The sequence below is a fragment of the Citrobacter sp. Marseille-Q5395 genome (assembly GCF_947057495.1).
Lineage (GTDB): Bacteria > Pseudomonadota > Gammaproteobacteria > Enterobacterales > Enterobacteriaceae > Citrobacter > Citrobacter murliniae.
Window position 1 is genome coordinate 57,672 of sequence record NZ_CAMSEL010000004.1, and the last position, 115,343, is coordinate 173,014.

The window sequence follows — 115,343 nt, forward strand, 5'->3', positions numbered from 1 at the left end:
TAGGTAGTGGCTGATACTGAAAAGGGGCTTACGCCCCTTTTTCATTTCTGGAAGTCAACCACACAAAGCAGGTCTTTTAGTGATGGGCGGTGCGTGTAAATGGACGTTACTCCTAAACTCTGTGTCCTTGAATGACCGACAACAAACTGCATCAAAGGTAAAGATACGCTTCCAGATGCAAGGCAATGGCTCACGAAAGTGTGACGAAGGCTATGTATGCGCCTTTTTAGTCCAAACTCATCATAATCAGGAACACCAGTTTCATTCATCAACTTAGCCCATTCTTCAGTAGCGGTAGTGTAGTTAGGTAAGTCAAAGAAAATTAGATCGCTATCATTAAGAGTTTCGGCAAGATTGAGCAAACCTGACTCTAAAATCCTATGGAGTGGTATCTGGCGTTGGGCTTGTTCGGTTTTCCCATCTTCTATAAAAATGTACCAGCGTGAAGTTTCTTCATCTAAACGAATGTCCCGCTTTCTGATAGAGGCAATCTCACCACGTCGAGCACCAGTATAAATGAGGGTAAGGAAGTACCATTTGCGCCAATCGTTGTTTTCCAGTGAGAACAGCTTGGTCTTAAGTTTACTCAACTCAGCGTTACTGAAATGGCCTCTACGGTTTGGCTTCACCTCAAATGAGATTCCGTCGGTAGGGGATTTCTCTAACAGATCTTTGGTGTCAACGAGGTAAGTTTTAAAAAGCGAGCGCCAGATCTTGAGATGTTTTACAACATGCTGGCTACTGATCAGGTCTTCCTCTGGAACGTCATAATCAATGCATTCAGGCAAAGATAGATGCTTGTATGGCAGCTTAATACGAGTAGGTAAGTTTTCGGTCACTTTCAGCGCTTCACGAATATCTTGCTTTGTAACCCGATCAATCGGTTTATCACCAACAACGTAAATCAGTACATCAAAGAAACGCTGGTTCTCGTTAGCAATGCTTGCACGCCATTTTTGACCTTTTTCTTCAACATACCGAGTCCATGCTTCGGATAGTTTGATTTCCTGGCTTGCTGTGTCTTTAAATTCCGTTGATAAAGACTAATACTTTGCGGTGAGGATTTCAGTTTCTGCTCTTCTAACTGAGCTTGCAGTGTGGCAATGAGTTGGCGATATCGCAGCAGATCATTCGAAAAGAATGCTTCATAGGCTTGCGCGACGGTCGCGCGGCTCATATCAATAGCAGCGCCCACTTGATTAGCAAGGGGCAAATCATCCTTGGAAAGTTCAAGTTTCATCATCTGAAGACTTGCAAGCACTTCGTTTGCCAATTGATCGCTACCATTCATCATGCGTTGGAAGTGTGCTTCTGAGTAACCTTGAGCTGCCTCAATCGTATCAGAAGCTGTTAAAGGATGGTCAGGATTCATGTTTCTGTGCCATCGTCCTAACTCTGGCAGACGCTTCACTTCGGCAACATCCCTTTCGAGTGCATGTAGAAGATAGTTGTCAAAGTCCTGCTTAGTAGCGGCTCGGTAGCCCTGTATTTTGCGTTTGAACTCATCGAGGCTCATCGTTCCATTCTGCACAAGGGAAATGAAAGGACGGATTTGGTTCATGATCACTTCTGCTTGCTTTCGGCTATCAGTACCGAGACTTAAGCGCACAAAACTTGTTGAATCATTTAGTCTAAAGTTAGTGTAATATGTGCGCCCACGAATCATTGTGTGTGACAGCTTGTGTGACACGTTGTTTGCCATTCTGTGTACCATGAAAGAGTTACAGATCAATGAGTTAAGTTGATGTTTTAGTTAACTCGTTGTTTTTGAAAGTATACCAGACGCCTGTGAAGGCGACACCTAAAGGAAGCTCTATGAGCGAAAAGTTACAAAAAGTGCTGGCGCGCGCTGGCCACGGTTCTCGCCGTGAAATTGAATCCATTATTGCAGCGGGTCGCGTGAGCGTTGATGGCAAAATCGCCACGCTCGGCGATCGCGTTGAAGTGACGCCTGGTCTGAAAATCCGTATCGATGGTCATCTGATTTCGGTGAAAGAATCTGCGGAGCAAATCTGTCGCGTTCTGGCGTATTACAAGCCGGAAGGTGAACTGTGTACCCGTAATGACCCGGAAGGTCGCCCGACCGTTTTTGACCGTTTGCCAAAACTGCGCGATGCGCGCTGGATTGCAGTTGGTCGTCTGGATGTGAATACCTGTGGTTTACTGCTGTTTACCACTGATGGTGAGCTGGCGAACCGTCTGATGCACCCAAGCCGCGAAGTTGAACGTGAATACGCGGTGCGCGTGTTCGGCCAGGTTGATGATGCAAAACTGCGTGATCTGAGTCGTGGCGTGCAACTGGAAGATGGTCCGGCTGCATTTAAAACGATCAAATTCAGCGGTGGTGAAGGGATTAACCAGTGGTATAACGTCACGTTGACTGAAGGGCGTAACCGCGAAGTGCGTCGTTTGTGGGAAGCTGTAGGCGTACAGGTTAGTCGTTTGATCCGCGTGCGTTATGGCGATATCCCGCTGCCAAAAGGTTTGCCACGTGGTGGCTGGACCGAGCTGGACCTGGCGCAGACAAACTATTTGCGTGAGCTGGTGGAGTTAAAGCCGGAAACCTCATCGAAAGTCGCCGTTGAGAAAGATCGACGTCGTATGAAAGCGAACCAGATCCGCCGTGCGGTTAAGCGCCACACCCAGGTCGGCAGCAGTCGTCGTCCGGGTGGTCGCAGCAACAACGGTTAATCATGAGTAGGCCTGATAAGCAACGCGCCATCAGGCGTTAGCGCGTGGAGCCGGATGCGGCGTAAGCGCCTTATCCGGCCTACTGTTAGTAATCGATCCCCATCTGGGCTTTCACGCCCGCTTCAAAGGCGTGCTTAACCGGGCGCAGCTCGCTGACCGTATCCGCTAACTCCAGAATATCGCGATGACATCCACGGCCGGTAATAATAACCGTCTGATGCGAAGGGCGGGTATTTAAGGCGTTGAGAACCTCTTCAAGCGGCAAATAGTCATATGCCACCATATACGTCAGTTCATCCAGTACCACCATATCCAGCTCAGGATCGGCCAGCATGCGTTTACCATGTTCCCACACGGCCAGACAGGCGGCAGTGTCTGATTCACGGTTTTGGGTTTCCCAGGTAAATCCTGTCGCCATTACCTGAAACTCCACGCCGTGGGGTTCCAGTAAGTTTCTTTCACCGTTCGGCCACGTGCCTTTAATGAATTGCACTACGCCGACTTTTTTTCCATGACCGACTGCACGCGTGGCGGTACCAAACGCAGCGGTGGTTTTCCCCTTACCGTTGCCAGTAAAGACAATAATAATTCCGCGTTCATCACTGGCTGCGGCAACGCGTGCGTCAACCCGCTCTTTTACGCGTTGTTGGCGCTGCTGATAGCGTTCTTCACTCATTGGGCTATTCCTGGTTTACGGCCCGGTTGGGCGTCGAAGGTCATACCGGTTTTACGGCGGCTGTCGTCGCCCATCAGCCACAGGTAGAGCGGCATAATATCGGCGGGTGTTTTTAATTTTAGCGGATCTTCTGTCGGGAATGCGCTGGCTCGCATGCTGGTACGTGTACCGCCGGGATTGATACAGTTAACACGCAGATGGCGGTTCTGGTACTCATCTGCCAGAACCTGCATCATTCCTTCAGTAGCAAACTTGGAGGTAGCATATGCTCCCCAGTTGGCTCGTCCCTGGCGACCGACACTAGAAGACGTAAACACCAGCGACCCGGAATCAGACTGGAGTAATAAAGGTAACAGTGCCTGAGTCAGCATAAAAGTGGCATTCACGTTAACCTGCATCACATCCTGCCAGACCTGTGGATTTTGCTCACTCATAGGGCAGATATCGCCCAGTAATCCGGCATTGTGCAGAACGCCATCCAGGCGTGGATAATGCGTGGCGATACGCTGCGCCAGTTGGTGACACTCTTCAGAAGTGCAGGTCAGCAGATCCAGCGTAAACCACAGTGCTGTAGAGCTACTTTCAGCGGAAATTGCATGGGCGACCTGGCGCAGTTTATCTTCGTTGCGACCCAGCAGAATAACGGTCGCACCGTAGCGCGCGTAGGTTAGTGCGGCTTCACGTCCGATGCCATCACTGGCACCGGTGACCAGAATAATGCGATCGTGTAACAGATCTTGTTTAGGTTGGTAATGCACGGCTACTCCTCGGCGACGCTCTGGCCATCCCGTTCGCTATAACTTGTCGGCTTTATGCCTTAAACCCTGCTATTTTTCAATCAGCCAAAGGTAATAACACCGCAAAATGAACACTTTGTCATGCTTTTTGCTGATTCTGCTGCCGAATGGATGAAGCAAGACGAGCAAACACGCCTGTTGTACACTGAGCAAAAGTAGCGTTGTTAAACCAAGGTGGGATACGTGGAATTGTTGTCTGAATATGGGCTGTTTTTGGCAAAAATCATCACTGTCGTGGTGGCAATTGCGGTTATTGTCATGCTGATTGTGAATGCTACTCAACGCAAACGTCAGCGTGGGGAATTACGGGTCATCAATCTCAGTGAGCAATATAAAGAGATGAAAGAGGATCTGTCGATGGCCCTGTTGGACGGTCATCAGCAAAAACTGTGGCATAAAGCGCAGAAAAAAAAGCACAAGCTGGAAGCGAAAGCTGCCAAAGCAAAAGCGAAGCTGGGGGAAAGTGCATCATCAGACAAACCCCGCGTCTGGGTGCTCGATTTTAAAGGTAGTATGGATGCCCACGAAGTCAGTGCGTTACGCGAAGAGGTCACGGCGGTACTCGCGGTAGTAAAACCTCAGGATCAGGTGGTTGTTCGTCTGGAAAGTCCTGGCGGTGTGGTTCATGGTTATGGACTGGCTGCATCACAGTTACAGCGTCTGCGCGATAAGCAGATCCCGTTGACGGTAACGGTGGATAAAGTTGCGGCCAGCGGCGGATATATGATGGCCTGCGTGGCGGATAAAATTGTCTCAGCGCCGTTTGCCATTGTCGGCTCAATTGGGGTTGTTGCGCAGATCCCTAACTTTAACCGTTTTCTGAAAGGCAAAGACATTGATATTGAGCTACATACTGCCGGACAGTACAAACGGACGCTGACGTTGCTCGGTGAAAATACGGAAGAAGGGCGACAGAAGTTCCGCGAAGATCTGAACGAAACCCATCAGTTGTTTAAAGATTTTGTTCATCGCATGCGTCCGACGTTGGATATTGAACAGGTTGCCACCGGGGAGCACTGGTTTGGACAACAGGCGCTGGAAAATGGGCTGGTGGATGAGGTGAATACCAGCGACGAGGTGATCCTGAGCCTGATGGACGGTCGTGAGGTGCTTAACGTTCGCTATATGCAGCGTAAAAAGCTGATGGACCGCTTCACCGGTAGTGCGGCTGAAAGTGCCGATCGCATATTGCTGCGTTGGTGGCAGCGTGGGCAAAAACCACTGATGTAAGCTTTAAGACTATACAAATGAAAACGCGAGGCACAGGCCTCGCGTTTTGCTTTTAATCGATCAGGTGATACTTCTCAGAAAGTACGTGTGCCAGATGTTTAAACATATTAAACACAGCTGTACTTTTGGGCGTCGGTAGCCCTTGCTCGTCTAAAAAGTAATCTCCGCTGAAAACCAGCACACCATTACGCTGCGTGACTCCAGTGGCGACAATCCCCGCCAGCGTGTCCTCATGCTCACGAATGATTTTGTTGGCTTCAATCAGCAGTGTTTCGCGATCGATGGGTTGAGTGTCTTTATGCATTATTTACTCCTTAAACAAGGACATTAGTCTACGCCGAGCCCGGCTTTTGGGCAAATATTCCCTGACAAAAACGGTGGTTTTACGACAGTGTCGTTACTGGCGAGATTTGTTTTTGCATGCTAATAAAGTTGCGTAACGCATTTTATCAGGTACAGTGTGACGCTTTCGTCAATCTGGCAACAGATTTGCTTGACATTCGACCAACATTCCGTCGTGCTATAGCGTTTTCGTGCAAAAAATCCTGTTAACTCAGTTACATGAGAGTTACATTACGAACGCGCAATCAGTACAAGGGTTGATATCCGCCGACGCAGAGACCATATCGATGTCTCGTCGCCAGTGGAAGGTGAATCAACGCGCGGCGTATTCCTGGAAGAATCAAATTAGGTAAAGGTGAATATGGGTAAAGCTCTTGTCATCGTTGAGTCCCCGGCAAAAGCCAAAACGATCAACAAGTATCTGGGTAATGACTACGTGGTTAAATCCAGCGTCGGTCATATCCGTGATTTGCCGACCAGTGGCTCAGCAACTAAAAAGAGCGCCGACTCAACCTCCACCAAAACGGCTAAAAAGCCCAAAAAGGATGAACGTGGCGCTCTCGTCAATCGTATGGGTGTTGACCCGTGGCACAACTGGGATGCGCGCTATGAAGTGCTGCCTGGTAAAGAGAAGGTTGTTTCTGAACTGAAACAACTGGCTGAAAAGGCCGACCACATCTATCTCGCAACCGACCTTGACCGCGAAGGGGAAGCCATTGCATGGCACCTGCGGGAAGTGATCGGGGGCGATGACACCCGCTATAGTCGCGTGGTGTTTAACGAAATCACCAAAAATGCGATTCGTCAGGCGTTTGAAAAACCGGGCGAACTGAACATTGATCGTGTTAATGCGCAACAGGCACGCCGCTTTATGGACCGTGTCGTGGGCTATATGGTTTCGCCGCTGCTGTGGAAAAAGATTGCGCGTGGCCTGTCTGCCGGTCGCGTACAGTCGGTAGCCGTGCGGCTGGTCGTTGAGCGTGAACGCGAAATCAAGGCATTCGTACCAGAAGAGTTCTGGGAAATTGATGCTAATACCACCACGCCATCCGGCGATGCATTGCCGCTGGAAGTGACGCATCAGAACGATAAACCGTTCCGCCCGGTTAACCGCGAGCAGACGCTTGCCGCAGTAAGTTTGTTGGAGAAAGCGCGTTATAGCGTACTGGAACGTGAAGATAAGCCAACCAGCAGTAAACCTGGTGCGCCGTTCATCACCTCCACGCTACAGCAGGCTGCCAGCACGCGTTTGGGCTTCGGCGTGAAGAAAACCATGATGATGGCGCAGCGCTTGTATGAAGCAGGCTACATCACCTATATGCGTACTGACTCAACGAATTTGAGCCAGGATGCTGTATCTATGGTTCGTGATTATATCAGCGACAATTTTGGCAAAAAATATCTGCCGGAGAGTGCGAACCAGTACGCAAGTAAAGAGAACTCGCAGGAAGCGCACGAAGCAATCCGTCCTTCTGATGTCGCCGTGCAGGCGGAATCGCTGAAAGATATGGAAGCTGACGCGCAAAAACTGTATCAGCTGATCTGGCGCCAGTTTGTTGCCTGTCAGATGACACCGGCTAAATATGACTCCACCACGCTGACCGTGGGCGCAGGTGATTTCCGCCTGAAAGCGCGTGGACGTATTCTGCGCTTTGATGGCTGGACTAAAGTTATGCCAGCACTGCGTAAGGGCGATGAAGATCGTATTTTACCTGCAGTGGACAAAGGCGACGAGCTGACGTTAATCGAACTGACGCCAGCGCAACACTTCACCAAACCGCCAGCTCGTTTCAGTGAAGCGTCACTGGTTAAGGAACTGGAAAAACGCGGGATTGGTCGCCCATCCACCTATGCGTCGATCATTTCTACGATCCAGGATCGCGGCTATGTTCGGGTTGAGAACCGTCGTTTCTACGCTGAAAAAATGGGCGAAATCGTCACCGATCGTCTGGAAGAAAACTTCCGCGAACTGATGAATTACGATTTCACCGCACAGATGGAAAACAGTCTCGACCAGGTGGCTAACCACGAAGCCGAATGGAAGGGTGTGCTTGACAACTTCTTCAGTGATTTTACTCAGCAACTGGATAAAGCCGAGAAAGATCCTGAAGAGGGCGGCATGCGTCCTAACCAGATGGTACTGACCAGCATCGACTGCCCGACCTGTAGCCGTAAGATGGGTATTCGTACCGCCAGTACCGGTGTCTTCCTGGGCTGTTCCGGTTACGCACTTTCGCCGAAAGAACGTTGCAAAACCACCATTAACCTGGTGCCAGAAAACGAAGTGTTGAACGTGCTGGAAGGCGACGATGCAGAGACCAACGCCTTACGTGCGAAACGTCGCTGTCAGAAGTGTGGCACGGCGATGGACAGCTATCTCATCGATCCAAAACGTAAACTGCATGTATGTGGTAATAATCCTACTTGCGACGGTTACGAAATCGAAGAGGGCGAGTTCCGTATCAAGGGTTATGACGGTCCGATCGTTGAGTGTGAGAAGTGTGGCTCTGAAATGCACCTGAAAATGGGGCGTTTTGGTAAATACATGGCTTGTACTAATGACGAGTGTAAAAACACCCGTAAGATCCTGCGTAACGGTGAAGTGGCCCCGCCGAAAGAAGATCCCGTTCCGTTACCGGAGCTGCCTTGCGAAAAATCGGACGCGTATTTTGTGTTACGTGACGGCGCAGCTGGTATCTTCCTGGCCGCCAATACGTTCCCGAAATCACGTGAGACTCGCGCACCGTTAGTGGAAGAGCTGTACCGCTTCCGCGATCGTCTGCCGGAGAAACTGCGTTACCTTGCTGATGCACCGCAGACTGATCCAGACGGTAACAAAGCGATGGTACGTTTTAGCCGTAAAACTAAGCAGCAGTATGTTGCCGCTGAGAAAGACGGTAAAGCGACCGGATGGTCGGCGTTTTTCGTTGACGGAAAATGGGTGGAAGGTAAGAAATAACAGCCTGTCAGCTGGATTTCTCCTGAAAGGGTCGCGAAAGCGGCCCTTTTTTATTGAAGGGTTATTATTTTTTGTCATCTCTATACAGCTCAAATTTAAATGATATAGTGGTTATAGTTAATAAGTTTTTTATTATTAAATCGTATTAGCAGCGCGACACTGCCTGCTCTCAAACGATGATCTGATGGCGCTAATCTGGATGGTTTAACATGAAATTACAGCAGCTTCGCTACATTGTTGAGGTGGTTAACCACAACCTTAATGTTTCCTCAACGGCCGAAGGACTCTATACCTCTCAGCCTGGTATTAGTAAGCAAGTTCGTATGCTGGAAGATGAGCTTGGCATCCAGATTTTTGCCCGTAGCGGCAAGCACCTGACGCAGGTGACTCCGGCAGGGCAGGAAGTCATCCGTATTGCTCGAGAAGTTCTGTCTAAAGTGGATGCCATTAAGTCCGTTGCCGGTGAACATACCTGGCCGGATAAAGGTTCCCTGTACATTGCCACGACGCACACCCAGGCGCGTTACGCCTTGCCAAACGTGATTAAAGGCTTTATTGAGCGGTATCCACGTGTGTCTTTGCATATGCATCAGGGGTCGCCGACGCAAATTGCTGAAGCCGTTTCGAAAGGTAATGCGGATTTTGCCATTGCGACGGAAGCGCTGCACCTGTACGACGATCTGGTTATGTTACCGTGCTACCACTGGAATCGTTCGATCGTCGTCACGCCGGATCACCCACTGGCGGGTAAATCATCGGTTTCTATTGAAGAACTGGCGCAATACCCGCTGGTAACCTACACCTTTGGTTTTACCGGTCGTTCGGAGCTTGATACGGCGTTTAACAGAGCAGGTCTGGAGCCACGCATTGTCTTTACCGCGACCGATGCCGATGTGATTAAAACCTATGTAAGACTGGGACTGGGTGTGGGTGTTATTGCCAGCATGGCGGTCGATCCTGTGTCCGATCCTGACCTGGTACGTGTCGATGCGCATGATGTATTCAGCCATAGCACGACTAAAATCGGTTTTCGTCGCAGCACGTTCTTACGCAGTTATATGTATGATTTTATTCAGCGTTTTGCGCCACATTTGACCCGCGATGTGGTCGATACAGCGGTTGCATTGCGTTCTAACGATGACATTGAAGCCATGTTTAAAGATATTAAATTGCCAGAGAAATAATAACAGATGTTACCTCAACGGTATCGCTAAGCGCATAGCGATACCGCTGGGAAATCTGAATGTATTTATGATTATCCATAGGGTATATAAACCGTATATTATTTATGGGGAATACCCGCTAAAGTAGTGTTAAATTAGCAAGCTCGCCAAAAACCCTTTCAAATATTTATATCCGATCAAACAATTGATTTATTTACCTTACCGGATTCGAAAATTAACTGGCTTTTTTTCACCTTTTTCTTTAGGATTTCTCTCATCTGATGATTAATTGTACCAATTGTTTGGTGCCTAAATGATAAGTGATTTCGATAGTATGAGGTTAGCGATGCCTTCTGGAAACCAGCCACAACGCCGGGATCCCGCGCTGAAACGTAAAGCATGGTCCACGGTCTTTCTTGGCTCCGCAGTGTTCTGGATTGTGGTAGCGCTCGTGATTTGGCAAGTTTGGGGATAACCATGTCCGCGCAGGAACAACAATCCTCCTCTGTGCCATCTCATCAGGATAATGAGCAAGAGAAGGAGACCAACACTGAATATGTGATGGATATTCCCGATTCGTGGCAGCTCTCACCACAACAGCGGGCATTTATTGATTTGTTCGATGAAGAAGAACAGAAGAAATAATCAATGTGTAGTTCATAATAATTATTATTAACCTGTCTTTTTGAATTTGGGACGAATACGACGTCGCAGATCCCGTAGATAAAAAACAACGTGTAAGCGATTGCATAACGTACTCTGCTGCATATTCGCAACTTCCATATCTCCTTTACAGTTCATTTCTTTTTGCATAGTTCCCGGTCATTTTGCTGATCTCCTCTTTTATCAATTCGAGTTGTTATCAAAGCGTTACATTTTGTTTGTGTTATCTTTAATACTAACCCTGAGGAAAATCAGGGGATCCAACCCTGTCATTTAAGGAGGAGCTATGTCGTCGACCCTACGAGAAGCCAGTAAGGACACATTGCAGGTTAAAGATAAAACCTACCGCTACTACAGTTTACCTTTGGCTGCCAAATCACTGGGTGATCTCACCCGTTTACCGAAATCGCTTAAAGTCTTGCTGGAAAACCTGCTTCGCTGGCAGGACGGTGACTCAGTTACTGAAGAAGATATTCATGCTCTGGCGCGATGGCTGAACAATGCTCATGCCGATCGCGAAATTGCTTATCGACCTGCTCGTGTGCTGATGCAGGACTTTACTGGCGTGCCGGCAGTGGTTGATCTGGCGGCCATGCGCGAGGCGGTTAAGCGCCTGGGTGGTGATACGGCAAAAGTGAATCCGCTTTCACCTGTTGATCTCGTTATTGACCACTCGGTGACCGTCGATCGTTTTGGTGACGATGATGCTTTCGAAGAGAACGTCCGGCTGGAAATGGAGCGCAACCACGAGCGCTATGTGTTTCTGAAATGGGGACAGCAGGCATTCAGCCGCTTCCGTGTTGTGCCGCCGGGGACGGGGATCTGTCACCAGGTCAATCTTGAATACCTGGGAAAAGCGGTCTGGAGTGAACTGCAAAATGGCGAGTGGGTGGCTTACCCGGACACGCTGGTCGGTACAGATTCCCATACCACGATGATCAATGGCCTTGGCGTACTGGGCTGGGGCGTTGGTGGGATTGAAGCCGAAGCCGCCATGCTGGGACAGCCCGTTTCGATGCTGATCCCGGACGTTGTCGGCTTCAAACTTGTTGGGAAATTACGTGAAGGGATCACTGCTACCGATCTGGTTCTGACCGTTACCCAGATGTTGCGTAAACACGGCGTGGTCGGAAAATTTGTGGAATTCTATGGCGACGGCCTGGATACCCTACCGTTGGCTGATCGGGCGACCATTGCGAATATGGCCCCAGAATATGGTGCAACCTGTGGTTTCTTCCCGATAGATGGCGTGACCCTCGAATACATGCGGCTGAGTGGTCGTAGCGAAGAACAGGTTGAACTGGTTGGTGCCTATGCCAAAGCGCAGGGGATGTGGCGCAACCCTGGTGATGAGCCGGTATTTACCAGCTCTCTGGAACTGGACATGGGCGATGTGGAAGCAAGCCTGGCGGGACCAAAGCGTCCGCAGGATCGCGTTGCATTAGGGGATGTCCCGAAAGCTTTTGCGGCAAGCAATGAACTTGAGGTGAATAGTTCGCAGAAAGACCGTCAACCTGTGGATTATGTGCTGAATGGGCATCAATATCAGTTGCCGGACGGTGCTGTGGTTATTGCGGCAATCACCTCCTGTACCAATACCTCGAACCCGAGTGTATTGATGGCGGCAGGACTACTGGCGAAAAAAGCGGTCACACTCGGTCTGAAACGCCAGCCGTGGGTGAAAGCCTCGCTGGCACCAGGCTCAAAGGTGGTTTCTGATTATCTGGCGCAGGCAAGACTCACACCGTACCTTGATGAGCTGGGATTCAATCTGGTTGGCTATGGCTGTACCACCTGTATTGGCAATTCAGGTCCGTTACCTGACCCAATCGAAACTGCGATTAAAAAAGGTGATCTGACGGTGGGGGCCGTACTTTCCGGCAACCGTAACTTTGAAGGTCGAATTCATCCGCTGGTAAAAACGAACTGGCTGGCGTCGCCGCCGCTGGTGGTTGCCTATGCGCTGGCGGGAAATATGAACATTGATCTGACGAAAGAGCCGCTCGGACATGACAGAAATGGTGACCCGGTTTATCTGAAAGATATCTGGCCATCTGCACGGGAAATTGCCCGTGCTGTTGAACAGGTCTCTACTGAGATGTTCCATAAAGAGTATGCGGAAGTGTTCGAAGGAACACCTGAATGGAAAACCATCAATGTTGACCGTGCCGACACCTATGGCTGGCAGTCCGACTCGACCTATATTCGCTTATCGCCATTCTTTGATGGCATGCAGGCTAAACCGGATCCGGTACAGGATATTCATGGGGCACGAATCCTGGCGATGCTTGGGGATTCCGTGACGACTGACCATATTTCACCCGCAGGCAGCATTAAACCGGACAGTCCGGCAGGGCGTTATCTTCAGAACCACGGCGTTGAGCGCAAAGATTTTAACTCTTACGGTTCACGACGTGGAAATCACGAAGTGATGATGCGCGGTACGTTCGCCAATATTCGTATTCGTAACGAAATGGTGCCGGGCATTGAAGGGGGAATGACTCGTCATTTGCCGGGGACAGAAGTTGTGGCTATTTACGATGCCGCAATGCGTTATCAACAAGAGAAGGTTCCGTTAGCCGTGATTGCCGGCAAAGAATATGGCTCGGGCTCCAGTCGAGACTGGGCAGCGAAAGGACCACGTCTGCTGGGCATTCGGGTAGTTATCGCGGAATCCTTTGAGCGAATTCACCGCTCTAATCTGATAGGTATGGGGATCCTGCCTCTGGAGTTCCCACAAGGCGTCACGCGAAAAACACTCGGATTAACCGGTGATGAAGTGATTGATATTACGGAATTGCAAGATATAAAACCGGGTGCAATTATTCCGGTGAATATGGTGCGGGCAGATGGCAGTAAAGAAGTGATTTTGTGTCGTTGTCGTATTGATACCGCCACGGAATTAACCTACTACCAGAACGACGGTATTTTGCACTATGTCATTCGTAATATGCTGAACTAAAATGCGAAAAAGCCTGCAAATTAACTGCAGGCTTTTTTATATGCCGAATTATTCGACAATTATGTGAAATCACTCGCTCAATAAGTGACCCATTTTGGCGGCTTTGGTGTCCAGATAATGTTCATTTTTGGGGTTGCGGCCAACAATCAGTGGTACACGCTCAACAATATTGATACCGGCTTCCGTCAGGATTTCAACTTTCTTCGGATTATTGGTCAACAAACGCACTTCGTCGACACCCAACAGCTTAAACATATCGGCACACAGAGTGAAATCTCGCTCATCTGCCGCGAATCCCAGCTGATGGTTGGCTTCAACGGTGTCATAGCCTTGATCCTGGAGCGCATAGGCGCGGATCTTGTTAAGCAGACCGATATTGCGACCTTCCTGGCGGTGATAGAGCAGAATACCGCGTCCTTCTTCAGCAATATGTGTGAGCGCGGCTTCAAGCTGGAAACCACAATCGCAACGCAGGCTGAACAGTGCGTCGCCGGTCAGACATTCGGAATGGACGCGAGCCAGGACAGGCGTCTGGCCTGAGATATCGCCAAAAACCAGTGCGACATGATCGTGTCCGGTTGCCAGTTCTTCAAATCCCACCATCAGGAAATCACCCCATGGGGTTGGCAGTTTGGCTTCTGCCACACGTTTAAGCTGCATGTATTTCTCCAGATTATGCTGGCACCCTGAGTGCCGTCGCCTGTTGGCTTCTGTATTGCGCTATTTTGCCATAAGGCGATGGTGTTCACCTAATTGCGACAACGCATTCGTTTTTGGAATGGCACAAAATTGTCAATTTTCCCGATACATACTTTTTTCAGTTATGATTGTGAGACTTATCGACGAAAGGAGATGCAATGCTGTCTATTGCAAAGCGGACCGCCTCAGGAGCCGCACTGTTGCTGATCATGCCTGTTTCAGTATGGATATCGGGTTGGGAATGGCAACCAGGCCACAATGTCTGGTGGTTAAAATCCTTATATTGGATAACAGAAACGGTGACTCAGCCCTGGGGGATCATTACGCATGTCGTTCTCTGTGCCTGGTTTTTGTGGTGTCTGAGATTTCGTCTGAAAGCTGCACTTATGCTGTTTACTATCCTGGCAGGGGCAATATTACTGGGCCAGGGTGTGAAATCCTGGGTTAAAGACCGGGTACAGGAACCCCGGCCATTTGTTATTTGGCTGGAAAAAACACACCATGTTCCTGTTGATGAGTTCTACACTTTAAAACGTAAAGAACGTGGGCACTTAGTAAAAGAACAACTGTCAGGACAGCAGGATGTTCCAACGTTTTTGCGTAAGCACTGGCAAAAAGAAACGGGATTTGCCTTTCCCTCCGGGCATACGATGTTTGCTGCAAGCTGGGCTTTACTGGCGGTAGGATTGTTGTGGCCGCGTAGACGTACTCTGACAATTGTTTTCTTGCTCATCTGGGCGACTGGAGTAATGGGCAGCCGCTTGCTTCTGGGAATGCACTGGCCACGTGATTTAGTCGTCGCAACGTTGATATCCTGGCTGCTGGTGACACTGGCAACCTGGCTTGCACAGCGGGTATGCGGGCCATTAACACCGCCTGCGCAAGAGAAGCAGGAAATAGCAGAGCGCGAGCAAGAAAGCTGACGACGATTGATTTTTCGAAATTTGCCCTCAAATCATAACGTGTAAGGCGCTTTTCCGTTTCGCACTCGTCGTGAAAATGGTAATTTAAAAGGCTTAACGCGGTAAGTTGTTCACGATTTATTCGCTCAAACCACATAACGGGAAGTAATGTGAAATATTTACTCATTTTCTTACTGGTGTTGGCGATTTTTGTTATTTCGGTGACATTAGGTGCGCAAAACGATCAACAGGTAACGTTTAACTATCTGCTGGCTCAGGGTGAGTATCGTATATCTACGCTGCTTGCTGTATTGTTTGCTGCAGGTTTTGCTATTGGTTGGTTAATTTGCGGCCTTTTCTGGCTGAAGGTTCGTGTGTCTCTTGCGCGTGCCGAACGTAAAATCAAACGACTGGAAAACCAGCTTGCGCCTGCGACCGACGTTGCGGTATCTGCCGACTCGTCGGTTGTGAAGGAATAAATATTTATGCTGGAGTTGTTGTTTCTGCTTTTGCCTGTAGCCGCTGCCTATGGGTGGTATATGGGTCGCAGAAGTGCGCAACAAACAAAGCAGGATGAAGCTAACCGTCTGTCGCGTGACTACGTCGCCGGGGTTAACTTCCTCCTCAGCAATCAACAAGATAAAGCGGTGGATTTGTTCCTCGATATGCTGAAAGAGGATACAGGCACCGTTGAGGCTCATCTCACCCTCGGAAACCTGTTCCGCTCTCGCGGTGAAGTCGATCGTGCAATCCGCATCCATCAAACTCTTATGGAAAGTGCATCGCTGACCTATGAGCAGCGTTTACTGGCGGTTCAGCAATTAGGACGCGACTACATGGCCGCGGGTTTATATGACCGCGCGGAGGACATGTTTAATCAGCTGACCGATGAAACGGATTTCCGCGTGGGCGCATTGCAGCAATTATTGCAAATTTACCAGGCAACCAGCGAATGGCAGAAAGCCATTGATGTGGCGGAACGTCTGGTCAAACTCGGCAAAGATAATCAGCGTATAGATATCGCGCATTTTTACTGTGAACTGGCCTTACAGCAAATGGGTAGCGACGATATGGATCGCGCCATGACGTTGCTGAAAAAAGGGGCTGCGGCCGATAAAAACAGTGCCCGCGTTTCCATCATGATGGGGCGCGTGTATATGATGAATGGGGAATATGCAAAGGCAGTCGAAAGCCTGCAACGCGTAATTTCTCAGGATAAAGAGCTGGTCAGCGAAACGCTGGAAATGCTGCAAAGTTGCTATCAGCAGCTCGGTAAGAATGATGAGTGGGCGGAGTTTTTGCGTCGTGCAGTTGAGGAAAATACCGGTGCTGCCGCTGAGCTGATGCTGGCTGATATCCTTGAAGCTCGCGAAGGCAGTGATACCGCTCAGATCTACATTACCCGCCAGTTACAACGTCATCCCACAATGCGCGTTTTCCATAAGCTGATGGACTATCACCTTAATGAAGCGGAAGAAGGGCGCGCCAAAGAAAGTCTGATGGTTCTGCGTGATATGGTCGGTGAGCAGATCCGCAGTAAGCCACGCTATCGTTGCCATAAATGTGGATTTACAGCTTATACGCTGTACTGGCATTGCCCGTCCTGCCGTTCGTGGTCAACCATTAAGCCAATTCGCGGCCTTGATGGACAGTAATTTAAAAAAATGCCTTGTTTAGTTACAACATACTAATGAGTGGTTATCATTCACAGTGTCAAACACCTGTGCCACATCGCCTCGCAGAAATGTAAACGCGCCTGTTAATTTTCTATTACCGCAGGTAGAATGCACGCCGTTTACCCATTTTGTGCCGCAAGCGGCGCCATCTTCAAGAAGGTCTGGTCATGACGTTTACTGCTTCATCTTCTTCCCGTGCTGTTACTGATTCTCCTGTCGTTGTCGCTCTGGATTACAATAACCGCGATAAAGCGTTAGCTTTTGTCGACAGAATTGATCCTCGTGATTGCCGTTTGAAAGTGGGCAAAGAGATGTTCACGCTTTTTGGACCGCAGTTGGTTCGGGACTTACAACAGCGTGGATTCGACGTCTTTCTTGATTTGAAATTTCATGATATTCCCAATACTACGGCGCATGCCGTTGCAGCGGCGGCAGATCTTGGTGTGTGGATGGTAAACGTTCATGCTTCAGGCGGGGCACGCATGATGACTGCAGCGCGTGAAGCATTGGTACCTTTCGGCAAAGACGCTCCGCTACTGATTGCAGTGACGGTTCTGACCAGTATGGAAGCCAGCGATCTGGCAGACCTTGGTGTGACATTGTCACCGGCTGAGCATGCCGAAAGACTGGCACGTTTAACCCAGAATTGTGGGCTGGATGGTGTTGTATGCTCGGCGCAGGAGGCGGTACGATTCAAGCAAGCGTTTGGTCAACCGTTTAAACTGGTCACCCCGGGGATTCGCCCTGCAGGTAGTGAGGCAGGTGATCAACGCCGCATTATGACGCCAGAGCAGGCGCTTTCCGCTGGTGTAGATTACATGGTGATTGGTCGTCCGGTCACACAGTCGAATGATCCGGCGCAGACCTTGAAGATGATCAATGCCTCCCTGAAACGAGGTGCATAAATGAACGACTCTAATTCTCGCCTGGTTTACTCAACTGAATCCGGACGTATTGATGAACCCAAAGTGGTGCCTGACCGCCCGAAGGGTGATGGCATTGTCCGTATTCAGCGTCAAACTAGCGGTCGGAAAGGTAAGGGTGTTTGCCTGATTACCGGGATTGATCAGGATGATGCTGAATTGGTTAGATTAGCCGCTGAGCTGAAGAAAAAATGTGGCTGTGGTGGTGCAGTGAAAGATGGCGTAATAGAAATTCAGGGTGATAAACGCGACCTGATAAAATCGTTGCTGGAAGCCAAGGGAATGAAAGTTAAATTGGCGGGCGGTTAATCAAAAAAAGCCACGGAATTCGACCGTGGCTTTTTTATAAATAACGAACTAATGGTACAGAGCTGAGAAAAGTAAACGTCTTATTATATCGAGCCAGTCAACAGTAGATTATTTACCCACCTGATGGCCAATAATACCACCTACCGCAGCACCACCCAGCGTCCCCAGCGTGCTGCCATCCGTCAGGACTGCACCACCGATAGCACCTGCACCAGCACCGATCGCGGTGTTACGGTCACGTTTGGACCAGTTGGAGCAAGCGCTCAGAGACATTGCCAGAGTAATCGCCAGAACAGCAGCGGTCATTTTTTTGCTCGTTACAAACATAATACTTTCTCCTGAATTATTGATTCACGGGATCCAGTTCTCTTTAATGATACGCCATATCAGGACGATTAAAGATATTTCCGTGAACTATGTTGCGCAGGGATGACAACTAAATCACGCAGGTGATAGTCACTTCCTGTTATATCGCTAATAGTAATTTTACGACTTTATCCTGTTAACGACAGGTAAAAAGTCTTAATTGGACCGTCAGATAAGTCTCAGAGAGAAGATGATTTGCCTGCTGACAAATCATCTGGTGAAGTATTATGCTTGGGTATCAATGATGTTTACCGTTAAACCCGAGTGTTCTAGCTGCATTTGCACGCTGGCACTGAGTTTTGCATCCGTCACTACGCGGCTGAACCGATCTAACGGACCCAGTGTGTAAGGGTGAATTGCCTCAAATTTTGAGCTGTCGGTAAGCACAATCACCTCTGCACCTTTTTCCAGCACAGCATTGACTACGTCAGAGCGCATCATGTCGCGGCCGGTAAAGCCGGTATCAGCCTGCCAGCCATCAATACCGATAAATGCCTTACTAAAGTGAACCTGCTGAATAAACTGGCGAGTTAGCGGTCCGACCATGCTTTCACTTTTTTTCTGATAGATCCCACCGAGAAGAATGACTTCACAGGGAGTTTCTTTGAGCAGATGAGCGATATAGCTGCTGACCGTAATGATGGTGACGTCTTTTTGTTCCGCCAGTGTTCTGGCCAGAAGCGCATTACTGCTGCCATTCTCAATAAAGACTGATTCGCCAGGATTGACCAGTGATGCGGCAAATTCGGCCAGTTCACGTTTCAGCGTGAAATTGGTCATCATGCGCGTTTCTACATCATCACTGTTCAATGAGACAGCGAAGCCGTGCGCACGGCGTAAATAACTCTGTTTTTCCAGTGTGTTCAGATCCTGTCGAATCGTCACTTCTGAAACGCCGGTGACTTTAGCAAGCTCAGCTACACTCATCTGGCCTTTATCGGTCACCATCTGCAAAATAGATTGTTGTCGGGAATTCATAGTATTAATTTTTTATAGCGATATCGTATCGGAAATTAAACGGAGACTGCGTTATCTGAAATCTGATGATAGCAATCACATACAGAGAACGATGCCATCAGATCTCCCACGGGGCCCTGGCTTTTTTTGACAAAGATTCTGTATCTTCTTTGACCGTATTTAACAGTTCAGCCTTAAGAATCTCGAGGTTGTGGATGGCTGAGTGGTAATCGCCAGCAACGAGGATATCCAGCACGGTATCAATACGTTCGGCCAGACGCTGTGCGTCGATATCAGACATGTTCGTCATCCTAATGTCAAAATAGTTAGAATTTCATGATGCAGAAATTCATGACAAAAGAGAAGGGAAAAATAGTATTATCCCGAACGATTGGAGAATAATATATATTCTGTAATTACATACAGATATGATCCATCCAGGAATGTCCATTTTTCCATATTCAATATGTTTACTCCTTCCGCTTTAACGCAACTTTTTATTCAGATAACGCTTATACCAGCGTTCAAATGCGGCGGCCGGCATTGGCTTGGCGAACAAAAAGCCCTGACGCTCGTTGACACCGTTCTTGGTCAGAAAGGCGTCCTCTTTCGCGCTTTCAACACCTTCGGCTATGACTTGTAGATTCAGCGCTTGCGCCACCGCGACAATGGCTCGTACCAACGACTGTGAAATAGATTGTTTGTGAATATCTCTAACAAAGGCCTGATCCAGTTTGATCGCATCAAGTGGGAAGCGGGCAAGTTGCGACAGTGATGAGTATCCTGTCCCAAAATCATCCAAATGAATCTGCGCCCCAAGCTGGCTAAACTGCTGAATAACCGACAGTGCAAGTTGTTCATTTTCAATCAAACTGCTTTCTGTTAGCTCGACGTCGATTGGACAATATTCAAAATTCAGTTCATGAAGTACCTGCTTCAAATCGGTAAAAAGGGTCTGGTCGGCAAGCTGACGAGCCGATACGTTTACCGCTACACGCAGATTTATTCCCTTATCACGCCATTTAGCCACCTGGCGCACGACGTCCAGAATAACCCAGCGTCCCAGCGGAACAATCAGCCCCGACTCTTCGGCATAAGAGATAAACTCCAATGGTGGGATTAGCCCGCGCTCGGGCGATTGCCAACGCACCAGAGCCTCCACGCTACGTACTTCGCCACGCCATGTTATTTTCGGCTGGTAATGAATAAGCAATTGATCATTTTCCAGGGCTTTACGCAGATTGGTATCCAGCCAAAGGTATTCGAATACCCGTTGATTCATTTCAGGGGAGAATACGCAAAATTGTCCGCGGCCACCTTCTTTGGCTGTATACATTGCCGTATCTGCATTGCGAATTACACTTTCGCTATCATTTCCATGCTGAGGGGCGAGGGAAATACCAATAGAACATCCGGTATACACTTCAATAAGGCCGATACGGAAAGGCAGACGCAGGCGTGTCAAAATACGCGATGCCGTGGCCTCCAGTGCACTCTGGGACGTTTTAGTGGCAAGGACAATAAACTCATCGCCGCCAAAACGGGCCAATAATTGATCTTCCTCGAGACAACTGAGGATTGCCAGCGACACGCTCTGTAACAGCTGATCGCCAAACATGTGCCCGTAGGCATCGTTAACCTTTTTGAAATTATCCAGATCGAGGTAAACAATACCTACCTGAGTGTCTCCCGCGTTGTCGATCGCCTCGCTAATCAATTCATGAATTGCGTTACGGTTGGGTAATCCGGTAATGGAATCGGTATTCGCCAGCACGCGCAGACGCTCCTGAGCGCGTCGTTCTTCAGTGATGTCGGTACCTGAACAGATCAGGAAAATTTCGTTCTTACCGCTGCCGTTATGCACAAACTTATTGCGAAACAGAAACAGGCGCTGACCCTTACAGGTCTTCACCCACCGTTCGACTTCATACGAATTGCCTTCGCGAAAAAAAACGTCGATGTTACGTCTTGAAGCGGCGGCTTCACGGCGGCTCATAAAGAGTGTGAAGACGCTTTGCCCGATCACTTCGCGCTCTCTTAGCCCGGTGTACTCTTCGCACAATCGATTAAATCGCTGAATATTGCCCTGACGGTCAAGGATAACGATAACTGAATTAGCCTCAGAGACGACCTGTTCAGCAAAAGAGAGTCCTTGTGCCAGATCGCGCGCAACAGAAGGGGTGTCATCCCACGCGGATGCGCTACCGGCCCATTCGCGTTTATTAATTTTCCGTCCGACCAGGTGAACGGGAATATCATCATCATCAATGGGAAGAGTCATTAACAGGCTGGACGTAATGACTGTCATCTCCCGAATACGATCGGCTTGTTCCGGTGAAAGCTCGATGGTTTGGTCTGTATCAGTCGCTTCGGCGATAGAAAAATGCAGGATGTTGCAATCCTCTGACAAACGCCAGTAGGGGGTGTGAGTGCCTATATAGCTATACAACGTAACCCTCTCCCGAACGTCTTTCATGATGTGTACTATCCCGTTTAAAGCGCATACAGCCACAAAAATAAGGGTAGCCATGATTCATACAGGTTGATTATGGCTGAACGTATTGTTTTATTTATATATTTATGTGTAATCCAGATTCAGGAAAAAGCAAAGTCAGTGTGCTGAAAATAGAAAAAATAATTCTGACTGGATGAAAGAAGTGTAGTGCGTGGCAGCTAATTGCGCGGAAAAAAAGAAAACGGCCTTTTCGTTACAGAAAAAGGCCGTTGAATCGATGTTTGTTACACGGCAGGACGAGCGATAACGCTGCGGGTTTCCATCCGAACTTCAGCAATAGTTACGTCAATCACGTCAGTGACTTTGTAAACCACTTCACCTTTAATTTGCACCGTGCCGCTTTCCTGGCTACATACCAGTTCATCGCGGACAGCGTGCAGGAATGGTGCCGGAATAAATGCAACAGCGCCATTATCGACTAAACGAACGCGCATACCGCCACGGCTGACGTCAATGATTTCAGCTGCAAAACGGATATCGGTATCGACTTTGTCCTTCAGGAAACGCGCGTACAGCCAGTCACCTACATCACGTTCGGCCATACGGTTCAGGCGACGACGGTCTGCCATTTGCAGGGTGATATCATCCTGCGGACGAGCGATGGTTTCACCTTTGATAACAGCCTTCAGCAGGCGGTGGTTGATCATATCGCCATACTTACGGATAGGGGAAGTCCATGTGGCATATGCTTCCAGACCTAACCCAAAGTGCGGTCCTGGCTCGGTGCTAATCTCTGCATAAGACTGGAACCGGCGAATACGGCTGTCGAGGAAACCAGAAGGCTGGGCATCCAGCTCACGACGCAGTTTGCAGAAGCCTTCCAGGGTTAATACTTCTTCGGCATCGACGTGCATACCATGGGTTTTCAACAGTGCGGCCAGCGCTTCAGCATTCGCCGGATCGAATCCCATGTGTACGTTATAAATACCAAAGCCCAGTTTGTCGCGAAGCACACGTGCCGCACAAATATTTGCCGCAATCATGGACTCTTCCACAATACGGTTTGCGATGCGGCGCGGCTCAGCCACGATGTCCAGGACTTCACCTTTTTCACCCAGAACAAAACGATAATCCGGGCGATCTTTAAATACCAGAGCATGGTTATGACGCCATTCACCACGGCTGAGGCAAATGCGCTGTAGCAGACGGATCTGACCGGCAATCGCGTCGTTTTCAGGCTGCCAGTCCCCGGTGCCTTCCAGCCAGTCGGAAACGTTGTCATACGCCAGCTTGGCTTTGGATTCGATAGTGGCTGCAAAGAAGGTGATGTTGTCCTCGATCGTACCGTCAGCAGCAATAATCATGCGACAAGCCAGAACCGGACGAACTTCGTTAGCGCGCAGGGAACACAGGTCGTCGGACAGTTCGCGCGGTAACATCGGAATATTGAATCCCGGCAGATAGTTGGTGAACGCACGAGTTTTCGCCGCGTTATCCAGCTTGCTGCCTTCAGCAATCCAGGCAGTAGGATCGGCAATTGCAACGGTTAATTGCAGTTTACCGTCAGCCAGCTCTTCGGCATACAACGCATCATCCATATCTTCAGTGCTGGCACTGTCGATGGTGACGAAATGGAGAGCAGTTAAATCCTGACGTTCCAGACCTTCATCCAGCATTTCGGTGGCCACGCCATCCGGTGCTTCTTTTTCGAGGTTATGGCGCGCCAGTGTGACCCACCATGGGACGAAGTGATCGTCAGCAAAGGTGATAAACTGAGTTAATTCAGCATAGAAGGTGCGGTCGCCTTTCAGCGGATGACGGCGCATTTCAGCTACCGCCCAGTCACCCTCTTTAAATTCGTGTTCCACACCGCGAGCAGCGCGGCAGGGAATAGCATCTTTCAGTAACGGATGATCCGGTACAATGGACAAACGGCCATTCTTGCCCTGAACTTTACCCACGAAGCGAGTCAGGAACGGTTCGACCAGTTCTTCCGGCTCGGCAGACTCGCGATCTTTTTCCGTATGGATAACCGCGACAATGCGGTCACCATGCATCACTTTTTTCATCTGCGGCGGTGGAATAAAATAGCTTTTTTGTGCATCGACTTCCAGGAAGCCAAAGCCTTTTTCCGTGGCTTTTACCACCCCTTCAGCACGTGGCGTTTGGGAATGTAGTTGCTGTTTAAGCTGCGCTAGCAGCGGGTTGTCCTGAAGCATAATTGTCTATTTTCGTGGCCAAAAGAGCGGCTGACAGTTTTACGCGAATCTGCCTGGCGCAGCAAGCGCTCTTTCAGTAAATGGATCGGTTAATGAGTCTCGCCCAGTGCGATTTTCAAGCGATTCAACCATCCGCACAATCCGCTCCAGGCCAGTAGGTTAATAGCCTGTTCTGAAGAGATACCCTGATCGAGTAACGGGGTTAGCAGTGCGGCGCTAAAACGATCGGGCGCCCGGGTCAGCCATTGTACCGCCTGTAGGGTTACGCGCTCAACTGGATGTCGCTGCTCCCAGCGCTGTAATTCGCGCTCCTCATCGCGAAGTAAAGCGATGACGTCGGCCATTTCATGCACCGAATGTGCGTATTCATTAAAGCAGGCAACGCTGCCATTAATACGTGCAGTCAGCAGAGTGGTCAGTGAAAACGCTCTTGATTGCACATCAGTGCGCAGTGAGCTGATGACCAGTGATTTGAGTACCGCCAGTATTTCGGGAGAATGAGCCAGTAACGGTGTCAATGCGCGCAGTTCGGGGGGCGAGTGATCCGGGGGCTGCTGACGAGCGGGACAATATTCGACCGGGAAGGATGCGGCATGCCATTTTGCATTGGCATCATTAAATGCTGACGCTAGCGCGTATTGTTGTACATCAAGTCCCGGTATCCGGCGAGCAGGGTGACCAAAGTATGCCTGAAAAATAGCTACTGCACGGGCCTGAAAACCCACAAATCCAATTATCTGATTGATCAGAATAATATCGCCGGTTGTCAGACCAACCTCATCCAGATGCTGGCGAGCACGCGCGTTAATAACGGAGGGTGAACTGGCGAGTTGGCGAGCATATTGGGTGATTTGCGCTAGCCGGTGATTGCTCTCCCGCGAGGAGTCCGGGCCTGGAAGTGGTGTTAAACGCGCCGCATAGTGATTACACAATCGCTGGACGCCGTAAACCTGGGCGACAGTTAAAGCGGTGCTCATACGTTCATAGGCGCTGAATGTATGCAACTGACTCTGGGTAACGTGAGCAGGGAAAAGATGACAGGCAAGTTTACGGGCAGGTTCTAACCAGGACTGAAAGGGTAAAAGCGCGACTTCGGGTATCGTCAAATCCAGTAAAAAACTGTCCTCGACGTGCGCGGCTTCAGGCACCAGTGGCAGGGCATCTTGCGGATACCTGCTGGACTGAGTTTCATGATACCAGTGGCTTTTGCCTTCAATTCGGCGTTGTTCCATGGGCGATCCTTGGTCTAAAAAGTGGCGACCCGGATACGTCGTCATACCCATACGCCGGATCGTTTGTGCTGCATTATCCTGGCGTAAGCGGATGAGGGGATGAAAGACTGTTAGGTGATAATAAATATCAGAAAAGTATATATGGCAGAATGTAGAAGGGCGGAAGAATGGAAAATCATGGGCGACGCAACGCCGCCCATGGAGGTGGTCTGAAAGATTATTTCAGTTCCAGTTCGTTCATTGCAGCGATGCTGAAGCCACCGTCAACGTGAACGACTTCACCGGAGATACCGCCAGACAAGTCGGAGCACAGGAATGCTGCGGAGTTGCCCACATCTTCAATGGTAACAGTGCGGCGAATCGGGGTAACCGCTTCACAATGTGCCAGCATTTTACGGAAATCTTTAATACCGGATGCCGCCAGAGTACGGATAGGACCTGCGGAGATTGCGTTAACACGCACACCTTCAGGACCCATCGCGTTAGCCATGTAACGCACGTTCGCTTCGAGGGAAGCCTTCGCCAGACCCATAACGTTGTAGTTCGGGATTGCGCGCTCTGCGCCCAGGTAGGACAGAGTCAGCAGAGCAGAGCCTGGGTTCAGCATAGTACGGCATGCTTTAGCCATCGCAACAAAGCTGTAGGCGCTGATGTCATGAGCGATTTTAAAGCCTTCGCGGGTGACAGCATTCACATAGTCGCCATCCAACTGATCAGCCGGTGCAAAACCGATGGAGTGCACGAAACCGTCGAATTTCGGCCAGGTTTTGGCCAGCTCAGCGAACATGGTGTCGATACTGGCGTCTTCAGCCACATCGCACTGCAGGACGATGCTGGAATCCAGTTGAGCTGCAAATTCTTCCACGCGGCCTTTCAGTTTGTCGTTCTGGTAGGTGAACGCCAGTTCAGCCCCTTCACGATGCATCGCCTGCGCGATACCCCATGCGATGGACAGTTTACTGGCAAGACCGGTCACCAGAATGCGCTTACCGGAAAGAAAACCCATAGCTTTAATCCTTATAGTCATTACTTATTTTTTAGCAATCAATGAGTTATGATTGCAATTTCAAGGTCACTCGAAATTGGTCTGAAATTATATCCCACTCTCTGCCCCTTGTGTCACGATCTTTCTCTGCGATTCACCACACGGTTACTGGCAGCAAAAAGTATTTCAGGGGGCTGTAGAGTTGTAGTCAGTTATGAGCGGCCTGTCGCTATACATTGCACGTGAGGAGTATATCACTCCCCCCTGGTTCTGCCTCATCCAACCAGCGAAGGACAGGGCGGCAAGGTGACAGTACTAAGGCCCTGAATAGCTAAAATGACATGATTTTATCGCTAGTCGATGTTTATAAACATATCAATGTAAGAAGATTCTTAAAACAAAAATAATGACCATATTCAGTTCGTTATGATATATTGTTTTTATCGATCAATATCTATGTATTGATCGATATTATTGATTGATTGTAATTAGAAGTGCATTATCAGGATGTTATGATCAATTGGAGTGGTCTTATGCACTATCATTTCATCGCGGAACCGATGAGAGACACAATGGATAAGTTGCTGGGTGTTGAGATGCTCACCCGGTTTACTTCAGACACGGTTCACCCGTTACATTCAGATTTCATCATTACAGCGTGGAGTGGTGAACAAAAACGTCATTTTCTGCTCGAACAAATAAAGTTAATCGCTCAAAAGCGAGACTGGTTTGAGAAAAATAACCTTTTCTGCACGCTTAATCTCATTGACGAAATGGCGCTTCTGGCGATTGGCGACCCTGTCATTACATCTGCATTACATGCAATGCCATTTATTGCTCTGCAACTCTCAGAACGATTCTTGTCGAATACAGCATGCCTGAATAATCTGTTAATTAACTCTCTTGGTGATGGTCCAAATGCATTGTGGCTGGGCGATCTGGGGTCTGGCTGCGTCGGGGCGAATCCGCTGGTTAGCGGCGGTTTTGATGTTGTGAAAATGGATCGTAACTTCTTTCTCGCCCAGGTAGAAAAGCCCATGTTTCCGGTTCTCATAAAAAATATCCGGGAATACTGTGATCATGTTGTGGTCGAGGGAATTGACGATGCCCGGTTTATCGACGAAGTCATCAACGCTGGAGTATGGGCGATACAGGGAACTGTATTCCCATCGATCACTTTTACCGATGTAGAAGCGCTAATGCCGGTAAGTGTCTACCATTAAAGGCAAAAAAGAGCCCTCCGGCAGAGGAGGGCATTTGTCCTGCTAACGGTCTTTTCGCCAGGCATCCGCAGTGAGTGCCTCGCCGAAATGCCCGGAAATCAGGCGACGAGTCAGCTCATGCAGGGGAGAGGCAAGAACATCCGCTGTACTACCGCGCTCAACAACTTCTCCCTGATGCATGACCAGTACCTGATCGCTGATGTGTTTCATCATTCCAATATGCTGAGTTACATAAATATATGAAATTCCTTGTTTTTCCTGTAACTCCAGCATCAAATTAATCAGTTGTGAGCGCATCGACATATCGAGAGATGCCAGGGCTTCATCCGCGATGATTACTTTAGGGCGCAAAATAAGAGCGCGGGCGAGCCCCAGACGCTGTTTTTGCCCAGGGGCCAGCATATGCGGGTAGTAGCTGACGTGATCGGGTAGTAGACCGACCATCCGCATCGTTTCAATAATCTGTTTACGCCGCTGCTCTGGCTCCAGATCGGTGTTGAGACGCAGCGGGAAATCGAGGATTTGCGAGATACGCTGGCGCGGGTTAAGTGATGTTGAGGGATCCTGGAAAATCATGCGAATACGCTGGCTACGGAAGGAATAATCGCCGTACTTTAGCGGGTGATCGTCAATCAGCAGTTCGCCGCTGGTAGGCTCAACCATCCCCGCCAGCATTTTTGCCAGCGTGGATTTGCCTGAGCCGTTTTCGCCAATGATGGCAAGAGTTTGTCGCTCACGCAGGGTAAAACTCAGGGGCTTGACGGCCTCGACGGTCTGGCGACGAAACAAGCCGGTCCGGTAGCGAAAGGTTTTGCTCAGATTACGTACTTCGAGCAGTGTTTCTACCATCTCACTCTCTCTCCATGTTCAGCGGGAAATGACAGGCGTAGAGATGATTCTTTGCTCCGGTCAGTCGTGGGGTTTCAATACATTCGCGTTGTGCATAAGGGCAACGTGGTCCCAGGCGGCAACCAATAGGCAATTGCTCTAACAATGGAATTGCTCCCGGCATGGTATTCAGTCGGCTTTTGTGAGGCATCGGACTACCAAAGTCAGGAATGGCACGGATCAACGCCTGGGTATAGGGATGATGCGGAATTGTCACCAGATCTTTACTGGGGGCGGTTTCCACCGTTTGTCCGCAGTACATTACGTTGATTTTGTCTGCCCATTGGCTAAGCATTTGCAGGTCATGGCTGATCAGTAAAATGGTGGTATTGCTGTTTTGATTCAGCCGGGTCAGCAGACGGAAAATTTGAGCCTGCGTCGTGGGTTCCATCGCGTTAGTGGGTTCATCGGCAATCAGCAGGCGCGGCTGGTTAGCCAGTGCGATTGCAATCATCACTTTCTGGCACTCGCCGTCCGTCAGCTCATAGGGGAAGCTGCGCATTGCGTCTTTATGATCTTTGATCCCGACACGGTGCAGCAGCTCAATTGCACGGCGTTTACGCCAGCCAATACGTTGCCACCAGCGCCCTTTATAGGTCCAGGCCGGGATATTTTGCATTAGTTGCCGCCCAATACGTTCAGACGGATCGAGACATGATTGCGGCTCCTGAAAGATCATGGAAACGTTATGACCGACCAGTTTACGTCGCTCACGAGCGGAAAGACGCAGCAGATCGATATCGTCAAAGCGCATACGGTCGGCAGTAACGCGCCAGTTGTCTTTGGCTACTCCGCAGATGGCTTTGGCGATGAGACTTTTACCCGATCCGGATTCACCTACCAATCCACGGATCTCGCCTTCATTCAGCGTCATGCTAACACGGTCAACTGCCTTCACCCATTCGTCGCCGGTCCTGAACTCAATAGTCAGGTTGCGGATATCCAGTAATGGCATTATTCCACCCCCGCAATAATCGCGCGACGTACGCCGTCACCTAACAGGTTAACCAGCAGCACACTGATCATAATTGCCGCCCCCGGCAGCATTACCGTCCACGGCGCGACGTAAATCAACTCCAGCGCGTCGCCGAGCATAGCTCCCCATTCCGGCGACGGGAGCTGTGCACCGAGATCCAGAAAGCCCAGTGCGGCAATGTCCAGAATCGCCATCGACAGTGCGCGAGTGATTTCGGTGATAAGTCCGGCGGTAATATTGGGCAGAATCGCAAACCACAAAATATTGAGCGTTGTGGCACCGTCCAGGCGCGCAGCGATGACATACTCTTTTTCCAGCTCGTCGTGCACCATGCTGTAGACGGAGCGTACCATGCGTGGCAACAACGCCAGCCAGACAGCAAACATCGCGTGAGTCAGGTGCGGTCCGGCAAACGCCACCACAATAATCGCCAACAGCAGTGAAGGAATAGAGAGGAGGGTATCCAGAATATGGTTCAGCACGGCGGAGCGTAAACCGTGCGTTGCTCCGGCTAATACTCCTAATACCAGACCACACAGCGTGGCGGCGAGCGTTACGACAAATGCACCACCCACGGTAGGAGCCGCGCCGCTAAGCAGGCGGCTTAACACGTCACGCCCCAGATCGTCAGTCCCAAGGAAGAATGACACTTCGCCATAGCGTGACCAGGAAGGAGGCAGCAGTTGATATCCCAGAAATTGCTGATCGATACCATAAGGTGCGAACCAGCCACCAAAAATACACAGTATCATCAGTCCCGCGCAGCCATACAGGCCGACCATCGCAGGAGCATCACCATAAAAATTGCGCCAGGCGGTGCGTAGCGTACCGGGCGGGCGCTTTTCGGTGTATACGCTATCGTAAGGCATACCATTCCTTATGTTTCAGAGGGTTAGCCATGGCACCCAAAATATCAGAGATAACGTTAACAATAATAACCAGAGAACCAATCACCATAACGCCCGCAGAAATTGCGGCGTAATCCTGTTGACGAATCGCGTTAATCAGCCAGCGGCCAAGCCCAGGCCAGCTAAAGACCATCTCAGTAATCATTGCCAGAGTCAGCATGGTAGAAAACTGTAAACCAAGACGCGGGATCACCGGCGGCAGAGCATTATGCAGCACATGACGTCTCAGGATCGTTAACCGCGACAGGCCGCGGGTGGCTGCTGCTTTCACGTAGTTCTGATCGAAAACTTCAATAGTGCTGATGCGCATTAGACGAATGACTTCGGTTGTTGGCGCGACGGAGAGCGTCAATACGGGGAGCACCATATGTCGGATTGCACTGACCACCATTTCATCACGCCAGGGCGAATCGGAGATCCACGCGTCGATAATGGCAAAACCTGTGACGGGTTTGACTTCGTAGAGCAGATCAAAGCGGCCTGATACCGGCAACCAACCGAGCGTAAGTGAAAAGAGTAATGTCAGCAGTAGCGCCAGCCAAAAAACCGGAATAGAAAAGCCCATCAGAGCAATAGCACTGATGCAACGATCCTGCCATTTATTACGCGTTATGCCTGCCAGCATGCCGATAGGGATCCCTACCATCAGCGCAAAGCCAAAGGCCAGAATGCACAACTCCATCGTGGCAGGAAACACCTCTTTCAGTTGTTCTGAAATCAACTGTCCGTTGATACTGGAAACACCAAAATCCCAGTGAATTAAGCCATTAAACCAGAATACCCATGCGTTCCACAGCGATGCGCCTTGCAGAGGTGCATGGGGGGTAAAATAGCTCAGGCTAAACCCGATAAATGTCAGGAAGAAAAGGGTTACCAGGAGCAATAAAAAACGCCGCAGGGTGAAGATAATCATGGTTTTTTCACCTCATCTTTCTTTTCCCTGGAAACTCCGGCAAAGGAGGCATTACCAAACGGACTCAGCACCAGTCCTTTGATGTCGTAGCGATAGGCCTGCAGGCGTAGTGAAGATGCCAGTGGCAGAATCGGGAGCTCTTTTGCCAGAATATTTTGTGCTTCGTCATAGGCGTCAATGCGTGAGGCGAGCTGCTGTGAAGACAGCGCCTTGCGCAGAACGTTATCAAACTCCGGATCACACCAATGGGCAAAGTTGGTCTGCGAGTTAATGGCGGCGCAGCTCAGTAGCGGTCGGAAAAAACTGTCAGGATCGTTACTGTCTGTCGCCCAGCCGGACAACGTCAGATCATGGTTCATATCCATTAATCGCGCCTCCTGAAAACGACCTTCTACCGGGACGATTACCACTTTTACGCCAACCTGCGCCATGTCTGCCTGGATCAATTCTGCGGTTTTCAATGGACTCGGGTTCCAGGCCTGAGAGCTGGTGGGTACCCAAAGTTGTAACGTTAAGTTCTCCAGCCCCAGCGCTTTAAGCTGTTCGCGAGATTTTGCCGGGTTGTATTCTGTAATTTTAGCTTCGTTGTCATAAGCCCACGAGGCGCGAGGTAAAATAGATGCCGCTGTTTCCGCCGTACCGTAGTAGATCGACTGCATCAGACGTTGGTTGTTGATCGCCAGTGCCAGCGCATGACGAACGGCAGGATTATTCAGTGGAGGTTTGTCCGTATTAAACGCCAGATAGGCAATGTTCATTCCCGGTCGCAGCGTCAGACGCAGACGCGGGTCATCACGTAAAATACTGAGCTGGCTGGCGGCAGGCCAGGCCAGAACATCGCACTCTCCGGTGAGCAGTTTTGATAAACGCCCCGTGCCACCCGAGCCGAGATCAACGACCACCTGCGGCATTAAAGGCTTACCGCGCCAGAAATTATCGTGACGTTGCAGACGAATATATTGCCCGGCGCGATTTTCTGAAAGCTGGAACGGCCCGGTGCCGACAGGCTGCCTGTCCAGTAATTCCTGGCGATCCTGTTTTGCCAGCGTTGAGGCGTATTCAGCCGACATGACGGAGGCGTAGTGCGTTGCAAGGTGCCACAGGAAAGAAGCGTCGGGTTGGGTCAGACGAAATTCGACGGTGTTGTTGTCCAGCTTACGCACACTTTGTACGTTATCGGCAAACTGGAGGCTGTCGAAGTAGGGGAAGCTACTGCCATTTACGTTATGCCATGGGTTCTGGCGATCAAAGATTCGCTCGAAGGTAAATACCACATCGTCCGCATTTAGCTTACGTGTTGGGGTAAACCAGGCCGTCTTTTGAAACGGTACGTCTCGGCGCAGATGGAAACGGTAGGTTGCACCGTTGTCCAGCACTTCCCAGCTCTCTGCCAGTTCAGGAACCAGTCGATAAGTGTAAGGATCCACATCAAGCAGCCGGTCATAGAGCTGGGCGGCCAGCGTGTCGACAATCAGACCACTGCTGGCTTTTTGTGGGTTGAATGTGTTGACCTGCCCGCTGACGCAATAGACAAAGCCGCTGTCACGAATATCAGCGTGCGTGGTCTGCTCAGGCGCAGCAACTGCCTGACCACTCAGAAGTTCAGCCATCACGATCAGAGATGATAAAACCAGGCGCATAATTTTTAAGGGATTATATATAAAGAAGCTATCTTACTAATATTTAATGACATTTGCCATTACCGTTTGTGTTTGGGGGTAGTAGTGGTGGTAATCACGAATTCAACATCGCGACCTGGTCAACATTCATACCAGCTTTCCACTTTGAATATACCTCATGAACTATCTTAGCATTTTCATGCCCTATCTGACTCGCAATAAACGAGGATACGCCTTAACAGAACTGGTCTGCGTTTTGCCAACGGTTATGACAAGAGGGGAATAGGGAGTAAACAGGCGGCAACCGAATTGTGACGCCAGAACTGCTTTGTTCTTATTCTTTACGCACGATTGAATCGCCACGCTCTGAGAAAAGTCTCCATAGCGGATAATGCCAGCTTATCCAACCACACCGGATCTACCGGAGCCTGGTCAATAAGTGCAGCGGGGAGGGCGTAGCCCATAATGGCCCCAAGAAAAGCTGTTGCTTGCAGATTGGGATCATCCAGTTGAATTTTACCTTCGGTCTGAAACTGAGCCAGAACCTGGGCTAGCGTATCGCGAATCCGGCCAGTAGGGCGCTGCGCAAGGCTGGAAAAGATTTCAGGGCGCTGAACCAGCACCTGAATGAGCAGTCGTTGAAAATGAATATTGGCCGGTGAGAAAAAATAGGCTTGTATCATCCTGGCGATCCCAAGAAGCAGCTCCGGTAAATTATGCTGTTTATCGTCAAGCAACTGCTGCAGAGACGGCTGAAGCTTATCATTCAGAAAAGCAAAGGTTTCAACCAGTAGCTGATCCTTTCCTCCCGGAAAGTGACTGTAAAGCGTTGTTCTGGTTGTATTGGCCTTTTCCGCAATAATTTGAAGAGAAACATCCATGCCGTGCTCGAGGAAAATATCACGCGCAGCCTCAAGAATGCGAGGACGGGCTTTCATCGGGCGACCTTGTGGTTTAGTCATTTACTGTTACGTTTCCTTTTCACTCTCGACCAGTACCGGGGGATTAGCCATTCTTTCAATGCCCCTGCGGATAGCAATAAAAAAGAGTGGAACAAAGAGTAAGGTTAATAATGTTCCGGAAAGCATACCGCCAATAACGGCGACGCCAATCTCCAGGCGGCTTGATGCCCCAGCTCCTGTGGAGAGTACCAGAGGAATTACCCCGGCAACAAATGCCAATGATGTCATCAAAATAGGTCGTAAGCGTAAACTTGCTCCTTCCAGTGTTGCTGTGACAACCTCTTTGCCGCTCTGATACTGTGACTGTGCGAATTCAACGATCAGAATTGCATTCTTGGCGGATAATCCCATGGTTGTGAGCATGCCAACCTGAAAATAGATGTCATTGGTTAAGCCGGTGATCCAGGTAGCGAAGACGGCACCAGAAATGGCGAGTGGGATGATTAATAATACAGCCAGTGGGATGGCCCAGCTTTCATACAGCGCAGCAAGGCACAGGAAGATAAAGGCACAGGTCGCGAGGTAGATCCACTGGGCTTGTCCTGAGGACAATTGTTCTTGATATGACAGGCCGCTCCATTGGAGTCCAAAACCATCAAACTTCTGTATAACATCCTCAATCGCGTCCATTGCGGAGCCTGAACTTACCCCCTCAGTTGCATTACCCTGAAACTGGACGGAAGAAAGTCCATTAAAGCGTTGCAGCATCTGGGGACCCGTGGTCCATTGTAGGGTACTAAAACTGCTAAAAGATGCCATTAAATCGTTATTCCCCCGTACGTGCCAGGCGGAAATATCCTCTGGCGAAGTACGCCAGTCAGCATCACTTTGCATGTACACCCGCTTGACCCGTCCCCGGTCAATAAAATCATTAACATAAACACCTCCCCATGCGGCGGATAATGTACTATTGATGTCTGCTTGCTCTAGTCCCTGAACCTGCGCTTTATGTCTGTCGATATCGACCCTGAGCTGGGCTTTTTCGTCAAGGCTGTTGATCCTGACAGCCGAAAGATTTGCGTCATCTGCTGCAAGATTCAGGACCTGCCGTTGAGTGCTTAGCAGCGCGTCATAACCGTTAGCTTCCTGATCCTGTAACCAGACTTCAAAACCGCTCGACTGGCCGAGTCCGCGTACCGTTGGCGGTGCCGTTACATTAATGGATGCCAGCAGGTGGCTTTTAAAATACTGGTTAGCACGTGAGATGATGGATTGTGCGCTGTTTTGTTTACCACTGCGTTTGTCCCAGTGTTTTAGCTCAGCGAAAGCCATACCAACATTTTGTCCACTTCCGGCGTTATTGCGTCCTGTGACCATAAAGATGACATTCAGGTTTTCCTTTTCCTCCCTGAGAAAATATTGACTTATTTCATCACCGACAGCCTGAGTCTGTGTGATTGGAGAGCCGACAGGGAGAGCAAATTGAATCATTACCGAACCCTGATCTTCTTCCGGCAGAAAACTGGTCGGGAGTTTCAGGTAAGTCCCAATAGTTAATAAAACCAGGATTACTGCGAGGATATACAGGCGTACCGGGCGGGATATGCTTCGCTGCAAGAGGCTGAGGTAGGCGCTCTGGCCTTTGTCAATTCCACGGTTTAGCGAAGTAAAAAATCGACCTTGCTGGTGAGGGACGGGTTTAAGCAAATGTGCGCAAAGTGACGGAGTCAGTGTTAGCGCAACCAGAGCGGATAAAATCATTGAAGACACAATCGTCACGGTAAATTGTCGGTAAATAATGCCAACAGAGCCGCCTAAAAAAGCCATCGGTATGAACACCGCAGAAAGCACCAACGCAATACCTACCAGAGCGCTGGTGATTTCGCTCATCGAACGTAATGTCGCTTCTACGGGGGGGCATTTTTGTGATGCCATAATGCGCTCCACGTTTTCGACCACCACAATGGTATCGTCTACCAGAAGCCCGATAGCCAATACCATGGCAAAAAGCGTGAGTGTGTTGATGTTGTACCCCAACAGACTCAATATTCCGAAAGTCCCCAGCATAACAACGGGAACGGTGATTGCCGGGATCAGTGTTGCCCGCCAGTTTTGTAAAAACAGGAACATGACAACCACAACTAACAGAATGGCTTCCAGAAGAGTATGAATAACACCTTCAATCGATACGAGTACAAATGGTGTGCTGTCCTTGGGATAAGCTGCAATCACCCCCTGAGGGAACTGCGGAGTCAGGCGCTCTATTTCAGCGCGTACATTTTCAGCCGTTGTTAATGCATTCGCTCCTGACGCCAACTGGATAGATATCCCGGCCGCCGGATAACCGTTGAGCGTGGTCAGGTTTTGATAGTTTTCTGCGCCGATCTCAACTCTTGCCACATCCCGTAAATAAACTGCGGAACCATCGCTATTGGTACGAAGGAGGATATTCTCAAATTGTTTTGGTGTTTCAAGGCGAGACTGTACGGTGACGGTTGCGTTCAGATACTGATCCGCAGGGGCTGGCTGGGAACCAATTTCGCCACTCGTCACCTGGGCATTTTGCGCTTCAATTGCACTCTGTACATCAGAAGGCATGAATCCGAAGCTATTTAACTTATAAGGATCCAGCCATACTCTCATCGCGTATTGCGCGCCAAACACCGTGGTTTCCCCGACGCCATCGACCCGGCTTAGAGGATCCTGCAGATTACTGATCAGAAAGTCATTGATATCGATATTACTAAGCTGTCGGGAAGGGTCATAGAGCGCCACAACCATCAGACTGTCCCCTTGAGACTTTGTAACGGTGATCCCTTGTTGCTGAACTTCCTGGGGAAGACGCGTAATTGCCTGATTGACAGCATTCTGGACCTGGACCTGGGCAATATCGGGATCGGTCTCCTGTGCAAAACTCAGGCTTATTCGGGCCTGCCCGGCTGAACTGCTGGTGGAAGAGAAGTAGAGAAGACCATCGATCCCTTTAATTTGCTGCTCAATCACCTGAGTCACACTGTCTTCAACTGTTTCAGCTGAAGCGCCCGGATAGTTTGCGGTGATAGTGACCCCAGGGGGCGCGATATCAGGATATTGCTCTACCGATTGTGTGAACAGTGAGAGCAAGCCAGCCGACATAATGCAAATGGCCATTACCGCAGCGAAGACCGGTCTATCAACAAAAAATCTGGCCAGCATATGTCGCTCCACAAACTGTTTATTTACTTTACAGTAATGTAAATAAACGATTTGGACAAATAATAATCATCAAAGACATAGCTTTGTAAGTGACAGGTAACGAAGAATTTAAGTAAATATCTTTAAAATCAGTATGTAACAGAGATTATTTTTTAATAAAAATAATCTCTGTTGTTGGTTGATTTCTGGCACGCTGCTGGTTTGCACGAGCAGCGCCCAACAGATGAATGCTGCTTATTACGAAGCGCCACCCCAAAGTCGCTACACTTGATGAGCAGTTCGGGCGACGGCTTTTGCTAAAGCTGATGTTTTTTAAGCAGTGCGCGCAGTTGGTGGTAGGTCAGTCCGAGCAATTCAGCCGCTTTTTTCTGATTAAATCTGGCCTGCTCAAGACTGGTTTGCAGAAATTGCTTCTCCTGTTGCTGTTGGAATTCGCGCAGATCGAGAGGTAATGGTGCCAGAACTGGTGAGGTTTCCGACTGCTGGATTTCGGGGGCGGGGCGTTTGAAAGGGTCAATCACAATTTCATCCAGAGGATAATCACTGGTACCGTGTCGGTAAACCGATCGCTCAACGACATTCTTCAGTTCCCGTATATTACCAGGCCAACGGTAGTGCAGCAGGGTCTCTCTGGCCTGAGCGCTAAATCCTGGAAACAGTGGTAACCCGATTTCACGACACATCTGAATAGCGAAGTGCTCGGCCATTAACATGATGTCGCTTTGACGTTCACGTAAGGGAGGGAGCTGCACTACATCGAAAGCCAGCCTGTCCAGCAGGTCCGCGCGAAAAGTGCCTTCGCTGACCATCCGTGGCAGATCGGCATTTGTTGCGCATACCAGTCGTACGTTAACCTGCAACGGCTGGCTGCCGCCAACGCGTTCGAGTTCCCCATACTCAATCACACGCAGGAGTTTTTCCTGTACCAGCATCGGGGCGGTTGCCAGTTCATCGAGAAACAGCGTCCCGCCATCAGCGCGCTCGAATCGGCCAGGATGGCGTTTTTGTGCTCCGGTAAAGGCTCCCGCTTCGTGGCCAAACAGTTCTGAGTCGAGTAGGTTTTCATTAAGCGCCGCGCAGTTCAGGGAGATAAACGGTCCCTGCCAGCGCGAGGAGAGATAGTGCAGGCGGTTGGCGATCAGCTCTTTCCCTGTGCCACGCTCACCGATAACCAAAACCGGTTTATCCAGTGGGGCCAGTTGAGAAACCTGCTCCAGTACTTCAATGAAGCTGTTAGCTTCGCCAAGAAGGTTATCTTTGTATCCTGCCATGATGAAATTCACCATTTGTTAGTGTTATTCACCAATGTAACCTAATTTCATGAACAGGTAAAATTTACTATTTTCTTTATAATCAAATGATTAAAAAGTTGGCATGCAAGCTGCATTAGAGCATCAGCAGGGCATTGCCCGATACCAGAACAGTAAGTGAGGATTACATTATGGGTATTTTTTCTCGTTTTGCCGACATCGTGAACGCCAACATTAATGCGTTGCTGGAAAAGGCTGAAGATCCGCAGAAGCTGGTGCGGTTAATGATCCAGGAAATGGAAGATACGCTGGTGGAAGTTCGCTCGAATTCAGCGCGCGCACTGGCAGAAAAGAAACAGTTATCTCGCCGTATTGAACTGGCCACCGCGCAACAGGCGGAGTGGCAGGAAAAAGCGGAGCTGGCGCTGCGCAAAGAGAAAGAAGACCTGGCGCGTTCTGCTTTAATTGAAAAGCAGAAGTTAACTGATTTGATTACCACTCTGGAACATGAAGTGACGCTGGTTGATGACACGCTGGCACGTATGAAAAAAGAGATTGGCGAGCTGGAAAATAAACTCAGCGAAACCCGTGCTCGTCAGCAGGCGCTGACGCTGCGTCATCAGGCTGCAAGCTCCTCCCGCGACGTTCGTCGTCAGCTGGACAGCGGTAAGCTGGATGAAGCGATGGCGCGCTTTGAATCTTTTGAACGCCGCATCGATCAGATGGAAGCCGAAGCTGAAAGCCATAACTTTGGTAAGCAAAAATCTCTCGATCAGCAATTTGCTGATCTGAAAGCAGATGATGAAATCAGCGAGCAACTGGCGCAGTTGAAAGCCAAAATGCAGCAAGACAAGCAATAATAACATCTGGCGGCGCCAGAGCGCGCCGCCGCTCATCACCTGTAAGGAGTACACATGAGCGCGCTATTTCTGGCCATACCGCTAACCATCTTTGTGCTGTTTGTTTTACCGATTTGGTTGTGGCTGCATTACAGCAACCGTTCCAGTCGTGGCGAGTTATCGCAAAGCGAACAGCAGCGCCTGGTGGAATTGAGTAATGATGCACAGCGCATGCGTGAACGTATTCAGACGCTGGAAGACATCCTTGATGCAGAACATCCTAACTGGAGGGACCGCTAATGGGGGGCGTTAACCTGAACAAAAAACTGTGGCGTATTCCACAGCAGGGTATGGTTCGTGGGGTCTGTGCCGGTATCGCACAGTATCTTGATGTTCCGGTGAAGCTGGTGCGAATCTTGGTTGTTTTGTCGATCTTCTTTGGTCTGGCCTTTTTTACCATAGTGGCTTATATCGTGCTGACTTTCGTTCTGGATCCAATGCCAGACAATGTCGCTTTCGGCGAACAACAGCCCTCGAGCGGCGAACTGCTTGATGCCGTCGATCGTGAACTGACCGCAAGTGAAAATCGTTTACGCGAAATGGAGCGTTATGTGACTTCAGATACGTTCACATTGCGCAGCCGCTTTCGCCAATTGTGAGGATTGAGATGAACAATCGCTGGCAGCGTGCCGGGCAAAGGGTGAAGCCTGGTTTTAAATTAGCAGGCAAGCTGGTACTTCTTACCGCGCTCCGCTATGGTCCTGCAGGCGTTGCCGGCTGGGCAGTGAAGTCCGTTGCCCGACGTCCGCTGAAAATGGCGCTGGCGTTGATTCTGGAACCTTTATTGAGCCGCGTGGCGGTAAAATTATCCAAACGTTATTCCGGGAATTAGCCCGACATCCGAATGACGCTATTTGAAATAACATATAGATAACATTTTTCCTGTTAATTTGCGGCAGCTCACAAATACGATTTTTGGGCTGCCTCAAGAACCTTGATCTTTTTAATATCAGAAGCCTCCATGCAGCCGTATTTAGACTTCCAGTTGTAGTAGGTAGCCCGGCCCCCCGGCAGACATCTTTAACAGTTCATTCTGCTTCAACCGACTTAATCACAGCGATGATCTGATGCTCAGTAAAACGGGCTTTACACATAGCGATCTCATTCGTTGGCAGATTGATTATGCCGGATGATCTCGAGAGGTTAATGGCTCGATTATGCGAGATACTTACAACTTCAGTTCTGGAGGTGACTAATTGGACTAAGCCGTGCACACGAAATACGAAAATGGTAAATCCTAAGACCAGATTTACCATTTTATAATGAAGGATGTTAAGGTGACACAGCCGCAAAACCTTATCTTGCGGAGTAGTTCAGCTCCTTCATTTGCCCCACAACACACCTGACTACTCGATCCATTTCCTTGAGAAAAAAATCTACCTCACGCTGGCTATTGCTTTTGTTCCTCCCGTAAATCCTTTCTTCAAATCTGCAGTTTATGTAGTTCACTGTCTGATTCACTATGGGACGCTTACCTTCACGTGTGAGGTATAGTTTTATGAATTTTGTTCCATTGTCATCATGGATATTGGTATGGAGATATAAAGGAGCCCACTCTGTACTCAGATGATTATCATCACTATTCACCATTTTGGCGTTAATGCCTGCTTTGTGAAGAGCTGTGGGAAGGTAAGTGACATACAGGTTGTCGATGAAATGACGTGAACCAACGAGGATTATGTCACTCACGTCTTTACGCTTAAAGCCTATCGCTTCAGGCTCAAAATCAGCTGGGTGAAATAGTAGTTCCATCAACTCGTTGAAGTCATGAGTGAAGTCGAACAAAGGCTCTGCTGGCGGCCCAGCCCTGGGAGGGCGGGGCGCCTCTTTCAGCAACCCCTCATTCTGCAGGGCGCGCACCGCCTTCATTGCCATTCCGCTGGACTGCCCTGTATGTAGTACCTCGGCTTCCTCAAGTGAGACGGTACCGTAAATTGGCACAGTTTTACGGATCTTCATTTCGCGGGCAAACTCTATCTGGTAACGAGTCAGCGTGCTTACTGTGCGGATGAAATGTAAGCGGATATCCGAAGGCATATCACTGAGAGTCTTGCGGCCCAATTTTAGTGTGAGCCGAGTATAGTACTCAGTTTTTGCATCCTCATCATCGACAGCCAGCTTCTTGATTATCGATCGCATATCTTCCTGACGGAACTCCGCGTCCTCATCATAGTTGCAATTTAGCCCCATGAGATACATTTCAAGACGGGCAAGCCTTGTTTCTCTTTCTATTTCGGCGATGCCTTCAATAAACTTTTCAGTGGCCGACACCGCGCCGCCCACAAGAGGTACCGTCTTTATTGCTTCAATCACCATATCTCTGGCGAATTTTCTGTTTGCCGAGCTGCCAAAAATGGCATTTGTTTCTGCCAACACGCTCTTCACAAAGGTGTGCTGCGCCTCAAGTTCCTCGTTTTGCCTATCGTCTGCTAGCCCTGCCATGTATCGCCCCAGTAACATAAGTCCTAATACCGTTCAATTAGTACAGCATGAACAATATGTTAAGTACATACAGGTTTCCTTTGTCCTGCGCAGATTCATAAAAATAAAAAGTCGGTTTCTTTTAGTCTCTTCACGTGATGGTGATAAAAAAACTAGTGCGCGGTGGATCTGCTAATCCCAGATGAAATCAGGCTACAGCGAGAGTGTCGCAGCGAATTGGTCATTCTGAATCAGCTACTCGCTCGCTGCCTGATTAGCATAAAACCGATGGGGGGGAACGAATCTTAAACTCGGGCAACGGGAGCACGTGCTGAGTCTGTGAATTATGGATCGTTTGGCGATGTATAGCGGCATATGGGGGAACTGTGACTGGGGGAGCTATCGTAAGAACGCGATGCACCTCCGGGGTGTTAAGTTAATGTCAAAGAACTCAGTACATGAAAATTAAAACCCTATTTAATCCGAGCCAGTCAGCAACTGCTTGTGTAACCAACCCGTTGCCGATTCCAATCAAATGCAGGTTCTGCAAGCATCCGGTGCGTGCAGCAACCCATCAGGAAGAGTATGGACGCGATTACAGCGACTGGCCGTATATGTACTACTGCGAAGAGTGTGAAGCATATGTTGGTCTGCACCCGTTCACCGCAATACCCATGGTCACTCTGGCCGATAAGATGACCAGGGATGCTCATAGGAGCAGTAAAAGGCCGTTCGAAAGATTCTGGCGATGGGCATATGACGCGCAGAAAGGCGTATCAGTGACTGGCTCGTCATATTAGTATTCCAGCTGCAGAGTGTCATTTGGGATGGTTCGGCACCGAACAATGTCATAGTGCCCGGCGATTCTGTGAGGAAAAATCAGGGAATGCGCATTTTGGCAAACGGAAAGTAGCTATTTAGTAGGATTGGAATGACGGCAGTAAGATGGTGCCGCCCATCCCTAATTAAATCATACGATTTTACTACATTAAACTTTGTACCGTTTATTAATATAGAAAATGACAGTTACTAATGCCTGAGTCTGGGGAATCAGCAACCTTCCCTGATTTTTATCAAGCCATCTAATCTGATAGAGGTATCGCTATGTCTAACAATATCACACAAATCAATTATGATGCCAACTCCATTGAGACTAAACAAGCTTCTGATGCCTTGGATGAATTGAGCGTGGAGATACAAAAAATAAATTTACCAGAAGAGTTTTGCAAAAAGTTTGATGTTGTCCTAAAGCTATTGGATAATTCTATAAAATTGCTAGAGGTATTTTATAAAAAAGTTCCTATTTCAGTTATAAAAAAAACAATTACAACCTTAAACGACATAAAGAATCTTTTAGCAATCTTAAACACAGGCTTCTGCCCAACACAACCTTAAGGTGGATAACATGTCTCAATACGGTTTTTTCGAGGGAGAGGTCAAAACATGCTGGTTAACAGATATAACACCCAATAGAAATATGGAAATCTTGGAGAATTTCTCGTACAACGATCCCGATGGGAAAAATTGGGTAACGCAAAATGGCAGTACTATTAATGGTGCAAGTATCCCTCGGGTTTTTTGGTCAGTAGTGGGCTCCCCTTATATAGGAAACTACAGACGCGCATCAGTTATTCACGACATAGCTTGCTGTCTTGTAAAAACCAGATCAGAGAGGAAAAAAGCCGATAAAATGTTTTACTATGCTTGTCTTGCAGATAAATGCCCCCCATCTCAAGCAAGAGTATTTTATGTTGCTGTTAGAATTGGAGCTTATGTTGATAATATAGGTGTTTATTCAACAGATTCAACCTTTGATGACGATTTTTTCAAGCCGGGGTTGTCATCAGTGGAAGTGAAAAATGCTCAACTCATTGGTGTACTTAAGGATATAGGTACTGTTGCTTATTCTATGCCTGATAATTCAACCCCCGAAGATTTGGATGCTATCATAGATCCAAAAATATCAGTATATGTTAAGACTTTAAATGATTCTACTTAGTTTCATTATTTTATTAAAATGATGGTGTGAGCGATCACCAATCTCAATATAAACGATTTTTAGCCATGCGTCAGTCTCGGTTGTTTTAATAGTTCGTGGTTCATTATGTGATCTGCATATTAAGCAGTTAGCACAGAGCCATCAGCGTATTTAGCCTGCATAGGCTAACCACGGTAAATCATCAACGGGGAATAATTCCGATCACTCTTAATGTGTTCTCTTTCCTCAACGCACCCGCACCATCAACCCGCTTCGGCGGGTTTGTTTATAGAGCGCTTGATATGTTGTAAATAGGCCCGTTTTAGTTCCATGTATTTTTTGAGAACCCAGTCAAATAATGGTGTTGTCGATATTCCTCCGGCATCATATTGTTCAGTGATTCATGCGGGCGTTCACAGTTATATTCTGACAACCATTTTTCTTGATTCCCCGCACTTCATTCAGCGTTCTGAACAGATAAAAATCAAGTGTTTCTGTACGTATGTCCGGTTAAAGCGTTCAATGAAAGCGTTGTGCGTCGGCTTACCCCGTTGGATAAAATCCAGTTTTACTGCATGTTTCTCTGCCTATTCTGCTAGTGCCTGTGAGATAAATTCCGGACGCATAATCCATGCGTAGCATGACCGGATAGCCACGATTTTCCCCGATCCTGTCGAGTACACGGATCACTCGCAGAGCTGGCAGATTCAGATCGGTTTCAATTGACAATGCATCATGGTTAAAGTCATCAACGACATTGAACGTGCGAAAACGACGGCCACAGACCAAGGGATCATGCATAAAATCGACAGACCAGCTCTGGTTCAGCGCTTCCGGCGTGACCAGTGGCGAGGGATTACCCACCGGCAGCCGTTGTTTGCCCATACGGCGAAAATTCAGCTTCAGCATACAGTAAATACGGTGGAGCCTTTTGTGGCTCCACGGGTATCCCTGCCGCCGCACAACCTGGAAGAGTTTCGGAAAACCGTAGATTGATCAAAATTGTGGCCGGGAGGGTGATGCTGACGCGCTGGCTGAATGGCAGACGTACCTCTGTAATTTACGAGATATGACACCAGCGCAACTACACACATCTCCAGCGTAATTCCCTGACACGCCTGCACCAATCATCTAAGGAACGCGTCAGCAGAGCTAGAAAACCAGGAATAGATACGGAGGGAAAAACAAAATTTTGGGGGGCAAAAATATGACTTGGGGGCAAAATAGGGGGATTAAAAAGGCCGATTATGTCCGATGGTGGCTTTTCCTTGAACTATCTAAGTAATTGAAAACCCCAAAAAAATAATGTTTACAGGGATGTATTAAAAAAGTTACCATACCCCCCTATAGTATACAGGAGGGCGTATGCCGCATTCCCCGGAAGATAAAAAACGTATTCTTACTCGTGTACGTCGTATTCGTGGTCAGGTTGATGCACTTGAACGCGCGCTGGAGTCCGGCGAACCGTGTCTGGCTATCCTGCAACAAATTGCCGCTGTACGCGGCGCATCCAATGGCCTGATGGGCGAAATGGTCGAAATTCATCTGAAAGATGAACTGGTCAGTGGTGAGACAACCCCGGACGAGCGTGCCATTCGCATGGCTGAAATCGGCCATCTTCTTCGCGCTTATCTAAAATAAACACCATCACCTCGCAATAATGGGAAGAGACAGATGAAATCACGTGCAGCAGTAGCATTTGGCCCCGGCCAACCGTTGAAAATTGTTGAGATAGACGTCGCCCCGCCAAAGAAAGGGGAAGTGCTGGTTAAAATTACCCATACCGGCGTCTGCCATACTGACGCTTTTACGCTCTCTGGCGACGATCCGGAAGGTGTGTTCCCGGCGGTACTTGGCCATGAAGGTGGCGGTATTGTGGTTGAGGTGGGAGAAGGCGTCAGCAGCCTGAAACCGGGCGATCATGTGATCCCTCTGTACACCGCAGAATGCGGTGAGTGTAAGTTCTGTAAGTCCGGTAAAACCAATCTGTGTCAGGCCGTCCGCGCCACTCAGGGTAAGGGGTTGATGCCGGACGGTACGACTCGTTTCTCTTATAACGGCCAGCCGATTTATCACTACATGGGAACCAGTACATTCAGCGAATACACCGTGTGCGCAGAGATATCCCTGGCGAAGGTAAACCCAGAAGCACCACTGGACAAAGTGTGCCTGTTGGGATGTGGCGTCACAACCGGGATCGGGGCGGTACATAATACGGCGAAAGTCAAAGAAGGTGACACCGTTGCGGTATTTGGTCTGGGCGGTATTGGCCTCGCGGTTATTCAGGGTGCAGTTCAGGCAAAAGCCGGGCGCATTTTAGCGGTTGATACCAACCCTGAGAAATTCAAACTGGCAGGTGAAATGGGCGCGACCGATTTCGTCAACCCAAATGATTACGAGAAACCCGTTCAGGACGTGATTGTCGAACTGACTGATGGTGGCGTGGACTTCAGCTTTGAATGTATCGGCAACGTTAACGTAATGCGCGCTGCGCTGGAATGCTGTCATAAAGGGTGGGGCGAAAGCATCATCATTGGTGTGGCCGGTGCCGGTCAAGAGATCAAAACGCGTCCGTTTCAGCTGGTTACCGGTCGCGTCTGGCGCGGTTCGGCGTTTGGTGGCGTGAAGGGGCGTACACAGCTTCCAGGAATGGTCGAAGACGCGATGAGCGGGAAAATTCAGCTCGATCCCTTTATTACGCATCGTTTGCCGCTGGAGCAGATTAACGAAGCGTTCGATTTAATGCATCAGGGCAAGTCTATCCGCACCGTGATCCACTTTGGTGATAACTGATTCATTAGCCAGCGGATCCCTTCGCTGGCACTTTCCTGAATTTCTTTGAATTATGTTGTGAAAGTGTGATGAATGTTGCGCTTTTTACGGTAATCAAACTTCTTGAATTGCCGATGACTATCTAATGGGCGTGTTTTCACGCATTAACCCTACAAGAGAGTCGACGGTCATGGACAACACTAAATCGATGCAAGCCCAGTATAAACTGGGCTTTCTGCATCAAATCCGACTGGTTCCGCTGTTTTCCTCCATTCTCGGAGGCATCCTTCTGCTGTTCGCTTTAAGTTCCGGCTTAGCAGCTTATTTCCTTATGCAGGCCGATCGCGATCAGCGTGATGTAACGAATGAAATTCAGGTCAGGATGGGGTTATCTAACAGTTCGAACCATTTACGTACTGCGCGTATCAACATGATCCATGCGGGCGCGGCAAGCCGCATTGCTGAAATGGATGACATGAAAACCAATATTGCAGATGCGGAAAAACGGATTAAGCAATCGCAGGATGGTTTTAAGGCTTATATGTCTCGCGCGGTGAAAACACCAGCCGATGAGGCACTGGATGCAGAGTTGGGCACCAGCTTCAAGGCCTATATCGACGGCCTGCAACCTATGTTGAAATACGCTAAAAACGGGATGTTTGAAGCCATTATCAACCATGAAAATGAGCAGGCCAGACCGCTGGATTCCGCTTACAACAAAGTACTGTTGAAAGCCATTGAGCTTCGTACCGCCAGGGCCAACTTGCTCAGTGAGCAGGCCCATCAGCGTACTCAACTTGGCATGGCATTTATGCTCGGTGCATTTGTACTGGCGCTGGCACTGACAGTAATGACGTTTATTGTCCTGCGCCGTACCGTCATTCATCCTCTGTTGCGTGCTGCTCAGCGAATCGAGCAGATATCAACGGGCGATCTCACGATGCAGGATGAACCCACCGGACGTAGTGAAATTGGGCGTTTAAGCCATCATCTGCAAAAAATGCAACGTTCGCTGGTACAAACGGTAGGCACGGTGCGTCAGGGGGCTGAGGAAATCTACCGCGGCACCAGTGAAATATCGGCGGGAAATACTGACCTGTCATCACGAACTGAAGAGCAGGCTGCAGCCATAGAAGAGACGGCGGCCAGCATGGAAGAACTGACGGCTACGGTGAAACAGAACGCCGATAACGCACACCATGCCAGCAAACTGGCGGAAGATGCCTCAGGTAAAGCCAGCCGTGGCGGGCAAATGGTCTCTGGCGTAGTGAAAACCATGGGTAATATTTCGACCAGCTCGAAGAAAATCTCTGAGATTACCGCTGTGATTAACAGCATTGCCTTCCAGACCAATATCCTGGCGTTGAATGCGGCGGTCGAAGCCGCGCGGGCGGGCGAGCAGGGACGTGGCTTTGCGGTAGTGGCCAGCGAAGTGCGCACGCTGGCGAGTCGTAGCGCCCAGGCGGCAAAAGAGATTGAGGGATTGATCAGCGAATCCGTTCGCTTGATAGACCAGGGCTCTGGCGAGGTAGTGGCTGCTGGTAACACCATGACGGATATTGTCGATGCGGTTAAACGTGTGACGGATATTATGCTGGAAATCGCGGCGGCTTCCGACGAACAAAGCCGCGGTATTGTGCAGGTGAGTCAGGCAATTTCAGAGATGGATAAGGTGACTCAGCAAAATGCCTCGTTGGTCGAAGAAGCGTCGGCCGCAGCGGCATCACTGGAAGAACAGGCGGCGCGTTTAACGGAAGCGGTTGGTACATTTCGGTTACAGGGGAGCGTGATTAAACCGACTTTTTCAGCAGCGACGCCGGTTTACTCACCACCCAGCACAGTGAAGGCAGGTATGGATAACTGGGAAACGTTCTAATCAGTATAAAATCCGGTAATGCGGAACTGCGCATTACCGGATTTACCGTTACTTGTATGTTGCACTAATGGTGCCGGTTGCGGTGAAGAGCCCGGGCTTATAATTATCACAGGTGTTTTTGTTCCCTGACGTGCAGGTGAGCAGGGCCGCCATGAGAATATCTTTCGATGCAACAATACCGCCGAAATTAATAGAGACTGCAGAGTTAGTGTCATTGGCGGAAAGATAGGTTCGTGACGAACCGTCTTCGTATGAGACAGCAACGCCGCGCCCGCCAGCCGCCGACGGGCCGGTGGTGGTATTCGCGAGGATCCCTAAGCCTAAATTGTCATAGGTGGTTTTTGTTGACGTCAACTTCAAGGTCACACCAGAGGCATTTACGCAGCCGCTATTTTTCAGGGTAAAGGTTTTGCGCGGGCTGTCATTGCCAACGTCACCGAAATCAACCGTGCTCGGTGAGACGGATAAATTGCAGGTAGGGGGCGTGAATTTGACAGTAAATGATGCGTTGTTGACGTTAATTCTCAGCTTTTCTTTGTCACCTTCATCAAGCGAACCGGCACGTAATGTTCCAATTAAGCCATTTTGAATGGGGTGGGCATCGCCCACAGCGGTAACTTTACCGTATTGCCAGATCTCAATCGTTGCAGTTGCAACACGATCGCTAAGAGCATCGCCATAATCGAGTAAGCGCGTTTCTGTTGTCCCTGCAGGTAAATAAGCAGCAAACTCGGAGGTGGTAAAAATGTTTACTGAGTAATATATTCCCGAGATATTTGTTGGCCAAAATGCCCTGCTGTATGTATATCCACGACCTCCATAAGTATCGGACTTAATGCCTGCCGCATTTGCAGCCTCCGCCCACCCGTACCAGTCAGCACCATCATTACCAGTACCGCACTCAAGATTAGCCACCCTAATTGCCGGGAATGCCCCTAAACGAGTAAGTGTGGTATTTGAAGGATTGAAACTACTCACTGTCAATGTGCCTGCACTGAGAATTTGAGCTTGATTATCCGGTTGAAAACTACATTCAAAAGCCTGAACGTAATTTATCAGAGCACTTAACCCCCATAGTCCCGCAGAAAAAAGCAAATGCCCGAATGCTGAACGTATATGCATTGAATTGTGATTATTCATTATTTATAACTCACGCTGATTTTTACCTGGCTTAACACCCCGCCAGGTGTGACCGGTTTTGCCGGATTAATGATTTGATAACGCGCCTGAAACGTATATTCGGAATATGACGATTCGGAACCGATATACCGGGTGAAGTTAACCGCTGACGTGTTGTCTTTATTCAACACATTGGTACTTTCATAAAAAACCGCCACACCAATATTTTCTGCTGCAGACGTTGCCTTTACCCTGCCTGTTGGCCCGGTATATTCATTGGGGAAAATTTGATTACCGCTCAGCTGGGCTTTTTGTGGCTGGAAACTGAGTACCAGCGTTTTTTCCGCTGAGCCGGAATCGCAGCGCGCTTTCACCTGCAGCGGTTTGGTAGCAACATTGCCCGGAGATGTTGCAGCCAGCCCCGCCCAGTCACCACCGGCAGAAAAGGCACTGATATTCAGATCGCCTAAATCAACATCAGAAGCGGTAATATCACAGGTTCCGGATACAATTTCGGCCTTTACGGTTAATGCATTGGTACTGCTACTGACATCCGACCATGATGGAGAGGACATCAGCAGCAAAAATACCAGCGTATACTTTTTTACTGTCATGTTCGCGCCTACTGATAAGTCGTGGTAAAGGTCAACGTACCGTTAAAAATTCCTGTTTTAACCGTCGTTGACAAGGATGCTGGCCGTAAAACTAGTGTTAAAGGGAGTTTTGCGTTCGTGCGTTCAGTACTGCTCCAGGTTATTTTTTCATTATTATTAGGATCAAGTGGAATTGCGGTGTTTAAATCGCTGGTACGATACAACACGGCAGCAACGCCCACCTCCCCACCTTTCAATTCGGTAGAATATCCACTCCATGAAGCACTGGCCTTGGGTAACGTTTGTATCCAGTTCAGCGTTTGTTTGACCGTAGAACCTGAGCTAGTGATATAACAGTCGTTATACTGCAAAGAAAAATCTTTCCGCGTATTACTGCCCTGAGCCTCTATCTGCGACATCGTTAATACGCCAAAATCAAGGGTCTGATTAACGGCTTTGCTTGAACCCACCACAATACTGATATTGCAGGTTGTGGCCTGCAAATTAGCTTTAAAATTGACGGTTACATCAGCCGCTGAAACAAGAGAGCAGTTGAGGATTAAACAGGCTAACAGAATATTACGCATTGTTATCTCCCTGACTCTGGCATCTGACAAATTAAGCTATCCAGATGAATTGATTTACCGATCATCACCGGAGATGGCGGAATGTGATAATCAACATGACAGCGGCTCTGGTTGTCATTTCCCCAGACCACGTTCAACCGCCCATTATTTTCAATCCCTCGCAAAAAGGCTCGCCCGGCTTGCCCTATCGCCCCGACCGACTTACCTTGTTCATCCAGTACATCCGCACCCAGCGGGATGAAGCTGTTATCGCTGCGGCGAAGAGTGACAAAGACCGACTGGCCTGCTTCGGTAGCAAAAGTTACTTTCACGACAGCGCCTTCGCGAGGAACCACGGCAGCGGAGGTGTTTTTCACTTCCACATCGCTGGTCACCGTACTCAGATCGAGCCCCACGGTATTTTCTGCATACGGCGTCAGGCTGGTAGCGACGGCATAGCCAGCATGGTCGATTTCGCTATAGCCATTGGTAGTTGTAGCCCCGTCAGCCCCTTTAGCTTCAATCAAGGCAATGGCGGATTGGTTATCGACATTACCCGGTAACAGCGTTAAGCCGCCGCTGTGTAGCAACAACCCGCCATTATTATTTAGGGAATATTGCTGGTTGTGGTTTTTATCGACACTGGCAGAGAGGCTGGTGGTTCCTCGGGTTCCGTTGTAGTTGGAGTAGCCACTCACAGAATAGGTATCGTCGCTCCCGTTACTCTGGTTACCCATCGTACTGAGGCTGTAGTTCCATTTATTGTCTTTACTGTTTCCGCTGGCGGTACTGGTAAAACCATTACTGTCGCTGAAATCGCTGTTCACGCCCATGCTCAAATTGGAAAAGAGCGGTTGCTGACTGTCGTTACCGTTGCCGAAAGGAATATTGAAACCAACATACAGGCTATCGTTTTCTTCTCCCCATTCGTCGTAACTGCGCTGTAACGATACGTTCCAGGATATTGAACCGAAGGTGTTGCTGTAGCCGATGGAGTACTGTGATGTGTTGCCGGCTCCCCCCCAGTAGCTGATCCAGCTACCGCTGAGATAGAACGACCCGTAGTCTTCGTTGTTGACGGTCAGAGGTTGGTTGACGTTAACCTGAAACTCATTTTTTGAGTGGAGATAATTGTTGCGATACGCGTTGTCAGAGCTGAGATCGTTTTCGTCAGCGTAATTGGCAATGCTATTCTGTAATGAGAGTGTATCGTTTAGCGAGAGGTAATCTTTGGTGCTGTAGCGATACGCGGTTAAGCTGAAGTTCGTATTGGTAGTGTCCAGAACATTGCTGTAAGTCAGCCGATAGCTCTCGCCTTGTAAATCGCCAACATCGTCCAGGGAGGCTCGGGAATGGATAGCGTCAAAGGCTATCGCCCCTAGCCGGGTATTGAGCGCCATCCCCAGCATACCGGCCTGATAATCACTTTCCATGACCTGAAGCCCACCATACAGGGTGAAGATGTCACTCAGACCATAATTCCCGTTGCCGGTGATGACCCACGGCGTGTCATTATTGTAATCACTGTCAATGGTACCGGTGGCGAAATCCCAGTCGACTTCCCCTTTGGTCATCAACTGTGCGACAGACGCGTAAGGTACGGAAAAAAAGCGCTTCGAACCATCGGCTTCTTCAACCGTTACATCCAGGTCAGCACCGTTGATTGCCACATAGTAATCTTTCAGCGCAAACGGCCCCGGCGGTACGGTCGTTTCATAGATAATGCGTGATTGCTGGCGCACCGTGATTTTGGCATTACTGTTTGCCACGCCATTGATCACCGGAACATAACGACCATCACGGGGATCCATACGTTCATCGTTATAGAGATGAACCCCTTTTATGCTCACGCTATCCAGCGCTTCGCTGATCGAGGTAACCTGACCCATTTCCAGCTGCGCCCGAATGGGCGGTAGGTCACGCTGCAAATAGAGATCGTAATTATCCCATGAGGCAGTATCGTCGTTAGCCCAGTTCAGTGCGCCGCTGGAACGTAAACGCCAGGCCCCCAGGTTAATGCCGTATCCTAATCCGAGGTAGCCAGTGTCGGACGTATCACTTTCATTTTCGCTATGATAGCCACTAAAGTTCCAGGTCAGTAACGCTGCTGGTATGCCGGAATCCCAACGCGCAGGGTTCACATAACCGACCGGATGGCTCACTAAAAAAAGCTGAGGAACTGTGAGCATCAAGACTTGTGAATTAGGATCGTAACTGATGCTGGAAGACGGGTAGTAGTCAGCCAGTACATAGCACTGTGCGTCGCCCTCTGTTGCTGCCGGTAGCCGGGAAATATCAATACTGGCCTCTTCCAGAAGCGTTCGCGTTAAGCAGGGCGTCGCATTCGGCGTGTTATTTTCGATAAATTGAACGGCGGTGGTTTGCTGTGCCTTGCCATTAATCGACACGGAGACGGTATATGTCCCGGCCTTTACCGGGTTGCCATGCGCGTATTGAGCAACGTTAATCGTCGATTTGTTCCCGGCATTACCGAAAATAAAATCGTCGTTGAATTCAATATAGTTTTCATCAGCAAAACCTGACTGACAAAACCCGAACAGGATGAAGGTAGAAGCAGCAATTAGGCGTGTCGAAGTCTGCATTAATGCTATCCCTGCGTTTACTTTTTGGTGGTTTCCACATTACCGCCGTAGTCATTGACGGCAGTCCATGAAATGGTATCCATCTGAGTTGATGTCAGTGATTTCACCGCATAGCGAGCGCTGGAAAACGGTGCGACCATATCAGGTTCAATGTTGTACTTTTTACCCCCGGAGGTGATCGTAGCGCCCACCAGGGAGACAAAATAAGGGGAGTCGTTTTTTGCCGTCGCCCAAACTTGTTTTTCTTGATTGGCCAGGCTCCATTGCAGGTGTTGAATAGCCTCGTCAGGAGAGCCGGGAAGGGAAATCGGGCGATAAAATACCTTGATGCGTGTTTTAAGCGCTATCTGCAGTTGATTTGATTTATCTGCATCTTTATTTTTTTTCGGGATCTCAAGCGCGTTAAACCAGTAAACGCTTTCGCGATCGGTCGGTAAAGGTTGCCCATCCCAGTTTAAACGTACGGTAAGACCCTGTTTCGGATCGACCCGGCTAACAGGAGGGGAGGCAATAAACGGCACATTTAATGCCTGTGGATCGACGTCTTCATGTCCGTCATCTAACCAGGACTGGATTAATAGCGGCTGTTGCCCCTGATTAACCATTTTGATTAACGCCTCTTTGGCATCTGAAGGGTAGATAACCCGAGTGGCATTAATAACAATACTGGCCGTTGATGGAGCGCTAAATGAAATAAATGTTGTAAATATAATTACGGTAAATATGTTTTTTATTGGCATTTTATTTATTTCTGCGTATAGACGCTGTAGCCCCCAGTTGAATGGGAGCTACAGAGAACATATTAAGATAACTAATTAAGGGTAGGTCGTTGTAAACGTTGTATTCGCTTTAACTAAACCTACGGCTGGTGTGCCAGTACCTGAATATATATAACCTACGGTATAGTTAAATGCGGCACCATTGGTTGAACTGTAGGTTGCTTCGGATTGCGGTAATGCGGATTTAAAATCGATGATGGTATTGGTCGCAGTATCCTGAACCCGGAAACCAGCATCTTTATCGCCAGACAGGTCGGTGTTTAACAGTGCCTGAGTGGTGCTGTTATAATTACCGGTCGTTGAGAATTGGCCTTTTACTTTCCCACCGTCGGTTACCGATGCAGCGCAGTTTTTGACGGTTATCGCGAAGCTGGCTTTCTGGGCCGGGGTGCTGGTGGCTGCTTTCATAGACGGCACAGTAATATCATCGAGTTTAATCTCTTTGGATGTACCCGCCCCATCAATGCTGACATCGCAGGTTGATGTTGTAATATTTCCTGAGAAATCAATGTTTGCTGAGTCAGCAGCCTGAGCTTGCATGGTAATACCTGCAACCAGAATGGCTGCAGCACTTAAAAAGCAAAGTTTCATTTTTTTTCCTTAATGGTGTTTTCCCAAGGGGGATAATTACATAATGGGTATTAATTGGGGAATGATATTTTCTTGTTTAAATTGATTTTGGGATTTTATTTAGGGTGTTTTGCTAATAAGCGTGGTTCAACATTGAGAAAATGTATTGAATCACGGAGTGAGGTGAATTTTATCTGTGCTTGCAAGCGCTGTTTTATATTTTTTGAAAAGGTGCATTATGTAGTGGGTTCTACTATTTATCTAACAGGGCTGAATAATGAATTATTGATTTTGATATTCATTATAATTATAGATGAAGGGCCAGACCCATGAAAGAATGAGTCTGACGAGGCAGTAGATTACAGCGGCATAGTTTTGCGAATGGCGTTAATAAAAGTTTGCGCCGTGCTGGAAAGAGGTGTGTCGATGCGAGTCAGTATGCCGATCGGTTCACCTGCACCCTGGGCTGGAACTGGTAAAGAAACCAGAGCTGCCTGGCGCAGGTCTTCACGTACTGCGCCGGAAGGTACAAACCATACATAGTCGTAATCAACCGTCAATTGGCGGGACAGTGAAGCTGACAACGTTTCGATACAGCCAGACGGCATTTTACAACCCTGGCTTTGTAGTAAGGCTTCTGCATGTTGCCTGGGGGCAGTACCTTTTGGTGAGATCACGACTGGCCACTCCATTACCCGACTCAATGTAATGGTTTCCTGTAATAGCGGATGGTTAGGGCGCACCACCAGTTTCAATGACTCAAGAAATAATAATTCGTAGTTCAGGCCGCTCATCAATTCTGGGTCGGCCATACGGCCAATACCGAGATCGATTTCCCCTGATTTTAAACCTGCAAGTATCATGGGGTTACTCATTGTGGCAACCTGCAGTGTGGTCTCCATTTGCTGTTTATGGAACTGACCGATTACGGTGGGCAGAATGCCCAGCGCAGCAGTAGGCAGCGCGCCAATACGGACAACATCATTTTGCGCTTCTTCTCTTTGGTTTAACGCCTGACCCGCAGTATTGAGCGCATCAAGCACTCTTACCGCATGGGTAAGAAACTGTTCGCCGGGTACCGTTAGCTGCGCGCCCAGACGACCGCGTTCAAAGAGTCTGGCTCCGGTCAGTTGCTCCAGTTCGTTGAGTGTTTTGGAGAGGGCCGGTTGACTCAGGTTGAGGGTTTCAGCTGCGCGCCCCAAAGTCCCCTGTTGTGCAACGGCTACAAAAGTATGAAGGTGGCGCAATCGAATGCGCTGATTAAACAGACCATTTTTTTCCATAAGCGATGTTAAAAACAGAGTCGTATCGGTGACAAGTGAAGTTGTTTGTTTTTGATAACCTGATAGCAAAATATTATTAACATTTATCATGTTTTAATTACAACTGATTTATTTTGCTTATGTTTTGTACAGCAGGCCAGCAATATGGTAGGGGGCGTTACCAGTCGTTATACTTTGCCTGTCATTCGTTTCCACGACATTCCTCATCACAAGGCACTGATTAATGATACATGTAATAGGGCACCTTAACCCCGATAGCGATGCAATTTGCACCGCTACAATGGCCGCTCGCTGGCTCACTTTACGCGGTCAGCAAGCAACGGCATGGCGAGCGGGGGAAGCTAACCGTGAAACGCAATTTATTTTTAAGCATGCAGGACTGGCGCTGCCAGAACTGTTGACCTTTCCTCTGACCGATCAGGATGTCTGGCTGGTCGATTTTACTGAACCCGCGCAGGGGCCAGATTCGCTTCCAGAGAGTAATGTTGTCGGGATCATCGACCATCACCGTCTCGGTGGATTAATCACTCGTTTGCCGCCGGAAGTCTGGGTGACGCCCGTAGGCAGTAGCGCGACGCTGCTGTGGCAGTTGATGACGGATGATGTACGTAGTCAACTTTCTCCAGCAGAGGCTATTTTGCTGTTAGGTGCAGTGCTGAGTGACACTGTCACGCTGCGTTCACCAACGACTACGCCCGACGATCGTCTGGCAGTGGAGGCTCTTACTCATAAGGCGGGGATTGATCTGGAGGCGTTCAGCCATGATCTGCTGTCTGCCAAAACCAGCGTGGAAGGGATGAGTGCCCGGCAACTTCTCAATAAAGATATTAAAACGTTCAAAATTCATGGGCATCAGGTCTGTGTGGCGCAACTCGAGCTGTATTCACTAGACCAGGTTGACGCGGTGCTGGACGAGCTTCGCCAGGAAATGATTCGCTACGCAGAGGAAAATCATGCCGCACTGGTCGTTCTGATGCTGACCGATATTAATCTGGGCGATACCAGTCTGTGGTTTGCCGGAACCGAACTTTCAGATGTGCCGCAACCCTGCAAGGTGGAAGGGATGTTAAGCCGTAAAAAACAGATGCTACCGTGGCTGGAAAAACACTTAAAACCGCGTCAGTAAGTTCCGTTAATCGTCGATGTGGGTGGGGGAATTTATGCGGGATCACACTTTGTAAATTCTTCCCACCGGACTGACTGGCGTTCTCTACACTCCAGGTAATATTCACTGGAGGCATGACATTATGGCGAACACCATCACGGCAGATGAGATTCGGGAACAATTTTCGCAGGCAATGTCAGCAATGTACCAGCAGGAAGTCCCGCAGTATGGCACGTTGCTGGAACTTGTCGCTGATGTGAATCTGGCTGTTCTGGAAAATAATCCAACGCTACATGAAAAACTGGCGAATGCGGATGAGTTAGCGCGACTTAACGTCGAGCGCCATGGCGCTATTCGGGTGGGGACGGCACAGGAACTCTCCACGCTGCGGCGAATGTTTGCCATTATGGGCATGTATCCCGTTAGCTATTACGATCTCTCTCAGGCCGGCGTTCCCGTTCATTCCACAGCGTTTCGCCCCATTGACGACGCATCTCTTTCGCGCAATCCGTTTCGGGTATTTACTTCATTATTACGGCTCGAATTAATCGAAAATGTAGCGTTGCGTCAAAGGGCTGCAGAGATCCTCGCTAAGCGCGATATTTTTACTCGCCGTTGTCACGAACTGCTGGATGAATTTGATGCCCAGGGTGCTTTCACGCCAGCACAGGCACGAGAGTTTGTGCATGAAGCACTGGAAACATTCCGTTGGCATCAGCATGCCACGGTTGACGAAGAGACCTATCACGCGCTGCATAACGAACACCGGCTGATCGCCGACGTGGTGTGTTTCCCCGGTTGCCACATAAATCACCTGACGCCACGTACGTTAGATATTGACCGCGTACAATCGATGATGCCGGAATGCGGTATTGAACCGAAAATTCTCATCGAAGGACCTCCGCGTCGTGATGTGCCCATTTTGCTGCGCCAGACCAGCTTCAAAGCGCTGGAGGAAGCGGTGCTGTTTGCCGGGGAAATGCGCGGGACCCACACGGCGCGCTTTGGTGAGATCGAACAACGTGGCGTAGCGCTGACGCCAAAAGGCAGGCAGTTATATGACGAACTCCTGAATAAAGCGGGAACGGGGAAAGATAACCTGACGCATCAGTTACATCTTCAGGAAGTGTTTAAGGCTTTCCCTGACAGCGAATTTCTACTGCGGCAGCAGGGGCTGGCCTGGTTCCGCTTTCGATTAACGCCATCGGGTGAGGCGCATCGTCAGGCAATTCGACCAGAGGACGATCCTCAGCCACTGATCGAGCGTGGCTGGTTGGTGGCTCAACCCATTACTTACGAGGATTTTTTACCGGTCAGCGCTGCGGGAATATTCCAGTCTAATCTGGGCAATGAAACACAAGCGCGTACGCACGGCAACGCCAGTCAGGATGCGTTTGAGCAGGCGCTTGGTTGCGCAGTTTACGATGAGTTTGCGCTATATCGGGAGGCAGAAGAGCGAAGCAAACGGCGGTGTGGTTTGCTCTGATGGGATTTACACGGGTTTCAGTCTGTTCTCATCGACATAAAATATTTTCGATTTTGTACAGATAATCGGCGACCAACAATTGGATTATTAATGAATTTTGTCTAGAGTGAGCGGTCAGAAATCTGCACTCTCTTGCCGCTGATTAAGACCGGCGCGGGACCATTTACACGACCAGAAGGACTCACTTTCAGGCATGAATCGTAGACGATTTATTAAAGGTTCAATGGCAATGGCCGCCGTGTGCGGAACCAGTGGTATTGCATCACTCTTCTCCCGCGCCGCTTATGCGGCAGAAACTGACATTGCAGACGGAAAAACCGTACGTTTCGATTTTTCCGTTCTGCAGTCGATGGCTCATGATTTAGCGCAAAAACCGTGGGGTGGCGCACCGCGTGCATTACCTGACACGCTGGCTAAACTGACGCCTCAGGCTTACAACAGCATTCAGTATGACGCAGAGCAGTCTCTGTGGAATAACGTTGAAAATCGTCAGCTCGACGCGCAGTTCTTCCATGTAGGAATGGGCTTCCGTCGCCGTGTACGCATGTTCTCGGTCGATGGTAGTACACATATGGCGCGTGAAATTCACTTCCGCCCTGAGCTGTTCAAATACAATGATGCGGGTGTCGATACTAAACAGCTGGAAGGGCAAACTGACCTTGGCTTCGCGGGCTTCCGCGTGTTTAAAGCACCAGAACTGGCCCGTCGCGACGTGGTCTCTTTCCTGGGCGCCAGCTATTTCCGCGCTGTGGATGACACCTATCAGTACGGTTTGTCGGCGCGCGGTCTGGCGGTCGATACTTATACCGACACCAAAGAAGAGTTTCCTGACTTCACCGCTTTCTGGTTCGAAACGGTTAAACCGGGAGCAACCTCATTTACCGTTTATGCTCTGCTTGATAGCCCAAGCGTGACCGGTGCGTTTAAGTTCGTGATCCACTGTGAGAAGACACAGGTGATCATGGATGTGCAGAATCACATCTATGCCCGTAAAGACATCAAGCAACTCGGTATTGCGCCGATGACCAGTATGTTTAGCTGCGGCAATAATGAACGTCGGATGTGCGACACCATTCACCCACAAATTCATGACTCCGATCGTCTGGCGATGTGGCGGGGCAATGGCGAGTGGATCTGCCGTCCACTGAATAACCCGCAAAAGTTGCAGTTCAATGCCTACACCGATAACAACCCGAGAGGGTTCGGGCTGCTGCAACTTGATCGTGATTTTTCACACTATCAGGACATCATGGGTTGGTACAATAAGCGCCCGAGCCTGTGGGTAGAACCGCGCAACCAGTGGGGTAAGGGCACCATTGGACTCATGGAGATCCCGACCACGGGTGAAACGCTGGATAACGTTGTCTGTTTCTGGCAGCCGGATAAATCGATCAAAGCTGGTGACGATCTGGAGTTCAAATATCGTCTTTACTGGAGTGCTCAACCACCTGTGCGCTCACCGCTGGCGCGCGTACTGGCTACCCGCACCGGTATGGGTGGATTCCCGGAAGGATGGGCGCCGGGCGAACATTACCCGGAAAAATGGGCGCGTCGTTTTGCCATTGATTTCGTTGGTGGAGATCTGAAAGCCGCTGCACCGAAGGGGATTGAACCGGTCATTACGCTCTCCAGTGGGGAAGCAAAACAAATTGAGATCCTCTACGTTGAGCCAATTGATGGCTATCGCATTCAGTTTGACTGGTATCCGACATCTGACTCAACCGACCCGGTAGACATGCGTATGTTCCTGCGTTGTCAGGGGGATGCTATCAGCGAAACCTGGCTGTATCAGTATTTCCCGCCTGCTGCGGATAAACGTCAGTACGTTGACGACCGCGAAATGCGCTAATTGCGTGCCCAGTGGCTCTCCTGATGGGGAGCCATATCTGTCATCTCTCCCAAAACCGTCTGTTCACTATTTACTCGATCCTGTTCTCATTTTTCCCTGGTTTAACCAGGTAAGCTGAGGATGTGTATTTGTTGTACACGTTCTTGACCACTAACAGGGAGAAAGTATGTTTCCAGAATACAGAGACCTTATTTCCCGACTGAAAACCGAGAACCCTCGCTTTCTGTCTTTATTCGAAAAACACAACAGCCTTGATCATGAAATTTCCAGACTGGAAGGTTCGGATGGTCGGGGATACAGTTTGGATATTGTTCGCCTGAAGAAACAGAAACTCCACTTGAAGGAAGACCTGCTCAAAATTTTGCAAAAAGAGAGTGTCAGTGAGGGCTAAATAGAGCTGCTCCGCTGTGTAAAAGGGCTTTCCGCAAGAATGGGAAGCCCTTCCTGTTTGTGGGGCTTAGTCGACAAGTACGCGTTTGTTTGTCGCACCCCAGAGAATCGACATTTCAGTGAACAGCGCGCCGCTAATTTCTTCAACTTCCTCAGCGCTAACCTGCGCATTCCCTTGTTTGCCAAATAACACCACTTCATCACCTGAAGCAACCTGTGGCAGATCGGTCACATCGACAATCAGCGTATTCATCGAGGTTTTGCCTAACACAGGTACCCGCTGGCCGCGGATCAGAACATGTCCTGCGTTACTGAATACGCGGCGGTAACCATCTGCATAACCCGCCGGGATATTGGCGAGCACGGAATTGCGTTTGAGGGTATACGTTCGGTCATACCCAACGGTATTTCCTTTCGGGTAATGGTTGACTGAAGCAATTGCAGATTTAAAGGTCATCACACGTTTATATTCAGTGCTGGCGATGGTATCGCCATAAAAAATTCCGCCGACACGCACCATATCCAACCACGACTCGGGAACAGTCAGCGTGGCGAAGGTATTAGCGACATGCAACGTGACCTCTTCGCGCTTAAGCCCGGTGATTTTGAGGACCTGTGCGGATTGTGAGTTGAAACGGGCCAGATCGCGTTTAACCACCGCAGCATCTTCTTCCGGGAAATGCGACATGAGCCCAACAATTTTCAGGCCCGGTAAGGCTGAAATTGCGCGAGCCTCTTCCAGTCCCGCCGCCGTACTGACTTCCAGACCATTGCGTGACATACCGCCAGAGTTCAGTGCCAGATGAATACGGATGGTTTTTCCTTTCTCCCGGGCAATGGCACTCAGGCGCTTAGCCATATCCAGGTTGCCTATCAACTCTTCGGTATCAAAATCTGCCGCCTGCCGCATCTCTTTTTCTGTTGCGTTTCGAACGCGCATGAGCTGCGATTTAAATCCTGACTGGCGGACGGTGCTGATTTCCTCATTGCTCGCGACGCCTATACATTGAACACCATTTTGCATCATTATTGGGGTCACTAACGAGAGGTCATGCCCGTAAGCATCTCCTTTCAGGATGGCGCACATGCGGGTTTTATCACCCAGCAGTTGCTGAACTTTGTGAACGTTATATTCCAGCGCGCTACGAGAAATTTCCAGAGTGGTATTATCCACGACCAGTTGCTTACTTACCGCATAGGGAACGGGGCTCGCCTGTGTATCAGTGGCGGGCTGGTGACAGGCGGTAATCAGTAACAGCGGGATCAGTGCTAAACGGCCCAAAGGTGCTGCCATGCTTGCTCCTTAGCAAAATAGTAGAGGTGTTGTTGTCATCATTACGGCTCCCCCTCGGCGGGGAGATGCCCGAAGAAATAGAGTAGCGGGTTATGCGCGGTATATTGTCTCTAAGTGATTGCTGTAACAGCATAAAAAAGTGTTATTCACGGTGGTAATCAGATTAATATCAGCTGGTGCCAGTCAGAAATGCCCCTTTAACGATCGCAAAAGAGATAAACATGCCGGAAATTATTAGCGTCAGTGAAACGCTGGAACTGCGTGCAGTAGAAGAACAACATGTTACGCCATTACATCAACTGGTGGTTAAAAATAAGGCATGGCTCCAGCAGTCGCTGAACTGGCCGCAGTTTGTTGGTTCTCAGGAGGACACGCGTAAGAACGTGCAGGGGAACATGATGTTACATCAACGCGGCTACGCCAAAATGTTCCTTATTTTTGAGCATGAAGATGTAGTGGGCGTTATCTCGTTTAATCAGGTAGAACCGCTGAACAAAGCCGCTTATATCGGTTACTGGCTGGATGAAGCTCATCAGGGGCAGGGTATTATGTCCCGGGCGTTACAGGCCTTTATTCATCACTATGCACAACGTGGAGAGATCCGACGTTTTACCATTAAATGCCGGGTGAATAACCCCGAGAGCAATAGGGTGGCGCAACGTAACGGCTTCTCGCTGGAAGGTTGTATGAAACAGGCCGAGTTTCTTAATGGTGTGTACCATGATGTTAATCTCTATGCCCGAATCATCGACAACGCCTCAGAGTAAGCCAGCCAGGGGCGTGCGCGTAATACGCTGTTCGCCGTTGATAACCTTAGGCCCGCGCAGATGAATAGCATCACCATCAAACGCCTCGACGTGGGCCTGCCCGTTAATTTCAACGCGATGTTCAATGAGCACTTCTCCCCGGATGCGGACATGACCTTCAATAAGAATGTTGTCATCGAGCAGGATCGGGCCACCACGTAGTTCGGCATGACCGCCGACCAGCACGTGGTGTTTCAGAACGCAGTTACCCTCAACCAATGCGTGCTCTGCCACTTGTGAGCTGTAGCGCAACGTCGGAATAGCATCTTCATCAACTCCGGCTAGTATGCGGGCGTGTCCGTACACTTTCGCACAATCGCAAATCCAGACATTATTTTCCTCATTGCCTTTTATAAGCGCAAATTCAAACACTTCAGCACGGTGTTCAATAAACGCGTAGCTGACACTGGCTTCGCCATAGATCTGCGCCTGATGTACAACACGAGAATTGCTGAGGGTAGCGCGGTCGTAGATTTGCAGAATCTGGTCGCTTTCACGGGTTAATCCTTTGGCCGCGATAATTTCACAGTGACACTCAATGCATGCATCGCCGGACAGCAGACACTCTCCCTGAACGAGAGAATCTTTAACTGTGACGTTGTCACGTATTTGTGCGCCGTGGCTTATTTCAGCGCGATCGATCCAGACTTCATCACCAATCTGTACGCCATCTCTGATAATGCTTTCCTGCGTAATACGGGCATTTCCTGAGATCGCCGCACCGGAGAACGCCAGCGCATTTTGATCGTAAATCCAGCAATTGCCGCTCTGCGCCAGTACGTTTTCATCGTCAATCCAGCCGCCTCGCGTCCCGGCTTTAACGTCATTAAAGTCAATAAGGGCGATAATCTGGCGTAGCAATACACTTTTTTTGTTGCCATTATCCTGATAACTGAAGGAGCGTGGCTCATCACTTAGGCAGTATTTAGTCATAGCCTCATTTCCATGTTGCGCACTTTAGTTAAACGTAGCAAAGTTTTCCACGCTGGCTAAACCGCCAGAAATTCCATAAAATGCATTTCAAATATACTTTAAAAAATAAACAAAATGAGTAACAACAAAGAGAGTGATCGGATCCTCAATCTTCCGGCCGGTTATTTTGGGATGGTACTGGGCATCATAGGTATGGGGTTTGCGTGGCGATATGCCAGCCAGATATGGTCGGTCGGCCACTGGGTAGGCGATGGTCTGGTGATCCTCGCGATGATTATTTGGGGTCTGTTGACGCTGGCATTTCTTACCCGCCTGGTGCGATTCCCGCACAGTGTGCTGGCAGAAATTCGCCATCCGGTGATGAGCAGCTTTGTCAGTCTTTTCCCTGCCACAACGATGCTGGTCGCAATTGGCTTTGTCCCCTGGTATCGTCCATTAGCCGTGGGATTGTTCAGTATCGGCGTGGTGATTCAGTTATTGTACGCAGCCTGGCAAACGGCAGGGCTTTGGAGAGGTTCGCATCCAGAGGAAGCAACAACGCCGGGGTTATATTTGCCGACCGTGGCCAATAACTTTATCAGCGCCATGGCCTGCGGTGCGTTGGGTTTCAACGATGCCGGATTGGTATTTTTGGGGGCAGGCGTCTTCTCATGGTTAAGCCTTGAACCTGTTATCCTGCAACGTCTACGTAGTTCAGGCGAACTACCTGCTGTATTACGCACTTCACTGGGTATTCAACTGGCGCCTGCACTGGTCGCCTGTAGCGCCTGGCTCAGCGTCAATGGCGGTGAAGGCGATACGCTGGCCAAAATGTTATTTGGCTATGGCCTGCTGCAGCTTCTTTTCATGTTACGCCTGATGCCGTGGTATTTGTCCCAGCCATTTAATGCCTCTTTCTGGAGTTTCTCGTTCGGCGTGTCAGCGCTGGCGACGACGGGGCTGCATTTAGGGCACAGCAGTGAGTCTGGTTTTTTTCATACTCTGGCGATCCCTCTGTTTATTTTTACCAATTTTATCATTGCACTATTACTGGTACGTACGTTTGTATTGCTGATGCAGGGAAAACTGCTCATCCGCACGGAGCGTGCTGCATTACTGAAATCTGAGGATAAATAATGACCCTTTGCGACGAAAACTACTTTACGGAAAAATATGATTTAACCCGCACGCATTCCGATGTTGTCGAAGCGGCAAAAATTGTTGCGCCAGGCAAAACGTTAGATCTGGGCTGCGGCAATGGTCGCAACAGCCTCTACCTGGCGGCAAACGGCTACGACGTTACCGCATGGGATAAAAATCCCATGAGCATTGCTAATCTGGAGCGCATCAAGGCTGCTGAAGGGTTGAACAATCTGCAAGCGAAGGTTGTGGATCTTAATGCGCTGAGCTTTGACGGCGAATACGACTTTATTCTTTCTACCGTTGTGATGATGTTCCTGGAAGCGAAAACAATCCCAGGGCTTATCGAAAATATGCAGCGTTGTACTAAACCTGGCGGATATAACCTGATCGTCGCAGCAATGGACACTGATGATTTCCCTTGCACCGTCGGTTTCCCGTTTGCGTTTAAAGAAGGTGAATTACGCCGTTATTACAATGGTTGGGATCTGCTGAAATATAACGAAGATGTGGGTGAACTTCACCGCACAGATGAAAACGGCAATCGCATTAAACTGCGCTTTGCGACAATGCTGGCGCGTAAGACGGCCTGACCCTCCTGGTAAGATAACTCTCTCTGCGGGCAGCATTTTTTTATCGTGCTGACCGCAGAAATAAAAATGTGTGACGCTTACCATTTTTAGTACATCCAAAATGAATCCGTTTTGCTATCCTTTTTTATGCATCATTGCGAAAACTAAAGGGATCGTTTCATGCGTACTCAAACTTTATTTAAAGTTGCAGTGCTTACCGGTTTGTTGGCGTTATCTGGCTGTGCGTCAAAAGTGACGCAGCCGGATAAATACTCTGGGTTTTTAAAAGATTATTCTGGCCTGAAGGAAACTAAATCAGCAACCGGACAACCGGTGCTCCGTTGGGTTGACCCAAACTTCAATGAATCCAAATACGACAATATCGTTTATAACCCGATAACGTATTATCCGATTCCTAAGCCGACCACACAGGTAGGTCAGCAGGTTCTTGATAAGTTGCTGACCTATACCAACACTCAAATGAAGACCGCTATTGCTAAACGTAAACCTCTGGTTACGACTCCAGGTCCGCGTAGCCTGATTTTCCGTGGGGCGATCACAGGTGTAGCAACCAGCAAAGAAGGGCTGCAATTCTATGAAGTGGTCCCGGTTGCGCTGGTCGTAGCAGGTACTCAAATGGTAACAGGGCACCGCACAATGGATACTCACCTCTATTTCGAGGGTGAGTTGATCGATGCGGCGACCAATAAACCAGTGATTAGAGTTGTACGTCAGGGTGAAGGTAAAGACCTGAACAACGAAAGCACGCCGATGGCGTTCGAAACGTTGAAAAAAGTTGTTGATGACATGGCGACAGACGCCTCAATGTTTGACGTGAACAGCAACAAAAAATAATGATGAACGCACCATCTGCAACAAGCAGATGGTGCCTTTTTCTATGCCGTACGGCGACGGTAAAATAACTTACCAACCAGAGCCTCAGGTCGTGCAAACATCACCAGATTCCCCAGTAAAATCAGCACTAACCCGGCAATCGCATTGAGCTGCCAGACATACCCCTCATACAATGTAGACAGCGTGAGCGCCACCAATGGGAAAAGCAATGTGCTGTATGCTGCCTTACTGGGACCAATGCGTCCGACCAGCGTGAAATAGGCGCCGAAGGCAATCACTGAACCAAAAATCGCCAGATACAACAGTGCGCTGAGATAGCTGAAAGTCCACTGCGGCGTGAAGTTATCACCACGCACCACAGCAATCGCCGCAATCAATAATGTGCCATACAGCATTGCCCAACTGTTGGTGGTCAGGATCTCGAGCCCTTTTTTCTGATGGCGCATGCTGATCATATTGCCCAGTGAGAAACCAAAGGTCCCCAGAGCACTTAAGCCAATTCCCAACAACAGTGAATGATTAAACCCGCTGTTGACCAAATCTTGCCAGAACAGCGTGACGATACCCGTTAACCCCAGAGCTGCTGCAATATAGAAGCGTACCGGCGGTTTTTGACCAAAAAATACGAAGCTATTTATCGCATTGAACAGCACGGCCATGGAGAAAATAACCGATTCCAGCCCTGTATTGATCCAGGCAGCAGCGGTGTAAAAACACCAGAAGTTGAAGCAAAAAACGCATCCTCCCTGCAACAGACAAAACAGATGATCGCGACCGGAAAGCTTGCGTAGTCTGCCACTCATCAGCAGGAGCAATATCATCACTACGCTGGCGACGGCAAAACGCCAGAAGATGGAGACGGGCGCAGGAACCGGACCTTGCTGCAGGTAAATTGCAATCCATGTGGTTCCCCATATCACCACGACCAGACAGTACAACAGTGCGTTCATACGACACCCTCTCTCTTTTTTTTATTCAGAAATACACTGTGTCATGACATTAGTCAGGGGGCTTTCATCTGTTTGCGCGGGACTTGCATAATCTTGCGCTTTTTTTGCCGCAAGCGTGAAAAGGAGGCTGTTAACGACATATAGCTGAGATAGACTGAAAAGCCTGCTAACTTCTTTTGAATGTGATGGTATGTCTCAGCCCTACGATGCCTTTGAAAACTTACGCAAACATAATGCCGTGTTGCATGAATCGGTTGCGTTACATTCAGGGATCCAACTGGCGGCCTGGTCGAACAAACGCGACACCATCACACAATATTGCGATCACCATACGCTCAGTTTGTATGTCGCCGATGGCTACGAGAGCTATCACAAGACGGCGGGGGGCTGGAAGAACGGTGGCGGCCCGGACCGTTTCTGTCTGATGCCGAAAGAGAGCGAGTCGAGTTGGGACATCCGTGATGCCCTGTCGTTTGTTCATCTCTACTGTACGGACGCACATTTACGTGAAGTGGGTGAGAAAGTCTGGGACAAAAGTCCATATAGTTTCACACTGGATGAGCATACATTTGGTAGCGACCCCGGGATCACCGCAGTTTACCGCCAGTTTTTGCTCGGAAATGACTGGCAGCAACCCGCCAATCATCTCACGCTCAGCGCTGCATCCTCGCTTTTATTAACGCACCTGATCCAGCATTACAGCAATGTACAATGGCGGGCACCGGCGGTCACGGGAGGTCTTGCTCCCGTCACATTGCGAAACGTACTGGCCTATATTGAGGCACATCTTGCTTACCCGATAACCCTGAGCGATCTGGCAGGCGAAGCGGCGTTAAGTGATTTTCACTTTGCCAGAATGTTTCGTCAGTCAATGAACATGGCACCGCACCAGTACGTTATGCAGCGTCGAATGACGCTGGCGCAACAACTGGTCTGCTATTCTTCACGCAGTTTGTCGGATATTGCGATGGCCTGTGGATTCAGTTCGGCAAGCCATTTCAGTAACCGGTTTAAACAGGTTACGGGTAAGACGCCATCGCAGTTACGCGCGGCGCGCTAATCTCAGCACCGCATAGCACAACCCACCGGCAACTAATCCCCAGAATGCAGAGCCAATCCCCAATAGCGTTAACCCACTGGCGGTAACCAGAAAAGTGATGATGGCGGCATCCCGTTCCGTTTCATTATGTAATGCCTGGTACAGACTGCCGCTAATGGTCCCCAACAGCGCCAGACCAGCCAACATCTGGATCCAGCTAACGGGCAGGGCTGTCATTAACCCACTGACTGAACCGCCAAATATCCCCGCCAGCAAATAGAATACGCCAGCAGCGGCAGCGGCTAACCAGCGTCGCTGTGCGTCAGGGTGTGCTTCGGGACTTTGGCAAATCGCAGCGGTGATGGCGGCTATACAAATGGAATAGACACCAAAAGGGGAAAACAACAGTGCCAGCAGGCCGGTGAAAACAATCAGCGGTGAAACAGGCAATGAGTAGCCGGAAGCCTTCATGGTGGCGATACCAGGAGCATTTTGCGATGCCATCGTCACCAGAAATAGCGGTATCGCAACGCTGATGCTGTAGGCAAAGGAAAAATGAGGAGCAATAAACTCAGGTACTACCGGCGACAGGCTTACACTATTTGTGACAATGTCACCTTTAATCAGAGCAATGACGATACCCACCAGCATCGCGGCGATAACCGCATAACGTGGGGCCAGGACTTTTAAGACCAGCCACGCCAGCAGCATACTGCCGCACAGAACCCATTCACTATTGAGACTGGCGAATGCCTGCAATCCAAAACGTAGCAGGATCCCGGCCAGCATAGCCGACGCCAGAGAGTGTGGGATAATTTTCATCAGACGGGCGAACAGCCCGGTTACGCCGCACAGCACAATTAGCGCATTAGCGACAATAAAAACGCCGATCGCGTCCTGAATTGTTAAGCCTTGCAGACCGGTGACCAGCAGTGCCGCGCCTGGTGTTGACCAGGCAGTCAATACCGGAGCGCGATACCATAGTGTCAGTACCAGCGTGCTAACGCCCATCGCGAGCCCAAGGGCAGTCATCCAGCCCGCGATTTGCGCGCTTGTCGCACCCGCAGACATTGCCGCTTGCCAGATAATAGCCGCCGAGCTGGCGTAGCCGACCAGAACGGCAACGAAACCGGATAAGACGGTGGGTAAAGGTATTGAAAGCGCGCGCATAAAGACTCCGTGTGCGTTATAACGGTCAGTCACTGTATCACTGTGCGTTATAGCGTACAAGTGGTAAGCTATTGTTTTGCAGAAGGGGATTAAGGGAGGAATAAATGGACAATTTAACTCAATATCTGGCCACTACGCTCAGAACATTGCGCCACCAGCGAGAATGGAGCCTTTCTCGCCTGGCCGAGGAGACAGGCGTTTCAAAGGCAATGCTGGGGCAGATTGAACGTAATGAATCCAGCCCCACGGTGGCGACATTGTGGAAAATCGCGACTGGGCTGAACGTCCCATTTTCAACCTTTATTTCACCGCCAGAATCCGACGGCACGACCACATTCGATCCCGAACAACAGGCAATGGTGGTGACACCGCTTTTCCCGTGGGATCCACAACTTTGCTTTGACCATTTTTCGATCCTATTGGCTCCGGGGGCGCTGAGTGAATCTACCCCACATGAGACTGGCGTCATTGAGCATGTCGTAGTGATTAATGGCCTGCTCGATATGTACATTGAGGGGGCATGGCGAACATTAAAAGCCGGTGAGGGGGTGCGTTTTGCCGGAGATACTGCGCACAGTTATCGTAACAGCAGTGAACAGACGGTTCACTTTCATTCACTCATCCATTACCCGCGCAGTTAATCGGGAAAACTATTCCGAAACGTTGCGCTTCTGACTACAATAGCCGCCATTTTGCCGCTATTGGATGGTAACAACTGTATGCGTCAGCAACCTCATCGCCTTGAACTGTTAAGCCCGGCCCGTGATACCGCGATTGCACGCGAAGCCATTTTACACGGCGCAGATGCCGTATACATTGGCGGTCCCGGTTTTGGGGCACGTCATAATGCCAGCAACAGCCTGAAAGATATCGCTGATCTGGTGCCTTTTGCCCATCGTTATGGGGCGAAAATTTTTGTGACGCTGAATACGATCCTGCATGATGATGAGCTGGAACCCGCGCAGCGGTTAATTACCGATCTGTATCAAACCGGCGTTGACGCGTTAATTGTGCAGGATATGGGGATACTGGAACTGGATATTCCCCCTATTGAACTGCATGCCAGTACCCAGTGCGATATCCGTACTGTAGAGAAGGCGAAATTTCTCTCTGACGTCGGATTCACCCAGATTGTACTGGCGCGGGAATTAAGCCTTGAACAAATTAGCGCTATTCATCAGTCCACAGACGCTACCATTGAGTTTTTTATTCACGGTGCGTTGTGCGTGGCGTATTCCGGTCAGTGCTATATCTCCCATGCCCAGACTGGCCGCAGTGCTAACCGTGGGGATTGCTCTCAGGCCTGTCGCTTGCCATATACCCTGAAAGACGATCAGGGCCGCGTGGTGTCATATGAAAAACATCTGTTGTCGATGAAAGATAACGATCAAACCGCCAATCTCGGCGCGTTGATTGATGCGGGTGTGCGGTCCTTCAAAATTGAAGGTCGCTACAAAGATATGAGCTATGTGAAAAACATTACAGCACATTATCGGCAGATGCTGGATGCGATAATCGAAGAGCGGGGCGATCTGGCCCGGGCTTCTGCGGGGCGAACTGAGCATTTCTTTACTCCCTCCACGGAAAAAACTTTCCACCGTGGCAGCACCGATTATTTTGTTAACGCCCGGAAAGGGGATATCGGTGCTTTCGACTCACCGAAATTTATAGGTCTGCCCGTCGGAGAAGTGCTGAAAGTTGCGAAAGACCATCTTGATGTTGAGGTGACGGAACCGCTGGCGAACGGCGATGGCCTGAACGTGTTAATTAAACGTGATGTGGTAGGGTTTCGGGCTAATACGGTGGAAAAAACGGGACACAACCGTTATCGGGTCTGGCCGAATGACATGCCTGCCGATCTGCACAAAGTTCGCCCGCACCATCCGCTGAACCGCAATCTCGATCATAACTGGCAACAAGCGTTAACCAAGACGTCCAGCGAACGCCGGGTGGCGGTAGATATTGAGCTGGGCGGCTGGCAGGAGCAGTTGATCCTGACGCTCACCAGTGAAGAGGGCGTGAGTATTACCCATACGTTGGACGGCCTGTTTGAAGAAGCTAACAATGCGGAAAAAGCGTTGAGTAATTTGCAGGATGGCCTGGCAAAACTGGGGCAAACGCTCTATTACGCCCGCGATATTCAGGTCAATTTGCCGGGGGCGCTGTTCGTACCGAACGGGCAACTCAATCAGTTCCGGCGTGAAGCTGTAGATATGCTGGATGCCGCTCGTCTGGCCAGTTATCAGCGTGGCTGCCGTAAACCTGTTTCCGAACCGGCACCGGTGTATCCACAAACGCATCTGAGTTTTCTGGCGAACGTTTATAACCATAAAGCGCGTGAGTTTTATCACCGTTATGGTGTCCAGTTGATTGATGCCGCTTATGAGGCACATGAAGAAAAAGGTGACGTCCCGGTAATGATCACCAAGCACTGCCTGCGTTTTGCCTTCAATCTGTGCCCGAAACAGGCAAAAGGAAATATCAAAAGCTGGAAAGCGACTCCAATGCAACTGGTCAATGGTGATGAAGTTCTGACGCTAAAATTTGATTGCCGACCGTGCGAAATGCACGTTATCGGCAAGATTAAGCATCACATTCTGAAAATGCCGTTGCCGGGTAGCGTTGTAGCTTCTGTCAGCCCGGAAGATCTGATGAAAACGCTGCCAAAACGTAAAGGCTAAGCATTAACTTAAATGTGTATCGGGCTTGCGTGATTTTAGCCAGTGATGATGCTCACGTAGATCGGCGGCGGACTCTTCCGCCGTCACACGTAATTCATCGCTGTCGGCTGAGTGGCGTAATAAATGATCGGCATCCTGTACCTGAAGATATTCATGTCCCTGATTAGAAGCGAAAAGCTGGCCGGAGAAAAGCGCGCTGGCCAGCAATAACACCGTTAACCCTTTCTTAAACATCATGCAGCCTCTGGTACGTAATAAACAGAAATGGCGATAATTTCGCCTGGTGACTATTTCAATATTTATTCGGACCAAAGGCAACATCTGTTTCGCAAACTCGGCAATTATTACTGAGTTGTTTAATAATCGTTTGAATTTTGAGTTTCCGGGAAGTGCGAGCACAACCCGGCTTGAATCACAGTGTCCTAGGACTTAAAACCTGCCGCCGTCATCAACAGACGGAAGAACATGCCAACGCCAGCGAGCGCCAGCACACTTCCCCCCCAGAGAATCACCAGCCACATCAGGCGTTTCCAGATCGATTGCTGCATCAATGATACCCCTCACCATGTTGAACTTTGCCGCGAAAAACGTAATAGCTCCAGAAGGTGTAAACGAGGATTATAGGGATAATCAGCAGTGCACCAACTAACATGAAGCCCTGACTCTGCGCTGGTGCCGCAGCCTGCCAGAGGGTAATTGACGGTGGAATAATATGCGGCCAGATACTGATCCCCAACCCGCTGAAACCCAGAAAAATCAAGCCGAGTGTCAGCACAAAAGGCACTGCATGGCAGCTTTGCTGGCCCAATGTGCGCCAGATCCACAGACTGATAAGCGCAACCAGTACCGGTACTGGCATCAGGAACCACAGATTCGGCAGGCTAAACCAGCGCTCGTAAATGGCGCTGTGTGCCAGTGGCGTCCAGAGGCTGATAATGGCAATCACGACCAGCAGTGTGAGCAGCAGTTTTTTTGCCACGTTGCGCATTTTATCCTGCAACGGGTTTTCGCTTTTCATAACCAACCATGTTGCTCCGAGCAGAGCATATGCGACAACCAGCCCGACTCCGCAAAACAGCGTGAAAGGTGTCAGCCAGTCGAATGCTCCACCGCTGTAGCTGCGTCCGGTGACTGAAAAACCGTTGAGAACAGCACCAACAACAACGCCCTGGGTGAAGGTCGCGAGGATTGAGCCGCACAGAAAGGCTTTATCCCAGAATGGTCGGTGAGCCGGTGTAGCCTTGAAACGGAATTCAAAGGCGACGCCACGAAAAATCAACCCTATGAGCATCAGCGTTAACGGAATGGTCAGCGCATCGACAATCACGGCATAGGCCAGCGGAAAAGCGCCGAACAAGCCTGCGCCACCGAGTACCAGCCAGGTTTCATTCCCGTCCCATACCGGTGCCACGCTGTTGACCATCACGTCCCGATCGTCGGCATCCTGAATGGCGGGGAATAAAATGCCGATCCCGAGATCAAAACCGTCCATCACGATATACATCAGCGTGGCGAACACGATGATAACAAACCAAATAACTGATAAATCAATACCCATTAGCGGAGCACCTCAGGTTGCGAATCGAGGACCGCAGCTGAAAGCGGCCGTGCAGGAGTGCCTGATGGCGGGATGGTCGGCGGATCTTCCTGAGGCCCTTTGCGGATCAGGCGGATCATATAGCTGTAACCCACGCCGAAGACCGAGCTGTAAACCACAAAGAAGGCCAGCAAACTGATGCTCATATGCAGATCGCCATGCGCGGAAACCGCATCCGCTGTACGTTGTAGCCCATAAACTACCCACGGCTGACGTCCCACTTCGGTGGTGACCCAACCTGCAAGAATAGCAATCAGACCTGAAGGTCCCATCCACAGCGCGAATCTCAGGAAGGGACGCGAAGTGTATAAACGCTGTCTGTAGCGTAGCCAGAGCGCGAATGCGCCCAGCAGGATCATCAGCATGCCTAAGCCTGCCATAATACGAAACGACCAGAACACCATGGTGGAGTTAGGGCGATCTTCTTTCGGAAACTCTTTTAACGCCGGAACCTGTTTGTCCAGACTATGCGTAAGGATCAGGCTTCCCAGTGCCGGGATAGCCAACCCGTAACGGGTACGTTCCTGCTCCATGTCAGGCCAGCCGAACAGCAGCAGTGGAGTCGGTTCGCCTGGCGGGTTTTCCCAGTGTCCTTCAATGGCTGCAATTTTCGCGGGCTGATGCTTAAGGGTATTCAGTCCGTGCATGTCACCAATCAGCGCCTGGAGTGGGGCGACGATCAATGTCATCCACAGCGCCATGGAGAACATGGCCCGAATAGCCGGGGTGTTATTACCGCGTAATAAATGCCAGGCAGCTGACGCGGCGACAAACAGGGCGCTGCTGAGGAATGCTGCGACGGACATATGTAGCAGTCGATAAGGGAATGAAGGATTGAAAATGACGGCAAACCAGTCCACTGGCACTACCTGTCCATTGACAATTTCGTAGCCCTGCGGCGTTTGCATCCAGCTGTTTGATGCCAGGATCCAGAAGGTAGAGATAATGGTCCCCAGCGCGACCATACAGGTGGCAAAGAAGTGCAGGCCGGGTCCCACTCTGTTCCAGCCAAACAGCATGACACCAAGGAAACCCGCTTCCAGGAAGAATGCGGTTAACACTTCGTAGGTCAGTAATGGCCCGGTGATACTGCCAGCGAACTCAGAAAAGCCGCTCCAGTTGGTACCAAACTGGTAAGCCATGACCAGACCCGATACGACACCCATGCCAAAGTTAACGGCAAATATTTTAGACCAGAAATGATACAGCGACCGCCAGGTCGGATTTTTCGTCTTCAGCCAAAGACCTTCGAGTACCGCCAGATAGCTGGCAAGTCCGATAGTTATAGCCGGAAAGATAATGTGAAAGGACACCGTAAACGCGAACTGGATCCTCGCCAGGTGAAACGCGTCAAGACCGAACATGCTTAACTCCGCAGGCAAAATTGATTTAGCGCAATTCTAAGCCTGGGGAACAGCGGGGGGCAGAAACAGAACTGTTCTTTTTAACCATAACAGTTATAAAAAATAAGTTGATTATGTAAACTGATATACATCGTGGTTATCACCGACACCGGATATCAGGACGAAAAATGAAAAAGTATCAGCGGCTGGCGGAACAAATTCGCGATCAAATTGCGTCTGGCGTATGGCAGCCAGGCGATCGCCTGCCATCCTTGCGTGAGCAGGTGGTAAGCAGCGGAATGAGTTTTATGACCGTCGGACACGCTTACCAGCTACTGGAAAGCCAGGGACGGATCATTGCCCGACCGCAGTCGGGTTACTATGTTGCTGCACGTCCCGAGCGTGAGGTTTCAATACCGCAAGTGCAGGTCATGCGTGATGAAGCCGTGGATATCAATACCTATATTTTTGACATGTTGCAGGCCAGTAGGGATGCATCTGTTATGCCATTTGCTTCCGCATTCCCCGATCCCCGCTTATTTCCCTTGCAGCAGCTTAACCGTTCGCTGGCGCAGGTAAGCAAAACAGCCACAGCCATGAGCGTTATCGAAAACCTGCCACCGGGTAATGCTGAACTGCGTCACGCTATCGCACGGCGTTATGCTCAGCAGGGGATCACTATTTCGCCCGATGAGATTGTGATTACCGCAGGTGCGCTTGAAGCCCTCAACCTGAGTTTGCAGGCGGTGACTGAACCGGGTGATTGGGTTATCGTCGAAAACCCCTGTTTTTACGGTGCATTGCAGGCCCTGGAACGACTGCGTCTGAAGGCGCTTTCTGTGGCCACTGATGTAAAGGAAGGCATCGACCTTGTTGCACTGGAACTGGCATTACAGGAGTATCCGGTAAAAGCCTGCTGGTTGATGACCAACAGTCAAAACCCGCTTGGCTTTACGCTCAGCGCACAGAAAAAAGCCAGTCTGATTGCATTGCTGGAAAAATATAACGTCATGCTGATTGAAGATGACGTTTATAGCGAGCTTTACTTTGGCCGTGAAAAACCGTTGCCCGCAAAGGCCTGGGATCACGGCGACAGAGTGCTGCATTGTTCTTCGTTTTCGAAATGCCTGGTGCCAGGATTTCGTGTTGGCTGGGTTGCCGCAGGAAAACATGCCCGCCGCATTCAGCGACTCCAGTTGATGAGTACCTTATCAACCAGTTCTCCAATGCAGCTTGCACTGGTGGATTACCTGTCCACGCGGCGTTATGACGCGCATCTGCGTCGGTTACGCCGTCAACTGGCAGAACGCAAACAGCAGGCCTGGCAAACGCTGCTTCGTCATCTTCCGGCGGAAGTCAAAATTCACCATAACGACAGCGGCTATTTTCTGTGGCTGGAACTGCCCGAGCCACTCGATGCGGGGGAACTCAGTACTCAGGCGCTGGCCCACCATATTAGTATTGCGCCAGGTAAAATGTTCTCAACATCGGGGACCTGGACACGTTTCTTTCGCTTCAATACCGCATGGAACTGGGGAGAGCGCGAGGAGCAGGCAGTGAAATTGCTCGGGAAATTAATTCGCGAGATGATGAAATAATACCGAACGTGCTATTCAATATAAAAGAATAGTGCGTTCTTATTTTCGAAATAACGAATGCCAGGCCACAAAGTTATTTATATCGAGTGCCACCATACAAAATATCAATAGTTATTGGTATTACCCCCTGCGCATCTAACTCCTTGTCTATACTCCAGAAGATTTAGTCATCCTGCCAGAGCCCGCGGCGTAATGAGCGTTAGCTCACAACCTGATTAAATTTCCTTGCGCCAGCAGGAACGCTTACGACACCCCGACTATTTTTAGGAAAGGACATATATTTACGGCAAGGCTGCCGCTCAATATTTTTCGACAGGAGTAAGATGTTATGAGCAAGCAATTTGCCCTCAGTAGTCTGTGTGCCCTCAGTATGACGCTGATGACAGCCCATGCAGCCGAACCCCCCACATCATTAGATAAACCGGAAGGCCGCCTGGATATTATTGCCTGGCCGGGTTATATCGAACGTGGACAAACCGATAAACAATATGACTGGGTCTCACAGTTTGAGAAGGACACCGGTTGTGCGGTCAATGTGAAAACAGCGGCCACTTCAGACGAAATGGTCAGCCTGATGGCAAAAGGCGGTTATGACCTGGTAACGGCTTCAGGTGATGCTTCACTGCGTTTGATTATGGGGAAACGCGTTCAACCTATTAACACAGCGCTTATCCCTAACTGGAAAACTATCGATCCGCGCGTCGTAAAAGGTGAGTGGTTTAACGTTGGTGGGAAAGTCTATGGCACGCCATATCAGTGGGGGCCAAACCTGCTGATGTACAACACCAAAACCTTCCCGACACCGCCGGATAGCTGGAACGTGGTGTTTGTGGAACAAAACCTTCCTGACGGGAAAAGCAATAAAGGGCGCGTACAGGCTTACGACGGTCCAATTTATATTGCAGATGCCGCGCTGTTCGTTAAAGCCACTCAGCCACAACTGGGCATCAGCGACCCGTATCAACTCACTGAAAAACAGTATCAGGCGGTCATTAAGGTTCTGAGCGATCAGCATGCATTGATCCACCGCTACTGGCATGACACCACCGTGCAAATGAGTGATTTCAAAAACGAAGGTGTCGTGGCTTCCAGCGCCTGGCCGTATCAGGCTAACGCCCTGAAAGGTGAAGGCCAGCCGATCGCGACCGTATTTCCAAAAGAGGGCGTTACCGGCTGGGCTGACACCACTATGCTGCACAGCGAAGCGAAACACCCGGTTTGTGCGTACAAATGGATGAACTGGTCATTAACGCCGAAAGTACAGGGCGATGTTGCCGCCTGGTTTGGTTCTCTGCCTGTTGTGCCGGAAGGCTGTAAAGCCAGCCCACTTCTGGGTGAAAAAGGCTGTGAAACCAATGGGTATAGCTTTTTCGACAAAATCGCTTTCTGGAAAACGCCCATCGCAGAAGGTGGGAAATTTGTTCCGTACAGTCGCTGGACGCAGGATTACATAGCCATTATGGGCGGTCGCTAATTCCGCTGGGGGTTTTATGACGTACGCAGTGGAATTTGACAATGTCTCACGACTTTACGGGGATATTCGTGCAGTCGATGGGGTCAGTATTGCGATTAATGATGGTGAATTTTTTTCTATGCTGGGGCCATCCGGCTCCGGCAAAACCACCTGTCTGCGTCTGATAGCTGGCTTCGAACAGCTCTCTGGCGGCGCAATTAAAATTTTTGGTAAACAGGCCAGCGATTTGCCGCCCTGGGAACGGGATGTCAATACCGTTTTCCAGGACTATGCGTTGTTCCCGCACATGTCGATCCTCGACAACGTGGCCTACGGGCTAATGGTCAAAGGTATTGATAAAAAACAGCGCCACGCTCAGGCCCGTGAGGCGCTGGAAAAGGTGGCGCTCGGCTTCGTTTATGAACGTAAACCGTCACAGCTTTCCGGTGGGCAGCGTCAGCGTGTGGCCATCGCCCGTGCGCTGGTTAATGAACCGCGCGTTCTGCTACTGGATGAGCCGCTCGGCGCGCTGGATCTCAAGTTGCGTGAACAGATGCAACTGGAACTAAAAAAACTACAGCAGTCTCTTGGTATTACCTTCATTTTTGTCACGCACGATCAGGGAGAAGCGCTGTCGATGTCCGATCGTGTAGCGGTGTTTAATAACGGTCGTATTGAGCAGGTGGATTCGCCGCGTGAACTCTATATGCGCCCACGCACACCTTTTGTGGCGAGTTTCGTGGGGACATCAAATGTCTTCGATGCGGCGATGTCGGCGAATGTTTGTGGGCTGCAGGGCATGTATTCACTGCGCCCGGAACACATTCGGTTAAATGATTCCGGCGGCGAGGTTCAGGCTCGGGGGATTATCCAGGCGGTGCAGTATCAGGGGGCAGCGACACGGTTTGAGCTAAAACTCGCTGGCGGTGAAAAATTACTGGTCAGTCAGGCAAACCTGACAGGGGAAACGCTGCCAGCAACGCTGTCACCGGGCCAACAGGTGATGGCATCGTGGTCGCGTGACGTGATGGTACCGCTGGTTGAGGAGAGGTGAATGGCTATGAATGTCTTACATTCACCTGTGCAGTCGACAAACCTGAGCAGGATAACGGGTTTTTTCTGGCGTAATCCGGGCTTTGGGTTGTTTTTGCTGCTGCTCGGACCGTTGATGTGGTTCGGAATCGTCTACTTTGGCTCATTACTGACGCTATTGTGGCAGGGTTTTTATACCTTCGACGATTTTACCATGTCAGTTACGCCAGATTTGACGCTGGCCAATCTACAGGCGCTGTTTAATCCGGCAAATTACGACATCATTTTGCGAACGCTGACGATGGCAGTAGCTGTCACTATTGCCAGCGCTATTCTGGCGTTTCCGATGGCGTGGTATATGGCGCGTTACACCAGCGGCAAGATGAAGGCCTTTTTTTACATCGCGGTGATGCTGCCAATGTGGGCCAGTTATATCGTCAAAGCCTATGCGTGGACGCTGCTGCTGGCAAAAGATGGTGTGGCGCAGTGGTTTTTAACTCATCTTGGGCTGGAGCCAGTGCTGACGGCTTTTCTGACGTTGCCAGCTATCGGGGGTAACACACTGTCGACGTCGGGATTAGGGCGCTTTCTGGTTTTTGTCTATATCTGGCTTCCGTTTATGATTTTGCCGGTACAGGCTGCGCTGGAGCGGTTACCGCCATCGTTACTTCAGGCTTCGGCTGATCTGGGGGCTCGTCCGCGCCAAACCTTCCGTTATGTGGTGCTTCCGCTGGCGATTCCGGGTATTGCGGCCGGATCGATCTTTACCTTCTCGCTGACGCTGGGGGACTTTATTGTTCCTCAACTGGTGGGACCGCCGGGGTACTTCATCGGCAACATGGTCTATTCGCAACAAGGGGCTATCGGCAATATGCCAATGGCGGCGGCATTCACCCTGGTGCCGATTGTCTTAATTGCACTGTATCTGGCGTTCGTGAAGCGTCTGGGAGCTTTCGATGCACTCTGAACGCGCACCTTTTTTACTCAAACTGGCTGCATGGGGAGGCGTGATTTTTCTGCACTTTCCCATCCTCATTATTGCCACCTATGCTTTTAATACCGAGGAGGCTGCTTTTAGTTTTCCACCCCAGGGGTTAACGCTTCGTTGGTTTAGCGTTGCGGCGCAGCGCAGCGACATCCTTGAATCAGTGACGTTGTCACTTAAAATTGCTGCGCTGTCGACAGCTATTGCCCTGATCCTGGGAACGTTGGCAGCGGCTGCACTGTGGCGCAGGGATTTTTTTGGCAAGAGCGCAATATCGCTGTTGTTGCTTTTGCCGATTGCATTGCCGGGCATTATTACTGGCCTGGCGCTGCTGAGTGCGTTTAAAACCATCAATCTGGAACCGGGGTTCCTGACGATCGTTGTGGGACATGCGACGTTTTGTGTGGTGGTGGTTTTTAACAACGTCGTGGCGCGCTTTCGCCGCACTTCATGGAGTCTGGTTGAAGCATCGATGGATCTGGGTGCCAACGGCTGGCAGACCTTCCGCTATGTCGTATTGCCGAATTTAGCGTCGGCACTGTTGGCGGGTGGCATGCTGGCGTTTGCTTTGTCGTTTGATGAAATCATCGTGACAACGTTCACCGCCGGACATGAAAGAACGCTTCCTTTATGGCTGCTTAATCAATTGGGACGTCCACGCGATGTTCCTGTCACCAACGTTGTGGCATTGCTGGTCATGCTGGTTACAACACTGCCAATTTTAGGGGCCTGGTGGCTAACGCGTGAAGGCGAAACTCTCGCCGGAAACGGTAAATAAACGACAATATGGGAAATTGCTATGCAACATTTATTACTGATTAACGGTGAGCTGGTCGGCGGTGAAGGTGAAAAGCAGCCAGTTTACAACCCTGCGACCGGAGAGCTTATCCTGGAAATTGCGGAGGCGTCGGCTGCGCAGGTTGATGCCGCCGTTCGCGCTGCGGACCATGCGTTTACGGCATGGGGACAAACCACGCCGAAAGTGCGATCGGAGCTCCTGCTTAAACTGGCGGATACCATCGCAAACAATGCCCGAACATTTGCTGAGCTGGAGTCTCTCAACTGCGGCAAGCCGTTGCACTGTGTGCTCAATGATGAAATTCCAGCCATCGTGGATGTTTTCCGCTTTTTTGCCGGGGCTGCTCGCACCTTGCACGGGTCGGCTGCCGGGGAGTATCTGGAAGGGCATACGTCAATGATCCGCCGGGATCCGCTGGGGGTGGTGGCATCTATTGCCCCATGGAACTATCCGCTGATGATGGCTGCATGGAAACTGGCACCGGCGCTGGCGGCAGGTAACTGCGTGGTAATCAAACCTTCAGAAATTACGCCACTTACGGCGCTGAAACTGGCGGAATACGCGAAAGATATCTTCCCGGCAGGTGTCATTAACGTCCTGTTCGGCAGAGGCGCAACGGTGGGCGATCCGCTGACCGGACATGAAAAAGTGCGTATGGTTTCGTTGACGGGCTCCATTGTGACCGGGGAGCACATCATTCAACATACCGCGCCTACGATTAAGCGCACGCATATGGAACTGGGTGGAAAAGCGCCAGTCATTATTTTTGATGATGCCGATCTGGATGCGGTCGTTAATGGTGTGCGAACGTTTGGTTATTACAACGCCGGACAGGATTGCACTGCGGCTTGCCGCATCTATGCACAAAAGGGGATTTATGATGCGCTGGTTGAAAAACTGGGCGCGGCTGTCGCCAGCCTGAAAACCGGGGCGCCGGATGATGAATCAACAGAACTGGGGCCATTAAGTTCAAAAGCACACCTTGAGCGCGTGGCAAAAGCAGTAGAAGAGGCCAAAGCACTTGGCCACATCAAAGTCATCACTGGCGGTAAAAAAGTGGAGGGAGGTGGCTATTATTTTGCTCCGACGCTGCTGGCAGGGGCGAAGCAGGAAGATGCCATCGTTCAACGGGAAGTCTTTGGCCCGGTGGTTAGTGTGACCGTCTTTGATGAAGAAGAACAGGTGCTGGCGTGGGCAAACGATTCGAAGTACGGGCTGGCGTCGTCTGTCTGGACGCGGGACGTTGGTCGCGCACATCGGGTAAGTGCTCGTTTGCAGTATGGCTGTACCTGGGTCAATACCCACTTCACGCTGGTGAGTGAAATGCCGCATGGCGGACAAAAACAGTCAGGTTATGGCAAAGATATGTCGGTTTACGGGCTGGAGGATTACACGGTTGTTCGGCATGTGATGATCAAACACGAGTAAAATCTTCAGTCGCGAACAGTGAAAGAGGCACGGATAGCTAAATATTGACAAACGTGTCTCTATACTATGCGCGCCACTGGCCTCGTCGCCATTGGACGGCGGTAAGTTGGAATTATCCGCGAGGTCAGACTAATTTCGCATTGAACGGGACCTTGTTCCCGAACCACGAATTCCACCCATAAATGCATTACTGAACAGCATACACACATTGCCAGGTTTTATTATTTAATGCCGCAGAAGGATTAGGGATATTACGCATTAAGGATAATTTACCGGATGGCGGTGGAGTGGGAAGATCACATACTAAAGGCAGAGAGAACGCCATCTCTCTGCCAGCAGGCGCTGCAATTAATCAACACGAATCACGTCACGCAAACCAGCCGAACCTTACGGATATCAGGCTGAAAAGTCCTACAGCAGCAAATATATTTATCAGCACAACAGTTTTACTGGAAACATTCATTTTTGCCACCTTTCGATTTAACCCCTATGGGTATAGTACGGGTTAAGACGAACCGCAATAGTACCCATTCTGAACATTGTGGTAACAGGGTGTTTTTCAGGCGTTTTTCTGAAAAAAATGAATAAAACTTGATGTGAGTCATGAAAAAGAGCATATTGCGCGCGATTTTCCCCTCTGGCCTGGATGCCCCAAATGTCTTTGTACCAAAAAATGCTGGTTTTTTATGCGGTGATGGCCGCAGTCGCGGCTATCATCACCTGGTTTCTATCTCGCGATAAAAAGCGTATTCGCTTTCTGAGTGCGGTGTTAGTCGGGGCGACATGGCCGATGAGTTTTCCCGTCGCACTCCTGTTTTCTCTTTTTTGATGGCGGCGTTACCGCCGCTTCAGGTACTGAGCAAGGCGAGCAATTGTTTCCTGTCTGCCTCAGTAATATCTGAAGGATGTTGATAGCCCACATTCTCATTAGCACGAGTGTAGAGAGCAACCAGCCAGTCGTACACATAACGGCTTGCACCATGCAGCGGCTGTTCATCCAGCTTTGTCAGACGGAACATAGGTTGTTGCACCGGCGCGCTAAAAATAGCCGTACCCTTTTGGATCCTGCTGGCTGGCCGCTTTTCCTCCGCTACGTTGGCATAGCCAAGCCAGGTAATAAAATCACCGATATCGGCGTGCAACTGTGCCCCGCAGACGTTCTCGCGTTGCATAATACGCTGTAACTGCTGAGGCATCTGCAGTCTGTAGCTGGTCGTGACCAGTATGTCGGCAACCTGCCTCAACGTACGGGGTTCCAGGCGAAGACGTCGCGCATTATTCTCATTGCGGCACCATTGACGTACATGGTTGACCCACATTTTATGCGCCTGATATCCGGTTTCTTTATTCTCATGCTGATGCGATATGTCCTGCACCTCAGCAAACAGATCGATCTCATCATTAAATAAGCCACTGACCTGTTCTTCCCGTGGCTGCTGAATGCGTAGCAGAGATTCAAAACTGCGCATTGGCGGCAGCAGACCATCCAACAGCTCGCCATGTTTTGCCGCCTGTGCCTGTAACTGGCGAATCACTGATTCGCTCGCGCCGGATCCCTCATCAACAACTTTCAGCCAGGTGTTCAGGGTTTCGCGAATGCGCTGCTGGTACTGCTCGCGAAGGGAAGTCAATCGGGCCTCGCGCTGGTGCGGTGACGTTGCCTGAGACAACCATTCAACAAGTCGCTGAACACTGTGTTTGTCCAGTGCCTGCAACGTGCCCCAGTGTAATCCGGGTTTGCCCATTAATTGTTGAACGGCTTCATCCAGGTTTTGCTGCGTAGTAAAACGTGCGTCCTGGGGAGTAATCGCCCATACCACGCCAGGCAACGCGGCATCATGCAGCGGTTGGGTATCGTTGACCCAACCCAGCAGCGTTCGGGTAATCGCTGGCGTCTGTGAACGCGTAGATACGGCATTGCAGATCACTAAGACATCCGGTTGTAGATGCTGGCGGTAATGTTCCAGCATCCAGCCTAATTTTGCACGCCACAACGGATGCGGGTGCGTATCAGGTGCAAGAGGAATATCCAGCAGATCTACATTGCCAAGCACATTGTCTTCAACTGTCAGTACCAGTTCACGCGTTAGCAGGGCCAGGGAGCCCAGCGAGAGGCTGACCGCATTGAGTAACTGATTATTATCAATGGGATGAACGACCACGTCGCTTTGTGCATCACTTCCGGTTAATGCTACCTTGGTCAGGAAGTTTTCGGCGGGCAAACCAAAATGGTCGACCAGCAAACTTAGCGGCGCGGCTATCTCTTGCGCATGACCGGTCTGCTGCAACGTGTGTGCCAGTGCCAGCCATTGCTGCGTTAGCTCCGGTTGTTCCCCCCACAGCAACGCCCATGCGTGTGCCCGGGTAGTCAGATCCAGTGCGGGAAGTAGCGTGGCAAAGTGATGCCATAATGCATCGTCAATTTGCTGCTGGCTGGAGGGAACACTGTTTCGCCAGAAGCGGCCGATTGCCGCCACATCTTGTGCGGAAACCCCCTGAACTGGATGACGCTGGCGCAGCGTCTGCCATTTTTCCAGTCGTGCTTCAATGATTGACCTCTCAACCTGGCGGTTGTCGGGTAATGAGCAGAACTGCGCGATAAACAGTTGTACCAGTTCTGCCTCACTCATCAACCGTAGACGCAGAGGCCATTCGCTATCAATCGGGTTTTCTTTACGCGTAAAACGGATCGCCATATTGGTCGGTGCATGTCCGGGGTTAATATGCGTAAAGTAATCAAAACTACGGTCCGGGGCGGTGATGTTCAGTTTGCCATTGTCATTGCTACACAGGGCGGATAACAGATGCGCTTTCGCCGGTTGAGAATGTCCATATAATCCAACACAACCTTGCGCGGTTAATGCCGCATTTAGCGCAAATTCATTAACTGCCGTCAGCGTTAGCTGAGCCAACAGAGCGTCCGCTTCATCATCAAGACGTGTGGTACGCTGACGTGTTTCAGTCACCCATTTGATGGCGGCCTGTGCGGTGTTTAACATCTTGCTCATTTCAGGTACACGCTCCCGCTATCAATCCAGTAATGGCTGCCGCTATGACGACGGTCTGCCAGCGTATTCAGTTTTAACGTTAAGGCATTGGCGGCAACGGGTGTGCCATCCTGCAGCCAGGCATCACTCAGAACAAAGAATTCCGGGCCTGTCTCTTTAGTACCGCCGCGTAGTTGTAAGCGCACATTTAAGACGCCATCGCCAGCAATGGTTTTCGCCAGTTCGGCAGAGTTAATACTGAGCGTATACAGCGGAGTGGCGGGCCAGCGACTGTTAGCCAGTTGACGAAAACCTAACGTCACGTTGCCACGCAGCGGAAAGTGCAGACGAGTATCCAGTTTTGCCCCTGGCTTATCGAGATCGATATCGTGATACCAGATGTTCTCATCACGCAGCGTATTGACCGTATTATCCAGTACGCCAAGATAGCGTACGGTAGAGTACGCACCGATATCGGCGGCTTTAAAGTTAAAGCGTGGCAGGCGTAGATCCAGCGCCAGACTACACAGCATTGCACCGACGGCGGCGGTGGATTTCGGATTGCCAATGCGACCTTGCTGACTGAACGGATACCATTCATGTACACGGTAGTTGTCCATCCAGATCATGCGGTTAACCGGTACCGGTTGCAGATGACGGATCAGCGCTTGTACGCCTGGCAGGCAGGCGGGTCTGCCGGTGACTAATAAAATATCGCAGCGATAGTGTGAAATGGCTTCGCAGACAGCGTGCAGTGGGGCAGTAAGGGTAAATTGTCCAGCCAGCAATGCCTCCTGGAGCTGCCTGAACTGTACCTGTAACGGGACACTCAGCAAGTCAAAGACTGGCGAACCCGACGGCAGCGCATGATCAATAGCCTGTTGAATGTAGTTCATCACATTGCGCGTTGGACGTTGAGACAGCAATTCGCCAAAAGTGGCATGCAGTCCTGCTACCGGATCGTTAATGTCGCTCTGCTCCCAGGCGGAGAGCACAGCATGACCGAGCGGCATAAAGAGCTGTAACGCCGTTTGCTGGCGTAAAATTGCCTGGGTGTCGATGCGCCCCGAATCGCCAAACAGCGTAGCCAGCAGTGCGGCGGCATCGGTGACGCCCGCCTGCTGTAACCGGGTTTGCAGAGCAGGTAACACACAGCGCTGAATCACATCCAGCAGCATGTCATCGCCGGCAACCTTGAATCCTTCACGAAACAGCAGGTGCGGCGTAATTTTGACATTCGCGCCAACGCCATCATCAAGCTGATAATGCACGACGGCCATATCCGTTGTGCCTCCGCCAATGTCGATTGATGCGACGCGCAGCGCGCGACCTTTGACTTCATCAGGCTCCGGCTGGCGATCCGGACGGGAGAGAGCGTTAAAGAATGATTCGGTGTGCCCGTCATAATGCGAAATGGCTTCGTTATACAACCACACCAGTTGTCCGCAGCTGGCTTCATCCCATTCCATCTGGATCTCCGGGACGGGAACCACGCTCTTTTCCTGCTGTTTGCGCGTGGTGAAATCTTCATCCTGCGGGTGCCAGCCCATCGCTTTCCAGACCAGGGCAATCGCTTCAAACATGCGCAGGCGGAAGATCTCGCGCTCCTGTTTTGGCATCGCAGAGGGCAGGGTGAGGATCAGCGTGCGCAACTGGCGTGGAGAGGCCGGGAATCCGAGGCGCAGACGTGTTGCCACGCTGTTAATTTGCCCCAGAGCCTGAGCCAGAATCTCGCACAGCATATGCGTCATCAGCGTACTGCGGCTGTACTGCGGGGAGAAAACTGGCAGCCGGTCATCCTGTGGCAGACTAAACAGCGGTTGTCCGTCATCGTTCATCAGATTCATTAACGGAAAGGCCGTGGCAAGCGGTTCGCGCTGGGTTTTGCCATTCATCTGACTAAAGCGCCAGTCATGTAAAACGGGCGTTTCATCCCATAAATAACGGCGTGGGCTGGAGATCCCGCTGCTGCCTTCTGTCCCCAAACGCTGCATTGCCAGTTTTCGGGCTTCATCGCCGACGCGCACGATAGACGGCCAGATAAAGGCGTCATCACGGCCACTTTCAACGGAAAAGTGCTGCTTACCAAAGCGCGCTTCGGAAAACTCCAGTCGGCTGGTGAACAGCGGATCGTTAAGAAACTGAGGTTCGCTTAACGAACGGACCTGCAGTTCAGCAGTCTGGCGCAGACCGTCATTGGCATCCCCATGATCTTCAATCAATACACCGCAGGTATGGGTATTGCCGATATCTAAAATGAGATCGACAGGAATAGCGGGGGTGCTGAGGGTATGCGTGACTAACTTCACTTCCGGGACAGATAACTGTTCACCTAACAGTGCCAGCAAATTCAGCCAGTGCGCCTGATATTCGAAGTTACGCAGCGCCAGTTGGATCTCCTGCTCTGAACGGCTCTCTTCCTGCGTGACATGATGCAGGAAGGACTCTCGCAACCAGCCGTCAATCCAGGTCTGGTCGAGGAAATCTGCAATTTCGTTATCCTGCCAGGCCAGCGCAAATCGCGTTCCGTTAAGCAGATCGTTTTCGTTTGGCGTCAATGCGGCTGGTGCGTGTTCGGCAAGCTGACTGTCCAGCGCGATAGTGACGCGGTGGGTGTTGCCTGCGCTGTCTGGCTGCGCCAGCTTTCGCACTTGTATGCGAGCCCAGTTATCCGGGCCTTCGACAAACGTGCGGGGTGGGTTAAAACGCAGGAACGGCAGGGGTAACCAGACACCATCGAGTACGTCCAGCGAATAATGTAACGTCTGGGTACTTTCCGGCTTCACCACCTCAGGTTGTCCGCCGGTGTTACCTGGCAGGGTATAGCGTCCCGTTGTGAGATCGAAATCCAGCCTCAGCAGTGGGCCGTTTGCCGTTTTGCGAACGAAACGACCGTGGTGAGCGGATTCCTGCGGAGTCAGTCCGAAATCGAGAAACTGCACGCCGCTATTAGCGATGAGCGTTACGCTCTGTTTGTAATCACACAGATTGACCAACATAAAATCAGGCACCTATTTTTTTGATAGTCAGTGGGATCTCAGCGTGATCGTCATAACGCGCGGTACAGGCCGCAACATCGTTGGTTCCCGCTTTACAGGTGATTTCAGGCATCGGATAACGCGAGCCGTCAGTGCATCGTGCATTCCCGCGACTCTTAATCATTAATTCGCCCGACTGGTGCAGGCCAGAGAAAATCTCTGCACGACACACAATATTGTCGCCATGGACAACCCGTGCAGTGCCTTTATTAGTCTGGATCTGATAACGCAGTGATGGCGCTTTGCCGCTGACCGGATCTTTAACATCGACCATTACGCGCCAGTTTCCGTTGAGGAAACGTGTGGTACCCGCTTTCATCTGGTTGGCGTCCATGACCAACGCATCTTTTGGGATGGCGGCAATAACAACGGGACCGTCAACGGGCTTTTCTTTTTTGGCTGCTGGAGTGACTTCCGCCCGATGCAACGGCAACACCGATCTCAGTTCTGGCAACGGTTTACTGTCAACTCTTGCGACCTCAACAGGTGTCTCAACAGCCGCTACAGCTGGTGCTGGAGCTTGTTGCTTCCACAACAGTGGAGCGGCTATGGCAGCGACAATCACCGCTGCAACGGGAAGGCTCCACAACGGCAGACGGCGTGTCGACTTACTCTGTATTTGTGCAGTTGGCGGTGTAACCTTGGGTTCGCTAATGATGACCGGAGCTTGCGGCTCGGGTTCGGCAGGTTCAGGCAATTCAACGACCGGCGTCAGCAACGGTGCATCGGCCTCGGCAAAGGTGATTTCCGGCGTGACATCTTCTTCAGCCTCTGGCTCCGGAGCAGGCACGACCGGGGGAACATCGCTGACTCGCAGGCAATCGAGCACATCATCACGGGTATTTTCGTTTAGATTGACGAAGCCCCAGAACGTAATGACAGGCTTACCATCAACCAGAAAAACGTGGTTCTCTCCCGGAAATTGAATCGCTTTTTCGAGCAGTGAACCAAACAGTTGCAGTGCGGTTTTACCCGATTGCAGGCTTTTGCGACTCAGGGCCGCCGCATTTTCCAGGGTGCTTCCCAGATAACGCATTGCCCGCAAACGTGTGTCTTCATCCGCGGCTTTCCACGCGACAGCTTTTCCCTCGATCGGGGAATACCAGTCAACCCGATCGCCGTTGTCGTTAATTTGTGGAATTGCCAGACAATCCGCCATCGCCTGCTGTTTACGCAAACGAAGCGTTTCACGAATTTGCAATGCTGAATCAAAAACGGCCTGACCGCCGCCGCCCACGGCCTGATAGTCATCCAAATTGCCGCTGCGCAAGAGAGTTTTTGCCACGTTGTTATCCCTTAGACTTCTTCACACATCTACTTTACGGGTTATGAAAACAAGCAAACGTCAGAAGAGAGGCAAAAAGGGGCGAATTTTCATGGCATAGAGTATTGGGAAAAATCTTGACGTCCTGAAAAAGACTTAACGGAAATTATTCCACCTGTGCTGTCGAATTAATCAGCGAAATACACCGGATTAGAATAACCTGATAGTGATTTGTTATTAGTCAGTTTTTGTCAGCTATGCTCTGATAATCGTGTTAATAATAAAATAAGAAGGCTTATAACCATGACTGCAAGGAAAACGTTGCTCGCGCTGGCACTCAGTGCAGTATTACCAACCGGCGCTGCATTCGCGGCCAGTACTGACACCATTATTTACTGCTCTGAAGCGTCGCCGGAATCATTTAACCCGCAAATCGCCAGTTCCGGTCCATCGTTTGTGGCCAGTTCGCAGGTGCTGTACAACCGGCTCATCAATTTTGATCCGGTAAAAAATACCCCTGTACCGTCGCTGGCAACCGACTGGACAATTTCACCGGACGGTAAAACGTACACCTTTACCCTGCGTCAGGGCGTAAAATTCAACAGTAATAAATTCTTTAAACCCACCCGCGATTTCAATGCTGATGATGTTGTTTTTTCTGTGTTACGTCAGAAAGATGCCGATCATCCGTACCACAAAGTATCGCAGGGCAACTATGAGTACTTCAACGATGTCGGGCTGGACAAGTTGATCAAAGAAGTGAAGAAGGTCGATGATTACCATGTCCAGTTTGTGCTGAATGAACCAAACGCGGCATTTCTGGCCGACTGGGGGATGGACTTCGCATCCATTCTTTCCGCTGAATATGCGGATGCAATGCTGAAAAAAGGCACCCCGGAAAACGTCGATAACTGGCCGATTGGTACCGGACCTTACGTGCTGCAACAGTACAAGCAGGATTCACAAATCCGCTATCTGGCTAACCCGAACTACTGGGATGGCGAGGTGCCGACGAAGCATCTGATCTTCTCGATTACGCCAAACGTACAGACGCGACTGGCAAAACTGCAAACCAACGAATGCCAGATTATCCCCGCGCCTGCGCCAGTGCAGTTTGAGGAAATTAAGAAAAATAGCGACCTGACACTGCATTCTGTCGATGCGCTGAACGTCGGTTATCTGGCGTTTAACACCGAAAAAAAACCGTTTGATAACGTGCTGGTTCGTCAGGCGCTGAACTACGCTACCGATAAAAAAGCGATTATCAATGCCGTCTTTTTAGGTTCAGGCACGGTGGCAAAATCACCAATCCCACCGAATATGATGGGCTTCAATAAAGATTTGAAAGATTATGATTACGACCCGCAGAAAGCGAAAGCGTTGCTGAAGCAGGCGGGGCTGGAGAGCGGTTTTGAGGCGACGCTGTGGTCAATGCCGGTTCAACGTCCGTACAACCCGAATTCCCGTCGTATCGCCGAGATGATCCAAAGCGACTGGGCGAAAGTCGGCGTAAAGGCGAAAATCGTTTCTTACGAGTGGGGAGAATACCTGTCTGGAATGCGCAAGGGTGAGCATGACACCGCGCTGTTTGGCTGGATGTCTGACAACGGGGATCCTGATAACTTTGCCGATGTACTGTTGGGTTGCAACAGTATTAAAACTGGATCAAACGCCGCGCGCTGGTGTGATAAAGAGTATAATTCCCTGGTTCAAAAGGCGAAACTGGTGAGCAAACCGGAAGATCGCGCCGCGCTTTACCAGCAATCGCAAGAGATATTCTACCAGCAGGCACCATGGATAGCGCTGGCAAACGGTAAGACGTTTTATGCTACGCGCAGCAATGTCAGCGGATACAGCGTGAGTCTGATGGGCAGTGATTTTTCAAAAGCAAAACTAAATTAATGTGTTAAGGAGAAAGTATGTCGCACCTGGATGAGGTCAGCGCACGTGTCGACGCCGCCATTGGAGAGAGCGTTATTACGCATATGAATGAACTGCTGATTGCGCTCAGCGATGATGCAGAGCTAAGCCGGGAAGAGCGTTACACCCAGCAGCAGCGTTTGCGAACGGCTATCGCGCACCATGGGCGTCAATATAAAGAGGATATGGAAGTTCGTCGTGAACAACTGACCAAAGGCGGTACTATCCTTTGATACCCTGACGAACAGAGTGGTTCCGGCCTGCATTTTCGTGTTATTTGTAGGCCGGAACGGCGTAGTGCCATTCGACAGTTAAAACGAACGTCTCGCCACTAACCAGGCGCCAACTACCAGCATCACCGCACCACAAACCGGCCCCACCAGCGCACGCAGCGGTACGCCGTGGCTGCGCAGTATATCCAGTACCAGACCGCCTATCAGCTGGCTGGCAACCAGTACCGCAATGGTGGTGGCTGCGCCCACGTTCTGGTATCCGCTAATACTGGCGAAGACAAAAAACGACCCCAGCAATCCGGGAATTAACGTCCACCAGCGCACACTGGAGGCCAGCTCGCCAAATCCGGCCACACCTTGTTTAAACCACAGAATGCTGACAAACAGCACGATCCCCACCAGCGAGTTGAGCAACATGGCGATAAGGATTGTCGATGAGGTCTGAGTTATACGCACCATTAAGGTGTTTTGCACCACCAGACCGATGCCTGCAGCAATCAGAAAGGAGAGTGTCAGCGTCTGGTTCATTCGCGCACATCCGGTTCGCTACGATCGTCCAGTTGTAGTTGCATAAAAGTCAAATCCAGCCAGCGACCAAATTTGGTTCCGACCTGCGGCATTTGCGCGGTCAGCTTAAAACCTAGCGTGCTGTGCAGGTGCAGAGATGCCTCGTTCTGTGACTCAATTCCCGCCACCATCACGTGTTTGCCACATGCGCGGGCTTCATCAATTAACCTGCTGAGTAGCGCCCGTCCCAGACCCTTTCCCTGATGATCCGGATGCACATACACCGAGTGTTCGACGGTATGGCGGAATCCGTCAAAATTACGCCAGTCGCCAAAGGAGGCATACCCCGTGACCACGCCATTCTCTTCACTCACCAGCACTGGATATCCCATCAACTGTCGGGCTTCGTACCATGAGATCCGGTTTTCGGCATCGACCGTCTGATCGTTCCAGATAGCTGCCGTATGGAGTACTGCGTGATTATAGATTTCTGCAATGGCCGTGCAGTCTTCTTTGCTGGCGAATCGAATTGACATGTTGAACCTCAGGCGTTGTTCACTATAGTATTACGATATGAATACTATTGAAGACAGTATAAATCAACGGATCAGTGCAAGAATTCGCGTTGAGCGGGAATCTCGCGGATGGTCGCTGACCGAGCTTGCTGAGCGCGCAGGCGTGTCGCGGGCGATGATCCATAAAATTGAGCGTGGCGAAAGCAGTCCAACAGCAACGCTGCTGGGACGACTGTCCGGTGCTTTTGGCATCAGCATGTCTACGCTGATTGCACGTGCTGAAATGCAGGAAGGGAAACTACTGCGTTTCGCCGATCAGCCTGTCTGGCACGATCCGCAAAGCCACTATTTGCGCCGCCATGTCTCCCCGCGAAGCGATCTGCCCATTGATCTGGTGCAGATTGAATTGCCCGCCGGCAGTGATATCCCGATGCCAGCCTCTTCCTATGTGCAGGCCAGACAGCTTATCTGGTTGCAGCAGGGGGAGTTAGTGTTTGTGGAAGGAGACACGAGACATGAAATGAAAGCGGGTGATTGCCTGGAACTCGGTCCACCGAATGACTGCCGCTTTATCAATGAAACCTCGCAATCCTGCGTTTACCTGGTTGTGCGGTTAAACCATGCAGGCAATTAATGTGAAAGCATCTCCACCGGAGGGGAACTACTATTGATGGATTCATGCCAAAAGCTGAGGAGAACATCAATGGGTCAACAAATGCAACGCAATCGCCGCTGGGTACTGGCTTCACGTCCGCATGGTGCGCCAGTACCGGGTAATTTCCGGCTTGAAGAGGATACCGTAGCGACTCCTGGTGCAGGGCAGGTTTTACTGCGCAACGTTTTTCTGTCTCTTGATCCCTACATGCGTGGCCGCATGAGCGAGGAACCGTCGTACTCTCCTCCGGTTGAAATTGGTGCAGTCATGGTAGGAGGCACCGTAAGCCGGGTGGTCACATCGAAACATCCTGACTATAAAACGGGGGAATGGGTCCTGAGCTACAGCGGTTGGCAGGACTTCGATATTTCCGATGGCAGTGGACTGGTAAAATTAGGCGACAACCCTGAACATCCTTCATGGGCGCTGGGCCTGCTCGGCATGCCGGGATTTACGGCATATATGGGCCTGCTCGATATCGGACAGCCTAAAGCCGGAGAAACGCTGGTGGTTGCGGCGGCAACCGGACCTGTTGGCGCAACCGTTGGGCAAATCGGTAAGCTCAAAGGATGTCGGGTAGTGGGTGTCGCTGGCGGAGCGGAGAAATGTCGCCATGCGACAGAAGTCCTCGGGTTTGATATTTGTCTCGATCACCATGCGCAGGATTTCGCAAAACAGCTGGCGCAGGCTTGTCCGCAGGGGATCGACATTTATTATGAAAACGTGGGTGGCAAAGTTTTTGACGCAGTTCTGCCGTTACTCAATACCTCAGCGCGAATCCCTGTTTGTGGCCTGATCAGTGGGTATAACGCGACGGCGTTACCGACTGGTCCTGACAGGTTACCGCTGTTGATGGCAACAATATTGAAAAAACGTATTCGGATGCAGGGTTTTATCATTAGTCAGGATTACGGCCATCGTATTCATGAATTTCAGCAAGAGATGGGGCGGTGGGTTAAAGAAGGCCAGATCCAGTATCGTGAACAAATAACCGACGGTCTGGAAAATGCGCCGGAAACGTTTATTGGCCTGCTCACAGGGAAAAACTTTGGCAAAGTCTTAATTCGCCTTGCTGATGAATGATACTTAAGGTAGGTGATTGGGCGCCTACGGCATTGAAAATATTGCCTCTGCTGGAACTAGTTATAGGCGCCCTAAATCCAGCCTCTCGTGCTGGCTATATTGTCAGGTATAATGCCCCTGTTTCTGCGTACTTAACTAGGGGTATCCTGGATGTTTATAACTCTCTATTCGATAATACTCCTGCAGAATAGAGTTTTTCCCGAAATTTTATAGCTCCATTAATATTTAAATGATGGCCATCAGTAAACTCCGTGTAGTTAAAGTCTTTATCGGCAGAAAAATCAAAGATATGAAAATGTTTTGACTCTATGGAAGAGAAAAAACGTTTGCATTCGTTTTTTATCTGTTCATCAAGATTTTCTATATAGGCTACTGATACGGGAGGTATTATCATGTAAACATGATTTTTATTATTTTCTGCTGCATTTTTAATATCCATGATTCTTTCGCAGTTTAACTTGAAAGAGTCTGCATGTTTTTTGTATTTATTATGTTGTGCAACAATACCGAGCCCGTCAAGATAGTGTTTATCTGCATTTAGAAATTTTTCAGTGTTTATATCACGTTGCATTGTTGATAGTTTTTCTGCAATACTTTCTGTACTATGACAAGAACATTCACTAATGTTCCTTTGATTAATGTAGATACTCTCAATGAAAACATCTATAGATTCCGTGTTGAATTTATGCATTAATGTATCATTTGAGTCACTTATTTCTGTTTTTTTATTTGAGTTATAGTATCGATCATTGAATTTATTCATGCTTTCTTTTGCATATGTATAGACAATTGATTTTCCTTTACTAATCTCCTTGTAAAGATCATAGAATCCAAAGCATAATATTGTTTTGTTTATAGGGTTGATGGTGTTTGTTTTAAAGTAAAGATCGTGTGCGTTTGTTATATCCAGACCTGGAATAGAAAGGCTTGTCGAATGTATTGAATTTATATCTGTTAATGCATGGAAGGCATATGATGAACCGAAAATGACGGTGTTAAATTTTTGATCTATAAATCTATTATATTGATGTGAAAGGAAATCATACCAGATGGACAACTCTCTTGGTTTTATTGCGTTTTCATGTAAATGACAGGAAAAAGGTTTTCCAATCCCGCCTTTTAAAAAAACAGTACTTCCTGAATAATCATATGCAAAAATTGATAACTTACTCTCTGATAATTCTTTTTTGATAACATTCTTATCAAAAGAATATGTTTTTATATCATGGAATATAAAGTTTGCATTTTTTTTGCTTATCTTTTTCTTAAATTCAACGAAACTTTCTTGTTCACCTAAAAAGTAAATGTCCATGATTGTATTGTCTAAAATAGAAACATATAAATCATAGCAGATGATGTAAAATGATTTTATATTTTCACGTTTAAAATCTTCACACAGATAGAATAGCGCATCAATAAATCTTATGGTTTCAGGTGTGCCAGTGAAATATTTTGAGTTATTTAATACATATTCTTTTAAAATTATGACATCGAGGTCGGTTTTATTTTTATAGAGTTTTAATATTAAAGTTCGCAAACAAAGAAGGAAATTAACATGGTCGTTCATATTGTAGCCTTTTATGTTAAAATTTTTACATTGATGTTGTTATGGTAGTGTCGGATTTGTCGATGAATATATAATGCGGTAAAAAACAAAAAATCTTAAATTTTATAGTGATTTCAATTTTAGAACAGGTGTTCATCATGATGATGAGCTTCATTTCATGAGCTAATTGCTTACAGTAACAGCATTCCATATTCGTCTTACACATCTCATTAACTGTGATTGTATAAATTTTGTTTCACTTTCAACATTCGGCTTACAGATGCGGCGAAACTAAAGAAAATCAGTAAAGATGGTTGTATTTAATACATTGATTTTTCGACGAGATTTGCTGAGAACTCATCGTATTACCTGTGCAAGATAACAATATTAAAAATATCGAGATCGATTTTGCGCGCCCGTCAAAATCAGCGTGATACGCGCTTGAGAACAAAAGCCGACAGGATTTAACACTGGGTCGTATGCGTCGTGTACAAAATTGCGCTATGCCAGAGATGAATCTCCATTGGTTAGGCCGCCACTGACGAATGAATTGCGCAACGATGATTTTCCGCGCCAGGAGCCAGAGTTGTAATGGAGGCGACAATGAGCCTCCATTACACGTAGAGAAGCAGTGGATATGAGGCGAACGTCATCATGTATCCTGGCAAATTGTTCTCTGTTTCATAAAAGCATAACCTGCAATCATTCATGGAGAAATTAAGAAGGTTGTAGCCAAAAAGTGAATTAACACTCCACTTTGAGATAAATAATGATTACTATTCTCATTCTTAAGAAGAGCAAGACCATGATTTTGCTCATTGAGGCTATGTGAAGCAGTAACATACGAATTTATCAAAGGGAGTCGTCATGTCTTTACGTCATCTGTTTTCACCGCGTCTGCGTGGTTCTTTACTGTTAGGTTCACTGCTCGTTGCATCGTCATTTAGCACGCAGGCTGCGGAAGAACTGCTGCGCAAAGCCGTGGGCAAAGGCGCCTACGAAATGGCGTACAGCCAGCAAGAAAATGCGCTGTGGGTTGCCACATCGCAGAGCCGCAAGCTGGATAAGGGCGGGGTGGTTTATCGCCTTGATCCGGTCACGCTTGAAGTGACCCAGGTTATTCATAACGATCTCAAACCGTTCGGTGCCACGATCAACAATGCCACTCAGACATTATGGTTTGGTAACACCGTCAACAGCGCGGTAACGGCGCTGGACGCCAAAACTGGCGACGTGAAAGGGCGTCTGGTTCTGGACGATCGTAAACGTTCTGAAGATGTCCGTCCGCTGCAGCCTCGTGAACTGGTCGCTGATGATGCTACCAACACGGTGTACATTAGCGGAATAGGCAAAGAGAGCGCTATCTGGGTTGTGGACGGTGAAACGATCAAACTGAAAACCACTATTCAGAACACTGGTAAAATGAGCACCGGTCTGGCTATCGACAGTAAGGCCAAACGCTTGTACACCACCAATGCCGATGGCGAGTTTATTACCATCGATACTGCAGATAACAAAATTCTCAGCCGTAAAAAGCTGCTTGATGACGGGAAAGAGCACTTCTTCATCAACCTGAGCCTGGATACGGCGGGTAACCGCGCGTTTATCACCGATTCTAAAGCGGCAGAAGTTTTGGTTATCGACACCCGTAACGGCAACGTGCTGGCTAAAGTTGCCGCGCCGGAATCTCTGGCCGTACTGTTCAACCCGGCGCGTAACGAAGCCTACGTGACGCACCGTCAGGCAGGTAAAGTTAGTGTGATTGACGCGAAAAGCTACAAAGTCGTCAAAACATTCGATACCCCAACCTTCCCGAACAGCCTGGCGCTTTCAGGTGATGGCAAAACCTTGTATGTCAGCGTGAAACAGAAATCTTCACGCGAGCAGGAAGCGACTCAGCCGGATGATGTTATTCGCATCGCGCTGTAATTGCCCGGAGGGGGAAACCCCTCCAGTCATTTATCCACACCCCACGATACGCCTCGTTACACCCCATCTCTGGCCTGACAAACATCAGGGACTTACACTATGTCCTCTACGGCTAACTGAATAACACGGGATTACCATGAAAAAGCCATTTATCTGCCTTTGTGCGGGTGTGATGTTGTTTACACTGGCGGGCTGTACCACTGATTACGTCATGACGACGAAAAGCGGACAAACCATTGTCACCCAGGGTAAACCGAAGCTGGATAAAGACACAGGGATGACCAGTTATACCGATCAGGATGGGAACGCGAGGGAAATTAACAGCAATGATGTTGCTCAGTTAATTGAAGCTAACTAAGCGCCAGAAAAAAGGGGAGGCCGGATATCCGATCCCCCCGCAAATGTTACGGTGCGGTGCGGTGGATTTCTGCCACGCGCTTACGCACGCCAAACCACCCGGCAACCAACAGAATGGCAATCAACGGTAATGACGCGATAGTCCAGGTACCGTTCGGATAATCAAATGCCATCAGCACCAGCACAGTCAGCAGGAACAAGAGCGTTAACCACGAAGTAAACGGGGCACCTGGCAACTTGAAGCTGACGTCTGCCGCTTTGCCTTCTTTAATCGCCCGACGCAAACGCATCTGACATACTACGATGAATCCCCATGACGCAATGATGCCCAGCGAGGCGAAGTTAAGCACGATCTCGAAAACCTGCGAAGGTACCAGATAGTTAAGGAAAACCCCTACGACATACACGACCAGCGTGGCGAGGATCCCGGCCCAGGGCACCTGTTGGCGGCTCATTTTAGCCATAAATTTAGGTGCAGAACCGCCCATCGACATCGAACGTAAAATGCGTCCTGTGCAGTACAGTCCGGAATTAAGACTGGAGAGCGCCGCAGTGAGCACCACAATATTCATAATGCTGCCGATATACGGCACGCCGAGCTTTGAGAAGAAAGTGACAAACGGGCTTTGACCTGCCTGATAAGCATTCCAGGGCAACAGCAATACCAGCAGGACGACCGAACCGACATAGAACAGACCAATTCGCCAGATAACGCTATTAATCGCTTTTGGTACCATTGTTTGCGGATCTTTGCATTCGCCGGCGGCTGTACCCACCAGTTCAATGGAGGCAAAAGCAAAGACGACGCCCTGCACCAGCACCAGAGCAGGCAACAGACCATGCGGGAAGAAGCCGCCATTGTCGGTGATCAGATGAAAGCCGGTAGTGTTACCATCCAGAGGTTTTCCGGTACCTAAAAAAACCGTACCGACCACCAGAAAAATGACAATGGCCAATACTTTCACCAGCGCAAACCAGAACTCCATCTCCGCGAACCATTTTACGCCGATCATGTTCATGGTACCGACGATCGCCAGCGCGCCGAGGGCAAACACCCACTGTGGCACGTCGCCAAAAGCGCCCCAGTAGTGCATATACAGTGCCACCGCAGTGATATCAACGATCCCGGTCATTGCCCAGTTGATGAAGTACATCCAGCCTGCCACGTAGGCTGCTTTTTCGCCCAGAAATTCACGAGCGTAGGAGACAAAGCTACCGCTGGAAGGGCGATGCAATACCAGTTCACCGAGTGCGCGAAGGATAAAGAACGAAAAAATGCCGCATACCAGATAGACCAGCGCCAAAGCGGGACCGGCCATTTGCAAGCGTGCACCCGCCCCTAAAAATAACCCGGTTCCGATGGCGCCACCGATGGCGATCATTTGTACCTGCCGGTTGCCCATCGCTTTGTGATACCCCTCTTCGTGAGCATTCAACCAGCGTCGTTTTGCCGCATGTTGTTCCGCGGCTTGCGTGTTGTGTGTGTTCATTACTTTTCCTGTTGGCCTGGTAAATTCACAAAATCCTTTTTGCCGCACCTGCAGCGACCCATACGAAAGTCAGCTCGCGGCGAAAACAGCGTTACCCTTCATTGTGTTACAGGGAGAAAACTGTCGGCCGAGCATCCTACATTCAATTGATAAGTGACGCAAAGCCTGACCAGCCAGAAAGCGCTTTTTTCTGCGGCCTGAGTTGACGGGCTGTGGTCTCGATTCAGCAAAATTAAGGGACGGGGACTGTGAGGGGATAAAAAATACGCTCATCGTGATTGTCACCATGATGAGCGTCATACCTTTTATGCGGATATGCCAAAGACCTGGACCGCCTGTTGTAAACGTGACGAACGCTGAGTTAAATCAGCGGTGGCGTCGGTCACGCGCTCCACCATTTCGGCATTATTATGGGTCATGATACCTACGCGCGATATTGAATCATTAATCAGATCCAGCGCCTGAGTTTGTTCCCGTGTCGCCAGGCTAATGTCTTTGATCATCATCGACATCTGTAACACGTCGCCAATCATGCCTGTCAGATGCGTTTCCGTCTGTTCCACCATTTTCACGCCGGAGTTAACGTTCGCGACGTTTTTCTCGATAAGCAACTTGATCTCTTTGGCTGCAGACGCAGAATGCTGTGCCAGATTTCGTACTTCAGCCGCCACCACCGCAAAACCGCGTCCGGACTCTCCGGCGCGCGCAGCCTCGACGGCAGCATTAAGCGCAAGAATATTGGTCTGGAAGGCAATACTGTCGATAACGCCGATGATATCGACGATCTGGCTATTGTCGCGTGAAATGGCCTGCATCATGGCGATAGTTTGCTTCATGATATCGCCGCCTTCTGTCGCATTAACGCTGGTCTTATCGGCCATTGTCATGGTTTGAGCTGCGGTATCTGCGGTTTGCTGTACCGCACTGCCAATCTCTTCAATGGCGGCCGCTGTTTGCTGCAGATCCGCAGACGTTTCTTCGGAACGTGTATGCAGTGCAATGCCTTCTTTTGACACGCGCTGGCTAATAGAGCGAATACCGGCTATCTGCATACTGACGTCATCAACCAGGGAATTCAGATTCAGTCCGGACTGATTAACCAGTCGCATCAACATCCCGATTTCATCCACACGATTTAAATGGCAGTTATCGGGTTTACGTCCGGAGACCACTTTCTTCATTTGGCTGAGCAAAGTATTAACTGGCTGACAAATTTGATACTTAAGGTAAATACCAAATAACACAAACAATGTCAGCATTCCACCTGCCTGAATAAACGCGTTCACTGGGGTAAAGATTAATAATGCAGAGAGCAGGGCAACGAAAACTAGAGCATAATTGACGCGTTGACTAATACTCAACCATTTAAACATAGAGGCCCATGCCATTGCGCCACGGCGAATAACAATGCCTTTAAAAAGACGAAAGCCTTTAAATTTCTGGTTATTTATTTTTTCATATAGTTGTTCACTCGCCGTTATTTCTTCTCGCGAAGGAACTGTGCGCACTGAGATGTAGCCGGTTAATTTTTCATGGTGCCAGACGGGAGTGACGTTTGCACGGACCCAGTAATGATCGCCATTTTGTCGGCGGTTTTTCACCATGCCTGTCCAGCTATCCCCCTGCTGTAACGTGTACCACATGTCAGCGAAGGCCGCAGGGGGCATATCGGGATGGCGAATAATATTATGCGGCTCGCCCATTAGCTGGTTTTCGTTAAAGCCACTGGCATCGATAAAGGCGGAGTTCGCATAGGTAATATGGCTCTCTTTATCCGTCGTCGAAAGCAGCGTCGCTTTAGCGTTAAGTTCGTGCTCAATTTGTGTAACGGGCGTGTTACTTTTCATAAAAGCCCCATGATGTTATGTATAATTCATACAAAGATCCCCGCATTAATACCAGGGGATATTAAAAAGCCGTTTTAAACCATTTTAATAAGAAACGCTGCATTCTCTACTAATCATCAGTTCTGCGAAAGTATCTCAATTAAAAATTTTAATGCAGGTGATTAGTGTCCTGTCATAAATATGAAACAATAAATACAAATGCATAACCTGAAAAGTTACTTAAACTGACTTAAATTAAATTAGGCCCCGGCGAGTTCCGCAAAAATAAAATTGATAAGCAATGATGTCGTTGAATTTTCACCCTCAACAGAGACCCTATTATATTTTGTAGTCAGTAAAAACAAGACATTTTTTCTGAATCGTGCCATCGCCTGTGCAGGAATGACCAAACCATTCTGAAGCGATCTTACCCATGCCGGGAACAGGGGTGGTTATCTGTTTTTTAGCTGAGCAAATGTGAATTAAATGTTTCTATATGGTTATTTGATAATTTAATAATAAAGACATGTTAACAAACATGGGCCTGCAACATGTCATATCGCCTGAGCATTCTTGATAAAAGCCCCGTAGGGGAAGCTGAAACCGCCGCCATTGCCCTTGCCAGGACGCTTCATCTGGCGCAACTGGCAGAAGAGTGGGGATATCACCGCTTCTGGATAGCGGAACACCACAATACGCCGCAGCTCGCCAGTCCGTCGCCAGAACTGGTGATTGCGTGGATCCTCGGGCAAACACAGCGTATCCGCGTGGGGTCCGGTGGGGTCATGCTGCAGCACTACAGTCCGTATAAAGTGGCAGAAAATTTCAATCTTCTGGCGTCACTGGCTCCGGGTCGCATTGACCTCGGTGTGGGGAAAGCGCCTGGAGGATTACCGCTGTCAACGCAGGCGTTACAGCAGGGCATCAACCAGACAGAAAAGGGAACGTTTGCTGATCAGCTGTCTCAGCTTAATGGCTGGCTGTCGCTGACCGGTAAGGAAACTGCGCAAACGGTGTTCCCGACACCGCTTCCACCCACACCCCCGGAAGGATTTGTTCTGGGAGCCAGCGTTCAAAGCGCGCAGTTGGCGGCAGACTCAGACTGGAACTTTATCTTCGCTGCACATCTTAATGGTGACAAAGCACTACTGCGAGATGTTCTGACGTACTGGCAAAACAACAGCTCGCGCCCAACGATTGTTGCGGTACAGGTGATAGTGGCAAACAGTGCCGGGATCGCCGCGCAACTGGCGGAAAACGTGCAGATCTGGGGCGTGGAGCTGGAAGATGGCCAACGCGTCACGGTTGCCAGCGAAGAACAGGCTCTGGCTTTTGCCGCACAAGCGGGAAGCGCGCCGCGAAAAATTGCCCGACGCGAGCAGGCGTTGTTGCACGGTACTGCGCAGGAAGTGGTCGAAAAACTCACTGACCTGCATACGCACTACGGCATTGATGAGTTCATTATCGATACCCCGGTGGCGGAAGGTCATGCGCGTCTGACATCTTTGCGTTTATTAGCAAAAGCCCATGCAGCCGTGGAGGTCGCCTGATGTCGCTCGCCTCACAGCTTATTAACTGGCGTCGCGAACTGCACCAGCACCCGGAGCTTTCCCTCCAGGAGGTGGCGACGACGGCCCGTATTCGCGACTGGTTGCACAGTGCGGATGTCACTATTTTACCGTTTGAACTGAAAACGGGTCTGGTCGCAGAAATTGGTCAGGGAGAAGAAGTTATCGCCCTGCGAGCGGATATTGACGCATTGCCGATAGAAGAAAATGCCGATGTTCCGTTTCGCTCGCTTACACCTGGCGTGATGCATGCCTGCGGACATGACATCCACACCAGCGTCATGCTCGGTGCGGCAATATTGCTGAAGCAGCAGGAATTCCATTTGCCGGGGCGAGTACGCATTTTGTTTCAACCCGCGGAAGAAAATTTTGGTGGTGCGAAAACGTTGATCCGTGCCGGAGCACTGCAAAACGTGGCGGCAATTTTTGGCATGCACAATGAACCCGGCTTGCCGGTAGGCGAGTTTGCCACTCGGGGCGGCGCTTTTTACGCCAACGTTGATCGCTTTGTGCTGCGTGTTACGGGTAAAGGCGCACATGCCGCACGTCCACACGAAGGTAAAGATGCCATTCTGCTCGCCAGCCAGTTGGTGACGGTATTGCAAAGCGTTGCCAGTCGGGAGGTTAATACGCTAGATTCAGTGGTACTGAGCGTGACCCGGATTCAGGGCGGAAATACGTGGAACGTCCTGCCAGAATTTGTCGAGTTGGAAGGGACGCTCAGGACACATCGCACTGAAGTTCAGCAGCAGGTCAAAAAGCGAGTGAGCGATATCGCCGCCGGATTTGCTCACGCTTTTGGCGCACAAATTGATGTTATCTGGCATGCCGGACCGAGTGCGTTGGTCAACGACACATACTGGGCCGATATTGCCACCAACGTGGCAAAAAAGTCCGGCTATACCACGCACAAAGCCGATCTCCATATGGGGGGCGAAGATTTTGCGGTCTATCTACAAAATACGCCTGGCGCATTTGTCAGTATCGGTAGCGCCAGTGAATATGGACTACACCATCCGGGATTTAATCCGGACGAACGATTAATTGAACCCGCCGCGAATTATTTTGCCCATTTAGCAAAAACGGCATTCGAACATCTTTAATTTTACCTGTTGGGTAAGGGGTTACTATGGCTAAAAATCGGCAACTACGGCTGGGTACTATTCTGCACGGTGCGTCAGGTAATATGTCCGCATGGCGTCATCCGGCTGCACAGGCCGATGCCAGTATTAATTTTGAATTCGTTAAAGAAACGGCGTTAATTGCTGAGCAAGGTAAACTGGATTTTATTTTTGTCGCTGACGGGCTGTATATTAATGAAAAATCTATTCCGCATTTTTTAAATCGATTTGAACCGTTAACGGTATTATCTGCGCTGGCCAGTATTACCCGCAATCTTGGGTTGGTCGGGACGGTATCGACATCATACAGCGAGCCTTTTACCACAGCGCGCCAGTTTGCCAGCCTCGACCACCTCAGCCAGGGGCGGGCCGGATGGAACGTGGTGACATCGCCACTGGAAGGATCGGCAAAGAACTATTCCCGTGCACAGCATCCTGAACATGCCCAGCGTTACCGCATTGCTGACGAATATTTGCAGGTGGTGAAAGGTCTGTGGGACTCATGGGAAGACGACGCGTTTATCCGTAATAAAGCCAGTGGTGAATTTTTTAATCCGCAGAAACTGCACACGCTAAATCATCACGGCGATTATTTTCAGGTTGCCGGCCCGTTAAACATTGCCCGCACACCGCAGGGACGCCCAATTATATTTCAGGCTGGTGCTTCTGCAGATGGCAAAAAATTAGCAGCGCAGCATGCTGATGCTATTTTTACCCATCAGGATTCACTGGCCGAGGCCAAAGCATTTTATCAGGATGTAAAAAACCAATTAGCGCTCACCGGGCGTCGTCCTGATGAGTTGCATATTTTTCAGGGCGTCAGCGTTATTGTTGGCGACAGTGAACAGGATGTTGAGCAGCAATATCAAACCACCGCCGCGTTGGTTTCTGTTACCGACGCACTGAATTACCTGGGTCGCTATTTTGAACATCACGATTTTGCACAATATCCACTGGATGCGCCATTCCCGGATATCGGCGATCTGGGGCAAAACAGCTTTCGTAGCACCACCGATGAAATCAAGCGTAATGCGCGGGAACGCGGGCTAACGTTGCGGCAGGTTGCGCTGGAGGCTGCCAGCCCTCGTCCCCGTTTTAGCGGTACGCCAGAACAGGTAGCAGATGGCTTACAGCAGTGGTTCGACGAGAAAGCGGCAGACGGTTTTATCATCCAGGGCGGAACGCCGGATACCTTCCCACGCTTTGTTGAGCAGGTGATTCCGGTGCTCCAGGCGCGTGGCCTGTTCCGTTATGAATACCCTGGCACAACCCTGCGCGAAAGTCTGGGGTTAGCGGCACCGGCAAATCAATTCACACAATAAACTCACACAATAAGAGAAAAAACGCTATGCAGAAAAAAACATTACTTCTCGCGCTGTCACTGGCTTTCAGCGCCTCAGTCTGGGCAAATGACGTCACGATTAATGGTACAGGCGTCAGCCTGGAAGCCAATAAAACCCCTATCAATACGGCGAAAAACCCGCAGGCGATCGCGCAATTACCCGCCAACCTGCGCCTCGCTGTACCGGGCAAATTCACCGTGGCGATTGCCGGGCTGAGTCAGCCGCCGCTGACCGTTTTTGCGGATGACAATAAAACGCTAATCGGCAGTGAAGCCGATATTGCCCGCCTGGTTGCCGACAGTCTGGGACTGGAGTTGAACGTCGTGCCGACGTCGTGGGAAGACTGGCCGCTGGGCGTGACATCCGGCAAATATGATGCCGCAATCAGCAATATTACCGTGACCAAGGCGCGCAAAGAGAAGTTTGATTTTGCTACCTATCGCAAAGATTCCCTCGGTTTTTATGTCAAAACCGGCAGCCAGCTGACAAAAATTGAGAAAGCAGAAGATATTGCAGGTCTGCGCATTATTGTCGGTTCCGGCACAAATCAGGAAGCCATTTTGTTGGCGTGGAACGAAGAAAACCTGAAGAACGGATTAAAGCCGTTTACTCCGGTGTATACCAAAGATGATGCCGCCCAGACGCTGGCCCTGCAGTCAGGCCGTGCTGATGCCTATTTTGGTCCTAACGTCATCGGTGCCTGGAAAGCCGCTCTCAACGGTAAAACGCAACTGGTCGGCAGCGTGGATGGAGGATGGCCGAAGGCGGCGCATATCGCGGTAACGCTGAAAAAAGACAGCGGTTTAGTGCAGCCGGTACAAACCGCGCTTAACGGTGTGATTGGCAATGGTGACTATGACAAAGTGCTGAACCGCTGGGGAGAAGGGGTTGAACGTATCCCGCAATCCGAAATTAATCCGGCGGGTTTAGGCGATTAAGGAGACCTGTATGAGCGATGAATTCCGCGTGGTGTCGCCAGAAGCTGCGGAGCTGCAGCCGATCCTTAACGGTCTGTTTGGCGAATATGCCTCACGCTATGGTGACTATTTTTCCCGTGATGCCGAAGTGGAGTTAACCGAATGGTATCTGGCACCGCAGGGGATTTTTGTGGTGCTGGAGCGCGACGGCGAAATTATCGCTACCGGCGCTTACAAACCCTACAACGCTGATACCGCAGAGATTAAGCGCATATGGACCAAAAGTACCCTGCGTAAGCAAGGGCTTGCGGGACGAGTTGTGCAGGAGCTGGAACGCAGGGCATTGCTCGCGGGCTACAGCCGCATCTACCTGACGACGGGGTTTCGCCAGCCGGAAGCCGTTCAGCTCTATTTACGCCAGGGCTACGATCCGCAATTCGATATTGCACGCGATCCTGAAGAGTACAGTCAACCGCCATTCGATGGACGACTGCGCTTTACCAAACTGTTGACCATCGCAGGTCAGGCAAAAATAGCCTGAGGAGAGAAAATGAAAACGACTGAAACCATCAAAGTCGTACCCGCGCGTTATCCGCTGCGCACCGCTGGCGCGATAGTGGCTCTGTTTGTGCTGGCGGTGATTATCCAGTCGGTGGCGTTTAATCCCCGTTGGGAATGGAGCGTATTTGCCCGCTGGTTTTTTGATCCGGTCATTTTGTCTGGCCTTGGGCAAACGTTATTGCTAACGCTTATCGGCACGTTGTTGAGCATTATTTTTGGTGGTTTACTGGCACTGGCCAGACTTTCATCGTCCTGGCTATTGAACGGACTGGCGTGGGGATATATCTGGTTGTTCCGATCGTTGCCGCTGATCGTGGTGCTGATTATCCTGTACAACTTCTCTTATCTGTACGACACGCTGACGATTGGGATTCCCTTCACCGCTGTTCAGTGGGGTAGTTTTGAAACCATCAATGTACTCGGTCAGTTTTCCACTGCGGTAGTTGGCCTGACGCTGGTGCAAAGTGCCTATACCGCCGAAATTATCCGTGGCGGTTTTCTCGGGGTTGATCACGGTCAGTATGAAGCTGCCGCCGCGCTGGGACTTCCAGCCTGGCGTCGGACACTGCGTATCATCCTGCCACAGGCATTGCGAACCATTTTACCCTCAGGATTCAATGAAATTATCAGTCTGGCAAAGGGGACTGCGATGGTTTATGTGCTGGCGATGCCGGAGCTGTTTTATACCATCCAGATGATCTACAACCGCACGCAGGAAGTGATCCCGCTGCTGATGGTCGGGGCCGTGTGGTATCTGGTCATTACCAGCGTCCTGTCGCTCATTCAACATCTGGTCGAGCGCGCACTGGCACGCAGCGAGCGACGTTCAGCAATAAATACCACTCGCGCTAGCCGTGCGGTTAAACGTAGTCGTCAAATCCCGTCGCAGGAGGCTGTCCATGTCCCACTCGCCTGATGGTCATATTTCAATTACCAGCGTCAGTAAATACTTCGGGCGCCATAAAGCGCTGGATAATGTTTCTCTTGAGATCCTTCCAGGTACGGTAACGGTTATTCTCGGACCTTCAGGGTCGGGAAAATCAACGCTATTGCGGGCAATTAACCATCTCGAACGCGTCGACGAGGGATTTATTCAGATTGATGGCGACTATATTGGCTACCGCCGACAGGGCGACAGGTTGTATGAACTTAAAGAGGCGGAGATCCTGCGCCAGCGCGTCAACGTTGGCTATGTCTTCCAGAACTTTAATTTGTTCCCACACTTAACCGTGCTGGAAAACCTGATTGAAGCGCCGATTGCGCACGGGCTGGCGTCGCGTAAAGCCGCCACTGAGAGGGCATTGACATTACTGGATGCGGTTGGGCTGCGTCATAAAGCTGATGCCTGGTCTCGGCACTTGTCTGGTGGGCAGCAGCAACGTATCGCTATTGCCCGCGCGCTGGCGTTAAATCCACGTGTAATGCTGTTTGACGAACCAACCTCTGCGCTTGATCCTGAGCTGGTAGGCGAAGTGCTTGATGTGATTAAAGCACTGGCGCAATCGGGAACCACACTGGTCGTTGTGACCCACGAAATTGGTTTTGCCCGGGAAGTGGCGGATCAGGTCGTGTTTATGGTCGATGGCAAAATCGTGGAGCAAGGGAGCAGCGAGCAGGTACTGAACCATCCTCGTCATACGCGAACACAGCAGTTCTTGTCGAAGGTGTTATCGTAAAAAAACGCTGTTCCGCAGGAGTGCAAATCCCGGAACAGCGGGCGAAATATCGCCATACGGTTAAATTAAGCGGCAGAAGGTGCCAACGTTATGCGATCCAATGGCCCTACGATAAACAGATAAGAAATCAGGCCAATCAGTCCCATTGAACCAACGTACAGAATGGCGTAATCAAATGACTGGGTATTAGACAGAATAATGCCGATAACCAGCGGGGTAATAATACTGGCCATATTGCCACACATATTGAACACACCTCCGGCAATGCCCAACACCTCTTTTGGCGAGGTATCGCTGAGTACGCACCAGCCAAGATTGCCAAAGCCTTTGGCGAAAAAGGCCAGACTCATTGCAGCGATAACCACAAATTCTGAAGAGGTATAGTTGGCGATAACGATGACGCAGGAGAGTAACATGCCGCAGATGACCGGCAACTTACGGGCGACAGTCAGACTGTAGCCGCGTTTCAAGAGCCAGTCAGAGAAGACCCCGCCCAGCAATCCACCAATGAATCCGGCAATCGCAGGGATACTGGCGATAAATCCCACTTTGAGGATCGACATCCCTTTAGCCTGATACAGATAGGTCGGGAACCAGGTCAGGAAAAACCAAGTTATCGAGGTGACACAGAATTGACCAATATAAACGCCAATCATCATCCGGTTGACACAGACGCTTTTAATTTGCGCCAGGGTGATTTTTTGCGGTTCCTTTTTATTTCCCAACGATGGTTCGCCACCGCCAGCACGAATATAATCAATTTCCTGTTGGTTCACTTTAGGATGGTGCATAGGGTCTTTGACTTTAACCAACCAGAATATGCCAAGAATAACGCCAATCGCCCCGATGTAATAAAAGACAAAATGCCAGCTCAGATTATGCAAAATAATGGTCATCAGCGGCGTAATAATACCTAGCGAAATATATTGTGCGGCCTGGTAGACCGATGTGACAAAACCTCGCTCGCTATTGGGAAACCACTGCACGCTTAAACGACTGTTGGCTGGGAATGCAGGCGCTTCGATGGCTCCCATCATCAGACGCAGGATAATCAGTACAACAAGCGGACTTGCATAGAGATAGATAGTGCCCTGAAACATGGTCACCAGTGACCAGCCGATCAATGCACATCCATACACCAGGCGGGAACCGTAACGGTCCAGTAACCAACCGCCGGGTAATTGCATAATAACGTAAGAAATACCAAAGGCTGAGAAGGCCAGCCCCATGGCTTCGGGATCAAACCCGAGTTCCTTACTCATAATTGGCGCGACGACGGATAACGTCGCACGGTCAGCGTAATTAAATACTGTGGCAAGAAATAGAAATATCAGGATGCTGTAACGCACTTTAGTGCGCTTTATTATTGTATTCATCACCCACTCCTGTCATTAGGTTTGAGAGCGTATATGTAGGGAAGAGGGCGGGTTTTTATTTCCCGCCAGATACGTTACGGGCGTTTGCCAAACTCGCAGGTTAATTGCGTCCAGCGTCGCGCCTGTTCGCTAATGCTGAAGCCCAGACCATGACGATCGGAAACCCACATACGGCCATCGCGCAGTTCAAGTTGTTCATTAAATAACGGATTCAGCCATTCGAAATGTTCCAGCCATGGCTCCAGCGGGTAGGCGGCAGACAGATGCAGGTGAACTTCCATTGCAAAGTGTGGGGCAAGCTTACGGCCATGCTTGGCGGCCAGATCCATAATTTTGAGGAAGGGTGAAATACCGCCTACGCGTGGCGCATCTGGCTGTACAAAGTCGCTGGCGTTACCGAGGATCAGCTGTTCATGCTCGCGAAAGCTGGTTAACATTTCACCGGTGGCAATAGGGGTATCAAGCGCGGCGGCAAGCTGTGCGTGACCTTCTACATCGTAGGCATCCAGCGGCTCTTCAATCCAGATCAGATTGAATTGTTCCATTTTACGACCCATGCGGATAGCCGTTTCGCGATCCCACTGTTGATTCGCGTCCACCATCAGCGGGAATTCATCACCCAGTGCTTCACGCACTGCGGTTAAACGGCGAATATCCTCGGCACAGTTAGGTTGTCCGACTTTCAGCTTGATACCGCCAATACCGTTTTCACGAGAGATAACGACGTTTTTGAGCACCTGATCCAGCGGTGTATGCAGGAATCCACCAGAGGTGTTGTAACACTGGACGGAGTCGCGGTGTGCGCCCAACAGTTTTGCCAGCGGCAGGCCTGCGCGTTTGGCTTTCATATCCCACAGAGCAATATCGATAGGGGAGATGGCCTGTACCGCCATTCCACTACGACCTACGGAAGCGCCTGCCCACAGTAACTTGGTGTAGATCTTGTCAATATCGTTTGGATCTTCTCCCAGCAGGTTATCGGCAATTTCTTTCGCGTGGGCATAAATCCCCTGGCCACCCGCTCGCTTGGAATAGCTGAATCCTACGCCCTCGAAACCATCACGACTGCGGATCTCCGCGATGATAATCGCCACTTCAGTTAACGGTTTCTGGCGACCCGTAAGCACTTTTGCATCGCTGACTGGCGTTGCCAGCGGAAGAAATGCCAGAGATAGCTTAACCCACTCAATACGATCGCCGGTTTCAGCAGCGGTTTTAGTATTCACCGTTTTGGCATAGGTCACGGCGTCGGAATTAGCACTTAAAGACATATTATTCTCTCCTGGTGATGAATAAATGATTGCGCTAACATTTTTAATGGTGGCGCAATCATTAAGCCAGCGAATTGCTTTTGATTTGAACAATCGATCACAAACCAAGAGATAAAAGGCCGTGCTATTGTAAGTAATGTCACATTCCAATACTTTGTGTGAAAATGCACAAATACAAATGATTGCGTTAACATTTCAAGTGATAAAGCTATGCTAAGCCGCTGTTTTCTCAACGTAAAAAAGAAGGTCGCTGGCATTGGTCGATTTCATGATGAATAATGCACAACTTAATCGGCGATTTTTACAAGGGTATCGACAGTGAAAAACTCCAGACCTTCGCGCGCACCCACGCTGGAAGATGTTGCCCGTACCGCTGGGTTGTCTCCTATGACGGTGAGTCGGGCACTGAATACCCCGCAACTGGTACGGCCGAAAACGGTAGAAAAAGTGATGCTTGCCGTGCGCGCTACGGGCTATATTCCTAACGCTCTGGCAGGGGGGCTGGCGTCACGTCGAAGTAAACTTATTGCTGTGGTGGTGCCGCAAATAAACAACAACATGTTTGTTGATACTATCCAGTCGTTGAGTGATGAACTGGCTGAGCGTGGTTATCACATATTGTTGTGTGTGGCCGGATACACGCAGCAAACCGAAGCCGAACTGGTGGCTGCACTGTTATCACGTCGGCCTGATGGCATCGTACTCACCGGGATCCACCATACTGCTGAGCTGAAAAAAGTGATCCTGAATGCTGCCATTCCGGTGGTGGAAATCTGGGATTTAACGCCAACGCCTGTCGACATGCTGGTGGGGTTCTCTCACGAAAAAGTGGGGCAGGCAGTGGCGGAATACATCATTAAGAAAGGCTATCGTCGTCCTGGTTTACTGTGGACGGCCGATCGTCGGGCGGGTCAGCGTAAACAAGGGTTGTGCGATGTTCTGAGCCGACATGAGATTTCCTCTGTCCCACAAGTGGATGTCCCGCTTCCGGCCTCTTTGTCCCTTGGTCGTAGTGGCCTGACCCAGCTTTTTACCGAGGGTGAGTTTGACGTCATTGTCTGTAGTTCAGACACTCTCGCACAGGGGGCTATCATGGAGGCAGAAAGCCGTGGTTTGAGGGTCCCGCAAGATTTAGCGGTGATTGGTTTTGGCGATCTCGATTTTGCCGCCAGCAATCGGCCCTCGATTACCACAGTCAGCGTAGACCGACGCGCTATCGGACAACGTGCCGCCTCGCTGCTTGCCGACCGTATTGAAAATATTGCGCGTGATGACGATATTATTGATGTTGGCTTCCATCTGGTAGAACGAGAGTCCGCATAAGATACCTGCCCGAATACAGACAATAAGGAACCTGCTATGCCGCACGTGGATATTAAATGTTTTCCCCGCGACCTGAATGACGAACAAAAATCCGCGCTGGCTGCGGATATAACCGAGGTCATCATTCGCCATCTGCAAAGTAAAGAGAGCTCGGTGAGCGTGGCGCTCAATGAAATTGAGCCGGATGCATGGCAAATTGTGTGGGATGAGCAAATCGCGCCCCAGATGGCGACGCTGATAAAAAAACCGGGCTACAGTATGTGAGATTAAACGGGCGGGAAGGCCGCCCGTTTAATAATATATTTACGGTGTGACAATATTGAACCAGAATTCGAATTTATCCATATAGCCAAGCATAGCCTCGAGTTTGGCACTGTCGCCGGTTATCTTCACATCACCGCTTTCTTCAGCCTGCTTCAGGGTTATGTCCTTGAGGATGATTTTGTTCAACGTATCGCGGCTAAGAGTGATAGTCGTGTCAGCCTCTTTCGCTTCAGCATTGGCAGTATGATTCAGAACGCCATTTTCCAGCTCCAGCTTGTATTTTCCTCCGTCGTTACCGAGATCTATGTTGAATACGGATTTCGCATCACCAGCTTTCTGTCCATTAATATGTACCGCCAGGTAGTCGAAAAACATTTCTGGCGTCATCGCCCGTACGGTATCCGGGCTGGCGGTATTCGGGGTTGGTCCTTTAACCACGCCGTTACGTAACTCTTGCGCACCGGTGAGATAGAAGTTACGCCACGGGCCGGACTCTGCCTGATATCCTAATTGTTCCAGCGCGTCAGCTTCCAGATTGCGGGCCGCCTGATTGTTCGGATCGGCGAACACCACTTTGCTCACGACCTGTGCCACCCAACGATAGTTACCCTGGTCATAGTCGTTTTTTGCTTTCTGCAGTATGGCATCCGCACCGCCCATATAATCGACGTACTTTTTCGCGGCGTCTTCCGGCGGCAGTTCATCCAGCGTCGCCGGGTTACCGTCAAACCAGCCGAGATAAAGCACATAGGTAGCTTTCACATCATGGCTGACAGAACCGTAGTAACCGCGGTTAGCCCATGTATGCGCCAGTGAATCAGGCAGCTTGAAGTTAGCGGCTATTTCGTCGCGGGTCAGGCCTTCGTTCGCCATACGTAGCGTCTGGTCATTGATGTATCGATACAGGTCACGCTGGCTCTTGAGCAGCTTCACCACGTTGTCATTACCCCAGGTTGGCCAGTGGTGTTGGGCCATCAGGATTTCCGCTTTGTCTCCCCAGCGAACGATGGCTTCATTGATGTATTTAGACCAGGGCAGTGGTTCACGTATTTTTGCGCCACGCAAAGAGTAGGTATTGTGCAGGGTATGTGTGACATCCTCTGCCGATTCAATAAGTTTTTTCTCTTCGATAAACCATAACATTTCTGATGGAGCTTCTGAGCCTGGCGCCAGCATAAAGTCATAGGTTAAACCGTCTATAACCTCTTTTTGCCCGTCTTTCTCAATGATATTGGTTGGTGCAATCAGGGTGACTGTACCCGCAGATGTTGTGGTACCCAGCCCGGCACCAACCTGGCCTTTGGTATCAGGTTTCAACAGGTTGCCATACATATAGCTGGCTCGACGGCTCATTACGTTCCCGGCCATTATATTTTCGGCAACTGCGGCTTCCATAAAGCCCGAAGGCGCATAGATCTTCACTTTTCCTGATTTTACATCCGCTTCGTCGACCACACCGCGTACGCCACCGTAGTGATCTACATGACTGTGAGTATAAATGACGGCGACGACGGGCTTATTACCGCGATTTTTAAAATAAAGATCCATACCGACTTTAGCTGTTTCAGCTGAGACCAGTGGATCGACAACGGTTATGCCTTCTTTACCTTCGATAATCGTCATGTTTGAAAGATCGAGGTTACGGATCTGATACACACCCTCGGTTACTTCAAACAAGCCACTGATGTTGATTAACTGAGCCTGCCGCCACAGGCTGGGATTCACTGAGTCCGGGGCTTTGTCACCTTCTTTAATAAACGTGTACTGCTGCGGATCCCAGATCACGTTGCCTTGTTCGCCTTTAATCGTTTCCTGGGGGATAGGGGCGATAAAGCCTTTATGGGCATCGGTAAAGTCAGTGTTATCGTCAAAAGGAAGTTGGTTGTAGAGCGCATTGTTAGCTTGTTGCGTGGATGCAGTAGCGTCTTTTGGTGCTTCTGCGGCCATAAGAGGAACAGAGAAAGATGTTAATAACCCAGCAAGAATAAAACATTTCGCGATTCTATTAAGTTGCATCGTAAAACCTCTCTGATACTTCACGAAGTACAGTGTTAAGGGGGATGCTGCTTTTACGGATAGTGTTTTGAATAGATATTTGGGTTAGTGCAAGATTAACTATAACTGGCGTTAATGAATCGGCAAGGAAGGGTGGGATTATTAGGCTTTAGATTAAATAAGACCAGGATGGCAGTCGTTCACTGCCATCGGTAAATGCACTATTACTCGCCTGCAGTGATACGTTTCCCACTAATAATAAACGTGCCTGCACCCAGATGATGCAGGGTATTGAGTTTGTCATCATCAAACTGCCAGCGACCGTCGATGAATACGCGCTCGTCCGCTGCGGCTGAAACCACTTCGCCAAACAAGGTGTCGTATTTCTCCTGTGCAGATGTCGCTGGCAGCAGGCGACACTCCATCCAGGCCAGACATTTTGTCTCTATCACCGGTAAGCCAAGCACTGGACCATTTATCACCGGGATACCGTAGCAGTTGAATTTATCTTCCTCACGACCGGACACGCTTCCCACGGCGTAGGTCCAGTTGGTT

Annotated in this window: 104 protein-coding genes and 3 pseudogenes (1 of these 107 only partly in view); 55 read left to right on the forward strand and 52 right to left on the reverse strand. The window is 49.8% G+C overall.

Translation table 11 applies throughout. The annotated features are described in order from the left end of the window. Window positions 1-41 precede the first annotated feature (41 nt). Complete coding sequence (locus OH663_RS05320) at window positions 42-839, reverse strand: tyrosine-type recombinase/integrase (RefSeq protein WP_263525697.1); 798 nt, start codon at window positions 837-839, stop codon at window positions 42-44. 65 nt (window positions 840-904) lie between these two features. Beyond that, entirely contained in the window at window positions 905-1,561 is a 657-nt protein-coding gene (locus OH663_RS05325) for a hypothetical protein (protein WP_233633526.1), read from the reverse strand. 254 nt (window positions 1,562-1,815) lie between these two features. Here OH663_RS05325 and rluB point away from each other — a divergent pair, with 254 nt between their 5' ends. Then, a complete protein-coding gene (rluB, locus tag OH663_RS05330) occupies window positions 1,816-2,691 on the forward strand; it encodes a 23S rRNA pseudouridine(2605) synthase RluB (RefSeq protein ID WP_045443524.1) in 876 nt (291 codons plus the stop codon). An 85-nt stretch (window positions 2,692-2,776) separates the two neighbouring features. Here rluB and cobO read toward each other — a convergent pair whose 3' ends face one another. Next, window positions 2,777-3,367, reverse strand: a complete 591-nt coding sequence (cobO, locus tag OH663_RS05335) for a cob(I)yrinic acid a,c-diamide adenosyltransferase (protein ID WP_048221382.1) — start codon at window positions 3,365-3,367, stop codon at window positions 2,777-2,779. Further along, a complete protein-coding gene (locus OH663_RS05340; protein WP_045443519.1) occupies window positions 3,364-4,125 on the reverse strand; it encodes a YciK family oxidoreductase in 762 nt (253 codons plus the stop codon). The genes cobO and OH663_RS05340 overlap by 4 nt, the downstream gene beginning before the upstream one ends. A gap of 222 nt (window positions 4,126-4,347) precedes the next feature. On the opposite strand from OH663_RS05340, the gene sohB reads away from it, so the two are divergent. Then, entirely contained in the window at window positions 4,348-5,394 is a 1,047-nt protein-coding gene (sohB, locus tag OH663_RS05345) for a protease SohB (protein ID WP_045443515.1), read from the forward strand. 52 nt (window positions 5,395-5,446) lie between these two features. On the opposite strand, the gene OH663_RS05350 is transcribed toward sohB, so the two are convergent. Then, on the reverse strand, window positions 5,447-5,698 hold the full coding sequence (locus OH663_RS05350) for a YciN family protein (protein ID WP_003020616.1): 252 nt from the start codon (window positions 5,696-5,698) through the stop codon (window positions 5,447-5,449). A gap of 399 nt (window positions 5,699-6,097) precedes the next feature. On the opposite strand from OH663_RS05350, the gene topA reads away from it, so the two are divergent. The 5 genes from topA to acnA all read left to right on the forward strand — a co-directional run bounded on the left by topA (window position 6,098) and on the right by acnA (window position 13,483). Further along, window positions 6,098-8,695, forward strand: a complete 2,598-nt coding sequence (gene topA / locus OH663_RS05355) for a type I DNA topoisomerase (RefSeq protein ID WP_045443510.1) — start codon at window positions 6,098-6,100, stop codon at window positions 8,693-8,695. A gap of 209 nt (window positions 8,696-8,904) precedes the next feature. Next, window positions 8,905-9,879: an HTH-type transcriptional regulator CysB gene (cysB, locus tag OH663_RS05360; RefSeq protein ID WP_045443507.1), complete on the forward strand. Its 975-nt coding sequence runs from the start codon at window positions 8,905-8,907 to the stop codon at window positions 9,877-9,879. Between the two features lie 313 nt (window positions 9,880-10,192). Next, the gene (locus OH663_RS05365) at window positions 10,193-10,333 is read left to right on the forward strand and encodes a YmiA family putative membrane protein (protein WP_223306996.1); all 141 of its coding nucleotides are present in this window, start codon (window positions 10,193-10,195) and stop codon (window positions 10,331-10,333) included. Window positions 10,334-10,335: 2 nt separating this feature from the next. Beyond that, on the forward strand, window positions 10,336-10,503 hold the full coding sequence (locus OH663_RS05370; RefSeq protein WP_190284562.1) for a hypothetical protein: 168 nt from the start codon (window positions 10,336-10,338) through the stop codon (window positions 10,501-10,503). 304 nt (window positions 10,504-10,807) lie between these two features. Beyond that, window positions 10,808-13,483, forward strand: coding sequence for an aconitate hydratase AcnA (gene acnA / locus OH663_RS05375; RefSeq protein WP_045443497.1), 2,676 nt, complete (start codon window positions 10,808-10,810; stop codon window positions 13,481-13,483). A gap of 69 nt (window positions 13,484-13,552) precedes the next feature. Here the strand turns inward: acnA and ribA are convergent, their stop codons facing one another. After that, on the reverse strand, window positions 13,553-14,143 hold the full coding sequence (ribA, locus tag OH663_RS05380; RefSeq protein WP_005126450.1) for a GTP cyclohydrolase II: 591 nt from the start codon (window positions 14,141-14,143) through the stop codon (window positions 13,553-13,555). Window positions 14,144-14,340: 197 nt separating this feature from the next. Here ribA and pgpB point away from each other — a divergent pair, with 197 nt between their 5' ends. The 5 genes from pgpB to yciH all read left to right on the forward strand — a co-directional run bounded on the left by pgpB (window position 14,341) and on the right by yciH (window position 17,992). Beyond that, window positions 14,341-15,105, forward strand: coding sequence for a phosphatidylglycerophosphatase B (gene pgpB / locus OH663_RS05385; RefSeq protein ID WP_200010929.1), 765 nt, complete (start codon window positions 14,341-14,343; stop codon window positions 15,103-15,105). Between the two features lie 149 nt (window positions 15,106-15,254). Then, on the forward strand, window positions 15,255-15,563 hold the full coding sequence (locus tag OH663_RS05390; RefSeq protein WP_006684318.1) for a LapA family protein: 309 nt from the start codon (window positions 15,255-15,257) through the stop codon (window positions 15,561-15,563). 6 nt (window positions 15,564-15,569) lie between these two features. Next, window positions 15,570-16,739, forward strand: a complete 1,170-nt coding sequence (lapB, locus tag OH663_RS05395) for a lipopolysaccharide assembly protein LapB (RefSeq protein WP_045443489.1) — start codon at window positions 15,570-15,572, stop codon at window positions 16,737-16,739. Window positions 16,740-16,927: 188 nt separating this feature from the next. Then, complete coding sequence (pyrF, locus tag OH663_RS05400; RefSeq protein WP_045443475.1) at window positions 16,928-17,665, forward strand: orotidine-5'-phosphate decarboxylase; 738 nt, start codon at window positions 16,928-16,930, stop codon at window positions 17,663-17,665. Further along, entirely contained in the window at window positions 17,666-17,992 is a 327-nt protein-coding gene (gene yciH / locus OH663_RS05405) for a stress response translation initiation inhibitor YciH (protein ID WP_200010926.1), read from the forward strand. Between the two features lie 108 nt (window positions 17,993-18,100). Here yciH and osmB read toward each other — a convergent pair whose 3' ends face one another. The 7 genes from osmB to fabI all read right to left on the reverse strand — a co-directional run bounded on the left by osmB (window position 18,101) and on the right by fabI (window position 26,227). Beyond that, a complete protein-coding gene (osmB, locus tag OH663_RS05410) occupies window positions 18,101-18,319 on the reverse strand; it encodes an osmotically-inducible lipoprotein OsmB (RefSeq protein ID WP_045443469.1) in 219 nt (72 codons plus the stop codon). 264 nt (window positions 18,320-18,583) lie between these two features. Next, on the reverse strand, window positions 18,584-19,336 hold the full coding sequence (gene yciT / locus OH663_RS05415; RefSeq protein WP_045443466.1) for a DNA-binding transcriptional regulator YciT: 753 nt from the start codon (window positions 19,334-19,336) through the stop codon (window positions 18,584-18,586). 97 nt (window positions 19,337-19,433) lie between these two features. Next, window positions 19,434-19,616, reverse strand: a complete 183-nt coding sequence (locus OH663_RS05420) for a YciZ family protein (protein ID WP_045443463.1) — start codon at window positions 19,614-19,616, stop codon at window positions 19,434-19,436. Between the two features lie 183 nt (window positions 19,617-19,799). Next, on the reverse strand, window positions 19,800-21,791 hold the full coding sequence (gene pdeR, locus OH663_RS05425; protein WP_045443460.1) for a cyclic di-GMP phosphodiesterase: 1,992 nt from the start codon (window positions 21,789-21,791) through the stop codon (window positions 19,800-19,802). Window positions 21,792-22,054: 263 nt separating this feature from the next. After that, on the reverse strand, window positions 22,055-23,989 hold the full coding sequence (locus OH663_RS05430) for an exoribonuclease II (protein WP_263525698.1): 1,935 nt from the start codon (window positions 23,987-23,989) through the stop codon (window positions 22,055-22,057). Between the two features lie 89 nt (window positions 23,990-24,078). Further along, window positions 24,079-25,221, reverse strand: a complete 1,143-nt coding sequence (locus OH663_RS05435) for a carboxymuconolactone decarboxylase family protein (RefSeq protein ID WP_200010921.1) — start codon at window positions 25,219-25,221, stop codon at window positions 24,079-24,081. Between the two features lie 217 nt (window positions 25,222-25,438). Beyond that, window positions 25,439-26,227: an enoyl-ACP reductase FabI gene (fabI, locus tag OH663_RS05440; RefSeq protein ID WP_200010918.1), complete on the reverse strand. Its 789-nt coding sequence runs from the start codon at window positions 26,225-26,227 to the stop codon at window positions 25,439-25,441. A 512-nt stretch (window positions 26,228-26,739) separates the two neighbouring features. On the opposite strand from fabI, the gene OH663_RS05445 reads away from it, so the two are divergent. Beyond that, the gene (locus OH663_RS05445) at window positions 26,740-27,429 is read left to right on the forward strand and encodes an EAL domain-containing protein (protein ID WP_045449640.1); all 690 of its coding nucleotides are present in this window, start codon (window positions 26,740-26,742) and stop codon (window positions 27,427-27,429) included. A gap of 42 nt (window positions 27,430-27,471) precedes the next feature. Here the strand turns inward: OH663_RS05445 and sapF are convergent, their stop codons facing one another. The 8 genes from sapF to pspF form a co-directional block, all read right to left on the reverse strand. After that, window positions 27,472-28,278, reverse strand: a complete 807-nt coding sequence (gene sapF / locus OH663_RS05450) for a peptide ABC transporter ATP-binding protein SapF (protein ID WP_048221389.1) — start codon at window positions 28,276-28,278, stop codon at window positions 27,472-27,474. Window position 28,279: 1 nt separating this feature from the next. Continuing rightward, window positions 28,280-29,272: a peptide ABC transporter ATP-binding protein SapD gene (gene sapD, locus OH663_RS05455; RefSeq protein ID WP_045443447.1), complete on the reverse strand. Its 993-nt coding sequence runs from the start codon at window positions 29,270-29,272 to the stop codon at window positions 28,280-28,282. Next, a complete protein-coding gene (sapC, locus tag OH663_RS05460; protein WP_045443444.1) occupies window positions 29,272-30,162 on the reverse strand; it encodes a peptide ABC transporter permease SapC in 891 nt (296 codons plus the stop codon). Before sapC ends, sapD begins: the two co-directional genes overlap by 1 nt. After that, on the reverse strand, window positions 30,149-31,114 hold the full coding sequence (gene sapB, locus OH663_RS05465) for a peptide ABC transporter permease SapB (RefSeq protein WP_045443441.1): 966 nt from the start codon (window positions 31,112-31,114) through the stop codon (window positions 30,149-30,151). The genes sapC and sapB overlap by 14 nt, the downstream gene beginning before the upstream one ends. Continuing rightward, the gene (sapA, locus tag OH663_RS05470) at window positions 31,111-32,754 is read right to left on the reverse strand and encodes an ABC transporter substrate-binding protein SapA (protein ID WP_200010915.1); all 1,644 of its coding nucleotides are present in this window, start codon (window positions 32,752-32,754) and stop codon (window positions 31,111-31,113) included. The genes sapB and sapA overlap by 4 nt, the downstream gene beginning before the upstream one ends. 320 nt (window positions 32,755-33,074) lie before the next feature. After that, window positions 33,075-33,695: a TetR/AcrR family transcriptional regulator gene (locus OH663_RS05475; protein ID WP_200010912.1), complete on the reverse strand. Its 621-nt coding sequence runs from the start codon at window positions 33,693-33,695 to the stop codon at window positions 33,075-33,077. A 6-nt stretch (window positions 33,696-33,701) separates the two neighbouring features. Further along, window positions 33,702-36,830 carry an efflux RND transporter permease subunit gene (locus tag OH663_RS05480; RefSeq protein ID WP_200010909.1) on the reverse strand — a complete coding sequence of 1,043 codons (3,129 nt, stop codon included), beginning with the start codon at window positions 36,828-36,830 and terminating at the stop codon, window positions 33,702-33,704. Between the two features lie 296 nt (window positions 36,831-37,126). Beyond that, on the reverse strand, window positions 37,127-38,116 hold the full coding sequence (gene pspF / locus OH663_RS05485; protein ID WP_190284561.1) for a phage shock protein operon transcriptional activator: 990 nt from the start codon (window positions 38,114-38,116) through the stop codon (window positions 37,127-37,129). 155 nt (window positions 38,117-38,271) lie between these two features. Here pspF and pspA point away from each other — a divergent pair, with 155 nt between their 5' ends. Genes pspA through pspD form a run of 4 tightly spaced genes read left to right on the forward strand, consistent with a single transcriptional unit; the run spans window position 38,272 to window position 39,811 of the window. Continuing rightward, on the forward strand, window positions 38,272-38,940 hold the full coding sequence (pspA, locus tag OH663_RS05490) for a phage shock protein PspA (RefSeq protein WP_045443428.1): 669 nt from the start codon (window positions 38,272-38,274) through the stop codon (window positions 38,938-38,940). A 54-nt stretch (window positions 38,941-38,994) separates the two neighbouring features. Continuing rightward, window positions 38,995-39,219 (forward strand): envelope stress response membrane protein PspB, encoded by a 225-nt coding sequence (gene pspB / locus OH663_RS05495; protein WP_045443425.1) that lies wholly within the window; start codon window positions 38,995-38,997, stop codon window positions 39,217-39,219. Further along, window positions 39,219-39,578, forward strand: a complete 360-nt coding sequence (gene pspC / locus OH663_RS05500) for an envelope stress response membrane protein PspC (RefSeq protein WP_136345572.1) — start codon at window positions 39,219-39,221, stop codon at window positions 39,576-39,578. The genes pspB and pspC overlap by 1 nt, the downstream gene beginning before the upstream one ends. Window positions 39,579-39,586: 8 nt before the next feature. Next, window positions 39,587-39,811 carry a phage shock protein PspD gene (gene pspD, locus OH663_RS05505; RefSeq protein WP_045443419.1) on the forward strand — a complete coding sequence of 75 codons (225 nt, stop codon included), beginning with the start codon at window positions 39,587-39,589 and terminating at the stop codon, window positions 39,809-39,811. A 92-nt stretch (window positions 39,812-39,903) separates the two neighbouring features. Here pspD and OH663_RS05510 read toward each other — a convergent pair. Both OH663_RS05510 and OH663_RS05515 read right to left on the reverse strand, forming a co-directional pair. Further along, window positions 39,904-40,073, reverse strand: a pseudogene (locus OH663_RS05510) (transposase); the annotation flags it as partial. A gap of 202 nt (window positions 40,074-40,275) precedes the next feature. Beyond that, window positions 40,276-41,421 carry a hypothetical protein gene (locus OH663_RS05515; protein WP_045443416.1) on the reverse strand — a complete coding sequence of 382 codons (1,146 nt, stop codon included), beginning with the start codon at window positions 41,419-41,421 and terminating at the stop codon, window positions 40,276-40,278. A 437-nt stretch (window positions 41,422-41,858) separates the two neighbouring features. Between OH663_RS05515 and OH663_RS05520 the strand changes: the two genes are divergently transcribed. The 3 genes from OH663_RS05520 to OH663_RS05530 all read left to right on the forward strand — a co-directional run bounded on the left by OH663_RS05520 (window position 41,859) and on the right by OH663_RS05530 (window position 43,399). After that, window positions 41,859-42,200: a zinc-finger-containing protein gene (locus OH663_RS05520; RefSeq protein ID WP_071828951.1), complete on the forward strand. Its 342-nt coding sequence runs from the start codon at window positions 41,859-41,861 to the stop codon at window positions 42,198-42,200. A 304-nt stretch (window positions 42,201-42,504) separates the two neighbouring features. Next, on the forward strand, window positions 42,505-42,795 hold the full coding sequence (locus tag OH663_RS05525; RefSeq protein ID WP_048221394.1) for a hypothetical protein: 291 nt from the start codon (window positions 42,505-42,507) through the stop codon (window positions 42,793-42,795). A gap of 10 nt (window positions 42,796-42,805) precedes the next feature. Next, a complete protein-coding gene (locus tag OH663_RS05530; protein ID WP_053069236.1) occupies window positions 42,806-43,399 on the forward strand; it encodes a DUF1353 domain-containing protein in 594 nt (197 codons plus the stop codon). Window positions 43,400-43,700: 301 nt separating this feature from the next. On the opposite strand, the pseudogene OH663_RS05535 reads toward OH663_RS05530, so the two are convergent. Next, a pseudogene (locus OH663_RS05535) lies at window positions 43,701-44,368 on the reverse strand (integrase core domain-containing protein); the annotation flags it as partial. Window positions 44,369-44,743: 375 nt separating this feature from the next. Between OH663_RS05535 and OH663_RS05540 the strand changes: the two are divergent. The 3 genes from OH663_RS05540 (at window position 44,744) to OH663_RS05550 (ending at window position 48,026) form a co-directional block, all read left to right on the forward strand. Beyond that, a complete protein-coding gene (locus OH663_RS05540) occupies window positions 44,744-45,019 on the forward strand; it encodes a metal/formaldehyde-sensitive transcriptional repressor (RefSeq protein ID WP_200010905.1) in 276 nt (91 codons plus the stop codon). Between the two features lie 33 nt (window positions 45,020-45,052). Then, complete coding sequence (locus OH663_RS05545) at window positions 45,053-46,171, forward strand: S-(hydroxymethyl)glutathione dehydrogenase/class III alcohol dehydrogenase (protein ID WP_045443407.1); 1,119 nt, start codon at window positions 45,053-45,055, stop codon at window positions 46,169-46,171. A gap of 169 nt (window positions 46,172-46,340) precedes the next feature. Further along, the gene (locus OH663_RS05550) at window positions 46,341-48,026 is read left to right on the forward strand and encodes a methyl-accepting chemotaxis protein (RefSeq protein WP_200010902.1); all 1,686 of its coding nucleotides are present in this window, start codon (window positions 46,341-46,343) and stop codon (window positions 48,024-48,026) included. Between the two features lie 48 nt (window positions 48,027-48,074). On the opposite strand, the gene OH663_RS05555 is transcribed toward OH663_RS05550, so the two are convergent. The 7 genes from OH663_RS05555 to OH663_RS05585 form a co-directional block, all read right to left on the reverse strand. Next, complete coding sequence (locus OH663_RS05555) at window positions 48,075-49,166, reverse strand: fimbrial protein (RefSeq protein ID WP_233633525.1); 1,092 nt, start codon at window positions 49,164-49,166, stop codon at window positions 48,075-48,077. Further along, window positions 49,166-49,759 carry a fimbrial protein gene (locus tag OH663_RS05560; RefSeq protein ID WP_200010881.1) on the reverse strand — a complete coding sequence of 198 codons (594 nt, stop codon included), beginning with the start codon at window positions 49,757-49,759 and terminating at the stop codon, window positions 49,166-49,168. The genes OH663_RS05555 and OH663_RS05560 overlap by 1 nt, the downstream gene beginning before the upstream one ends. Window positions 49,760-49,767: 8 nt before the next feature. After that, window positions 49,768-50,325 (reverse strand): fimbrial protein, encoded by a 558-nt coding sequence (locus OH663_RS05565; protein ID WP_200010879.1) that lies wholly within the window; start codon window positions 50,323-50,325, stop codon window positions 49,768-49,770. 2 nt (window positions 50,326-50,327) lie between these two features. After that, window positions 50,328-52,907 carry an outer membrane usher protein gene (locus OH663_RS05570; protein WP_200010877.1) on the reverse strand — a complete coding sequence of 860 codons (2,580 nt, stop codon included), beginning with the start codon at window positions 52,905-52,907 and terminating at the stop codon, window positions 50,328-50,330. A 17-nt stretch (window positions 52,908-52,924) separates the two neighbouring features. Continuing rightward, window positions 52,925-53,647 carry a fimbrial chaperone gene (locus OH663_RS05575; RefSeq protein ID WP_200010875.1) on the reverse strand — a complete coding sequence of 241 codons (723 nt, stop codon included), beginning with the start codon at window positions 53,645-53,647 and terminating at the stop codon, window positions 52,925-52,927. A 75-nt stretch (window positions 53,648-53,722) separates the two neighbouring features. Further along, a complete protein-coding gene (locus OH663_RS05580; RefSeq protein WP_200010873.1) occupies window positions 53,723-54,277 on the reverse strand; it encodes a fimbrial protein in 555 nt (184 codons plus the stop codon). A gap of 338 nt (window positions 54,278-54,615) precedes the next feature. Continuing rightward, entirely contained in the window at window positions 54,616-55,539 is a 924-nt protein-coding gene (locus tag OH663_RS05585) for a LysR substrate-binding domain-containing protein (protein ID WP_045449629.1), read from the reverse strand. Window positions 55,540-55,762: 223 nt separating this feature from the next. Between OH663_RS05585 and OH663_RS05590 the strand changes: the two genes are divergently transcribed. The 4 genes from OH663_RS05590 to OH663_RS05605 all read left to right on the forward strand — a co-directional run bounded on the left by OH663_RS05590 (window position 55,763) and on the right by OH663_RS05605 (window position 60,370). Next, window positions 55,763-56,665, forward strand: coding sequence for a manganese-dependent inorganic pyrophosphatase (locus tag OH663_RS05590; protein ID WP_200010871.1), 903 nt, complete (start codon window positions 55,763-55,765; stop codon window positions 56,663-56,665). 121 nt (window positions 56,666-56,786) lie between these two features. Continuing rightward, window positions 56,787-58,130 carry a 2-oxoadipate dioxygenase/decarboxylase HglS gene (hglS, locus tag OH663_RS05595; RefSeq protein WP_200010869.1) on the forward strand — a complete coding sequence of 448 codons (1,344 nt, stop codon included), beginning with the start codon at window positions 56,787-56,789 and terminating at the stop codon, window positions 58,128-58,130. A 193-nt stretch (window positions 58,131-58,323) separates the two neighbouring features. Beyond that, window positions 58,324-59,979: a glucan biosynthesis protein D gene (locus OH663_RS05600; protein WP_075261773.1), complete on the forward strand. Its 1,656-nt coding sequence runs from the start codon at window positions 58,324-58,326 to the stop codon at window positions 59,977-59,979. 166 nt (window positions 59,980-60,145) lie between these two features. Next, window positions 60,146-60,370, forward strand: a complete 225-nt coding sequence (locus tag OH663_RS05605) for an HP1242/YdcH family protein (protein WP_045443368.1) — start codon at window positions 60,146-60,148, stop codon at window positions 60,368-60,370. A 66-nt stretch (window positions 60,371-60,436) separates the two neighbouring features. Here OH663_RS05605 and alr read toward each other — a convergent pair whose 3' ends face one another. Next, window positions 60,437-61,663, reverse strand: coding sequence for an alanine racemase (gene alr, locus OH663_RS05610; protein WP_045443365.1), 1,227 nt, complete (start codon window positions 61,661-61,663; stop codon window positions 60,437-60,439). A 221-nt stretch (window positions 61,664-61,884) separates the two neighbouring features. On the opposite strand from alr, the gene rimL reads away from it, so the two are divergent. Continuing rightward, window positions 61,885-62,430, forward strand: coding sequence for a 50S ribosomal protein L7/L12-serine acetyltransferase (rimL, locus tag OH663_RS05615; RefSeq protein WP_200010866.1), 546 nt, complete (start codon window positions 61,885-61,887; stop codon window positions 62,428-62,430). On the opposite strand, the gene ydcK is transcribed toward rimL, so the two are convergent. Then, entirely contained in the window at window positions 62,422-63,402 is a 981-nt protein-coding gene (gene ydcK, locus OH663_RS05620) for a YdcK family protein (protein ID WP_200010863.1), read from the reverse strand. The two genes, rimL and ydcK, sit on opposite strands and share 9 nt — an antisense overlap. A gap of 114 nt (window positions 63,403-63,516) precedes the next feature. Here ydcK and tehA point away from each other — a divergent pair, with 114 nt between their 5' ends. The 3 genes from tehA (at window position 63,517) to OH663_RS05635 (ending at window position 65,948) form a co-directional block, all read left to right on the forward strand. Continuing rightward, window positions 63,517-64,518, forward strand: coding sequence for a dicarboxylate transporter/tellurite-resistance protein TehA (tehA, locus tag OH663_RS05625; RefSeq protein ID WP_045443348.1), 1,002 nt, complete (start codon window positions 63,517-63,519; stop codon window positions 64,516-64,518). After that, window positions 64,518-65,114, forward strand: coding sequence for a tellurite resistance methyltransferase TehB (gene tehB / locus OH663_RS05630; protein WP_045443345.1), 597 nt, complete (start codon window positions 64,518-64,520; stop codon window positions 65,112-65,114). The genes tehA and tehB overlap by 1 nt, the downstream gene beginning before the upstream one ends. 159 nt (window positions 65,115-65,273) lie before the next feature. Next, on the forward strand, window positions 65,274-65,948 hold the full coding sequence (locus OH663_RS05635; RefSeq protein WP_045443332.1) for a DUF3313 domain-containing protein: 675 nt from the start codon (window positions 65,274-65,276) through the stop codon (window positions 65,946-65,948). Between the two features lie 41 nt (window positions 65,949-65,989). Here OH663_RS05635 and OH663_RS05640 read toward each other — a convergent pair whose 3' ends face one another. Then, window positions 65,990-66,898 (reverse strand): DMT family transporter, encoded by a 909-nt coding sequence (locus OH663_RS05640; RefSeq protein WP_045443329.1) that lies wholly within the window; start codon window positions 66,896-66,898, stop codon window positions 65,990-65,992. Window positions 66,899-67,088: 190 nt separating this feature from the next. Between OH663_RS05640 and OH663_RS05645 the strand changes: the two genes are divergently transcribed. Next, window positions 67,089-67,958: a helix-turn-helix domain-containing protein gene (locus tag OH663_RS05645; RefSeq protein WP_045443327.1), complete on the forward strand. Its 870-nt coding sequence runs from the start codon at window positions 67,089-67,091 to the stop codon at window positions 67,956-67,958. Here OH663_RS05645 and OH663_RS05650 read toward each other — a convergent pair. Continuing rightward, the gene (locus tag OH663_RS05650) at window positions 67,941-69,107 is read right to left on the reverse strand and encodes a benzoate/H(+) symporter BenE family transporter (RefSeq protein WP_045443324.1); all 1,167 of its coding nucleotides are present in this window, start codon (window positions 69,105-69,107) and stop codon (window positions 67,941-67,943) included. The genes OH663_RS05645 and OH663_RS05650 overlap by 18 nt on opposite strands. A gap of 104 nt (window positions 69,108-69,211) precedes the next feature. On the opposite strand from OH663_RS05650, the gene OH663_RS05655 reads away from it, so the two are divergent. Continuing rightward, a complete protein-coding gene (locus tag OH663_RS05655; RefSeq protein ID WP_045443321.1) occupies window positions 69,212-69,748 on the forward strand; it encodes a helix-turn-helix domain-containing protein in 537 nt (178 codons plus the stop codon). Between the two features lie 78 nt (window positions 69,749-69,826). After that, entirely contained in the window at window positions 69,827-71,788 is a 1,962-nt protein-coding gene (rlhA, locus tag OH663_RS05660) for a 23S rRNA 5-hydroxycytidine C2501 synthase (RefSeq protein WP_045443319.1), read from the forward strand. A 3-nt stretch (window positions 71,789-71,791) separates the two neighbouring features. Here rlhA and OH663_RS05665 read toward each other — a convergent pair whose 3' ends face one another. The 4 genes from OH663_RS05665 to OH663_RS05680 form a co-directional block, all read right to left on the reverse strand. Then, window positions 71,792-72,022 (reverse strand): DUF2554 family protein, encoded by a 231-nt coding sequence (locus OH663_RS05665; protein ID WP_200011080.1) that lies wholly within the window; start codon window positions 72,020-72,022, stop codon window positions 71,792-71,794. Between the two features lie 188 nt (window positions 72,023-72,210). Continuing rightward, entirely contained in the window at window positions 72,211-72,336 is a 126-nt protein-coding gene (locus OH663_RS05670; RefSeq protein WP_071828945.1) for a DUF2474 domain-containing protein, read from the reverse strand. Continuing rightward, complete coding sequence (gene cydB / locus OH663_RS05675; RefSeq protein ID WP_200010861.1) at window positions 72,336-73,346, reverse strand: cytochrome d ubiquinol oxidase subunit II; 1,011 nt, start codon at window positions 73,344-73,346, stop codon at window positions 72,336-72,338. The genes OH663_RS05670 and cydB overlap by 1 nt, the downstream gene beginning before the upstream one ends. Beyond that, window positions 73,346-74,749, reverse strand: coding sequence for a cytochrome ubiquinol oxidase subunit I (locus OH663_RS05680; RefSeq protein WP_045443300.1), 1,404 nt, complete (start codon window positions 74,747-74,749; stop codon window positions 73,346-73,348). Before OH663_RS05680 ends, cydB begins: the two co-directional genes overlap by 1 nt. Window positions 74,750-74,916: 167 nt before the next feature. Between OH663_RS05680 and OH663_RS05685 the strand changes: the two genes are divergently transcribed. The 6 genes from OH663_RS05685 to patD all read left to right on the forward strand — a co-directional run bounded on the left by OH663_RS05685 (window position 74,917) and on the right by patD (window position 82,023). Further along, window positions 74,917-76,326, forward strand: a complete 1,410-nt coding sequence (locus OH663_RS05685; protein ID WP_045443122.1) for an aminotransferase-like domain-containing protein — start codon at window positions 74,917-74,919, stop codon at window positions 76,324-76,326. Between the two features lie 328 nt (window positions 76,327-76,654). Next, a complete protein-coding gene (ydcS, locus tag OH663_RS05690; protein ID WP_045443119.1) occupies window positions 76,655-77,800 on the forward strand; it encodes a putative ABC transporter substrate-binding protein YdcS in 1,146 nt (381 codons plus the stop codon). Window positions 77,801-77,816: 16 nt separating this feature from the next. After that, window positions 77,817-78,833 (forward strand): ABC transporter ATP-binding protein, encoded by a 1,017-nt coding sequence (locus tag OH663_RS05695; protein ID WP_200010858.1) that lies wholly within the window; start codon window positions 77,817-77,819, stop codon window positions 78,831-78,833. After that, window positions 78,834-79,778, forward strand: coding sequence for an ABC transporter permease (locus OH663_RS05700; RefSeq protein ID WP_045443113.1), 945 nt, complete (start codon window positions 78,834-78,836; stop codon window positions 79,776-79,778). Beyond that, entirely contained in the window at window positions 79,768-80,574 is an 807-nt protein-coding gene (locus OH663_RS05705; RefSeq protein ID WP_045443109.1) for an ABC transporter permease, read from the forward strand. Before OH663_RS05700 ends, OH663_RS05705 begins: the two co-directional genes overlap by 11 nt. Before the next feature lie 21 nt (window positions 80,575-80,595). Next, a complete protein-coding gene (gene patD, locus OH663_RS05710; protein ID WP_045443106.1) occupies window positions 80,596-82,023 on the forward strand; it encodes an aminobutyraldehyde dehydrogenase in 1,428 nt (475 codons plus the stop codon). A 367-nt stretch (window positions 82,024-82,390) separates the two neighbouring features. Here the strand turns inward: patD and yncL are convergent, their stop codons facing one another. Beyond that, window positions 82,391-82,486, reverse strand: a complete 96-nt coding sequence (gene yncL, locus OH663_RS05715; RefSeq protein WP_071828932.1) for a stress response membrane protein YncL — start codon at window positions 82,484-82,486, stop codon at window positions 82,391-82,393. Window positions 82,487-82,678: 192 nt separating this feature from the next. On the opposite strand from yncL, the gene OH663_RS05720 reads away from it, so the two are divergent. Next, window positions 82,679-82,852 carry a GhoT/OrtT family toxin gene (locus tag OH663_RS05720; RefSeq protein WP_136345510.1) on the forward strand — a complete coding sequence of 58 codons (174 nt, stop codon included), beginning with the start codon at window positions 82,679-82,681 and terminating at the stop codon, window positions 82,850-82,852. A 19-nt stretch (window positions 82,853-82,871) separates the two neighbouring features. Here the strand turns inward: OH663_RS05720 and OH663_RS05725 are convergent, their stop codons facing one another. The 3 genes from OH663_RS05725 to OH663_RS05735 are packed head-to-tail and all read right to left on the reverse strand — an operon-like array spanning window position 82,872 to window position 89,333. Further along, on the reverse strand, window positions 82,872-85,031 hold the full coding sequence (locus OH663_RS05725) for a virulence factor SrfC family protein (RefSeq protein ID WP_200010855.1): 2,160 nt from the start codon (window positions 85,029-85,031) through the stop codon (window positions 82,872-82,874). Further along, the gene (locus OH663_RS05730; protein ID WP_200010852.1) at window positions 85,028-88,009 is read right to left on the reverse strand and encodes a virulence factor SrfB; all 2,982 of its coding nucleotides are present in this window, start codon (window positions 88,007-88,009) and stop codon (window positions 85,028-85,030) included. The genes OH663_RS05725 and OH663_RS05730 overlap by 4 nt, the downstream gene beginning before the upstream one ends. A gap of 4 nt (window positions 88,010-88,013) precedes the next feature. Continuing rightward, window positions 88,014-89,333 carry an SrfA family protein gene (locus OH663_RS05735; RefSeq protein WP_200010849.1) on the reverse strand — a complete coding sequence of 440 codons (1,320 nt, stop codon included), beginning with the start codon at window positions 89,331-89,333 and terminating at the stop codon, window positions 88,014-88,016. 282 nt (window positions 89,334-89,615) lie between these two features. On the opposite strand from OH663_RS05735, the gene OH663_RS05740 reads away from it, so the two are divergent. Continuing rightward, window positions 89,616-91,214: an ABC transporter substrate-binding protein gene (locus OH663_RS05740; protein WP_200010847.1), complete on the forward strand. Its 1,599-nt coding sequence runs from the start codon at window positions 89,616-89,618 to the stop codon at window positions 91,212-91,214. A gap of 17 nt (window positions 91,215-91,231) precedes the next feature. Continuing rightward, complete coding sequence (locus OH663_RS05745; RefSeq protein WP_048221418.1) at window positions 91,232-91,465, forward strand: YdcY family protein; 234 nt, start codon at window positions 91,232-91,234, stop codon at window positions 91,463-91,465. 78 nt (window positions 91,466-91,543) lie between these two features. On the opposite strand, the gene OH663_RS05750 is transcribed toward OH663_RS05745, so the two are convergent. Together OH663_RS05750 and OH663_RS05755 are read right to left on the reverse strand one after the other, a co-directional pair. Next, complete coding sequence (locus tag OH663_RS05750) at window positions 91,544-91,993, reverse strand: DMT family transporter (protein WP_048221419.1); 450 nt, start codon at window positions 91,991-91,993, stop codon at window positions 91,544-91,546. Beyond that, a complete protein-coding gene (locus OH663_RS05755; protein WP_045443085.1) occupies window positions 91,990-92,508 on the reverse strand; it encodes a GNAT family N-acetyltransferase in 519 nt (172 codons plus the stop codon). The genes OH663_RS05750 and OH663_RS05755 overlap by 4 nt, the downstream gene beginning before the upstream one ends. A 37-nt stretch (window positions 92,509-92,545) precedes the next feature. Between OH663_RS05755 and OH663_RS05760 the strand changes: the two genes are divergently transcribed. Both OH663_RS05760 and OH663_RS05765 read left to right on the forward strand, forming a co-directional pair. Then, window positions 92,546-93,121 (forward strand): helix-turn-helix domain-containing protein, encoded by a 576-nt coding sequence (locus OH663_RS05760; protein ID WP_200010845.1) that lies wholly within the window; start codon window positions 92,546-92,548, stop codon window positions 93,119-93,121. Between the two features lie 69 nt (window positions 93,122-93,190). Beyond that, a complete protein-coding gene (locus OH663_RS05765; RefSeq protein ID WP_200010843.1) occupies window positions 93,191-94,225 on the forward strand; it encodes an NADP-dependent oxidoreductase in 1,035 nt (344 codons plus the stop codon). Between the two features lie 154 nt (window positions 94,226-94,379). Here OH663_RS05765 and OH663_RS05770 read toward each other — a convergent pair whose 3' ends face one another. Next, window positions 94,380-95,792, reverse strand: coding sequence for a hypothetical protein (locus tag OH663_RS05770; RefSeq protein ID WP_200042244.1), 1,413 nt, complete (start codon window positions 95,790-95,792; stop codon window positions 94,380-94,382). A gap of 846 nt (window positions 95,793-96,638) precedes the next feature. Between OH663_RS05770 and yncE the strand changes: the two genes are divergently transcribed. Further along, window positions 96,639-97,700 (forward strand): 7-bladed beta-propeller protein YncE, encoded by a 1,062-nt coding sequence (gene yncE / locus OH663_RS05775; protein ID WP_200010839.1) that lies wholly within the window; start codon window positions 96,639-96,641, stop codon window positions 97,698-97,700. 136 nt (window positions 97,701-97,836) lie between these two features. Further along, on the forward strand, window positions 97,837-98,058 hold the full coding sequence (locus tag OH663_RS05780; protein WP_045443071.1) for a YgdI/YgdR family lipoprotein: 222 nt from the start codon (window positions 97,837-97,839) through the stop codon (window positions 98,056-98,058). A gap of 46 nt (window positions 98,059-98,104) precedes the next feature. On the opposite strand, the gene ansP is transcribed toward OH663_RS05780, so the two are convergent. Both ansP and OH663_RS05790 read right to left on the reverse strand, forming a co-directional pair. Beyond that, a complete protein-coding gene (ansP, locus tag OH663_RS05785) occupies window positions 98,105-99,547 on the reverse strand; it encodes an L-asparagine permease (protein WP_045443068.1) in 1,443 nt (480 codons plus the stop codon). Between the two features lie 305 nt (window positions 99,548-99,852). Next, window positions 99,853-101,394 carry a methyl-accepting chemotaxis protein gene (locus tag OH663_RS05790; protein WP_048221422.1) on the reverse strand — a complete coding sequence of 514 codons (1,542 nt, stop codon included), beginning with the start codon at window positions 101,392-101,394 and terminating at the stop codon, window positions 99,853-99,855. Window positions 101,395-101,924: 530 nt separating this feature from the next. Between OH663_RS05790 and OH663_RS05795 the strand changes: the two genes are divergently transcribed. From OH663_RS05795 to OH663_RS05820, 6 genes and pseudogenes are all read left to right on the forward strand, one after another. After that, a complete protein-coding gene (locus OH663_RS05795) occupies window positions 101,925-102,923 on the forward strand; it encodes an MsnO8 family LLM class oxidoreductase (RefSeq protein ID WP_200010837.1) in 999 nt (332 codons plus the stop codon). After that, complete coding sequence (locus tag OH663_RS05800) at window positions 102,923-104,044, forward strand: amidohydrolase (RefSeq protein ID WP_045443050.1); 1,122 nt, start codon at window positions 102,923-102,925, stop codon at window positions 104,042-104,044. Before OH663_RS05795 ends, OH663_RS05800 begins: the two co-directional genes overlap by 1 nt. A 26-nt stretch (window positions 104,045-104,070) precedes the next feature. After that, window positions 104,071-106,343, forward strand: a pseudogene (locus tag OH663_RS05805) (NtaA/DmoA family FMN-dependent monooxygenase). Window positions 106,344-106,353: 10 nt separating this feature from the next. Then, a complete protein-coding gene (locus OH663_RS05810; protein ID WP_045443040.1) occupies window positions 106,354-106,863 on the forward strand; it encodes a GNAT family N-acetyltransferase in 510 nt (169 codons plus the stop codon). Window positions 106,864-106,872: 9 nt separating this feature from the next. Next, window positions 106,873-107,799: an amino acid ABC transporter permease gene (locus tag OH663_RS05815; protein WP_045443037.1), complete on the forward strand. Its 927-nt coding sequence runs from the start codon at window positions 106,873-106,875 to the stop codon at window positions 107,797-107,799. After that, entirely contained in the window at window positions 107,783-108,559 is a 777-nt protein-coding gene (locus OH663_RS05820) for an amino acid ABC transporter ATP-binding protein (RefSeq protein WP_200010830.1), read from the forward strand. The genes OH663_RS05815 and OH663_RS05820 overlap by 17 nt, the downstream gene beginning before the upstream one ends. A 65-nt stretch (window positions 108,560-108,624) precedes the next feature. Here the strand turns inward: OH663_RS05820 and OH663_RS05825 are convergent, their stop codons facing one another. Continuing rightward, the gene (locus OH663_RS05825) at window positions 108,625-109,935 is read right to left on the reverse strand and encodes an MFS transporter (protein ID WP_200010828.1); all 1,311 of its coding nucleotides are present in this window, start codon (window positions 109,933-109,935) and stop codon (window positions 108,625-108,627) included. 74 nt (window positions 109,936-110,009) lie between these two features. Then, entirely contained in the window at window positions 110,010-111,206 is a 1,197-nt protein-coding gene (locus OH663_RS05830) for an L-talarate/galactarate dehydratase (protein ID WP_045443029.1), read from the reverse strand. Between the two features lie 387 nt (window positions 111,207-111,593). Here OH663_RS05830 and OH663_RS05835 point away from each other — a divergent pair, with 387 nt between their 5' ends. Then, window positions 111,594-112,529, forward strand: coding sequence for a LacI family DNA-binding transcriptional regulator (locus OH663_RS05835; RefSeq protein ID WP_045443026.1), 936 nt, complete (start codon window positions 111,594-111,596; stop codon window positions 112,527-112,529). A gap of 36 nt (window positions 112,530-112,565) precedes the next feature. After that, window positions 112,566-112,793, forward strand: a complete 228-nt coding sequence (gene pptA / locus OH663_RS05840; RefSeq protein ID WP_045443023.1) for a tautomerase PptA — start codon at window positions 112,566-112,568, stop codon at window positions 112,791-112,793. Between the two features lie 39 nt (window positions 112,794-112,832). On the opposite strand, the gene OH663_RS05845 is transcribed toward pptA, so the two are convergent. Continuing rightward, window positions 112,833-114,809 carry an alkyl/aryl-sulfatase gene (locus OH663_RS05845; RefSeq protein WP_200010826.1) on the reverse strand — a complete coding sequence of 659 codons (1,977 nt, stop codon included), beginning with the start codon at window positions 114,807-114,809 and terminating at the stop codon, window positions 112,833-112,835. 203 nt (window positions 114,810-115,012) lie between these two features. Beyond that, window positions 115,013-115,343, reverse strand: partial view of a flavin reductase family protein gene (locus OH663_RS05850; RefSeq protein ID WP_200010810.1) — the 3' portion only. Its footprint extends 242 nt past the window's final position; the window shows 331 of its 573 coding nt (coding positions 243-573); its start codon lies beyond the right edge, outside the window; its stop codon occupies window positions 115,013-115,015.

Bases quoted from the DNA above. Each gene is read 5' to 3' on its own strand.
- OH663_RS05765 (WP_200010843.1), top strand. From the start codon at position 93,191: ATGGGTCAACAAATGCAACGCAATCGCCGCTGGGTACTGGCTTCACGT.
- sapA (WP_200010915.1), bottom strand. From the start codon at position 32,754: ATGCGCCTGGTTTTATCATCTCTGATCGTGATGGCTGAACTTCTGAGT.
- hglS (WP_200010869.1), top strand. From the start codon at position 56,787: ATGGCGAACACCATCACGGCAGATGAGATTCGGGAACAATTTTCGCAG.
- pspD (WP_045443419.1), top strand. From the start codon at position 39,587: ATGAACAATCGCTGGCAGCGTGCCGGGCAAAGGGTGAAGCCTGGTTTT.
- OH663_RS05830 (WP_045443029.1), bottom strand. From the start codon at position 111,206: ATGTCTTTAAGTGCTAATTCCGACGCCGTGACCTATGCCAAAACGGTG.
- OH663_RS05445 (WP_045449640.1), top strand. From the start codon at position 26,740: ATGCACTATCATTTCATCGCGGAACCGATGAGAGACACAATGGATAAG.
- pspF (WP_190284561.1), bottom strand. From the start codon at position 38,116: ATGGTGAATTTCATCATGGCAGGATACAAAGATAACCTTCTTGGCGAA.
- alr (WP_045443365.1), bottom strand. From the start codon at position 61,663: ATGGCAGCACCTTTGGGCCGTTTAGCACTGATCCCGCTGTTACTGATT.
- OH663_RS05560 (WP_200010881.1), bottom strand. From the start codon at position 49,759: ATGACAGTAAAAAAGTATACGCTGGTATTTTTGCTGCTGATGTCCTCT.
- OH663_RS05705 (WP_045443109.1), top strand. From the start codon at position 79,768: ATGCACTCTGAACGCGCACCTTTTTTACTCAAACTGGCTGCATGGGGA.
- pptA (WP_045443023.1), top strand. From the start codon at position 112,566: ATGCCGCACGTGGATATTAAATGTTTTCCCCGCGACCTGAATGACGAA.
- OH663_RS05590 (WP_200010871.1), top strand. From the start codon at position 55,763: ATGATACATGTAATAGGGCACCTTAACCCCGATAGCGATGCAATTTGC.
- sapF (WP_048221389.1), bottom strand. From the start codon at position 28,278: ATGGTAGAAACACTGCTCGAAGTACGTAATCTGAGCAAAACCTTTCGC.
- OH663_RS05680 (WP_045443300.1), bottom strand. From the start codon at position 74,749: ATGTTCGGTCTTGACGCGTTTCACCTGGCGAGGATCCAGTTCGCGTTT.
- OH663_RS05700 (WP_045443113.1), top strand. From the start codon at position 78,834: ATGGCTATGAATGTCTTACATTCACCTGTGCAGTCGACAAACCTGAGC.
- OH663_RS05725 (WP_200010855.1), bottom strand. From the start codon at position 85,031: ATGAGCAAGATGTTAAACACCGCACAGGCCGCCATCAAATGGGTGACT.
- OH663_RS05550 (WP_200010902.1), top strand. From the start codon at position 46,341: ATGGACAACACTAAATCGATGCAAGCCCAGTATAAACTGGGCTTTCTG.
- OH663_RS05760 (WP_200010845.1), top strand. From the start codon at position 92,546: ATGAATACTATTGAAGACAGTATAAATCAACGGATCAGTGCAAGAATT.
- ydcK (WP_200010863.1), bottom strand. From the start codon at position 63,402: ATGACTAAATACTGCCTAAGTGATGAGCCACGCTCCTTCAGTTATCAG.
- OH663_RS05815 (WP_045443037.1), top strand. From the start codon at position 106,873: ATGAAAACGACTGAAACCATCAAAGTCGTACCCGCGCGTTATCCGCTG.
- OH663_RS05520 (WP_071828951.1), top strand. From the start codon at position 41,859: ATGAAAATTAAAACCCTATTTAATCCGAGCCAGTCAGCAACTGCTTGT.
- OH663_RS05545 (WP_045443407.1), top strand. From the start codon at position 45,053: ATGAAATCACGTGCAGCAGTAGCATTTGGCCCCGGCCAACCGTTGAAA.
- OH663_RS05790 (WP_048221422.1), bottom strand. From the start codon at position 101,394: ATGAAAAGTAACACGCCCGTTACACAAATTGAGCACGAACTTAACGCT.
- OH663_RS05540 (WP_200010905.1), top strand. From the start codon at position 44,744: ATGCCGCATTCCCCGGAAGATAAAAAACGTATTCTTACTCGTGTACGT.
- OH663_RS05640 (WP_045443329.1), bottom strand. From the start codon at position 66,898: ATGAACGCACTGTTGTACTGTCTGGTCGTGGTGATATGGGGAACCACA.
- OH663_RS05645 (WP_045443327.1), top strand. From the start codon at position 67,089: ATGTCTCAGCCCTACGATGCCTTTGAAAACTTACGCAAACATAATGCC.
- patD (WP_045443106.1), top strand. From the start codon at position 80,596: ATGCAACATTTATTACTGATTAACGGTGAGCTGGTCGGCGGTGAAGGT.
- yciT (WP_045443466.1), bottom strand. From the start codon at position 19,336: ATGAATTCCCGACAACAATCTATTTTGCAGATGGTGACCGATAAAGGC.
- acnA (WP_045443497.1), top strand. From the start codon at position 10,808: ATGTCGTCGACCCTACGAGAAGCCAGTAAGGACACATTGCAGGTTAAA.
- osmB (WP_045443469.1), bottom strand. From the start codon at position 18,319: ATGTTTGTAACGAGCAAAAAAATGACCGCTGCTGTTCTGGCGATTACT.
- OH663_RS05755 (WP_045443085.1), bottom strand. From the start codon at position 92,508: ATGTCAATTCGATTCGCCAGCAAAGAAGACTGCACGGCCATTGCAGAA.
- yciH (WP_200010926.1), top strand. From the start codon at position 17,666: ATGAACGACTCTAATTCTCGCCTGGTTTACTCAACTGAATCCGGACGT.
- OH663_RS05845 (WP_200010826.1), bottom strand. From the start codon at position 114,809: ATGCAACTTAATAGAATCGCGAAATGTTTTATTCTTGCTGGGTTATTA.
- OH663_RS05720 (WP_136345510.1), top strand. From the start codon at position 82,679: ATGTCTTTGTACCAAAAAATGCTGGTTTTTTATGCGGTGATGGCCGCA.
- sapB (WP_045443441.1), bottom strand. From the start codon at position 31,114: ATGATTATCTTCACCCTGCGGCGTTTTTTATTGCTCCTGGTAACCCTT.
- tehB (WP_045443345.1), top strand. From the start codon at position 64,518: ATGACCCTTTGCGACGAAAACTACTTTACGGAAAAATATGATTTAACC.
- OH663_RS05820 (WP_200010830.1), top strand. From the start codon at position 107,783: ATGTCCCACTCGCCTGATGGTCATATTTCAATTACCAGCGTCAGTAAA.
- OH663_RS05770 (WP_200042244.1), bottom strand. From the start codon at position 95,792: ATGAACGACCATGTTAATTTCCTTCTTTGTTTGCGAACTTTAATATTA.
- OH663_RS05325 (WP_233633526.1), bottom strand. From the start codon at position 1,561: ATGAACCAAATCCGTCCTTTCATTTCCCTTGTGCAGAATGGAACGATG.
- OH663_RS05730 (WP_200010852.1), bottom strand. From the start codon at position 88,009: ATGTTGGTCAATCTGTGTGATTACAAACAGAGCGTAACGCTCATCGCT.
- OH663_RS05745 (WP_048221418.1), top strand. From the start codon at position 91,232: ATGTCGCACCTGGATGAGGTCAGCGCACGTGTCGACGCCGCCATTGGA.
- rlhA (WP_045443319.1), top strand. From the start codon at position 69,827: ATGCGTCAGCAACCTCATCGCCTTGAACTGTTAAGCCCGGCCCGTGAT.
- OH663_RS05555 (WP_233633525.1), bottom strand. From the start codon at position 49,166: ATGAATAATCACAATTCAATGCATATACGTTCAGCATTCGGGCATTTG.
- sapD (WP_045443447.1), bottom strand. From the start codon at position 29,272: ATGCCATTACTGGATATCCGCAACCTGACTATTGAGTTCAGGACCGGC.
- yncE (WP_200010839.1), top strand. From the start codon at position 96,639: ATGTCTTTACGTCATCTGTTTTCACCGCGTCTGCGTGGTTCTTTACTG.
- topA (WP_045443510.1), top strand. From the start codon at position 6,098: ATGGGTAAAGCTCTTGTCATCGTTGAGTCCCCGGCAAAAGCCAAAACG.
- OH663_RS05800 (WP_045443050.1), top strand. From the start codon at position 102,923: ATGTCGCTCGCCTCACAGCTTATTAACTGGCGTCGCGAACTGCACCAG.
- pspC (WP_136345572.1), top strand. From the start codon at position 39,219: ATGGGGGGCGTTAACCTGAACAAAAAACTGTGGCGTATTCCACAGCAG.
- OH663_RS05575 (WP_200010875.1), bottom strand. From the start codon at position 53,647: ATGCCAATAAAAAACATATTTACCGTAATTATATTTACAACATTTATT.
- cysB (WP_045443507.1), top strand. From the start codon at position 8,905: ATGAAATTACAGCAGCTTCGCTACATTGTTGAGGTGGTTAACCACAAC.
- OH663_RS05585 (WP_045449629.1), bottom strand. From the start codon at position 55,539: ATGGAAAAAAATGGTCTGTTTAATCAGCGCATTCGATTGCGCCACCTT.
- OH663_RS05350 (WP_003020616.1), bottom strand. From the start codon at position 5,698: ATGCATAAAGACACTCAACCCATCGATCGCGAAACACTGCTGATTGAA.
- OH663_RS05515 (WP_045443416.1), bottom strand. From the start codon at position 41,421: ATGGCAGGGCTAGCAGACGATAGGCAAAACGAGGAACTTGAGGCGCAG.
- OH663_RS05835 (WP_045443026.1), top strand. From the start codon at position 111,594: ATGACGGTGAGTCGGGCACTGAATACCCCGCAACTGGTACGGCCGAAA.
- cobO (WP_048221382.1), bottom strand. From the start codon at position 3,367: ATGAGTGAAGAACGCTATCAGCAGCGCCAACAACGCGTAAAAGAGCGG.
- OH663_RS05475 (WP_200010912.1), bottom strand. From the start codon at position 33,695: ATGACTAAACCACAAGGTCGCCCGATGAAAGCCCGTCCTCGCATTCTT.
- pspA (WP_045443428.1), top strand. From the start codon at position 38,272: ATGGGTATTTTTTCTCGTTTTGCCGACATCGTGAACGCCAACATTAAT.
- yncL (WP_071828932.1), bottom strand. From the start codon at position 82,486: ATGAATGTTTCCAGTAAAACTGTTGTGCTGATAAATATATTTGCTGCT.
- OH663_RS05605 (WP_045443368.1), top strand. From the start codon at position 60,146: ATGTTTCCAGAATACAGAGACCTTATTTCCCGACTGAAAACCGAGAAC.
- pgpB (WP_200010929.1), top strand. From the start codon at position 14,341: ATGCTGTCTATTGCAAAGCGGACCGCCTCAGGAGCCGCACTGTTGCTG.
- lapB (WP_045443489.1), top strand. From the start codon at position 15,570: ATGCTGGAGTTGTTGTTTCTGCTTTTGCCTGTAGCCGCTGCCTATGGG.
- cydB (WP_200010861.1), bottom strand. From the start codon at position 73,346: ATGGGTATTGATTTATCAGTTATTTGGTTTGTTATCATCGTGTTCGCC.
- OH663_RS05480 (WP_200010909.1), bottom strand. From the start codon at position 36,830: ATGCTGGCCAGATTTTTTGTTGATAGACCGGTCTTCGCTGCGGTAATG.
- OH663_RS05600 (WP_075261773.1), top strand. From the start codon at position 58,324: ATGAATCGTAGACGATTTATTAAAGGTTCAATGGCAATGGCCGCCGTG.
- OH663_RS05685 (WP_045443122.1), top strand. From the start codon at position 74,917: ATGAAAAAGTATCAGCGGCTGGCGGAACAAATTCGCGATCAAATTGCG.
- OH663_RS05370 (WP_190284562.1), top strand. From the start codon at position 10,336: ATGTCCGCGCAGGAACAACAATCCTCCTCTGTGCCATCTCATCAGGAT.
- OH663_RS05750 (WP_048221419.1), bottom strand. From the start codon at position 91,993: ATGAACCAGACGCTGACACTCTCCTTTCTGATTGCTGCAGGCATCGGT.
- tehA (WP_045443348.1), top strand. From the start codon at position 63,517: ATGAGTAACAACAAAGAGAGTGATCGGATCCTCAATCTTCCGGCCGGT.
- ansP (WP_045443068.1), bottom strand. From the start codon at position 99,547: ATGAACACACACAACACGCAAGCCGCGGAACAACATGCGGCAAAACGA.
- OH663_RS05795 (WP_200010837.1), top strand. From the start codon at position 101,925: ATGTCATATCGCCTGAGCATTCTTGATAAAAGCCCCGTAGGGGAAGCT.
- sapC (WP_045443444.1), bottom strand. From the start codon at position 30,162: ATGCCTTACGATAGCGTATACACCGAAAAGCGCCCGCCCGGTACGCTA.
- OH663_RS05780 (WP_045443071.1), top strand. From the start codon at position 97,837: ATGAAAAAGCCATTTATCTGCCTTTGTGCGGGTGTGATGTTGTTTACA.
- OH663_RS05580 (WP_200010873.1), bottom strand. From the start codon at position 54,277: ATGAAACTTTGCTTTTTAAGTGCTGCAGCCATTCTGGTTGCAGGTATT.
- OH663_RS05365 (WP_223306996.1), top strand. From the start codon at position 10,193: ATGAGGTTAGCGATGCCTTCTGGAAACCAGCCACAACGCCGGGATCCC.
- OH663_RS05635 (WP_045443332.1), top strand. From the start codon at position 65,274: ATGCGTACTCAAACTTTATTTAAAGTTGCAGTGCTTACCGGTTTGTTG.
- OH663_RS05740 (WP_200010847.1), top strand. From the start codon at position 89,616: ATGACTGCAAGGAAAACGTTGCTCGCGCTGGCACTCAGTGCAGTATTA.
- OH663_RS05650 (WP_045443324.1), bottom strand. From the start codon at position 69,107: ATGCGCGCGCTTTCAATACCTTTACCCACCGTCTTATCCGGTTTCGTT.
- OH663_RS05420 (WP_045443463.1), bottom strand. From the start codon at position 19,616: ATGTCTGATATCGACGCACAGCGTCTGGCCGAACGTATTGATACCGTG.
- rluB (WP_045443524.1), top strand. From the start codon at position 1,816: ATGAGCGAAAAGTTACAAAAAGTGCTGGCGCGCGCTGGCCACGGTTCT.
- OH663_RS05530 (WP_053069236.1), top strand. From the start codon at position 42,806: ATGTCTCAATACGGTTTTTTCGAGGGAGAGGTCAAAACATGCTGGTTA.
- OH663_RS05430 (WP_263525698.1), bottom strand. From the start codon at position 23,989: ATGCTTCAGGACAACCCGCTGCTAGCGCAGCTTAAACAGCAACTACAT.
- pyrF (WP_045443475.1), top strand. From the start codon at position 16,928: ATGACGTTTACTGCTTCATCTTCTTCCCGTGCTGTTACTGATTCTCCT.
- OH663_RS05670 (WP_071828945.1), bottom strand. From the start codon at position 72,336: ATGCAGCAATCGATCTGGAAACGCCTGATGTGGCTGGTGATTCTCTGG.
- fabI (WP_200010918.1), bottom strand. From the start codon at position 26,227: ATGGGTTTTCTTTCCGGTAAGCGCATTCTGGTGACCGGTCTTGCCAGT.
- pspB (WP_045443425.1), top strand. From the start codon at position 38,995: ATGAGCGCGCTATTTCTGGCCATACCGCTAACCATCTTTGTGCTGTTT.
- OH663_RS05665 (WP_200011080.1), bottom strand. From the start codon at position 72,022: ATGTTTAAGAAAGGGTTAACGGTGTTATTGCTGGCCAGCGCGCTTTTC.
- OH663_RS05695 (WP_200010858.1), top strand. From the start codon at position 77,817: ATGACGTACGCAGTGGAATTTGACAATGTCTCACGACTTTACGGGGAT.
- OH663_RS05825 (WP_200010828.1), bottom strand. From the start codon at position 109,935: ATGAATACAATAATAAAGCGCACTAAAGTGCGTTACAGCATCCTGATA.
- ydcS (WP_045443119.1), top strand. From the start codon at position 76,655: ATGAGCAAGCAATTTGCCCTCAGTAGTCTGTGTGCCCTCAGTATGACG.
- OH663_RS05570 (WP_200010877.1), bottom strand. From the start codon at position 52,907: ATGCAGACTTCGACACGCCTAATTGCTGCTTCTACCTTCATCCTGTTC.
- pdeR (WP_045443460.1), bottom strand. From the start codon at position 21,791: ATGAAAGACGTTCGGGAGAGGGTTACGTTGTATAGCTATATAGGCACT.
- OH663_RS05655 (WP_045443321.1), top strand. From the start codon at position 69,212: ATGGACAATTTAACTCAATATCTGGCCACTACGCTCAGAACATTGCGC.
- rimL (WP_200010866.1), top strand. From the start codon at position 61,885: ATGCCGGAAATTATTAGCGTCAGTGAAACGCTGGAACTGCGTGCAGTA.
- OH663_RS05565 (WP_200010879.1), bottom strand. From the start codon at position 50,325: ATGCGTAATATTCTGTTAGCCTGTTTAATCCTCAACTGCTCTCTTGTT.
- OH663_RS05525 (WP_048221394.1), top strand. From the start codon at position 42,505: ATGTCTAACAATATCACACAAATCAATTATGATGCCAACTCCATTGAG.
- OH663_RS05435 (WP_200010921.1), bottom strand. From the start codon at position 25,221: ATGGAACAACGCCGAATTGAAGGCAAAAGCCACTGGTATCATGAAACT.
- OH663_RS05810 (WP_045443040.1), top strand. From the start codon at position 106,354: ATGAGCGATGAATTCCGCGTGGTGTCGCCAGAAGCTGCGGAGCTGCAG.
- ribA (WP_005126450.1), bottom strand. From the start codon at position 14,143: ATGCAGCTTAAACGTGTGGCAGAAGCCAAACTGCCAACCCCATGGGGT.